The organism is Marivita cryptomonadis (genome assembly GCF_002115725.1).
In the GTDB taxonomy this organism is placed as follows: Bacteria; Pseudomonadota; Alphaproteobacteria; order Rhodobacterales; family Rhodobacteraceae; genus Marivita; species Marivita cryptomonadis.
The window spans coordinates 1-111,243 of record NZ_JFKD01000008.1; the positions used below are offsets into that span (position 1 = coordinate 1).

The following is a 111,243-nucleotide window of genomic DNA, read 5'->3' on the forward strand; positions in this document are numbered from 1 at the left end:
GAAGCACACTTAGCAAAACCGGTCTAAGTCATTGATTTTATGGTGGGTGATGAGAGACTCGAACTCCCGACATCTTCGGTGTAAACGAAGCGCTCTACCAACTGAGCTAATCACCCGTGCGGCAAGCCATTAACGAATGCCGCGCGCGTGTTCAAGCCTGAATTCTTGCTTCGATCAAAGACTTTTATCAACCGGTCCCGCATCGAGGATTGACCAAGGTTGGGAGTTCCTCGCAAAATGACCGAGGATCATGTCCGCCCCTGAAAGTACCGGAAAATTCCATGCTGGATTGGAGCGCATTGCGCGTCATTTTGAACATCCACCGCGAAGGCAGCATGGTCAAAGCGGCACGGATCTTGAAGACAAGCCAACCCACGTTGTCGCGCCAATTGGCAAGGGCCGAAAAAGAGCTCGGCGTCAAACTCTTTGAACGTCGGCATGGCAAGCTTGTCGCGACAGAAGCTGGACGGGCTGTCAGCGACCACAGCCAACGCATCGAACGCCAGTTGCAAGGTCTAGAAGACACGCTGCGAAGCATCGACAACGAAATGTCGGGCCTGATCCGCATCAGCGCACCGGCGCAGCTTTTACCCTATTCGCTGGGTGACGTGCTGGTTGAGTTTCAGCAAACCTATCCAGATATCACTCTGGAAGTCAGAGTAACCGACGAGATGGCGGATTTCGCGGCTGGCGAAATTGACGTGGTGTTTCGCGCTGAAGAAAACCCCAAGCCCAGTCTATGGGGGCATCGTATTGCGCGGCTCAGCACACGCTTTTTTGCCCACGAAGACTTGCTTGCCAAATTCGGTGACACCAGCGAAGCGATCAAGCAAGCCAAGCTGGTTCCGCTTGTGATCCACAGTGGAGTTGTCGTGTCATCGGAAAGTGAGACACTTAAGCTTTTTCCGCAGGGGCGGATCGTGATGCGAACAGACAATCTGGAGACCAGCGCAACATTTGTGAGGCGTGGACTGGGCATCGCTCGCTTGCCAGAAATCGTCGGCAGGAACCTTCCGGGTGTCAAAGCGATTGAAGAACTGTCCACCCCAACGCAGCGCAGCCTTTGGGTTTTGACACATCAGGACTTACGGGACGTGAAACGTATCCGCAGCTTTATCGATTTCGTAAAGGAAAAAGCCGCCGAAGACCCCACAGTGCCTCAGTAGAAATTGGCTGTGGCGCACGCATGAATTGGAGTGGGTAAAAGTGCGACACTCTCCTACATAATAATTTATGCAGAACACTCGATAAACCACACTCGGAAGAGTGCCGCACGGCTCTGTTACGTCATGAACGCAGAGCAAGAAACAAAAGATGTCGGAATTGCCCTATTCATATTTGAATACTTGAAACGCCTAAAACACGCACTAAGCGCCGCATCGTGAATATACCGACAAGGAGAATGGTGGGTGATAAGGGATTTGAACCCCTGACATCTTCGATGTGAACGAAGCGCTCTACCACTGAGCTAATCACCCATTGGCAGGGGTCTTAGCGTCACTCTGCAGCCTGTGCAAGAGGGTCCGGCGCATCTGTTTGCTGCGGTTCTGTGCGACGCAGGCGTGTTGTGATGATGTGCGCTTTGGTGGTCTTCTTCATGCGGGTGATCTTGAGTTTACCCATCGGAGCGAGGTTCAGTTCGCGCCCGTCCGCAATTGTTTCGCCAAGCACGGCCAGCATGGCATCGACCACGGGCTTCACTTCGCGTTTCTTCACGCCGCTGCGCGCAACAATCGTGTCGATCAGCTCTTTCTTCTTCAACTCAGGGCCTGTGATCTTTGGCGTTTCGTTCACCACTACTTCGGGTTCCGGCGCCTGCGCCGCAGCTTTTGTCGCGGTCGTGGACGCTTTGGGTGTTCTGGCGGGAGTCGTCGTTTTCTTGGTCGTCGACATCAATTTCATCCTTTGTCTGCTCTGACTTTTATTGGCGGATATTAAGCCACCATAGCAAAAACGAGCACTTTATCCAGTGATTTAACCAAAGCAGACCACAAAATGAGCCAATCGCATCTCGATCATCTGACAAAAAAAACGCCGCCCCGATCTGGGGCGGCGTCGGTAACAGGATTGTTGAACGCGTTTAGTGAGCGATTGCCGATGCGCCGCCATTGTCCTTGCTCATCGCCTGGGCCGCTGCCTCTTCGGCAGCTTCGTCCCACTCGATCGGCTCGGGTTTTGACACCAGTGCCAGCTTCAGAACGTCCGACACATGTTCCACGGGAATGATCTCGAGACCGTTTTTCACATTGTCCGGCAGCTCGGCCAGATCTTTCTCGTTTTCCTGAGGGATCAGCACTGTCTTGATGCCGCCGCGCAGGGCTGCGAGCAGTTTCTCCTTCAATCCACCAATCGGCATCGCATTGCCGCGAAGGGACACTTCGCCCGTCATGGCAATATCGCGTTTCACCGGGATGCCAGTCAGCACAGATACAATCGACGTCACCATGGCAAGACCAGCAGAAGGGCCGTCCTTGGGTGTCGCGCCATCAGGCACGTGAACGTGGATATCCATCTGGTCGAACTTCGTAGGCTTCACCCCGATTTCAGGCGCGATAGACCGCACATAGCTGGCTGCCGCATCGATCGACTCCTTCATCACGTCGCCAAGCTTCCCGGTGGTCTTCATCCGACCTTTACCCGGCAGCTTGAGCGCCTCGATGTGCAGCAAATCCCCACCAACCGACGTGTAGGCCAGACCGGTCACAACACCGACTTGGTTCTCGTCTTCGGCCAGACCATAGCGGTACTTCCGAACACCAAGGAAATCGTCAAGGTTGTCGGACGAAATGACCACCTTTTCTTCTTCCTTCTTGACGATCTTGGTCACCGCCTTGCGCGCCAGCTTGGAAATCTCGCGCTCAAGGTTCCGCACGCCCGCTTCGCGCGTGTAGTAGCGGATCATGTCGGTCAACGCCTCGCCCGTCAGTTCGAACTCACCCTTCTTGAGGCCATGGTTCTTGACCTGCTTCGACGTCAGGTGACGCTTGGCGATCTCGGCCTTTTCGTCTTCGGTGTAGCCCGCGAGCGGAATGATCTCCATCCGGTCCAGAAGCGGCCCAGGCATGTTGTAGGAGTTCGCCGTGGTCAGGAACATCACGTTCGACAGGTCGTATTCCACTTCAAGATAGTGGTCCACGAAGGTGCCATTCTGCTCCGGATCAAGCACTTCGAGCATTGCCGACGCGGGATCACCCCGGAAGTCCTGACCCATCTTGTCGATCTCATCGAGCAGGATCAGCGGGTTCGTCGTCTTGGCCTTCTTCAGCGCCTGAATGATCTTGCCCGGCATGGACCCGATATAGGTCCGACGGTGACCGCGGATTTCGGATTCGTCGCGCACCCCGCCCAGCGAGATGCGAATGAATTCGCGTCCCGTGGCCTTGGCTACAGATTTACCAAGCGACGTCTTACCCACACCCGGAGGGCCGACAAGGCACATGATCGGGCCTTTCAGCTTTTTGCTGCGTTGCTGCACAGCAAGGTACTCGACGATGCGTTCCTTGACCTTCTCAAGACCGAAGTGATCGGCATCGAGGATCTTTTCGGCATTGCCCAGATCCTTCTTCACGCGGGATTTGACGCCCCACGGGATCGACAGCATCCAGTCAAGATAGTTGCGCACGACAGTCGCTTCCGCGCTCATCGGGCTCATGTTCTTGAGCTTCTTGATCTCGGCATCGGCCTTTTCGCGGGCCTCCTTGGACAGCTTGGTCGCACCCACCTTGGCTTCCAGTTCGGCCACTTCGTTCTGGCCGTCCTCTCCATCGCCAAGTTCCTTCTGAATGGCCTTCATCTGCTCATTCAGATAGTACTCGCGCTGGGTGCGCTCCATCTGGGATTTCACGCGCGTCTTGATCTTCTTCTCGACCTGGAGAACGCTCATCTCGCCCTGCATCAGGCCATAGACCTTCTCAAGCCGCTCGCTCACGGAGAGCGTTTCCAAAAGCTCCTGCTTCTGGTTGACCTCGATCCCAAGGTGACCCGCAACAAGGTCGGCCAGCTTGGCCGGCGCATCCGCGTCCGACACTGCGCCCAGCGCCTCTTCGGGAATGTTCTTTTTGACCTTGGCATAACGCTCGAACTCTTCGCCCACAGTGCGCACAAGCGCAGTGATCGAAGCTGGATCGCCCGGCATCTCGGTCAGATATTCGGCACGGGCCTCGAAGAAATTATCGTTCTCGACATATTCCGTGATGCGCACGCGGTTTTGACCTTCGACAAGCACTTTCACCGTGCCGTCGGGCAGTTTGAGCAGTTGCAACACATTGGCCAGCACACCAGCCCGGTAAATCCCATCGGTCTGCGGATCGTCCTCGGATGGGTCCATCTGGCTTGCAAGCAGGATTTGCTTGTCATCCGCCATCACTTCTTCCAGCGCGCGCACCGACTTGTCACGACCCACGAACAGCGGGACGATCATGTGCGGGAAGACAACGATGTCTCGCAGCGGCAACACTGGGTAGGAGGCGTTAAGAGGCTCTTGCATGCTCGTATCCTTATCATTGGCAAGATGGCACCGGCCCCGCTCGGCGGCAGCGCTGACCATCTCCGGTCATGGAGCTTAAAGGTGGGTCTCACCACCGCAGGTTTCAACCGTGCTCCGACTGCGACCACCATATCCTGATGGTCAGAGCCTGCAAGGTGGCTTTTGGTTCAAGCGTTAACACAGACCGTACCCGCCACCTGCAAGAGCGGTGCCACCAAGCTGTCAGTCAGAGGCTTTCTTTGCAGCTGCCGCCTTCATCCGCGCCAGCAGCGCCGCTTTTGACTCGGACTGTGCCGCGTCTTTTGACGGGGTCTTGTGAGGGTTGAATTTCGGCGTGCCCTTTGTCGATTTGGGGGCGCCGGATTTTCCGTAATCCATGTTTGGCTCCTGTGCCCGGTTCGGGCGATTGGGCAGCTTTGCCCCAAGCCGACGGGGGTCGCAAGGGGCACGTGGTCCCGATCGCGCTCAGCCCACTGCGGAACCCAAGCTTATCAGTTCGAGCTGCGCTGCATCATCATCTGATGGACCGCATGCATGCCCTGCTCGACCATTGCAGTCACTTCTGCGGCATGTGTGTGCAAGGCCGCAACCACGTCGGGGTCGTCCGAGGTCTGGATCACGATCACGCCATCCTCGGTCACATCCACTTCGGACAGGATGCTGTCGCCCCGCGCGAAGAAGATATCGAGCGTCGGGCTTTGAATGAAGATCTTGGGGTCATTCATTTGCCCCACCCGGTCGATCATCCCCACCGTATGGTTGACCAGCGCATCCATCACCTCTGGGTCAGTCGACCGCGTGACCGTGCGAATGCCGTTGGGCAAGTTTTCGACCTCGCGGCTCATCGTCTGGAACCGCTGGAACATGATTGCCAGTTCCGCGCTTTCCGCGGCCGTCGCGTTCTCTCCCTGCAAACCCGGCATATTGGCCATGTCATGGCCCCCACCGTTGGCCCCATGCATATGGCCGTGACCGTGCATCTGCGCCGCAACCGTGCTGGCAACTGCCAAAGCGGCGACCAAGGCCAAAGTCCATCGTGTCAGCATCGTCGCTCCCCTTACATACACTGACGCAGTTATATTCGAACACTACGATGTGAGGAAGACAGAAACGGTGCGGCGCTTACTCAACACGCTCCATGAGCGGAGGCGGCAGATCAAGCTGGTCCGCCACCTTGCCCCCCATTCGTTGCGGTGTGCCAATCATCGTATTGGTCCCGACATAAGGCTTGTCCGCCTCACGCCATGCCTTGAACCCTCCGGCCAACTGCGCAGCAACGCCTGAGCCACCGGACAGCATGACTTTCGCGCAGTGCTCTGACCGCAAACCTTCGCCACAATACAGAACCAACTGCTTGTCAGCCTGCAAAGGCAGGTATTGCGCCTTGAAATAGGGCATCGGCAAAAGAAGCGCCCCGGCAATGTGTTCAAACACATATTCCTGCGGGGTGCGCACGTCGATCAGCACGATCTCGCCACGAAAGAATGCGCCCGCAACCTCGTCGGGTGTCCAGCTTTGGATCTCACCCTCGTCTACCTTCTCTACGTCCATGTAACCTCCCGAACACATGTCTTCTTTCGAATGTGTAACGGCGGATGAAAAGAAGGTTTTAGCGCAGGCTTGCTCAAAGCGGCTCGATATCTCCCGATGCGCGCTGCGCGTGAAACCGCGCTTCAAACTCCGCAAACTGGCCTCCGGCAATTGCGTCCCGCATCCCCTGCATCAGTTCTTGGTAGTAATGCAGATTGTGCCAGGTCAGCAGCATCCCCGAAATCATCTCTTGCGCGCGAAACACGTGGTGCAGATAGGCGCGGCTGTAGTTCCGACACGCGGGACAGGTGCACTCCTCATCCAAAGGCCGAGGGTCATCCTGATGCCGCGCGTTCTTGATGTTGACCTGCCCACGCCGCGTCCAAGCCTGCCCGGTGCGACCAGAGCGTGACGGCAGCACGCAGTCCATCATGTCCACACCACGCTTGACCGCACCAACGATGTCGTCAGGTTTACCCACACCCATCAGGTAGCGCGGCCGGTCCACGGGCAGTTGGCTGGGTGCAAAATCAAGACAGCCGAACATCGCGTCCTGTCCTTCGCCAACGGCCAAACCACCGATGGCATAGCCGTCGAACCCGATGGCTTTCAAAGCCTCCGCCGATTCCTCGCGGAAATCCTGCTCCAACCCGCCCTGCTGGATGCCGAACAGCATATGTCCTGGTCGGTCTCCGAATGCCTCTTTCGACCGCTCCGCCCAGCGCATCGACAGGCGCATCGATTCCGCAATCCGATCCCTGTCGGCAGGCAAGGCTGGACATTCGTCGAAACACATCACGATGTCCGAGCTCAGAAGGCGCTGGATCTCCATCGACCGCTCGGGCGTCAGTTCGTGCTTTGACCCGTCGATATGGGATTTGAAGGTCACGCCTTTCTCTGTCAGCTTGCGCAGATCAGCAAGGCTCATGACCTGAAAGCCGCCTGAATCCGTCAGGATCGGCTTGTTCCAGTTCATGAACCGGTGCAGCCCTCCCAAGCGGTCGATCCGCTCGGCTGTGGGGCGCAGCATCAGGTGATAGGTGTTGCCCAGCAGGATGTCCGCCCCTGTGGCAGCCACGCTTTCGGGCATCATCGCCTTGACCGTCGCCGCCGTGCCCACGGGCATGAAGGCCGGCGTGCGGATGGTTCCGCGCGGTGTCGTAATGGCCCCTGTCCGTGCCAGTCCATCGGTGGCGTGCAGGGCGAAGGAAGAAGAAACTGTCATGATCCGGCCTTACTTGCAGAGCGCGCCCTTGTGCGCCAAATCACCCGAATTGCCAAGGAGGCGCGATTCCCATGTCCGACAAAACATCCAACACCCCCGAGCCAGCAGGCACGGGACCAGAGGCGTTGCTGACCTTCGGCTGGGAAGAATGGGTCAGCCTGCCTGATCTTGGCCTGCCCGCGATCCGCGCAAAGGTGGACACCGGCGCGCGCACCTCGGCCCTGCATGCGGCAGACATTGAAGTGTTCGGATCGGCCAGCAAGCCGCGGGTGCGTTTCGCGGTATACCCGATTCCCGGACGTGAAGACCTGATGATCCCCTGCTCTGCCCCGATTGTGGATCGGCGCGACGTCACCTCGTCCAATGGAGAAACCGAAAGCCGCTACGTCATCGCATCCAAGCTCAATGTCGGCGGCCATGCGTGGGACATCGAGATCACGCTGACGGATCGCGGCACGATGAGCAATCGGATGCTGCTGGGCCGTCAGGCGCTCAAGGATCACGTCAACATCGTACCCAGCGAACGGTTCCACCAGCCCGAGCTGGATTTCGATGTCTACCACACCCCCAAAGTGCGCAGCATCGCGCCGAACCGGGCCCTGCGCGTGGCCGTCCTCAGCCGGGAAAACAACTATTCCACCAACCGTCTTGTCGAAGAAGGCGAAAAGCGCGGACACTCGGTCGAGGTGATCGACACCACCCGCTGCTATATGGCGATCAACGCTATGGCACCCGAGGTCTACTACGACGGCAAACGCCTGCCCCGCTATGACGCCGTCATCCCGCGCATTGGCGCGTCGATCACGCCCTACGGCACCGCCATTGTGCGTCAATTCGAATCCATCGGCACCTTCGTGGTCAATGGCAGCGCAGGCATCACGTCGAGCCGTGACAAGCTGCACGCGCACCAGATACTGGCCCGCCACCGCATCGGTATGCCTCCCACTGCTTTTGCCAACTCGCCCAAGGACACATCGAACCTGATCGGTCTTGTCGGCACCGCCCCCTTGATCGTCAAACTGCTGGAATCAACCCAAGGCAAAGGCGTCGTCCTTGCAGAAACCAAAAAAGCCGCCGAATCCGTGATTGACGCGTTCCGAGGGTTGAAAGCCAACTTCCTCGTTCAGGATTTCGTCAAGGAAGCAGCGGGCGAAGACATCCGTTGCCTTGTCGTAAACGGCAAAGTGGTGGCATCAATGAAACGCACCGGCTCCGAGGGCGATTTCCGCTCCAACCTGCACCGGGGCGGCACAGCGCAAAAGGTTCGCATCAGCAAGGAAGAACGCGAAACTGCCGCCCGCGCTGCACGCGTATTCGGGCTTGGGTTCGCTGGTGTCGATATGCTGCGCTCCAACTCCGGGCCAAAGGTGCTCGAAGTGAACTCTTCCCCGGGCCTCGAAGGGATCGAGATTGCAAGTGGCAAGAATATTGCAGGGCTTCTGTACGACGCTATCGAAGAAAAGGTCCGACCCACCCCTGTGCCGCGACGCAAAAAACAGCCCAAAGCGAATTAGAGCAGAGCCGTCTCAAATATTTTCGCTGGGCCCTTCACGTTTTTGCAAAGCAGCCGTTGGACAAGACTGTTGCACACACGAGAGGCCCCATCATGCTGACCACTCCCCAAGTTGAACTAATCCAGAACTCGTTTACCGCGGCTGTTACGGCACGCGATGATCTTGTCACGGATTTCTACCAGACTCTTTTCCTCAAGGCCCCGTCTGTGCGCGGCATGTTCAAGGAAGACATCTCGGACCAGTCCGAGAAACTGGCGGCCATCCTGCAACTCGCCGTGCAGAAACTCGGCGATCTTGAAGCGCTTGTCGGCCCGCTGCACGCCCTCGGTGCACAACACGTCGAGTACGGCGCGGAACCCGGCCATTACACCGCCGTTGCAGAAACCCTCGTCGAATGCCTTGCACGGGCAGTGGGTCCGGACTGGACAGAAGACCATGCTGCAGCGTGGAACAACGCCTTTACCTTCATTGCGCAGACCATGCTGGATGGCGCGGACATGGCTGCACCCCGGCAATGAACATGATGGCCGACATAACGGACGACGACAGTCGGACCGAAGCTGTCCTTGCCACCTTGATCAACAAGTGCGGCAAGATGCGTATGCTGTCACACCGGGTTGTGCTGACATTGCTGCTTGAGAACGCCAAGGCCGACAAGTGTCGCGATGCCTTGGCGGATCTCGAAAAGAACATCACAGAGTTCGCCCAGATCGCAGGCGACATCACTCCGGGATCAGGAAAATCGAAGCTCCCCGCAGCGCTCAAACGCATTCTCGTGAAGGTAGAGGCAGTCAGCCAATCCCAAAGCGAAGAGCTGGCACGCTTCGTGTCGATTGCCAGGTCCATTCAGGCACGCCTTGCCGAACCCGTCAGCGCCCGGCGCACCGCCGCAATCGAAGAGCTGGCCGATTTCGTCAAGACTACCCTGCTCGATACGCTCAACGCCATCGTCGAAGGGATCAGCCGCGCTTTGGACCACGTTGTCTCGCAACGCCAGTCCCATGTGGGTCAGCAAAACCGTACAATCCGGTCGTCGATTTCCGAGCTCGAGAAAATCAGCCGGATGATCATGATTATCTCGGTCAACGCCTCGATCGAAGCCTCCCGCGTCGGCGCGGCAGGTCGGGGGTTTTCCGCGGTGGCCAGTGAAATCCGGACGCTCAGCCAATCCGCGAACAAGGTCATCTCCTCCCTGCGATCGCAATACGACCGAGAAGACACCGTCTGAATTTTATGTAACCCGCGCAAAGGGCACGCGCTGTGCCCTGCGCTCCGGGCGCTCTGCCCGGCCCCGCACGTCACGTGTTGATCACGCAAGGCTCTTACGCCCCCTTTACCCCTCTCGACCCTTTCCCTATATATTTGGTCAGGAACCCACGGGAAGGACCGACATGAACGACGCCAGCCCCAAAATCGAAGGTGCGCCCCTCATTGCACCCTCCAGCACGGATCATCCCTTGTATGATCAGGTCGTTGAGGCGTGCAGATCCGTCTATGATCCGGAAATTCCGGTCAATATCTATGACCTAGGCTTGGTCTACACTCTTGAAATCAATAACGAAAACGAAGTCCGCGTGATCATGACACTGACCGCACCGGGCTGCCCTGTCGCTGGCGAAATGCCCGGTTGGGTCGCCGAAGCGATCGAACCGCTGGCCGGTGTGAAACATGTCGATGTCGAACTGACATGGGAGCCGCCCTGGGGCATGGACATGATGTCAGACGAGGCACGTCTGGAACTGGGCTTTATGTAATACGGCTAAGGGCGCGCGCGCCCAAACCCGTCGGGCATACCGATGGGTGCAACCACCTTGGCACGTCGCATCGAAAGCCCTACACTCAAGGCATCGAAAGGAAAGGTTCCATGTTCGGCATACCCGGAAAACAAGCCGTCACCCTGACACCCAAAGCCACTACGCAAGTGCGCAAGCTGATGGAATCCAAAGGCCACGCTGGCCTGCGCATCGGCGTCAAGAAGGGCGGCTGCGCTGGCATGGAATACACCATGGATTACGTCGACACGCCCGACCCGAACGACGAAGTGGTCGAACAGGACGGTGCCGTGGTGATGATCGCCCCGATGGCGCAGATGTTCCTCTTCGGCACCGAGATCGACTACCAGACTTCGCTGCTCGAGTCCGGCTTCCACTTCAACAACCCGAACGTTGCCGACGCCTGCGGCTGCGGCGAGTCGATCAAGTTCAAGGACGTGGAAGAGCTGGCCACCGAACACGCAAACGGCGCGCCGAACCTTAAGGCTTAAGCGCGTAACCTTTGCGATGCGACGACAGACCGGGCATCCAAGTCGCACCCTTCAAGACGATCAGCGCGGTGGATGGCGGCGTGAGTGACCGGTGTAACCCCAAATCCCCGAACGCGACATTTGCTACAAACGACTGGTTCGGTTTTCCGCCTTCAATGCGCTGTAGGGGCAGACGTCATCTTCGAACGGCACGTGACGGCGGCGAAAATGTGTGCCGGCCAGCACTTCCGGGTTGCTGATCCTGTCCATCCTGAAATGCCGAAAATCGGCACGCATTGGATCCCATCCGACCAGATACCACAACGGCGGCAGAACCAGCATGGCCTGCGGTTCGATCTCGCGCCGGGTCTTGCGCCCTTTGGCATCGCGATAGTCGAACCGAATGAAGTGGCGCCCCAGAAAGGCCGCCTCGAACGCGGGAAGCAGGTCGGGATCCATCTTCGACATGTCCGACAAATCCTGTAGCGGCGACAGCTGGCCGATATGCAGGCATTCCAGGAACGCGCGCAGGTCCTTCACCTTGTCTGATGGCAAGGCCTTTTCGATCTTGGCCAGCCCGGCATCGGCAAGTTCGGAGAATGGCAAGTTTCCAGCGGCCCGCATGGCGGCGACACTGATCAAGAGGGCGAAGACCTCGGGCACCGTCAGCCTAGCGTTCGTCTGGACCGACTGCGGATCCAACTGAAGCCCACCACCACGGCCGACATCGGCATGGATCACATAGCCTTCGTCACGAAGCGCAGAGATATCGCGCAACACGGTCCGGCGGGATGCGCCCACCTCATCGGCAAGGGCGTCAATCGTTGACGTCCCATTGCGACGAAGGCTGCGCACGATGGCGTCATGTCTAAGTCTTACATTCATATCGCAAGCATAGCACAAATGGTGACATATTTTGGCACCATTTTGTCCTACACCGATTCCAGCAACTGAAAAAAGGAAATTGCGACATGGAACGGACAGCAGTGAACCCTTGGGATTGGTCGATCAAGCTGGGCTACAATCAGGCCGAAGTGATAGATGGCGCGACGCGGCAGGTGATCTGCGCGGGACAGACCGCAGTGGACGGACAAGGCACGCCGCAGCATCAAGGCGACATGCGCGCCCAGATCAGCCTCGCGCTCGACAATCTGGAAGCGGTCCTCAAAGGCGCTGGCATGGATCTGAGCAACGTCGTCAAGCTCGGCATCTATGCCACCGACGTGGATGAAGCGCTGAAGAACTTCGATCTGATGGGCATGCGGTTCGGCCCGCATCGCGTCTCCCCGCCCATGACACTGCTGGGGGTGACGCGCCTCGCCATCCCAGGACTGATGTTCGAGATCGAAGCAACGGCAGCAGCCTGACGGCGCGACATCAAAGCGGCCGTTGGATAAAGAAATTCGATGGCCGCTTCGCCCCGTCTAGCAGACGTTCAGCTTAATAAATGCAGAACGCCATAGAAACGAAACACGCCACAGGGCACTCGTCTTGCAAAATACCTGCGCAGAAATCCCCAATCAGCCCTTCCCCTGCAAATGCACATAGGTCTCTGCATAGCGCTTGGTCAGGTGGTCCCCCGCGCGGATAAGCTTGCCTGACCCAAGAGGCGCGACATTGGTCTCCACATTCGGATTAAAGAACAGCGGCACCGAAATCCGCTCGTCCGCTCCGCCTTTGACCCTGTGCAGCGTCGCCACGACGCGGCCTTCGGTCCACATCTCAAGCATTTCACCGAAATTGATGATGAACTCCCCCGGCGGGGCCTGCAGCGGCAGCCAGTCGCTGCGCCCGCGTGGCTGTACCTCAAGCCCCGGCTGACCATCGGTCGCCAGCAACGTCAAACAGCCGTAATCCGTATGCGCGCCGATACCGAAATCCCTGTCGCCTGCCCAATCCGGACGCGGCGGATAGTAGTTGCCCCGCAGCAAGGCCATCGGGCAATCGAACTTATCCTCGAAGAAATCCGCATCCGTGCCGATGGACATGGCGATCCCCCGCAGAATGCTGCGCGCCACGTCCAGCGCGTCCGCGTAATAGGCCCGGATCACCTGCTCGAACCCCGCAGGCCGGTCCGGCCAGTGGTTCGGCGCATAGACCGACAAGGCCACCCGCATATCGCCATCCTGCAAGGTGTAGCCGCAGTCGAACACCTCTTTGTAGTCGGGGTTCGCGTTCGGATCGACCTGTTCAGATTTCGGCGCGCCCCAGCCCCGGTTTGACCCCGTGCGCGCCATGTTCACCTGATCCTTGACCTCCTTTGGCAGGGCAAAGAACGCGCGATACGCCGCCAGCACGAACCGCATCCGGGCCGAGGTGAACTTGGTGTTATACACCGTGGCGAACCCCACCTCTTCGGCGGCGATCCGCATCTGCGCCAGCGCATCCGCATCGCCCGCCGCCAAAGCCTTTGCATCCAGTCTCGGGATCATCTCTTGCCCTCCTGTCATGTCGGGCCGCCTTGTGCCATCGGACAACGGCCCGTGCAACGGCCCTTGACGCCGCTCCCCTGCCCGCGATGATGCGCGCACACCTCGAACACCAGCAGGAGCCCCTCACATGCGCCGCAAACTCGCCGCCGGAAACTGGAAGATGAACGGAACCACCACCGCCCTTTCCGAGCTTGACGCGTTGCAAGACGCAGCCCGCGGTGCCGCTGAAGTGCTGATCTGCCCCCCCGCGACGCTGGTCGCCGCTGCCAGTGCGCAGTCCGGCAAGGTTGCGATCGGCGGCCAAGACTGCCACAGCGCCGCCTCGGGCGCGCATACAGGCGATGTCTCTGCGCAGATGCTCAAGGATGCCGGCGCCACTTACGTGATCCTCGGCCACTCCGAACGCCGCGCGGATCACAGCGAATCCGACGCGCTGGTGGCGTACAAGACCCAAGCCGCTTGGGCGGTAGGCCTGACCGCCATCGTTTGTGTCGGCGAAACCCTCGACGAACGCGAAGGCGGCAAAACCCTCGACGTGGTAGGCCGTCAACTCGCCGCCTCACTGCCCGACGATGTGACCGGCGCAAACACCGTCATTGCCTATGAACCCGTCTGGGCCATTGGCACCGGCAAGGTGCCCACCACCGACCAGATCGCCGAAGTCCACAGCTTCATGCGATCGACCCTGATCCAGCGCTTCGGCAATGACACCGCTCAGGCCATCCGCCTGCTCTATGGCGGCAGCGTGAAAGCCTCGAACGCAACCGAGATCTTTGCAGTGGCCGACGTGGACGGCGCTTTGGTCGGTGGCGCAAGCATCACCGCCAGCGACTTTGCTCCTATCGTCGCCGCCCTGAACGGCTGATCGCGCCACATCGGGACATGCAACGGTTCTCCCAATCCCCAACCGACCCCGGTTTTGTCCAGAACCCCTACCCGTTCTACGACCGCATCCGCGCGGCGGGCGATCTGGCTTGGTGGGACGAATACGCCATGCCCTGCGCCGCCAGCCATTGCGCCGTACACGCCATCCTGCGCGACCGCCGCTTTGGTCGCGAAGTCCCGCCTGAAGTGGCCCCGGAAATTCCCAACCACCTCGCCCCTTTCTATAAGGTCGAAGCCCACTCGATGTTGGAGCTGGAGCCCCCACGCCACACCCGCCTGCGCGGCCTGGTGCTGCGCGCCTTCACCTCGCGTCGGATCAAGGACCTATCACCTGAAATAACGGCGCTAACTCACTTAAAAATCGACACTTTCCCGAAAGACACTCCCTTCGAAATTCTCACGGCCTTCTGCCAACCGATCCCGGTGATCGTCATAGCCCGCCTTCTCGGCGTGCCCGACGACATGGCCCCGCAACTGCTGCGCTGGTCAAACGCCATGGTCGCCATGTACCAAGCCAGCCGCACCCGCGCGACGGAAGACGCCGCCGCACAGGCCGCCCGCGACTTTTCCGACTTCCTGCGCCGCTACATCGACACCCGCCGCAACGATCCGCGCGACGACTTGATCACCCACCTGATCGCCGCCGAAGAGGAAGGCGAAAAGCTCTCTACCGATGAGCTGATCACCACCTGCATACTGCTTCTCAACGCGGGCCACGAAGCGACCGTCCACACGCTGGGCAACGGCATCAAAACATTGCTCGAGACAGGCACGCAGCAGATCAACGACCAAGCGGTCGAGGAAATCCTCCGCTTCGACCCGCCCCTGCACATGTTCACCCGTTACGCCTATGACGAGGTCACCCTTCACGGCCACACGTTCCAACGCGGCGATCAGGTGGCGCTGCTCCTCGCCGCCGCCAATCACGACCCGGATCAATGGCCAGACGCGCACCGCTTCGCCCCAACCCGCCCCGTGACGCAAAACACCAGCTTCGGGGGCGGTCTACATTTCTGCGTCGGCGCACCGCTGGCCCGGCTGGAGCTACAAATCGCTCTACCAATCCTCTGGAACCGCTGCCCCAAGCTGCGCATTGCGGAACCGCCCGTTTACGCCAACACCTACCATTTCCACGGGCTCGAACGCCTGATGGTGCAGACGTCCTGACCCTGCGCCAAGCGGAGCTGGTACTTTTGCATATTTATGAAAAGAAGAAGCAGGGGACAGCGCACCACACCCTGCTTCTTCTTTTTCCAAATATGCAGACGCAACGCCAAAGCGTGCGCAAGACAAGGCAAAGGCTCCGTTAAAGCGGCAGCGCCGTGGTCGATTTGATCTCTTCCATCGACAAAAGCGCTGTCACGTTGTGAACCTTCACCTCGGCGATCAGCGCCTGGTAGAACGCATCATAGGCCCGCGCGTTCTTCACCCGCACCTTGAGGATGTAGTCGATATCCCCCGCCAGCCGGTGCGCCTCCTGCACTTCGGGGCGGTCTTGCAAGGCCTTGAGAAAAGCACGCTGCCAGGCTGCGTCGTGTTCGCTGGTGCGGATCAGGACAAAGAAACAGGCCTCGAACCCCAGCGCGTCGGCATCAAGTTGCACCACCTGTGCGCCAATGATCCCGGCCTCCTTCATCTTGCGAATCCGGTTCCAGACAGGCGTCTTTGATGACCCAACTTTGCCAGCGATATCGTCCAGCGACTGCGCCGCGTCGGTCTGCAACTCGACAAGAATTTTCCGGTCCGTGTCGTCGATCTTCATCTCTGTTCCGCTTTCTGCCGATTTCGAGGATCACATGTCCTCGCCCAACCGCCACATAGAACAAACATCCTTATTTCCGCAAGGCACTGGAAGGATATCAGAACAAAATTCTATTTTAGAGACAAGAAACGCGGTGAAGAGGACAACCCGATGCCACGCGACCTGCATATGACAACGCTCCAGCCTGTCGCCTTTGTTGGCGCAGGCCCCGGTGATCCCGATCTGCTGACAGTCAAGGCCCTGCGCGCGTTGGAATGCGCCGACGTGGTGATCCATGACCGTTTGGTCAGCGCCGAGATCCTTGGCGTGGTCGGTCCACAGACCCGCCTGCGCAATGCGGGCAAGGAAGGGTTCGGACCGTCGGTCACGCAAGCCGACATCAACCAGATGATCGTGGACGAAGCCCTCACCGGCGCGCGCGTCGTGCGGCTCAAATCCGGCGATCCCACCGTCTTTGGCCGTCTGGACGAAGAATTGGAGGCAATCACCGAAGCGGGTCTCGACTTCACAATCGTGCCGGGCCTCACCTCAGCCTCCGCCGCCGTTGCCGCTCTCGGCCAATCGCTGACCAAGCGCGGGCGCAACACCGCTGTGCGGCTGATTACCGGACATGACATGCAAGGCTATGCAGATCACGACTGGCGTGCGCTGGCCCGCGATGGCGAGGTGGCCGCGATCTACATGGCGAAGAAAGCCGCGCGGTTCATTCAGGGCCGCTTGCTGATGCATGGCGCGACACCGTCCACGCCGGTGACCATCGTCGAGAACGCGTCACGCCCGGAACAGCGGATCGTGGCCGCCACTCTGGCGACCCTGCCCGCTGTGCTGACCGAAGCCGACATCACTGGCCCAGCGCTTCTCATGTACGGGCTGGCCCCGCGCGACGCCGCCGCCAACACCCTGCCCCAAGTTCAGGAGATGATCTGATGCCAGCGATCTTCACACCGAAAGTCATCACCGCCAATGCGCTCCTTGAGGGCGACGTGGTGTATCTGACCCAAGACGACACATGGACCCGCAATCTGACCGAGGCCGATGTCCTCACCGACGAGGCGGACGCGCAAATCCGCCTGATCGACGCCAGTGCCCGCACCTCCGAAGTGGTCGGCGTTTATCTGGCCGACGTGTCTCCTGACGCCAAAGGCCCCAAACCCACCCATTTCCGCGAGGCGTTCCGCATGCGCGGCCCGTCCAACTATCCCCACGGCAAACAGTCCGAGGCTCTCTGATGTACCGCTATACCGATTTCGACGCCGCCTTTGTGGCCGAGCGCAATACCCAGTTCCGCGCACAGGTGGAGCGCCGCATCGACGGGTCACTCACCGAGGATGAATTCAAGCCGCTGCGCCTGATGAACGGGCTCTACCTGCAACTGCACGCCTACATGCTGCGCGTGGCGATCCCCTATGGCACACTGAACAGCGCCCAGATGCGGCAGCTCGCCTATATCGCCGAGCGGTGGGACAAAGGCTATGGCCACTTCACCACGCGCCAGAACATTCAGTTCAACTGGCCCACGCTGCGCGATGTACCGGATATGCTCGACGCGCTGGCCGAGGTGCAGATGCATGCGATCCAAACCTCAGGCAACACGATCCGCAATGTGACCGCCGATCATTTCGCAGGTGCCGCCGCGGACGAAATCGCCGATCCGCGCCCGGTGGCCGAATTGATCCGCCAATGGTCCACCGACCACCCGGAATTCCAGTTCCTGCCGCGCAAGTTCAAGATCGCCGTCACAGGATCGCCGAATGACCGCGCGGTGACCAAGGCCCACGACATCGGCCTGCGCATGGTGCGTAACGATGTGGGTGAACCGGGCTTCGAAGTCATCGTCGGCGGTGGCCTTGGCCGGACCCCGATGATCGGCAAGGTGGTGCGCGACTTCCTGCCCGAGGCAGACCTGCTGCCGTACCTCGAAGCGGTGGTCAGCGTCTGGAACCTACTGGGCCGTCGCGACAACAAGTACAAGAGCCGGATCAAGATCACCGTGCATGAGCATGGCATCGACGACATCCGTGCGCGGGTCGAAGAGCGGTTCGCCTTCCTGCGCCCCGCCTTCAGCGGCGTCGATCAACAGCTGTTTGCCCAGATCAAATCCGACTTTGAAGCGCCCGCCTTCAAGGACCGCGATACCGCCCCCTTCGATCAGGCCTATGCCAATGATCCGGCATTCCGGTCTTGGGCCGACACCAACCTCAGCGCCCATCGCGCGCCGGGCCATGCCATCGCGCAGATCAGCCTGAAGGCGCATGGCGCGACACCGGGCGATGCCACCGCCGACCAGATGCGCGTGATGGCCGATCTGGCCGCGCGCTATGGCCATGACGAGCTGCGCATCAGCCACGAACAGAACGTTGTGCTGCCGCATGTCCACAAGGCTGACCTGCCCGCCATTCATGCTGCATTGAAAGATGCCGGGCTGGCCACCGCCAATATTGGCAGGATCAGCGACATCATCGCCTGCCCCGGCATGGATTACTGCGCTCTGGCGACCGCCCGGTCGATCCCGATCGCGCAAGAGATCGCCACGCGTTTCGACCAGCTCAAGCTGGAACACGAGGTGGGCGACCTGAAGATCAAGATCTCGGGCTGCATCAACGCCTGCGGGCATCACCATGTCGGCCATATCGGCATCCTCGGCCTCGACCGCGCAGGGGTGGAGAACTACCAGATCACGCTGGGCGGCGATCACACCGAACAGGCGGCCATCGGTCAGCGCACCGGGCCTGGCTTTTCGGCGGACGAGATCGTGCCCGCCATCGAGCGGATCGTCGACACCTACCTGTCCGAACGCGAAAGCGCCGAGGAAGCCTTTATCGACACCTTCCGCCGTGTAGGTATGACGCCGTTCAAGACCGCGCTCTATGGCGAGAGCGAGAAAAAGCAGAAGGCCGCGTGATGCTGCACCTTGGGCACCAATCCAGCGCAGAAAGCGCGCCCGCGCTTGATGAGCGCATGGCCGTGCAGGATCGCGTTGCCGATCTGAACGCGCGCTATCGCCACTTCGGCACCTCCTACCTGCTGGAGGCAGTGCTGACGCGCGGTGTCTTCGACCGTGTCGCCATGGTGTCGAGCTTTGGCGCGGATTCGGCGGTGCTCCTGCACCTGATCGCCCAGATCGACCGCACCCTGCCGGTGCTCTTCATCGACACGGCGCTGCTCTTTGAGGAAACGCTGACCTATCAGCAGGAGCTTGCCGCCCATCTGGGTCTGACGAACGTGCAGGTGATCCGCGCGCCCAAGCGTACGGTTGAGGCCGTCGATCCGTACGGTGCCCTGCGCTTCAGCAACCCGGACGCGTGCTGCGAACTGCGCAAGACCCAGCCGCTCAATGACGCGCTTCAGGGCTATGACGCATGGATCACCGGGCGGAAACGGCATCAGGCGCAGACCCGTGAGGGCCTACACTACTTTGACCTCGATGAAGGGACTGCCCGCATCAAGATCAACCCGCTGATCGACTGGAAACCGGCCCGCATCGCAGCGCATCTTCGCACGCATAACTTGCCGCGCCACCCGCTGGTGGCACGCGGCTACCCGTCCATCGGCTGCGCCCCCTGCACCACACGTGTTGCGCAAGGCGAAGATCCCCGCGCAGGCCGTTGGCGCAACAGTGAAAAAACCGAATGCGGCCTGCATCGGCCCGCCCCAAAGGGAGACGCACAATGACCGTTCTCATCAACGACACCGGCTTTCTGACCGCCGACCCGACCCGCTGGATCGACCCCGAGGCGCGGATTGACCTGCCGTCCGACACCGATCCTGCACGGCTCAAATGCCTGCTCATCGGCAAGGAACTTGTGCGCATCGACTTCCCCAGCTTTGCCGACGGGCGCGGCTTTACCCTTGCCCGCCTCATCCGCCAACAAGGCTTCAAAGGCTGGCTGCGCGCGAAAGGCCATGTCATCGCAGACCAATACGCGATGGCCCGCCGCTCGGGCTTTGACGACGTGGAAATCAACGATGATCTGGCCGCGCGTCAGCCCGAAGACCAATGGCTGGCCCGCGCCGACTGGCGTGCACATGACTACCAGTCCCGCCTGCGCGGCCTCGCCGCCTGATCCAAAACTGCAAGCACAAGACAACCCGCCCGGTCCCTGCGACCATGGGCGGGTTTCGTCTGATGTAAATCAAAGATAGATGTAAGGGACCGGTTTACACGAGCCGGTATGGAAAACATGACAGAGTTGACACCCGTGACAGAAGCCACAGCCACCAAAGCGCCCGCCAAGACCCTCGCCGTTCCTGACGCGCAAACTGTAACTGAGGTCAAACACTGGACCGATCGCCTGTTCTCGTTCCGCGTCACCCGGCCTGCGTCTTTGCGGTTCCGCTCAGGTGAGTTCGTGATGATCGGCCTGATGCAGACGGACGAGAAGACCGGCCGCGAAAAGCCGCTGCTGCGCGCCTATTCCATCGCGTCTCCGTCTTGGGATGAAGAACTCGAATTCTACTCGATCAAGGTGCAAGACGGCCCGCTCACCAGCCGCCTTCAGCACATCCAGCCGGGAGACGAGATCATCCTGCGCCCCAAACCTGTCGGCACTTTGGTGCATGACGCGCTGCTGCCCGGCAAACGGCTTTGGCTTTTTGCCACCGGAACCGGCATCGCGCCCTTTGCGTCGCTGCTGCGCGATCCACAGACCTTTGAGGATTACGACGAGGTTATTCTGACCCACACCTGCCGCGAAGTCGGCGAATTGCAATACGGCAAGGAACTGATCGACGACATCCGTACAGACGAATTGCTGGCCGAACTGATCGGTGAAGGCTTTGCCGACAAACTGCGCTACTACCCAACGACCACCCGCGAGGACAGCCCCAAGATGGGCCGCATCACAGACCTTATGCGGTCAGGTGAATGCTTCGAGGACTTGGGTGTTCCGGTGATCAGCCCCGAGACCGACCGCGCCATGGTCTGCGGCAACCTTGCCTTCAACCTTGAAATCAAGGAGATGCTCGAAGGCTACGGGCTTGAGGAAGGTGCAAATTCCGATCCCAAAACCTATGTCGTGGAAAAAGCCTTTCTTGATTAAAGCGCCACGTTAAGATCAGCCCTTAAGCCACTGAAAAAAGGCGCGCAAAGAATTCTTTGCGCGCCTTTGTCGTGACTCTCAGGAAAATCTCACAAACCTAGCTGTTCGCGCAACGTGGCCAGCAAAGCTTGCAACTGCTCGGGATTGTCCCGTGCTTGTTCCAACGCCGCCTTGGTCGATGTCTTGATCAACAAGGATAGGTTTGATTCGTCGATATAGGCGACCACCCGGTCATAATCGAAACCATCGACTGTCAGCACCTCTGTGATGTCGGACTGCGCCTCTGGCGCAGCTTCGGTCACGCTGTCGGTCGTTTCGCTGGTGTCCCCGACCACATCGATCGACGGTGCATCCGCGGAATCCATCATGGTTTCGGCAGCCTCGGACGCGTCTTCAAGCGTGCGCTCCGCGTTGCCCGTTGCCGTATCAACAGCGGTCTCAACGGCGTCTGCCACATTGGAGGCCGCGTCATTCAGTGATGTGACGGCGTCATTCAGCGCAGTGCCTGCCTGTTCCGCCAGATCGTTGGCCGCATCGACCGCATCATCCGTTGCCGCCTCGGCCGCTTCGGTGACGTCCGTTACCACATCCGATGTTGCCTCGGCGCTGTCTTCGACGGCTTGTTCCGTCGCCTCAGCCGCGTTTGTGACATCTTCTGCGGCCTCCGTAGCTACCTCCTCCGCAGCGGTTGGCTCAGGTGCCGCGGTGTCCGCAATCGGCTCTGCCACGCGCTCTTCCGGGGGCGGTGTGGTTTCGGTTTGCGTGACCACCCAAACGCCAAGTCCGGCGACCGCAACAACAGCCAGAATGATTAGATTTTTCATCGGTTCGAGACCTCTCTCATGACGCTTGTGCCGCGCCAGAATAGCAAAGCGCGACTGTGAGCAACGGATGTGCGTGTCGGATGCAGCGCATACAAGGGGAAACCCTGGACGATCGGCTCAGATCCGCCGAAAAGCCGCTTGAAAGGCAACGGCATGACGTCTACTTTGCATCCCTGATTTGAACTGCACCAAAGGAGCGACACCATAGCCCGCAGACCTCACAACGCGCCCCCTACGCGCGATACCGGCCCCCGCATCAATGAACGCATCAGGGCTCCTGAAATCCGTCTGATCGGCGCAGACGGTGAAAACGTCGGCGTGGTCACGCCCGAGCGTGGCATGCAGTTGGCCGAAGAGGCTGGACTCGACCTGGTCGAGATTTCGCCGAACGCGACTCCTCCGGTCGTCAAGATCATGGATTTCGGCAAGTTCAAATACGAACAGCAAAAGCGCGAATCCGAGGCCCGCAAGAAGCAGAAGATCATCGAGATCAAAGAGGTCAAGTTCCGCCCGAACACGGACACGAACGATTATGAAGTGAAAATGCGGAACGTGTTCAAGTTTCTTGAGAACGGCGACAAGGTGAAGGTGACCCTGCGGTTCCGTGGCCGCGAGATGGCGCACCAGAACCTCGGACGCGAACTGTTGGAGCGCGTGGCCGAAGACACCAAAGAACACGGCAAGGTCGAGAACATGCCCAAGATGGAAGGCCGTCAGATGGTCATGATGATCGGGCCACTTCCGAAATAATCACGATCCATTCTTTGGAAATTCTTGAAAGCGACCTTCGGGTCGCTTTTTCTACGCCGTCTCCCGTGGCAACGGACGTGACGGTGGCTCCTTCAGCAACCCACCAACGCCCATGCCCATGATGTCCTGCGGACGCACCGGGACATTGCAAAGCAGACGTTCCAACACCCAATCCGCCCCATTCAGCGCAGGCGATTTCGCACATCCCGGCAGGCCGATCACCGGCACATTGCCCATATTGCCCCAAAACAAGAGATTGCCCGGATCAACAGGCATGCCGTAATGCACGACCTCTCCTCCGGCGGCGCGGACAGCCTCTGGCGCGACATCATAAAGGTCCGACGTGGCGGAACCGGTCAGAATGCACAGCATGTCATACTCTGGCGCGGCGTCGGTCAAGGCGTGGCGCAAGGCGTCGATATCGTGGGCAACAACTGTTTTGGGGCCAAGGCTGACCCCCATTCGGTCGAACCGAAGCCCCATCGCCCGCTGGCCCTTGGCACTGTCATCGCGTCCGCCAACGCTGGTCTGGATCAACAGAACGCGGCTGCGCGTCACCGGGCGCAGCGACAGTGCATCTTGCCCGGCGACGCAGGCCGCAGCCACAGCGGCTTCAGGTGCGGCGTATGAAATGATCTTGACCGTCGCCACCATCCCGCGCGCCGCCATGCGGTGCCATTCGGGAACCGTGGCGACCGTCACCATCGGATGGACCGCGTTCACAGCGTTGATCTTGGCCGCGTCGATCTGGGCCACGCCGGTTTGCGTGGCGTAAATGTTCACGCGCCCCGTGCTGGCAGGGGCCAGACGTAGATGCACCGCTGCAGGGTCGGGAACCAGTGACTGTGCCAACCGTTCGGCGGCGCGATCTTCGTGGACGTCGTCGGCGTCAAGCCGGGCAACCGTAACGTGCTGTACGCCTGCCGCCGTCAACTTGCCCAACGCAGCAGCGTCCAGCATAACGCCTTTGCGCAAACGGCCTTTCGGCAACGCCACCGAATGCGCAAGGATCGCGCCTTCGGCCTCGGTCAAGGGAACCGCGCCGAACTTCATGCGCCCTTCCGCAACACACGAGTCATTTCAGCGAGGATCGACACGGCGATTTCCGCAGGGCCGGACGCGCCGATGTCCAAGCCGATGGGGCCGTGGATCAGGGCAATCTCGGCATCGTTGAACCCGGCGGCCATCAGACGGTCGACCCGCTTGGCATGGGTGCGCTTCGATCCCAGCGCGCCGATGTAGAAACACTCGGCCCGCAGCGCCTGTTCAAGTGCCGGATCATCCAGCTTGGGATCGTGGGTCAACAGCACCAGCGCGGTCCGGGTATCAAGGCCCAGTTGCGCAATCGCCTCGTCGGGCCAGTCATGCAGGATGGTCTCGCCCGGAAAGCGACTGTCCGAGCCGAACGCCTCGCGCGGGTCGATCAGCATTGGATCGTACCCCGCGATCCGCGCCATCGGCACCAAGGCCTGCGCGATGTGCACCGCTCCGACGACGATCAATCGCAAAGGCGGGTTGTGGATGGCGACGAAGGTGCGGCTTTCGTCCACAAAGCCAGAGCGGTCCATGCGAAAGGCTTGAATGTGGCCGTCGGTCGTCAAGCTGCGTGTGCGCGCATCGAGGTCGACCTCATAGGCCACAGGTTGGCGCGCGGCGCGATATTTTACCAGTTGGTCAAGAATACCCTCAGGCAGCACCGACCCGACGGGTTCGACCAGCACACGAATGGTGCCGCCACAGGCCAGACCCACGGCAAAGGCATCCTGATCGCTGACGCCAAATTCCAACTCACGCGGTTTGCCATCGGACAACGCATCCATTGCCTCGACCACGACAGCGCCTTCGACACAGCCCCCCGAGACCGAGCCTTCGATCTCGCCCTCGCCGGAAATCGCAAGTTGCGATCCAACGCGGCGCGGCGCGCTGCCCCAAGTCTCGATCACCGTGGCCAGAACCGCGCCCTTGCCCGCCCGATGCCAGTCGAGCGCCGTTTCGGGACACCTGTCAAACCGGTCCATATTCGTGGCCTCCTGCCTTGCTCGGGGCGACCTTATCATGTCGCGCGGCGCTGTCTCCCCCTGCGATGGTGGTACGTCGCAAACCCGTGAAGCACAGGCGCGTGACAGGGCGGGCCTTGCGCAAAACCCCTGACCTGCACGGCGGTCTTTTCCGAAAGACAAGCGGTTTTCCAGCGACCAGCACTGTTTTGGATCAAACCCGATCTGAAACATGCAGACCGCAACACACATGTCATGCGCCCCGCTTTCACGGAGGCGTCACTCCGAAGTGAGAAAGCCTGAATTGTGCGGAGCAAAGTCTGATCCCTAACGCTGTTGCAGGCCAAGCGCGACTGCTCTGGCCGCGAACACTACAGCGAAAGGCTTTACTTGATGTCCCTGCTTCGGATCACAGTTACCAATACCTCGCCCGAGGGCGGCACGTTTCTCACCCCGTTCTGGTTCGGATTGCACAATGGCGCATTTGACCTTGGTGATGTTGGCGATGCCGCGTCACCCGGACTTGAAGCCTTGGCCGAAGATGGCAGTTTCGATGCCATTGCCGCCGAATTGACCGGAGCGGACGGGGGTGCCATGGGCGGCGCCGTGTTCGGGGGCGCCGGTCCGATTGCCACGGGCGAAATGGCGACAACGCTTCTGGACGTGGATGGGATGTCCCTGCCCTATATCAGCCTTGCCGCCATGATCCTGCCCTCGAATGACGCCTTCATCGGGACACTGGACGCGGTTGAACTTTTTGGTGAGGACGGTGGTTTCATCGGCCCTGTGACGCTGACCTTCGACGGAACAGACGTCTATGACGCAGGCACCGAAGTGAACACCGAATTGGATGCCGCCTTCATCAACCAGACTGCGCCGAACACCGGAGAGACCGAGGGTGGCGTCATCGCTCTGCATCCTGGTTTCAACGGGTCAGAGGGGAACCCGGACGGCGAAGGTGACCAGGTCATTTTGGGTGGCACCAATGCCTTTGGCGAGCCGATTGATGCACTGGCAGCGGATTTCACAATCGACGGCGCGCAGATCGCGCAGATCACGATCGAAGAAGTGGTGGAACTGCGGGTGACCGTCACCAACACATCGGTCGAAGGTGGCACGTTCCTGACGCCGTTCTGGTTTGGTCTGCATGACGAGGGCTTTGACCTTGGCAATCGCGGCGAGGCGGCGTCGGCTGGGCTGGAAGCGCTGGCAGAAGACGGCAGCTTCGATGCCATCGCAGCCGAACTGCTTGCAGGCGATCCCGATGGCGTGGGCGGTGCGATCCTTGGTGCACGTGGCCCGATTGCGACGGGTGAAACAGCCAGCACCACGATCCTTGCAAGCACCGCAACGCCGTTCATCAGCTTGGCTGCGATGCTGCTGCCCTCGAATGATGCGTTTATCGGCACGCTGAACCCGATCAACCTGTTCGATGAAAACGGCGACTACCTAGGCGATCAGGTTCTGACCTTTGACGGCAGCCGCGTCTACGATGCGGGCACAGAGGTGAACACCGAACTGGATGCCGCCTTCATCAACCAAACCGCGCCAAACACCGGTGAGACCGAAGGCGGCGTGATCACCCTGCATCCCGGTTTCAACGGGTCAGAGGGGAACCCGGACGGCGAAGGTGACCAGGTCATTCTGGGCGGGAGCAATGCGTTTGGCGTGCCGATTGATCCGACGGCAGCGGATTTCACCCGCGAAGGTGCGCAGATTGCCCGGATCTCCATCGAAGAGGTGAATCTGCGCCTTGGTTCCGGGGAAGATGAGGTGTTCGGGGTAAGCGATTTCGCGTCGGCGGCGCGGATTGCCGGCGCCGGGGGCACCGACGTCGTAGATGCCAGCGGGACATCCTTTGACGCGGTCGAGATCAGCCGCATCGATGGTGGGTTCTCCATCGCGACAGAGGGCGGATCAGCGCTTCATATTTCGGGGATCGAAGAGATCCGCTTTGATGATGCAACCTTGTCGGTGCAAAGCGGCGGCGCGGTTCAGACTATTGGCCTGTTCTACGAAACCCTGCTGGGCCGGGACGGCGATGTTGCCGGTCTGAGCTTTTGGTCGGCGCTGGGTGCTGGTGATTTCGGCCTTGGCAACGTGGCCGATTTCATCCTCGCGTCAGACGAGTTCGCCGCCAGCAACGGCACGCTGGCTGGCACTGATGATTTCCTAGACTTCATCTACCAATCCGCTTTAGGGCGTGAGGCTGACGCCGAGGGTCGGGCGTTCTGGGAGGATGCGCTTGACTCGGGTGCGGTGGATCGGGGCGAAGTCGCACTTGGCTTTGCCACGGCAGACGAAACGCTGGACCGCTTTGCCGACACCATTGACGACGGGTTTATCTTGTTCGGCTAAAGCGTTGACCAAAAATCAAAAAACGCGCCGGGCTGTCATGGCCCGCCGCTATCGTCAGCCCTTATGCAGCCTTGGTCACGTCATAGCCGTACAGCCAGTCAAACCGGCCCAGCATCTGCCCCGGTGATACTCGGCTGAGCAACCCCAGCGCAGTATGGGCGGCAAAGCGGAACGGTCCCGGCGACAGGTGATAATTGCGCGCATTCTTGCTGGCCGCGTCGATGACCCGTGTGACACGCGCCTTCCGGCGCTGTTGGTAAGCGGCAAGGCCTGAATCCCTGTCAGGGGCCTGCGCCAGTGCATCCGCCAGAACCCACGCGTCTTCCATCGCCATATTCGCGCCCTGCGCCAGAAACGGCAGGGTGGGATGTGCTGCATCCCCCAAAAGCGCCATACCCGGCCCATGCCAGCGCGCCGCAACCGGATGGCGAAACAGACCCCAGACGCCCGGTGAATCGGCCTGTGACAGGATCTGGTGCACTTCGGCATCGAACCCGGCAAACGCCTTGCGCAGATTGTCGGCGTCGTCTTTCTGCGACCAGCTTTCGGCGGCCCATTGGGCGCGTTCTTCGACAGCAACCACATTGAGCAGGGAGCCGTCGCGCAGCGGATAGGTCACCATATGCCGCCCCGGCCCCATGTGCACACGGGCATGGGCTGGGTGGCCGGTGGTGTTGGGCACGATGCAGCGCCATGCGACCTGACCGGTAAAGAACGGTTTTTGCGCTGCATTGAGCACCGGGCGCGCCGCCGAATGGATGCCGTCGGCCCCGATGGCCAGATCGGTTTCGCGGGAATCCCCGGTGGCCAGAACGATACGTGGCCGGTCGCCGGGGACCAGCGTGTCGACCCGCTGCAAAAGACGCACCTGAACTCCGGCTTTCCGCGCTGCCGCCGAGAGAAGATCCACCAGATCGGCGCGGTGGACGAAGAAGTAGCGTTGATCCTGCGGCAGGCGGGTGAGGTCGAGCCGGGCCACCTCGGCCCCGGTGCTGCCGTTGCGCAGCGAGACCGCCTGCCCCTGCACACATCGGGACGCCAGATCATCGCCCAGACCCAGCGCTTCGATCACGCGCAGACCATTGGGAGAGACCTGAATTCCCGCGCCCACTTCGGTGATCTGCTGGGCCTGTTCCAAAACCGTGACGCTGGCGCCGCGTTGGCGCAGCGCCAGTGCACAGGTCAGCCCGCCGATGCCGCCGCCAATGACGGTGATGTCCAGAGTGCTGAGGTCCACGGTCGTCCTCTTGAAAACAAACGCGCCAGAGCTTGGCTCCGGCGCGTCACTTCACATCCATGCGTCGCGCATCAATCGTCGCGGTGCACTTTCTCGCGACGCTCGTGACGTTCCTGTGCCTCAAGGCTCAGAGTTGTGGTGGGACGGGCCACCAGACGCTTGAGAGAGATCGGTTCGCCGGTGGCTTGGCAATATCCAAACTCGCCCTCGTCGATCCGGCGCAGGGCCGCGTCGATTTTGGAAACCAGCTTGCGCTGACGGTCCCGAATCCGCAGCTCGAGCGCGCGGTCGGTTTCTTCGGAGGCGCGGTCTGCGACATCCGGAATATTACGTGTGCCGTCCTGCAGACCTGCGATGGTGGATTTGCTGTCGCTCAGAAGCTCGCTGCGCTGTTCCAGCAGTTCCCGACGGAACCACTCCAGCTGGCGGTCATTCATGAAGGGCTCATCCTCGGCGGGTCGGTAATCGTCGGGCAGGAAAGTTTCAGCTTTCATCTTGGTCCCCTTGTCTACGCCAGTATCTGTCATAGAAATTCCCTTAGATATCTGGCACCCCTGTGCGCAGCACTTAACCGAAGGCCCACAGGTTGTCACTACCGAATAGCAGCACAAAACGGTGATTTCCTCGCGCCGGGACAAAGACACAAGAAGGCAGGACTGACATGAGATTTGAAGGCACAGACAGCTATGTGGCGACCGACGATCTGACAATCGCGGTGAACGCCGCCGTGACGCTGGAACGCCCACTTCTGGTCAAGGGTGAGCCCGGAACCGGCAAGACGGAACTGGCCCGGCAGGTGGCGGCTGGGCTTGGGTTGCGGATGATCGAATGGAACATCAAATCCACCACGAAGGCGCAGCAGGGCTTATATGAATACGACGCTGTCAGTCGTTTGCGGGACAGCCAATTGGGCGACGAGCGGGTCAACGACGTGCGCAACTATATCCGCAAGGGCAAGCTTTGGCAGGCCTTCGACGCGGATGAAAAGGTGGTTCTGCTGATCGACGAGATCGACAAGGCGGATATCGAATTCCCGAACGATCTGCTGCAGGAGCTCGATAAGATGGAGTTCCATGTCTACGAGACCGGCGAGACCATTCGTGCCCGGCAGCGCCCGATCGTCATCATCACATCGAACAACGAAAAGGAATTGCCGGACGCGTTCCTGCGGCGGTGTTTCTTCCACTACATCCGCTTCCCCGACCCCGATACGCTACGCCAGATCGTCGAGGTGCATCATCCGGGGTTGAAAGAGGCGCTGCTGACCACTGCGCTGACACAGTTCTACGAGCTGCGCGAACAGCCGGGATTGAAGAAAAAGCCATCGACGTCTGAAGTGCTGGACTGGCTGAAGCTGCTTCTGGCCGAGGACATGACGGCCGAAGACCTGAAACGCGATGGGGCGAATGCGCTGCCCAAGCTACACGGGGCGCTGCTCAAGAACGAGCAGGATGTGCATTTGTTCGAACGGCTGGCCTTTATGGCGCGGCGCGAGCGGCGGTAAGCTGAGCGCGGCGAATGCGTCGACGCATCGGCGCGTTTTCGTCGAGGGAAGCATTTGGGGGCTCAGCCCGCCGTCCATTGGGCTTGAACCAATGGCGCAAAATGGACAGCCCCCGAGGTATTTGGAGCCCAAAGAAACCCAAGCCCTTTACTTAAGCGGACCTGTCTGGAAAAGCTGGATCTTAAGGCCGCCATGCGGGATCGGGGCGCTGACATTGCGGAAATGCAGCCCTGTCGCGCGGGCAAGCCCCTTGTCCGACGTGACGATCCCGACACGCCAGCCGCGGAAACGTTCTTTCATCACCGTGCCGAAAGAGCCGTACAGCGCGAAGAGCAGGTTTCGATTGCCGATCCGTGCGCCATAGGGTGGGTTGACGATCACCAGACCGGGCGGGCCTTTGGGCGCGGTAAGGTCAGCCACCGCTTGATGGGTGAAGTTGGTGATATCCCCGACCCCGGCACGGGCCGCATTGGCGGTGGCGTTGGCAATCGCACCTGCATCGCGATCGCAGCCCTGAAAGTGCAGGTCCGTGGGCTTGGGTTCTGCAAGTGACGCCTTGAGGGCAGCCCAGCCATTGGCATCAAAGGACGCTAGGTTTTCAAACCCGAACTGCCGGTCACGACCGGGGGCAAGGCCCATGGCCATTTCGGCGGCTTCTATCACGAAGGTTCCAGAGCCGCACATCGGGTCTAGCACTGGCTCGGACCCGTCATAACCGCAAGCACGCAGGAAAAGCGCCGCCAGTGTTTCGCGCATCGGGGCCTTGCCGATGGCCTGTTTGTGGCCCCGCTTGTGCAGCCCCTCGCCTGACGTGTCGAGGCTGATCTCGCACAGGTCGTCTTCGATCCGCACCCGCACGGTGAGGCCAGCCTTTTCGGTGGGCTTGGTTCCAAGCGCATCGGCGATGGCGTTTTCGACGCGTTCGGTGGCGGCACCTGCGTGGTAGATGCGGGATTTGCGGCACGTCGCCTCGACCCGGTAAGGCACGTCCGCGCGCAACAGCGCGGGCCAATCGATCTTGCGGGAGCGCTTGTCAAGCTGTGCCAGATGCATCGCGCGAAACCGCGCCACCCGCGCCAGCACCCGCCCTGCCCCACGCAACATGAGATTGGCGCGCCAGACCTCAGACCAATCACCGTCGCAGGTCACGCCACCTGGCACGGCTTTTGCACCAGCAAAGCCAAGGTCTTCGGCTTCGTCGCGCAGCAAGTGTTCGAACCCCGGCGTACCGGAAAGAAAAATCTCAAGCGGAGTGTCTTCTGTCATGGGCGCGGCTTATCCTGATTTTTACGGCGCCGATAGCCACCGTCTTGGCACGGTCGGCCCGCGACTCATGGCGCAACAGCCTCGCTGCATATCTGTTGCCCTTTTGCACAGGCTAACCTTCTGTTTTGAATGCATTTTACGGGCAATGTCCGAATCGGCCGAAAAAGTGATTCGGACCGATTCGTTCGATCTAGGCAAAAACCATCTTTTCGCCGTAAGCTGCACTCACAGAGGACAAAAAAACCGCGGAGCATCAAGCATCCGCAACGAGCAGGCAGGCTTCTTACGTGTCCCAAACCGAATTGAACGTGCGCTTTTTGCGTGCGGATGACTACGCTTCGTGGTGCGCTTTGTGGCGCGGGTATCTGACGTTTTACGAAACGTCGGTGCCAGAGGAAGTGTACGAGCACACATTTGCCCGGTTGCTGGGGGATGATCCGCAGGATTATTCGGGGCTGGTGGCAGAGCACGACGGTGTGCTTGTTGGTCTCGCCCATTATCTATTCCACCGGCATTGCTGGAAAATCGAGAATGTCTGCTACCTGCAAGACCTTTTTGCCGATCCCGCCGCGCGTGGTATCGGAGTGGGTCGCGCGCTGATTGAAGCTGTCTATGCGCAGGCCGATGCAGCAGGCGCGCCCTCGGTCTACTGGACCACGCAAGAATTCAACCACACCGCCCGCCAGCTTTATGACCGGATCGGTCAGTTGACCCCGTTCATCAAGTATCAGCGGGGCTGACGGATGCGTAAATTCCTTTTGCCGCTGTATCTGTTTCTGGGCGCGTGTATGCCCGTGTCGCAATCAGAGCCTGCAACTCGTGCCGCGTTTGTCGAATCGAGCCTGCCTGCGATGAAGGTGTTTTCGGTCCCACGCCCTCAGCCCGTGCGCACTTCGAACGCCGACCTGTCGCGGGATTTCATGGATTTGGCGATGGGGCTGGAATCGGGCCGAGACCTTGAGGTGTTCACCCGTTTCGAGGGTCCGATCTCGGTTCGTTTGATCGGCAATGTGCAATCCACTGTCCCAAGCGATCTGGACCGCCTGCTGCATCGGTTGCGCACGGAAGGCGGGATCAATATTCACGCCACCATCGCACCCGAGGCCAATATCACGATCAACGCAGTCAGCCGCGCCGAGATCCAGCGGTTCCTACCGCAGGCCGCCTGTTTCGTGGTGCCCAACGTGTCGACCCTGTCGGAATACCGGCAGGCGCGGCGATCGAACCGGGTGAACTGGGGCAAGATCACCAACCGCACGCGTTTGGCCATCTTTCTGCCCAACGATTCCAGCCCGCAAGAGGCGCGCGATTGCCTGCACGAGGAGCTGGCGCAGGCGCTGGGTCCTTTGAATGACCTTTATCGCCTGCCGGATTCCGTTTTCAACGATGACAATGTGCACACGGTTCTGACCGGGTATGACATGCTGATCCTGCGAGCCTATTACGACCCTGCCCTGCGCAACGGCATGTCGCGGGCCGAAGTGATGAACCGTATTCCTACGGTCTTTGCCCGGTTGAACCCCGAAGGCGAATTCCTGCCGGCCCGCCGCGCGGCGCGCACTCCGCGCCCGTGGATCGACGCGATCCAGACGGCGCTTGGTCCTGGTGCGACGCCGGTTACCCGCCGCGCCGCCGCGACCGAGGCGCTGAGCATCGCATCCGCTATGGGGTGGGAAGATCACCGTCGCGGCTTTACCCATTATGCCATGGGCCGCATTTTACAAAGCACCGACCCCGAGGCAGCCCGCGCGCAATTCATGCAGGCCGATACGTACTTTTCCCGCACGCCCAACACCGAACTGCACCGCGCCTATGTTGCGTCGCAGCTGGCCGCTTATGCCTTGACCGAAAACAACCCCGATACCGCAATCCAACTAACCGGCGCGTCCATCGACCTTGCCGCACGCCACGAGAACGCGGCATTGCTGTCGACGCTGCTGATGCTGCGCGCCGAGGCATTCGATCTGGCGGGCCGGGTGTCGGCCGGGACAGATGTGCGTCTGGACAGTCTGGGGTGGGCACGGTACGGGTTCGGCTCGGACTGGTCTGTGCGGGCGAAACTGCGCGAGATCGCGTCCCTCAACCCGCTCAACAGGGCCAGAGGCAGCTTATGATCGTGATAGCAGGCGCCCTTTTAGGGGCCATTATCGGAGCAATGACCGCGAAAAAGCGCAAGGGGAACCGCGCGGATATGTGGCAATACGGGGCGGTCTATGCCATCGCCTTTGCCCTTGGCGGCCTGATCCTGACGATTGCCATCGAAAAACTGGTTTTCTGAACCGGGCGATGCTGCACCGACGCCGCACCCGCTTTCGTTGACGGAAACGGACCACTGGTCAGAGACCGGCGTGCTTGCTAGATCAGGGACATGTTCGTTCCCTTCTTTGACACCCTGCGATCCACTGGCGTTCCCGTTTCCCTGCGGGAATACCTGAGCTTTCTGGAAGCGATGCGCGCAGGTCTGGCGACCTATGATCCAGAGGCGTTCTACTACCTTGCCCGTACTGCAATGGTGAAAGACGAGCGCCATATCGACCGCTTTGATCGCGCTTTTGCCGAAGCGTTCAAAGGGTTGGAGCATCTAAGCGCTGATGGCGTTCTTGATGCGTTGGAGCTGCCCGAAGACTGGCTGCGCAAAATGGCGGAAAAGCACCTGACCGACGAGGAAAAAGCCGAGATCGAAGCGCTTGGCGGGTTCGACAAGCTGATGGAGACGCTCAAGGAACGGCTGAAGGAACAAAAAGGCCGTCATCAAGGCGGCAGCAAGTGGGTCGGCACGGCAGGCACCTCGCCTTTTGGGGCTTATGGATACAATCCCGAAGGCGTCCGCATTGGGCAGAACGAAAGCCGCCACCAGCGCGCAGTCAAGGTCTGGGACAAGCGCGAGTTTCGCAATCTGGATGACAGCGTCGAGCTGGGCACACGCAACATCAAAGTGGCGCTCAAACGTCTGCGCCGTTGGGCGCGGGATGGCGCGACCGAGGAATTGGACCTTGATGGCACCATCCGCGCTACGGCGGAACATGGTTATCTCGACGTGCAAACGCGGCCCGAAAAGCGCAACGCGGTCAAGGTGATCCTGTTTCTGGACATCGGTGGATCAATGGACCCGCATGTGAAGGTGGTAGAGGAGCTTTTTTCTGCGGCACGGGCCGAGTTCAAGCATCTTGAACACTATTACTTCCACAACTGCCTCTACGAAGGGGTGTGGAAGGACAACCGCCGCCGCTGGGATGCGCAAACGTCGACGATGGACGTGCTCAACACTTACGGACCGGACTACAAGTGCATCTTTGTCGGTGACGCCAGCATGTCACCTTATGAGATCGCCTATGCGGGCGGTGCAAACGAGCACTGGAACGCCGAGCCCGGACAAGTCTGGTTGCAGCGCGCGCGCCAGCAGTGGCCACATAACCTATGGATCAACCCGACGCCTGAACGACACTGGCACTACACCCAGTCGATCCAGATGATCCGAGAAATTTTTGAGGATGCGATGGTGCCAATGACGCTTGAGGGGATCAGCCGTGGGATCAAGGCTTTGGCGAAATGACCTCGGGCGTTCGTACGCTGTGGAAAGAGCACAAACTGTTACTGACCGCATTCGCGCTTGCTGTGACGGTGATGGTGTTCTTCGCTGTGCGCACGGTGATTTTCTGGGTTTACTGGGCCGATCCGGCGCACCGTGAAGAACCCATCGCGGGGTGGATGACCCCGCGCTATGTCGCGCATTCCTGGGCGGTTCCTGCAGAAATCATCCGCGATGCGCTGGCGGTCCCACAAGACACAAAGCGCGTGACTATCAAGGCGCTGGCCGACATGCGCGGCATGCAGACCGAAGAGATCGTTCGCCAGATCGAGGCGATCATCGCAGAGTACCGCGCCGATGAAACGGTAACACGGCCTTGAGCGATGTGCTGTTTGGACTTGTGGCGGATTACGGCGTCTGGGTTCTGGCAGCGTCTTGTTTCTTGTCGTGCCTGTTAGTGCCCATACCAACCTCGCTGCTGATGCTGGCCGGTGGCGGCTTTGTGGCCGCTGGCGACCTTGACGGCGGAACCGCTTTTGCCGGGGCGTGGATGGGGGCGATGCTGGGTGACCAAACCGGGTTTGCAATCGGGCGGCGTTTTGGCCCCCTTCTCGAACGCTTCGCGACGAAACGCGCCGCACGGAAAAAGCTATATGCAAAAGCCTCGGACACGGTGCGCCGCAAAGGCGAGATCGGTGTTTTCTTCAGCACATGGCTGTTTGCACCGCTTGGACCGTGGGTGAATTTGGCGGCCGGGGCGTCAGGTTTGGGGTGGCTGCGCTTCACGCTGTGGGATTCCGCCGGAGAAGCGATCTGGGTCGCCGGCTACATCGCGCTTGGCTACAGCTTTGCCGGACAATTGACGCTGATTTCTGATCTTACCTCTAGCCTTTCGGGGTTTCTTGCCGCCGGAGCGATCACCCTGTTGCTTGGCTGGATGTTGCTCAAACGGATCAAAAAACGCGGCGTGGGGTCGCGCGTCGTTTAAGGCCTCGGCACAGGGGAACCGTCGCGACCTGCGGGTCGTTGGGTTTGGGAACGCAACCCAGAACGGGAGACATACCATGATCAACAAGACAGCAACGGCACATTGGTCCGGCGGCCTGAAAGACGGCAAAGGACAGATTTCAACGGAATCCGGTGCGCTTTCCACGCAGCCCTATGGCTTCAACACGCGGTTCGAGGACAAGCCCGGCACCAACCCCGAAGAGCTGATCGGCGCAGCCCATGCCGGGTGTTTTTCGATGGCGTTTTCGATGATCCTTGGCAATTACGATGCCGTGGCGGACGATATCGACACCAAAGCGACCGTCGGCCTTGAGGAAAAAGACGGCGGTTTTGCGATCACGAAAATTCATCTTGAGATGAGCGCGAAAATCCCCGGAATAAGCGAAAGCGATTTTCAGGAAGCCGCGAACACGGCTAAGGAAAACTGCCCCGTTTCCAAGGTTTTGGCTGGGGCCGAGATCACGATGGACGCAAAACTCATCAACTGACCGCTTTGTGACCGGCAAGCATGGCGCACATGCTGTGTCGTGCTTGCCGGGCGCGCCTTCAAGCCCCATATCTTGGGCATGTTGAAACTGACACCCATCCTTCTTGCTGTCCTCTACGCGCTTGCCATGTACCATTTCTCGGTCTGGCGCACAAAGCGCGAGCTCGATGCAAAGTCGACTGAACTGGCTGATCCGCGCCTCAAGGCGTTGACGGATCGGTTGGCCGCTGCGTTGAACCTGGACCGCATCCGCGTGCACATCTACGAAATCGACCCTGTGAACGGGCTGGCCGCCCCTGATGGCCGTATCTTCATCACCCGTGGCTTTTACCGCAAATACCAGAATGGCGAAGTGACGGGCGAGGAACTGGCCAGCGTGATCGCACATGAGTTGGGACATGTGGCGCTTGGACATACCCGTCGCCGGATGATCGACTTTTCAGGCCAGAACGCATTGCGCACCGCCTTGGCTATGGTGTTGTCCCGGTTTTTGCCGGGTATTGGTGTTTTGATTGCAAACTCGGTTGCCACGCTGCTGGCCGCCCGCCTGTCACGTGGCGACGAATACGAGGCCGATGCGTATGCTGCGGCGCTGCTGCACAAGGCAGGTATCGGTATCGTGTCACAGAAGTCGTTGTTTCACAAACTGGACGCGCTCACCCAATCGCGCTCTGGAGTGGTCCCAGCTTGGCTCATGTCGCACCCCAAGACGACCGAGCGGATCGAGGCGCTGGAAAAGCTCGAAGCGCGCTGGACTGACGCGCAGTCCTGATCCTCTCGCCTTGCCAAATACGCACATGCGTCCACACCATCCAATGAAGGCGCTTTATTCGTCATCTTCCAAGCTCGGGTGTTCAGCCTGTGTTCACACCAAGTCCAAGGTCGCGTCTGCCCGGTCCTGCCCATTGACCTGCACAGTCACAAGATGCGGGCCGGGATAGAGGGTAAAGGTCGAGGCCCCCGCTTTCAGGCGGTGCGATTTTGTCATTGTAACTGCCACGCCCGGTTTTAGATGCGCCGTTTTGAGCTTGAACACCTTTTCGCCGCTGCGGCCATTCGGACGGTGAAAGCGGATGCGGTAATCCACCATCACCGGCAAAGCCTCAGGCGCGGACAGCGTCACGTCTATGGTGACAGCATCCCCGATTGAGACCGGGTTCGGGTCAAGCCGCAATGACACCGCCACATCACAATCCTGACGATAGCCCAGCAGCGCCAGCGCGTCAGCTTCACCGCGTTTGACAGCGGTGCGCAGGGCGTGACGGGTCATCCAATCCAGCTCTTTCGGGGTCTGGCGCGCCGTTGATTGCCACATGCCGAGATGTGCGACCACGCGTTCTGGCGCGTGGCGTGTCAGGTCATTCATGTGATTGGCGACGGACCGGGTCACATACCGGGTGGGGTCTGCATGAAGCACATCCAGAAAGCGCAGCGGCACCAACGGATCAAGTTGAATATTCGCGGCCCAAGGCAAACGCGGGCGTGTGCCTTCGCTGACCAGCCGACGCACGTGATAATTGTCGTGTTCCACCCAGCGATCCAGCCGAGCGAGGGTTTCGTCCGGCCAGCGGTTTAGGAAGGGCCGGATATAGAACTCCATCGAAAAGCGTTGGGTCGCGGCCTCCAACAGATCAAGTGCACGGTCACGGTGGTCTTCCAGCCCGTGGCGCACCGCAAGAATGCCGGGCACCGCATGGATGAAGCGGCCGAAGTCATCATCTGTATTGGTGGGATCAAGGACCGGAGGCATCGCCGCTTCTAGAGCGTCGGCCAGTTCGGGAAACCGGTTGGGCAATTGCGCTTCGATGCAATCGGCCAACCAATCGAGCCGTTCGAGCAGCCCCCGCGATGATAACCCCGCGAGGGCCTCTTTGGAAAAGCGGTCCGGATCGAACCCCGGCAGGACAGCGAATTCCGCCGCCAAATCCCCGATGGTGCGGGCATTGAACAATTCGTCCTTCAGGGAAAACCCCTGTGCCTGCCCTGCCCCGTCCGGTCCCCGCGCCATGCCTTAGATGGTCGCGTTGGTGCCGCCACCGTCGATCAGGATATTCTGGCCCACGATAAAGCCGGAATGCTGCGAACACAGGAACGCGCAGGTCGCACCGAATTCCTGACGGGTGCCGTAGCGCCGCGCGGGAATCGTCCCTTGGCGGTTCTTGCGCGCCTGTTCGACAGAAATGCCCTGCGCCTTGGACACACCGCCATCCAATTGATCGGCGCGGTCCGTGGCATGGATGCCCGGAAGCAGGTTGTTGACGATCACGCCGTGCTCGGCCACCTGCCGCGCGGTGCCGGCGACATACCCGGTCAAACCGGTGCGTGCGGCGTTTGACAGGCCCAGTGCCGGAATCGGTGCCTTGACCGATTGCGAGGTGATGTTGACCACCCGGCCCCAGCCGCGATCGATCATGCCCGGCATCAGCGCAGTCATAAGCGCGATCGGCGTCAGCATGTTGGCGTCCAGCGCCTTGATGAAGTCATCACGCGCCCAGTCGGACCACAAGCCCGGAGGCGGACCGCCGGCGTTGGTCACAAGAATGTCCACATCTCCCGCAACTTCGAGCACCTTTGCACGGCCCTCTTCGCTGACGATGTCGGCGGCAATGGTCGTGACCTCGACCCCGTAGGCCTTGCGAATGTCCTCGGCTGCGGCCTCGAGCGCATCGGAGCCCCGTGCATTCATGATAAGATTTACGCCCGCTTCCGCCAACGCTTCGGCACATCCACGGCCAAGACCCTTGCTTGATGCGCATACAAGCGCGCGCTTACCGCTGATCCCAAGATCCATCCGCTCACTCCCAATTTTTGCTCAGATTTGTCCGTGAAAAGCCACGGCATGCCCTTAGAGGTGCCACATTTCCAGAGGATCTTAAACCCATCCCGACGCAATGTGCGCAATTCGGGAATTACTAAAGAGTTTCTGTTTATGTCAGCTGCCACTGGACCCTTGCCACATCGCTTCAAAGCCTGCCCGGCCGACGGAATTCGCGCCGAATTCGGCGTTTGCCGTGGCGATCCGATCCACCACATCCAAGATCTTATCCTTGGCGATACGTTCCTGCCAAAGCGCGACGCGCGTTGGCTCGCGGTGACGACCGACGACGCAGACCATGAAAAATTCACATTGGCCATGGCCGCCAATGCCCCGCATGCGCAGCTGGTGACCCTTGCCGAACTGATCTTCATGTCGATCACGGGTCAACGGATCGACGTCTACGCAGCAGTCTGCAACGGCCAGCTCTATTTCGTGTCGGAAACCGGATTCCGCACAAGCGTGGAATACATCCTCATCGATATTCAGCGCCGCGAAGATGCGGTTGTCCCGGCAATCCTTCCAACGGACGACCCGGCGGTGATGCCAATGACCAGACCGCATGCGCCACAGGCAGCAAAGCGGACCCTGCGACTGATCGGCTGATCGACGCGGCTTATAGACAAGCCGCCCTGCGCCGCCTATATGCGCGCCCATGCTGGACACCGTTTCAAATCGCCCTGATCTGCCCGCCGAAATCGCTCGGCGGCGCACCTTTGCCATCATCTCGCATCCGGATGCCGGCAAGACGACCCTGACAGAGAAGTTTCTTCTGTACGGCGGTGCGATCCAGATGGCGGGTCAGGTTCGTGCCAAGGGCGAAGCACGACGCACACGGTCGGATTTCATGAAGATGGAGCAGGACCGGGGCATTTCGGTCTCGGCCTCTGCGATGTCCTTTGATTTCAGGAACTTCCGGTTCAACCTTGTGGACACTCCCGGGCACTCGGATTTTTCCGAGGACACTTATCGCACGCTCACCGCGGTGGACGCAGCCGTCATGGTGATCGACGGCGCGAAAGGTGTGGAAAGCCAGACGCAAAAGCTGTTTGAAGTGTGCCGCCTGCGCGACCTGCCAATCCTGACATTCTGTAACAAGATGGACAGGGAAAGCCGCGATACCTTTGATATTATTGACGAGATTCAAGAGAACCTTGCCATTGACGTGACCCCCGCCAGTTGGCCCATCGGGGTTGGTCGGGATTTCATGGGGTGCTACGACATGCTCCGTGACCGGCTTGAACTCATGGACCGCGCGGATCGCAACAAGGTCGCCGAAAGCATTGAAATCAATGGGCTTGATGACCCCAAGCTAGAGCAGAACGTGCCCGCGCACTTGCTGTCAAAACTGCGCGAAGAGGTCGAGATGGCGCGCGAGCTTTTGCCCGCTTTGAACCCGCAAGCGGTCCTTGAAGGGCACATGACGCCGATCTGGTTTGGCTCGGCGATCAACAGCTTCGGCGTCAAGGAATTGATGGACGGGATCGGGACGTACGGCCCGGAACCGCAGCCACAAAAGGCGACGCCAAGGCAAATTCTACCTGAAGAAACAAAGGTTTCCGGATTTGTCTTCAAAGTTCAGGCGAACATGGATCCCAAGCACCGCGACCGCGTGGCGTTTGTTCGACTGGCCTCGGGGCACTTTAACCGCGGCATGAAGCTGACCCATGTGCGGTCAAAAAAACCGATGTCGATCACAAACCCGGTGCTGTTTCTGGCCTCCGACCGCGAACTGGCCGAAGAGGCTTGGGCCGGTGACATCATCGGTATTCCGAACCACGGGCAATTGCGCATCGGCGACACGTTGACCGAAGGCGAGGCGCTCAAGGTGACAGGCATACCGTCCTTTGCGCCCGAGCTGTTGCAGACCGTGCGCGCGGGCGATCCGCTCAAATCCAAGCATCTCGAAAAGGCACTGATGCAATTCGCCGAAGAAGGTGCCGCCAAGGTGTTCAAGCCGATGATCGGCTCGGGATTCATTGTAGGCGTCGTGGGCGCGCTGCAATTCGAGGTATTGGGCAGCCGGATCGAGCTGGAATACGGCCTGCCCGTGCGGTTCGAAGCATCGCAATTCACCTCTGCCCGCTGGGTTCATGGTGACAAATTGGCGGTGGACAAGCTGGTCAACGCCAACAAGCAGCACATGGCCGAGGACAATGATGGCGACGTTGTGTACCTCACCCGCCTGCAATGGGACATCGACCGGATCGGACGCGACTATCCTGACGTGACCCTGTCGGCGACCAAGGAAATGATGGTCTGACCCAAGCCCGTTCAAACGGGCTTGATCAAGGCATTTTCAAATGCCTTTTCCATTGATCAGACCGCAGCGAAGCGGCACTCTGCATGTATGAGCAGTCAAAAAACATCGCCAAACCCGGCATATCCGAACGGGATGGCGGGCATCCTTGATCAGATGAATGCACGGCGCGCGCCTTTGAGCTTTGCCGAAGGAGAATCCTTGCCTCCGTTGGACTGCGACCTTCAGGCACTCGCCGGAACGCGGGTGTCCGTGCCCGATGAGAGAACCCGCGCCCTGTCGGACAACGCCCGCAAAAGCTGGGACATCGCACGCGAACTTGACGGCCAGAACGCCTTGCTGCACCTGAATGGGCTCTTGATTGCGCATCTGCGTAAGCGCAGTCAGCCGCCACATACTGCGGACCTTTTCCTGCGGCTTTGGGCCGAATACTCGGACCTGCTTTTGACCGAGATGGATCTGCGTTGGAAAGTATCGAGCCTGACGACTTTTGGCGATCATGGCACCACACCAGCACAGCGCAGCGCCGGCTTGGCGCTGTCGACCCTGTTCGGCGCGATGAAGCTTTATGAAAGCGAACGGCTTTATTCCGGGCGCGAGGCGGATCGACCCTTTACGCTGGATGGGCGTGCGAGTGGGCCACTGCCGTTGCAGATGAACGCATTTTCGCTTCAGGACGGTGGGCTGGATGCAAACCTGATCGGGCGGCTTTGGGACGAGGCCGAGACCGACCCGGTGATCCGCCCCTTGGCGCAGGACATGCTGCAACGGCTGGTCGACGACCCGCGCACCGTCTTCCACCGCCTGCACCGCTTGCGCGTCCGCAAACTGCGACGGGATGACCAGCCGGACACCGACACCGAAGCGGAACATGGCGTCACGCTGCCCGTGCAGCCGGTCTCAGCCAAGACCCCGACCTGGGGGGTGGTTTGCACCACAAACGCGCCGCTTTTGGACGTTGCACGTTTTGTCGCGCATCATCTCGATATCGGCGCGCGCCATGTTTATCTCTATCTCGATACACCCGATCCGGATGTCTGTGCGTTGCTCAAGGATCATCCGAAGGTCACGGTAACGGTCTGCGATGCCGCCTATTGGAAAAAGAAGGGCAAGAACCGGCCCGACGCCCACCAGTTGCGGCAGACCTTCAACGCCACGCAGGCACTGAAACAGGCGCATCAGCATGTGCATTGGCTTGGGCATATCGACACTGACGAATTCATCCTCAGCCCCAAGAAACTGTCCACCTTATTGAAGGCAGTGCCCGATGAGATGGCCGGTGCACGGCTCTATCCGGCCGAAGCGCTTGCAGCCCGGGATGCCAAAGACATGCCGCGCCATTTCAAACTGCGGACAACCGGCGATGACGTGCCGCCCACAGCCGTCACCGAGATTTACCCGACCTTTGGCAGTTATGTGCGCGGTGGGTTCCTGAGCCATCTTGCAGGCAAGGTGTTCGCGCGCACCGGTTTGGGTAATGTCCGACTGGCCATTCACCGGCTGCGTCTCAAGGGGGAAGACGTGCTGAACACGGCGACGCTTGATGGCGCGTTTGTGGGCCACCTGCACGCGCCGAACTGGGACAACTTCATCGAAAAGCTGGAATTCAGACAGGCCCAAGGGTCATACCGTGTAAAATCCGACGACGCGCTCAAGAATATCGGCCATTTGCTGCGCTACCTCCGCGACGAAGAAGGCGAGGACGGCTTGCGCCTGTTCTTCACCGAAGTCTGCGAGGACACGCCCGATCTGCGGGCACGCCTGAAGAAACACGGTTTGTTGCTGACACCAAAGTTCAACCCGGACGCGGCGGTGGAACGGGTGTTCGGCCTATCCCTGTCGGACTGACGACCTGCAGCGGCTTTCTGCCGGGATGTGGAATTGTTGCTGCTTTGACACCAAAACCTGCTAGGGAACGGCACATCAGCGCAGTCCGGATGCGCCTCATTGACCCCACCGCCTTCCAAGAGTACATACGCGGGGCATCGAGACTGTGGACAACCACAGGGCCATGCGGGCCGGATGGCAACAGACGCACGGGCGTAGTCAGTCCGTGAATAACGGATACACATGACAAAATTCTCTGAGTTGAACCTCAACCCGAAAGTCCTGAAAGCTATTGAAGAGGCGGGCTACGACACGCCCACCCCCATTCAGGCAGGCGCCATTCCCCCGGCTTTGGAAGGACGCGACGTCCTTGGCATCGCGCAAACGGGAACTGGCAAGACCGCAAGCTTTACGCTGCCGATGATCACACTGCTCGCCCGTGGACGCGCCCGCGCCCGGATGCCACGCAGTCTCGTTCTGTGCCCGACACGCGAACTGGCGGCCCAGGTCGCTGAAAACTTCGACACCTATGCCAAGCACGTGAAGCTGACCAAGGCTCTGCTGATCGGCGGTGTCAGCTTTAAAGAACAAGATTTGCTGATCGACAAAGGCGTCGACGTGCTGATCGCCACACCGGGCCGTTTGCTGGACCATTTCGAACGCGGCAAGCTGCTGCTGACGGGTGTGCAGGTGATGGTCGTCGACGAGGCCGACCGCATGCTCGACATGGGGTTCATCCCAGATATCGAACGCATCTTCTCGCTCACGCCGTTCACACGCCAGACACTGTTCTTCTCGGCCACCATGGCGCCAGAGATCGAACGGATCACCAACACCTTCCTGTCGGCCCCGGCCCGCATCGAAGTGGCCCGTCAGGCCACAGCGTCCGAGACAATCGAACAGGGTGTGGTGATGTTCAAGGCGTCGCGCCGCGACCGCGAAGGCACGGAAAAGCGCGCGCTCCTGCGCAAGATGATCGAAGGTGAAGGCGACGCCTGCTCGAACGCGATCATCTTCTGCAACCGCAAGTCAGACGTGGATATCGTTGCAAAATCGCTCAAGAAATACGGTCTTGACGCGGCGCCCATCCATGGTGATCTGGACCAGTCCCAGCGGACAAAGACGCTGGAAGGCTTCCGGGAAGGCACGTTGCGCTTTCTCATCGCCTCCGACGTGGCCGCACGCGGGCTGGATGTACCTGCAGTGAGCCATGTGTTCAATTTCGATGTCCCCAGCCATGCCGAGGACTACGTGCACCGCATCGGCCGTACCGGACGTGCCGGGCGCAAGGGCAAGGCGATGATGATCTGCGGCGCGAAAGACGAAAAGAATTTCGACGCCATCGAAAAGCTGATCCAGAAAGAGATCCCGCGCATCGACAACCCGCTGGGCCACACCGAAGCCGCCCCGTCAGCGGACGAGACACCGGACGAAAAGAAAGACAGCAAACCCCGTCGTTCTCGTGGGGGACGTGGCCGTTCAAAACCAGTCGAGACGGCGCAAGACGTTCAGGTTGAGGCACAAGTCCCGGTTCAAGCCGAGGCTCCGAAAGAACCTGCAAAGGTTGAAAAACGCGACGACGAGCCAAAACAGGATCAGGATCGGTCCCGCAACCGCCGCAACGATCGCGGCGGGCGGAATGATCGCGGTGGCCGCGACAGCAATGTCGTGGGCATGGGCGACCACATGCCATCCTTCATCGCGCTGAGCTTTGACGAACGCCGCGCTGGCTGACCAAGGGCCGCGTTTCCGTTAACGGAAACGCGGCGATGCGATGACGCATCGCCCGCCTAGATCGGACGCAGGATCTCCTGACAGATGGCTGGTAGATCCTCGAACCGGTCAAACGCCCGATCATGCGGGATTGCGTCAATCGGCTTGGTTCGGATGCCTTCGGTGTAGAACGCAAACGACACTCCAGCCCGCTGCGCCGTTTCCGCATCAACATCGCTGTCCCCGACATAAACACCCATGTCAGCCCCCATCTGCTCGAACGCCAGATGCAGAGGGGCCGGATCGGGCTTGCGCACCGGCAATGTGTCGCCCGCGATGATCACGTCGAACCACTTGGTCAAATCAAGCGCATCCAACACAGCCGCCAATGGCCCACCGGGTTTGTTTGTGCAGATACCCAGCTTATAGCCTTCGGCCTTGAGCACCTTCACCGCGTCCAACGCCCCCGGAAACACCGTGGTCAGACCAGTGCTGGCTTTGTAATGCGTGATGAACTCGGCCATCAGCGCGTCATACTCTGCCGCATCAAGCGCTGTCGCCGCGATCAGCCGATCAAGAAACACCCGCTCCCCCATACCGACGAACCCGCCGATCTGTGTTTGAGGCAGCGGAAGCATGCCATGATCTGCCAAAAGCGCATTGGCCGCTGCCGCGATATCAGGAAGGCTGTCGATCAGCGTCCCGTCAAGGTCGAAGACAACCGCGCGCGTCATGCAAGCCTGCTGATCACAACGGTCACTTCGGGCTTCTTGCCAATTTCGTTCTGCGTCGTCTGACGCGCAATCCGGCGCAGCCCTTCTTCGAGCTTGTCATCGTCGGTGATGGTCTTGGCCCCGGCCCGACCGATAAACTGCGACAGGTCTTCTTCCAGCGCGTCGACCAACGGCGCGTTGCTGCGGCCGATCTCCGGCAAGCCCATGACTTCGCACCACGGCTCGCCCAGCAATTCGTCGTCTTCGTCCAGAATGACCGTGACAATCACATGCCCGTTCAGCGCCATGCGGATACGGTCCCGCACGATCCCGTCCAAGGCCCCAATCTTGACCGAGCCGTCCAGATAGGTGCGCCCCGTTTCGACATATTCGGCCACGGTCGGCTCATTGCCACTGAGATCGATCATCATGCCATTGACCGCCAGAACGCCCTTGCGTCCGCCCGCCCCGGCAACTTTCACATGTTCGCGCAGATGGCGATGTTCGCCATGCATCGGCACGACCAGTTGCGGGTTCACGACGGCATGCATGGTTTCCAGATCGGGACGGTTTGCATGGCCAGACACGTGGTATTTGCCAGAGCTGTCATCGACCACGTCCACCCCCTGCTCGGAAAACGCGTTCATGATCTGGATCACGCCACGTTCATTCCCGGGAATCGTTTTCGACGAGAACAGGAACATATCCCCTTCGGCCATTGTCAGACCTTGGTACTTGCCACGCGCAAGCTGCGCCGAGGCCGCACGCCGTTCGCCCTGGCTCCCAGTGACGATCAACATCAGGTTCTCGCGCGGGATCTGTGTGGCCTCTTCCGGGCTGATCACCGTTGGAAAATCCGCCAAAACGCTGGTCTTGATTGACGCTTCGATCATCCGCCGCATCGCGCGGCCCAACAGGCAGACCGATCGCCCGGCCCGAACCGCTGCTTCGGCCAGAGTTTTGACACGCGCCACGTTGGAGGCAAAAGTGGTCGCCACAACCATGCCCTTGGCATCGCGCACCAGCGTTTCGATCTCAGGACCAACGGTCGCCTCTGACCGACCTTCATGCAAGGAGAACACATTGGTGGAGTCGCAAATCAGTGCTTTCACACCCGGTTTGCCGATCTCTTCCCAAAGCGCCCGATCAAAGGCCTCGCCGACAACCGGTGTTTCATCAATCTTGAAGTCGCCCGAATGCACCAAGCGCCCCTTTGGCGTGTCGATCACCAGACCCGAACTTTCGGGAATGGAATGCGAGATTGGCAAGAACCCCACTTTGAACGGCCCGGCTTCAACGGTTTCGGGCCAAGGCGACACGGTCCGCACGGTTTCCGGCGACTGCCCCGCATCCTCCATCTTGAGCCGCGCGATATGCGCCGTGAAGGCCCGCGCGTAGATAGGCGCACCAAGCTCTTCCCAGAAATGCCCGACAGCGCCCACATGGTCCTCATGGGCGTGGGTGATAAAGATCGCCTCGAGCTGGTGACGGCGTTCCTTCAGCCATGTGATGTCCGGAAGGATCAGATCGACACCCGGTGTTCCATCCATGTCTGGAAAGGTCACACCGAGATCAACAAGGATCAGCCTTTCCTGACCCGGCTTGCCATAGCCATAGACATAGGCATTCATGCCAATTTCGCCGGCCCCGCCAAGGGGCAGGTAGATGATCCGTTCACCGCTCATGTTTTATCCGTTTTCTGTGTTATACGCGTGTATGACCGTCAGACCATGCATGGTCAGGTCATCTTCAATTGTGTCAAATAGCAGCTCACCCTGCGCGAACAAGGGCGCAAGCCCACCCGTGCCGATCACCTTCATCGGACGGCCATATTCAGCCTTGATGCGCGTCGTGATCCCCTGGATCAGCCCGACATAGCCCCAGAAGACACCCGACTGGATACAAGCCACTGTGTTGGTGCCGATCACACGCTCGGGCTGCGAGATATCCACATGCGGCAGCGCTGCAGCCCCCTGGTGCAACGCCTCGAGACTCAGGTTCACCCCCGGCGCGATCACACCACCGACATAAGCGCCATCCTCGGCCACAACGTCGAAATTCGTCGCCGTGCCGAAATCGACCACAACGCAGTCGCCACCATGCCGGTCGAAGGCCGCCACCGCATTGGCCAACCGGTCCGGCCCCACGCCGGTGCCCACATCGACCCGAGGCGGATGCGGCAACAGACATTCAGGCTTGCCCACAACGATGGGACGCACACCAAAGAACCGGTCAGAGAAGACTCGCAGGTTCCATACGACCCGCGGCACGGTCGACGAGATGATCACATCGGTGATATTCGGTTCGATCTTGTAATGGCCGATCAAGGTCGAGAACCACGTGAAATAGGCATCCGCAGTGCGCCCGTGATGGGTCGACGTGCGTAAGGTGCAAAGAAAGCGCGTGCCATCCCAGATCGAAAAGACGGTATTGGTATTGCCACAGTCGATGCACAGAAGCATGGCCTTGCCCCTTAAAAGAAAATATCCGCCGCGGCGATTGCCTGACGGCCTGCAGCGGTGTTTAAGACGATCCGCCCCTCGGCGTCCACAGTCTCGAACGTGCCCGCGACTTCGCGGTCACCCATCCGCGCGGTGACAACCTCACCCAACCGTGCCGCGCGGGTCAGCCACGCCTCCCGGATGGGCGCAAACCCGTAGGTCACGAATTGCGCCTCATGGCGCGCATAGGCCGCAGCAAGGATGTCAAGAAACACCTCTGGCGATACCTCGACCCCAAGACCGGACAACACTGAGACCGGCAGCACAGCACGGGCCTCCACTTCGGAAGACGCGGGCGCTGCAATCAAGTTCACACCGATCCCAATCGCCAAATGCGACCCGAGGCTTTCCAGCAGAATACCCGCCACCTTGCCCCCGGTCAAAAGCACATCATTCGGCCATTTGAGCGTCAGCCCATCGACACGGCCCGACACAGCAACCAAAGAATCGTAAAGCGCGAGCGCCGCCACAAAGCTGCGCAACGCGCGCTTTTCCGGCGCATCCGAGGTGGGCAGCACCAAAGTGGCCGCAAAGTTGCCCTCAGGGTTGACCCAGGCGCGGCCGCGCCGTCCCCGTGCCGCGGTTTGCCGCAGCGCGCAAATCCAAGTGGGCCCCGCCAAACCGGTTGCCTGTCGCCCGGCCTCAAGCATGGTACTGTCCACTTCGGCCAGCACCTGCCGCCCATATCCCAAAGGCCAATCAGACAAGATCACCCGCTCCTTCATCTTGCCAGATAAACTCCCGCCGGAGGCATCGCGACCCGCGCAGCGGGACGCAAAAAACAAAGCGACGCGCCAATGGCGCGTCACTGTCTCTTAACAAGAAAGCCGGTTTAGTTGACAAGGGTCGCCGCAGCAGCCGCAGCCGCACCTTCGATCCCGAACAGGTTGACCACGCCGACCACCATGATCACCGCGCTTGCCATCAGCATGCCCCAGAGTATCGGAGACCTGCTGCTGTCCAACGCGTCGTCACGCTCTTCGCCGAAATACATGTAGAAGACGATCCGCAGGTAGTAGAACGCCCCGATCACCGACGCGATCACGCCGGCAATCGCCAGCCACGCGAGCCCAGCCTCGTAAGCAGCCCGCAGCACGTAGAGCTTACCGAAGAAGCCCACCAGCGGCGGCACACCGGCCAAGCTGAACAGCAGCACCAGCATCGCCAGCGCTTTGCCCGGCTCACGCTTGGAATACATGTTCAGAGACCCGATGTTCGACACCGGCTGACCGTCGCGGTGCATCGACAGGATAAAGGCAAATGTGCCCACGTTCATAGTGACGTAGATCGCCATGTAGATCAGCATCGCCTGCACGCCGAACGCGGTGCCCGCCGCAAGACCCATCAGGGCATAGCCCATATGCGCGATGGACGAAAACGCCATCAGACGTTTGATGTCGGTCTGGCCGATGGCCGCGATGGCTCCAAGGAACATCGACAGCACCGACAGCAGCGCGATCACCTGGCTCCAGTCGCTGACCGCCGCACCGAACGCATCATGCATGACGCGTGCGAACAGCGCCATTGCCGCAACTTTTGGCGCGGTGGCAAAGAACGCGGTGACCGGCGTGGGCGAGCCTTCGTAGACGTCGGGTGTCCACATGTGGAACGGCACAGCCGACACTTTGAACGCCAGACCAGAAATCAGGAATACCAGACCAAAGAGCAGGCCAAGCGACAGATCGCCATGTACTGCCGTCTGGATGATGCCCGAGAAAAGCGTTGTGCCGGAATAGCCATAGACCAGCGAGGCACCATAAAGCAGAAGGCCGGAGGATAGCGCACCCAGCACAAAATACTTGAGGCCAGCCTCGGTCGACTTCAGGCTGTCGCGGCGCAAGGATGCCACGACGTACAGCGCCAGCGACTGCAGTTCGAGCCCCATGTAAAGCGCCATCAGGTCACCTGCGGACACCATCATCATCATGCCCACAACCGCCAGCGCGATCAGCAGCGGATATTCGAACCGCAGCAGGCCGCGACGGGTCATGTAGGCTTCGGACATCAGCAGCACGGCGGCGGCAGAGACAAGGATCACCACCTTGGCAAAGCGCGCAAACCCGTCATCGACGAACATGCCATTGAAGGCAATGTTGGTCCCTGCCCCGTTCAGCCCGATCCAGACCGCAAGGGCAAGGAACAGACCGCTCGTCACCCAGACCAGCAGCGACGCCGCCCCGTCCTTGACAGTGTAGACCGCGCCCAGAAGCGCCAGCATCGCATAAACGGCCAGCACGATTTCCGGCAGGATGATACCCAGATCAGCCGAGAGCATAGCCCAGCCCCCTTATTCGCTATGCGCGACCTGCGTGGCGAGATCCGCCTCCGCAACCGCGACTTGATAGTTGGAAACCAGCGCTTCGACCGACGGTCCGATCGTATCGAGGATCGGGGCCGGATAGACGCCAAAGAGGATCGTCGCCACAACCAGCGGCGCAAAGATCGCCCGCTCGCGGCGTGACATGTCGGTGATGGTCTTCAGGCTTTCCTTGATCAGGTCGCCCATGACCACCCGACGGTAGAGCCACAGCGCGTAAGCAGCCGACAGGATCACACCGGATGTGGCCACTGCCGCGATCCATGTATTGACCTGGAAGATGCCCATCAGTGTCAGGAATTCCCCGACAAAGCCCGATGTCCCCGGCAGGCCGACATTGGCCATGGTGAACAGCATGAAGATCAGCGCATAGGCCGGCATCCGGTTCACCAGACCGCCATAGGCGTCGATCTCGCGGGTGTGCATCCGGTCATAGATCACGCCGACACACAGAAAGAGCGCGCCCGAGATAAAGCCGTGGCTGATCATCTGGAAGATCGCGCCATCAATACCCTGCTGGTTGGCGGCAAAAATGCCCATGGTCACATAGCCCATGTGAGCGACGGAGGAATAGGCGATCAGCTTTTTCATGTCTTCCTGCACCAGCGCCACCAGCGAGGTGTAGACGATGGCAATCGCCGACATCCAAAGCACCAACGGGGCCAGCACATCCGATCCCACCGGGAACATCGGCAGGCTGAATCGCAGGAAGCCGTAGCCCCCCATTTTCAGCAGGATCGCAGCCAGAACAACAGACCCGGCGGTCGGTGCCTGAACGTGCGCATCCGGCAACCATGTGTGAACGGGCCACATCGGCATCTTGACAGCAAACGACGCAAAGAAGGCGAGGAACAGAAGCGTCTGCATGCCGCCCACGATCTGAATCCCGAGAAGCGAGAAGCTTTCCGATCCGAACTGGTGCACCAGCAGCTGTTCGATATCGGTGGTGCCCGCGTCCGAGAACATCGCAACCATCGCCACCAGCATCAGCACCGAGCCAAGGAAGGTGTAGAGGAAGAACTTGAACGACGCGTAGATGCGGTTCTTGCCACCCCAGATGCCGATGATCAGGAACATCGGGATCAGGCCCGCCTCGAAGAAGAGGTAGAACAGCACCAGATCCAGCGCCATGAACACGCCCAGCATGAGCGTTTCCAACAGCAGGAATGCGATCATGTATTCCTTGACGCGGGTGTTCACGTCCCAGCTTGCCGCAATCACCAGCGGCATCATGAACGTGGTGAGCATGACGAACAGGACCGAAATCCCATCGACACCCATCTTGTATTGCAAGCCCAACAACCACTCACCCTGCTCGACCATCTGGAACCTGGTGTTCTGGGGGTCGAACTGGAACAGGATGAAGAGCGAGATCAGGAAGGTGGCCGAGGTCGCAATCAACGCCAACCATTTGGCGTTCCGATTGGCCGCCTCATCGTCGCCCCGCAGGAAGACCAGCAGGATCACAGCCGCCAGTGCTGGCAGGAACGTGACAATGGAAAGAAGGTTATCCATCAGTGTGCTCCTCCGCTCAGCGTCATCCAGGTGACAAGGGCTGCGATGCCGATCACCATGAAGAAGGCATATGTAAAGATGTAACCAGACTGCGCCTTACCAGCCAGCCGCGTGAGCATCGGGATAAAGCCCATGGCCACACCGTTGATCGACCCGTCGATGACATTGCCATCGCCGCGCTTCCACAGAAGACGACCGACCATGCTGGCGGGTTTGACGAAAAGGAAATCGTAAATCTCGTCGAAATACCATTTGTTCAGAAGGAACAGGTACAGTGGACGCTGACTTTCGGCCAAACGCTTGGGCAGCTTTGGATTGACGATGTAGAACCAGTAGGCTGTCGCAAGACCAAGCAGCATCGCGATGAACGGGCTGACCTTGACCCATTTCGGCACTTCATGCGCTTCGTTTATGATGTCGTTATCGGGGCCGACATAGATGGCACCCTCGCCTGGCTGACCGGCAAAGACATAGTGATGCTCACCACCCTTGGCCTCTTCGCCATGTCCGGCATCCGCCGCAGCGGTCTCACCATGGCCTTCGCCCTCGGCGGAATGCTCACCGGCTTCGGCATAGGGCACACCAAAGAATTTCGCGACACTGTCGGTGTGACCAAAGAAGCTGTTGTACCAGATGGCCCCAGCAAAGATCGACCCAAGGCTCAGAACGCCCAGCGGGATCAGCATGATCATCGGGCTCTCATGCGCGTGTTCATGCGTGTGCTTGTCGCCGCGCGGCTTGCCGTAGAAGGTCAGGAACATCAGACGCCAGCTGTAGAAGCTTGTGAACAGCGCCGCGATAACCAGCATCCAGAAGGCATAGCCCATCGGACCGGCAGCATAGGCGCTTTCGATCACCGCATCCTTGGACGCGAAGCCAGCAAAGCCGATCCAGCCGGTAAGCGGGATACCCACGCCTGTGATGGCCAACGTGCCGATCATCATCGCGCCGAACGTGTACGGGATCTTTTTCCGCAGGCCGCCATAGTTCCGCATGTCCTGCTCGTGGTGCATCGCATGGATGACCGACCCTGCGCCAAGGAACAACATCGCCTTAAAGAACGCATGCGTGAACAGGTGGAACATCGCCACGCTATAGGCACCAACGCCTGCGGCCACGAACATATACCCCAGCTGAGACATGGTCGAATACGCGATCACGCGTTTGATATCGGTCTGCACCAAGCCGATGGTCGCCGCGACAAAGGCAGTCGACGCGCCAAGGAAGGTCACGAACATCATCGCTTCAGGCGCAAACTCCATCAGTGGCGACATGCGGCAGACAAGGAACACGCCCGCCGTCACCATGGTTGCCGCGTGGATCAATGCCGACACAGGCGTCGGGCCTTCCATCGCGTCCGGCAGCCATGTGTGCAGGAACAATTGTGCCGATTTGCCCATTGCGCCGATGAACAGCAGGAAGGCGATCAGGTTGGCCGCGTTCCATTCGGTCCACAGGAAGGACAGCTGCGTTTCCGCAAGCGTCGGCGCGGCTGCAAAGATGTCGTCAAAGCGAATGCTGTCGACAAGGAAATACAGCGCGAAGATACCCAGTGCGAAGCCAAAGTCACCCACCCGGTTGACCACGAACGCCTTGATCGCAGCGGCATTGGCCGATGGCTTGCGGTAATAGAAACCGATCAGCAGGTAGGACGCGACGCCCACGCCTTCCCAGCCAAAGAACATCTGAACAAGGTTGTCCGATGTGACCAGCATCAGCATGGCGAAGGTAAAGAACGACAGGTAGGCAAAAAAGCGCGGCTTGTAGCTTTCGCCCTCTTTCCACTGCGGGTCGTGATCCATGTAGCCAAACGAATACAAATGCACGAGCGCCGACACGGTGGTCACGACGATCAGCATGGTCGCCGTCAGACGGTCCAGACGGATCGCCCATTCGGTACTCAGCGTACCGGATTCAATCCAGCGCAGAATGTTGATGGTCTCGGTGACGCCGTCATGGGTCAGGAAGACGATCCACGAAAGCACACAGGCAAAGAACAGAAGGCCCGTGGCCACCCATTGCGCGGCAGTCTCTCCGATGAATTTCCAGCCAAAGCCACACAGAATGGCGCCGACCAGCGGGGAAAACAGAATAAGCGTTTCCATGATCGTCAGCCCTTCATCACGTTGACATCTTCAACCGCGATAGAGCCACGGTTGCGGAAGAAACAGACGAGGATCGCAAGGCCGATGGCCGCTTCGGCGGCAGCGACCGTGAGGACAAACAAGGTGAACACCTGCCCCACCAGATCGCCAAGGAAGCTCGAGAACGCGACAAGGTTGATGTTCACCGCGAGCAGCATCAATTCGATGCTCATCAGCAGGATGATTACGTTCTTGCGGTTCAGGAACAGCCCGAAAATCCCGATCACGAACAGCACGGCTGCCACTGTCAGGTAATGCTCAAGTCCTATCATCACGTCCCTCCGGGGTGTGCCCCGTCGTTTTCTTTGTCAAAGCGCCCCAATCGGATCGGGGCTGCGTATCTTTACAGGCCCTGACCGGGCTTCACGTCTTTCAGTTCCATCGCCTTGGCCGGATCGCGGTACATCTGCGCCAGCACGTTCTGACGCTTGACGTCCGACCGGTGCCGCAGTGTGAGGACAATCGCACCGATCATCGCCACCAGCAGGATCAGACCCGCAAGCTGGAAGAGCAGAAAATACTGATCGTAGAGGATCATGCCCAACGCTTCGGTGTTGTGTCGGTCTACCGGAACCACCTGCGCGCGCAGCCCCTCGGCCGCTGCGTTGCTTTCCCATGCGCCAAACGCCAGCGCAAATTGCATCAGGATGATGACCCCAAACAGCAACGCCAGTGGCACATACCGCGCCATCTCGGCCTTCAGTTCGGCGAAATCCACATCAAGCATCATCACGACGAACAGGAACAGAACCGCCACCGCGCCCACGTAGACGATCACCAGAAGCATCGCCACGAATTCCGCGCCCAGAAGCACAAACAACCCGGCAGAGGACAGAAAGGCGAGGATCAGCCACAGCACTGAATGTACGGGATTGCGGCTGATGACCGTGAACAGCCCACCCGCAATGGTGCAAATGGCAAAGAGGTAGAAGGCAAAGACGCTCATGTCTCGTCATCCTTTTTGTCGTCTTCCATGACATCCCGCGCAAGTTCCATCGCGCGGGTCATGGCGGGTATACCGGCGAACATCGACATCTGTGCGATGGTCTCGGCAATCTCGTCTTTGGTGGCACCTGCGGCCAAAGCGTGGCGCACGGTCATGCGCACTTGCGTATCAGCCTGCGCGCCTTGCATTGTCAGACCAGCCAACGTCAGCAGCAGCCGCGTCTTGGCATCCAGCCCATCTTTGCTGATCCCCTTGCCGAACCACATCTCCATGGCGTCTTTCGGCATGGTCGGCCACATCTTTTCAAACCCCTTGGGGTCGAATGACGACAGCGCCGGATTGAAGGCCTTCGCCATCTCCTGCGCCTGCTGCATCATCAGCTCGAATGGGGTTTTGGCGTCGCTCATCGGTACGGCGCGTCCAGTTCGAGGTTGCGCGCGATCTCGGCTTCCCAGCGGTCGCCGTTGTCCAAGAGCTTGGCCTTGTCGTAGTAAAGCTCTTCGCGGGTCTCGGTCGAGAACTCGAAATTCGGGCCTTCGACAATCGCATCCACCGGGCACGCCTCTTGGCAGAAGCCGCAATAGATGCACTTGGTCATGTCGATGTCATAGCGCGTCGTGCGGCGCGAGCCGTCGTCGCGGGGTTCGGCATCGATGGTGATCGCCTGCGCCGGGCAGATCGCCTCGCACAGTTTGCAGGCGATGCAGCGCTCTTCACCATTCGGATAGCGACGCAGCGCATGTTCGCCGCGGAAACGTGGGGACAAAGGCCCCTTTTCATGTGGGTAGTTCAGCGTTGCCTTAGGCGCGAAGAAGTACTTTAGACCAAGCTTCATGCCCTGATAAAAGTCCTGCAACAAGAAGTACTTGGCGGCGCGTCCGTAGTCGATCTGCGTCATCGTTGCTCTCCTTATACCCAGCGCGCGAATGCGCCCCAGAACCAGTCGAATTTCGCTGCAAACGCCACGAAGACCACCCACGCAAGGCTGAACGGAAGGAACACTTTCCAACCAATGCGCATCAGCTGGTCGTAGCGGTAACGGGGCGTGATCGCCTTCACCATCGCGAAGATGAAGAAGAAGAACGCCATCTTGCCGACCATCCACAGCGCACCATCCGGCAGCCCAGGAATGGGCGACAGCCAGCCACCGAAGAACAACAGGCTCATCAGCGCGCACATCAGGAAGATGGCGATGTATTCCCCCGCCATGAACAGCAGGAACGGCGTGGATGAGTATTCCACCTGATAGCCCGCAACCAGTTCAGATTCCGCTTCGGGAAGGTCGAACGGTGGGCGGTTGGTTTCAGCCAAGGCACTGATCAGGAACAGGAACACCATCGGGAAATGCGGCAGCCAGTACCACGAGAAAAACCCGTAATCCCCATCCTGTGCCCGCACGATGTCACCAAAATTCATCGATCCGGTTGAGATGATGATGCCGATAATGATCAGACCCAGCGACACTTCGTAGGAAATCATCTGCGCGGCAGACCGCAGCGAGCCAAGGAACGGATACTTGGAGTTCGACGCCCATCCCCCCATGATCACGCCGTACACCTCAAGCGAGGACACGGCAAAAACGAACAGGATCGCCACGTTGATGTCTGACAGAACCCAGCTGTCATTGAACGGGATCACCGCCCAAGCCACCATCGCCAGCACGAAACTGGTCATCGGGGCGAGCATGAACACCGGCTTGTCGGCACCCGCAGGCACAACCACTTCCTTGACGACATATTTCAGCGCGTCGGCCACGGTTTGCAGCAGGCCGTAAGCGCCGACCACGTTCGGTCCGCGCCGCATCTGGACGGCTGCCCAGATTTTCCGGTCGCCATAGACGAGGAAGAGAAGGCTGACCATCACAAAGCCCAGTACCGCAAGACACTGTGCGACGATGATCACGCCGATCCCTAGGGGGGTGGTAAAGAAGTCAGCCATCACGTCCTCAAACCATCGGTATTCCGTTTTCAACGCAGGAGGCGGTCACGACTTCGGCGTCGATGGTCCGCACCCCACGGGGCAGCGCCGGCGAGATGGTGTAAACCGCATCTCCTCGCCAGAGGCCAGCCTCTTCGTATACATTTGTGCGCAAATGCCGCGCAAACCCGTAACCCCGGATCAGCGCGTATTGCGCCGCAGCGCATTCGGCATAATCCTCAACATCCGACGGCCCGCGCGCACCGCGCATCTCAACCTCGAACCGCACCAGATCACCGTCCAGCAATGCGGTTTCCACGCCCTCGTAATTCGGCGAAAACCGCGTCACGGTTGGCTGGGCTGCATCACAGCCGGACAAACCGCCCGCCATCGCCAGCGCAACAGGTGTTATGACCGCCAGATGGCGCACCCCGTTCACTCCGCCGCGATCTTGGTGTCCTTGCGGGCTTTGACCCCCGCAGAGAGTTCCGCCATCAAACTGCTTGCCCGCGCGATCGGATTGGTCAGATAGAAATCCTGAATGGCATTGCGGAAATCCGCATCGCCCAACTTGCCCGCGGGCTCGGCCTGCCACTCGTTCTCAGGAACTTGGTCAACCATCGCCAGATGCGGCACGTCCTTGACCAGCGCCTGACGCAGTTGCGCAAGACTGTCGAAGGGAAGCGTGGCACCCAGTTCTGCAGACAACGCCCGCAGGATCGCCCAGTTTTCCTTGGCCTCACCCGGAGCGAACCCGGCACGAAGCGCCAATTGCGGGCGGCCTTCGGTGTTGACAAAGAGGCCCTGCTCTTCGGTATAGGCGGCACTCGGCAGGATGATGTCGGCGCGGTGTGCACCGCGGTCGCCATGGCTGCCTTGGTAGATCACGAAAGGCCCAGCAGCGATGTCGACCTCGTCCGAGCCGAGGTTGTAGATCACCTCTGCGCCATCAATGGCTTTGTCCATGCCGCCTTCGGTGGTGCACGCCACATCCATCGCACCAACGCGACCGGCTGCGGTGTGCAGAACCAGGAATTTCGACTGTCCCGCCTCGGCGGTTTTCATCGCTGTCCCTAGAACAGCTGCGCCATCAACCTCGCGCAACGCGCCTTGGCCGATGATCATCACACCCGGTACACCATGCTTATCGGAATGATCCATCTCGGCCAGCTTGGCCAGCGCATCGCGGCCTGTGCCAAGGTGAATATAGTCATAGGTCAGATCGACCGGCTCTCCGATAAGGGCAACTTTGGCACCCGCCGCCCAGGCCTTGCGAATCCGCGCGTTCAGCACCGGCGCTTCTTCGCGCGGGTTGGTGCCGATCAGCAGGATCATGTCCGCTGTATCAATATCTTCGATAGCTGCAGTGCCGACATAACCCGACCGATTACCCGCAGGCAGCTTTGCGCCATCGGTGCGGCATTCGACGTTCCCGCCCTGCCCTTCGATCAGTGCTTTCAACGCATAGGCAGCTTCGGTTGGGGCGAGATCGCCCACCAGACCAGCAACCTTCTTGCCCTTCATCGCTTCGGCAGCTTTGGTCAGTGCCTCAGGCCAAGATGCAGGACGCAGCTTGCCATTCTCGCGGATGTAGGGCTTGTCCAGACGCTGACGGCGCAGACCGTCCCAGACAAAGCGGGTTTTGTCGGAAATCCACTCTTCGTTCACGCCGTCATGGTTGCGCGGCAGGAACCGCATCACTTCGCGACCCTTGGTATCGACGCGAATGTTGGACCCAAGCGCGTCCATCACGTCGATGGATTCGGTTTTGGTCAATTCCCACGGACGGGCGGTGAAGGCGTAGGGCTTGGACACCAGAGCACCCACCGGGCACAGGTCGATGATATTGCCCTGCATATTGGAATTGAGCGTCTCACCAAGATAAGACGTGATTTCGCTGTCTTCGCCCCGGCCTGTCTGGCCCATCTGGCTGATCCCCGCGACCTCGGTCGTGAAACGGACACAGCGGGTGCAGGAAATGCAGCGCGTCATGTGGGTTTCAACGAGCGGGCCAAGATCCAGATCCTCGACCGCGCGCTTGGGTTCGCGGAAGCGGCTGAAATCGACGCCGTAAGCCATCGCCTGATCCTGAAGGTCACATTCGCCACCCTGATCGCAGATTGGGCAATCCAGCGGGTGGTTGATGAGCAGGAACTCCATCACCCCTTCGCGCGCCTTTTTCACCATCGGGCTGTTGGTCTTGACCACCGGCGGCTGACCTTCGGGTCCGGGGCGCAAATCCTTGACCTGCATCGCGCAGCTTGCGGCAGGTTTGGGCGGGCCACCGACCACTTCGACAAGACACATCCGGCAGTTGCCAGCGATGGAAAGACGTTCATGATAGCAGAAGCGCGGCACCTCGATCCCGGCTTGTTCACAAGCCTGAATCAGCGTCATCGCGCCTTCTACTTCAACTTCGTTCCCATCAATGATGATCTTGCGCAAGTCAGACATGCCCGAGCCCTTTGTTCCCATTTGGCTGGCGCAGTCGATGCCGTGGCAAACAGGCGATCGGCTGACGTCGCCCGCCTTCTAACGTGGCTTGTTGGATTAGGCCAGATCTTCAGGCAAAAAGTTGCGGTGAAATATCGACGCGGGGCGCATTTTGCTGCACCTGCACAAAATGCCGCAAGGCCAACGCTGTCAGAGGCTTATCTGAGCAACTGCCCGATCACGGTCTGGGCCTGAATTTGTTCTTGCCCAAACCGGCACAAAGCCGGGATGTCATCCGGACGCACGCCGTTTGCCTGCAAGTACTGTTCGGCCTTGACCTTCATCCGGGCTTTTTCAGCTTTGGAGGTGACGTAGGCTTCCACCTCGTCGTCGGTATAGCCCAAATCACGGGCCAGAGATTTCAACCGCGTGAGTTCTGAATAGGCGCGGATCAGGCGGGCATTGATATCGTTGCAGGACTTCCGGATCGCATCGGCAATCGCCACATGCATCAACGCGTCGTCGATTTCCGCCACATCCCGCAGTGCCGGCTTGGCAAATGCCGCGCCAGAAAAGGAGAGACTCGCAATCAATAGGGCCGTCAAAAGTCGCATCGGATCACTCAGGTTGGTCTGTGGTAAATATGGGGGCGCACGCGACGGCTATTCAATATCAAGCGCCACACCTTTTGAAATTTCAGCGATTTATGGCTCAAAACAGCGCCCGGTAAGGACAACGCGGTCATCTTCGATCACCAGTTGATCATCCGGAACATCGGGACCGTTGATCCATGTCACATCCGAACTGCCCAGATAGGCGATGCAGTGCTGGACGACCTGATAGGTTGCGGCTTGTTTTGCGCCCTCAAGGCTGACCGAAGCGGGACCGCCGCGCGCGACAAATCCCGCGCGGTCGCTGCGTTCGGACCGCAAATCGCCACCGAACCGCGCGCCGTCATAGGTCACGGTGTCCAAATCGCCCCGCCCGCAAGCCGCAAGCAGACACAAGACCGATGCACAGAGCCAACCAGCTTTCATGGAGCTACCCCTTGGAATGTCTTGCCGCACCATGCGCTTAGACGCGGCACGCTTGCAACCCCCGAGCATGGTCAATGGCCTTTGAAACGAAAAAAGGCGCGTTGACGCGCCTTTCTTAAAGACCGTTCGGATGGCCTAACAACACGGTTTTCAAACCACGTGATTAGGCCGTTTCGAAACGGCTTGCCGCCTACTCCGCCGCAACCGCGCTGACGCGGCCGGTTTTCTGCGCCTTGATGCGGTCCTCGATCTCATCGCGGAAGTTCTTGATCAGACCCTGGATCGGCCAGGCCGCCGCATCGCCAAGCGCACAAATGGTGTGTCCTTCGACTTGCTTGGTCACGTCGAACAGCATGTCGATCTCCTCGACCTCAGCCTCGCCGCGCACAAGACGATCCATGACGCGCATCATCCACCCTGTGCCTTCGCGGCAGGGCGTACACTGGCCGCAGCTTTCGTGTTTGTAGAACTTGGACAGACGCCAGATCGCCTTGATGATGTCGGTCTCCTTGTCCATCACGATGACCGCTGCGGTGCCAAGGCCAGAACCAAGCTCACCTCGCAGATAGTCGAAATCCATGATCGCATCGCGCATGTTTTCACCGCGCACGCAGGGCACGGACGACCCGCCGGGGATTACGGCTTTGAGGTTGTCCCAACCGCCGCGAATGCCGCCGCAATGCTTTTCGATCAGTTCTTCAAACGAGATCGACATGGCCTCTTCAACAACACACGGGTTGTTCACATGACCCGAAATCGCAAACAGTTTGGTGCCTGCATTGTTTTGGCGGCCAAAGCCCGAGAACCATTCGCCGCCCCGACGCAGAATGGTCGGCACAACGGCAATGGATTCGACGTTGTTCACAGTGGTCGGGCAGCCATAGAGCCCCGACCCCGCCGGGAATGGCGGCTTCATGCGCGGCATACCCTTTTTGCCTTCCAGGCTTTCCAGCAGCGCGGTTTCTTCACCGCAGATATAGGCACCCGCGCCGTGGTGCAGGTAGATATCGAAATCCCATCCCGATCCAGACGCGTTCTTACCGACAAGCCCGGCATCGTATGCCTCGTCGATGGCGTTCTGCAGGGCTTCTTTTTCGCGGATGTATTCGCCGCGAATGTAGATGTAGCAAGCATGCGCCTGCATCGCGAAAGACGCGATCAGGCAGCCTTCGACCAGAGTGTGCGGATCATGGCGCATGATCTCGCGGTCCTTGCAGGTGCCCGGCTCGGATTCATCTGCGTTCACAACGAGATAGCTTGGGCGGCCATCACTTTCCTTAGGCATGAACGACCACTTGAGACCCGTCGGGAAGCCAGCGCCCCCCCGGCCCCGCAGGCCCGAGGCCTTCATCTCGTCGATGATCCAATCCCGGCCCTTTTCAATCAGCTTGGCCGTGCCATCCCAATGGCCACGCGCCTGCGCACCCTTGAGGGTCCGGTCGTGCATCCCGTAGATATTGGTAAAGATCCGGTCCTGATCGCTCAGCATTGCTTAATCCTTGTCAGCCTGGCGCGCACGCCAGAGTTGGTATGTCATCCAAAGTCCTGCCCCGAACCCCGCCATCGCTGCGAGGTCGAACAGCGCCCGAACTCGTTGGCTCCAGCCATATTGGGATCCGATGGCGGTCACCAAGATCCAGAAGAGGCCGATTGCGGCGATCAAAAGCGCAATACGCCGTCCTTTTCGTGCCTCGTCTGAATCCCGGCTCATGGTCTGGTCTCAATCCCCGTCAGTACACATCACCGTCATCGACGCGCTTGGAGAATTCTGTCTCCCCGCCAGAGGCGAGAATTTTCGCTTGTTCGACCCAATTGTCACGCGACACGCGGCCTTTGAACCCTTCGAGGTTGGCATTCACCCAAGCCTCTTCATCAGCGGTCCAGTTGGCAATCTGGTCAAAATGGAAAAAGCCCATAGAGTGAAGCATCTTTTCCATCTTCGGCCCCACACCCTTGATTTCCTTAAGGTTGTCCGGGCCGCCTTCGCGGGCCGCAGTCAGGGTGGCGGGCTTGGTGCCCTCGTCGCTGCCTTCGGCTTTTCCGTCGCCATCAAAATCGGGGGTTGCCTCAGCTGCGGGGGCCGATTTTGCAGCGGCTTTCTTCGCCGGAGCTTTGGCTTCGGACTCGTATTTCCATTCACCCTTCTTCGCAGCAAGCTCGTCCTGACCAGCCAGAGGCGTCGAAGGTTTCACTTGTGCGCCGGCTTCTGCATCGGCTTGTGCACTTGCGGCCTGAACGGTTTCCTTGGGGCTTGCGGCGGGCGCAGGTGCTGCGGGAGCAGAGGCCGCAGCGGCAGGTGCGGAGGAACCAACCGGCGCGGCTTTGGCCGGGCTGGTGCTCTCGTCCGCAATCGGCGCTGGCGGCACAGAGACCGGCGGTGCATTCGGCGATGCCGCTTTGGGGGCCGCTGCCTTTGGTGCAGATGCGGACGTCTCACGCACGCTCGCAGCATCAATGTTTCCGGGGCCGCGCGCGGCAGGCAGGTCACGACAGAAAATCCAGCTGAACGCGAGTCCCAGGACAGCGAATGCCAGACCAGCCATGAAGATGGACCCGATCAGGCCCCAGCCTCCAATGACGATCAGCAAGATGAAGACAAGAAGCCCCACCCCTGCGGCCAAGGCCCATGATCCTATTTGGCAACCGAAGCCAGAATTCTCTTTTTGCATTCGTACTCTCCCTGTCCGTGTTCAGATGTTACTTGTCGTAAACATCACCTTTCTTGACACGTGCAGAAAACTCTGTCTCGCCGCCTGAGGCAAGTGTCTTGGCCTGTTCGACCCAATTATCGCGGGACACGCGGCCCTTGAACCCTTCAAGGTTCTGATCAACCCAAGCCACCTCGTCTGCGGTCCAGCCTGCGATCTGATCAAAATGAAAAAATCCTAGGCGGTTGCACAATTCGGCCAGCTTGGGACCGATGCCCTTGATCCGCTTCAGGTCATCGCCCTGCCCGTCACGCGCTTCCGTCAGGGTCTCGGGCTTGGTGCCCGGTCCCTCAGCGGCCTCGGGTGCAGGGGTCGACGGCTCTTCACGCTCGACCTGCTTGGCGGTTGTCGCCTTGGCGTATTTCCACGTGCCCTTGCGCGCAGCCAGCTCGGTCTCGCCAGCCAGTTCGGAGGATGGTTTCACCATCGACGCCGCATCCGGCGAAGGTGCGTTTTCCGGCTTGGGCGCGGCCTCTGCTGCGGGGCGCGACGGCGTGGTCACGTCATTGGCGGCCTTGGCCACGGTCTGCGGACGCCCGCCTGCGTCACCCCAAGGGTGCAACAGCGGAATTTCGGTCCCGTCGATCCGTTTGACCGTATCACCAATGTCGGTGGCCAGCTGCACCGACGCATTGTACTTATGACGACCACTTTCGAAATTGGTCAGGCTGGTGAGGCCGGATTTCGGCTCGGCCGCATACCGCCCATTCTGCGGACCGGGAACCGGCACTTCGCCCGCAACCAGTTCGTCAAGGATCTCTGCGAACCGCGCAGCGGTCAGGTCTTCATAGTAATCTTTGCCGATCTGCGCCATCGGCGCGTTTGCACAGGCACCAAGGCACTCGACCTCTTCCCATGTCAGCTTGCCGTCCGCCGACAGAGTGTGCGGCTTCGGCGCGATCTTTTCCTTGCAGACCGCAACCAAATCTTCGGCACCGCAGATCATGCAGGACGTGGTGCCGCAAATCTGGATATTCGCAACAGAGCCAACGGGTTGCAACTGAAACATGAAGTAAAAAGACGCCACTTCAAGCGCCCGCATATACGCCATACCAAGCATGTCCGCGACCGCTTCGATCGCCGGACGGGTCAGCCAGCCTTCCTGCTCTTGCGCGCGCCACAACAGCGGAATGATCGCGCTGGCCTGACGGCCTTCGGGATACTTGGTGATCTGTGCTTCGGCCCACGCCTGGTTCGCAGGAGTGAAAGCAAAGCTTGCGGGTTGTTCGGAATGAAGGCGTCGTAGCATGTCGGTTCCTATTGCGTCATCACACAGACAACGGGAATGTTCGGTATGGTGCGGCTCTTGGCAGTTCCAGCCAGTTCCGCAAGAAGCGCAGTTTGTCGCGTGGCTTGATTCTCGGGTGTGTCGAAGAGAAAGCAAAGGTAGATGTCAGAGCCGTTGGCCATGCCATACAGCGTGTTGCCGGACCCGCCCGTTCCAAACGGCGCAAAACCCTGCGCGCTCATATCAGAGGAAAACACATAATCCGACTGTCCCGGCTCAAAGGCCATCGCAGCAGGTCCGGCACAGGCCAGAACAGCTATGACAGCCAAACGGATCATTCCGGTGCGCAGCTCCCTGTGATCAGGCGAACACCGCCGTTCTCAAGTTTCACAGCCTGTTCCGAGGCGACCCGGAAGGCGGCGGTCTGGATCACCTGCTCGCGCGTCAGCCCGGTCTGGAGTTCCACTGGCAGGTAGTCGCTTTCGCCGACCAGATCACAACCGATTGAGGCAACCGCCTCATCGAAGGCGACCAGATCAACCGGCGTCACGCCTTCGGGTGGCATGGCACAGGCAGCAAGCAGGCCCAAACCTGCCAAAGGAGCAAAGAACCGTGCTGTCATCTGTCAATCTCTCCGAACACGACATCCATCGTACCGATGATGGCGGCCACGTCGGCCAGTTGGTGACCCGTGGCCACATGGTCCATCGCTTGCAGGTGCAAGAAACCTGGCGCACGCAGCTTGGCGCGGTAGGGTTTGTTGCTGCCATCCGCCACAAGGTAGACGCCGAATTCACCCTTGGGGGCCTCGACGCAGGCATACACCTCGCCCTCGGGCACATGGAAACCTTCGGTATAGAGTTTGAAGTGGTGGATCAGCGCTTCCATCGAGGTCTTCATCTCGGACCGTTTCGGCGGCGTGACCTTACCACGGGCAAGGATATCACCCTGCCCTTCGGGCGCGCGCAGCTTTTCGATGGCCTGCTTGATGATCTTCAGTGACTGACGCATCTCTTCCATGCGGACAAGGTAGCGATCATAGCAATCGCCGTTCTTGCCCACCGGGATCTGGAAGTCGAACTCGTCATAGCATTCGTAAGGCTGCGAGCGGCGCAAATCCCATGCAAGACCCGATCCACGCACCATCACACCTGAGAAACCCCATTCAAGGATTTCCTCTTCGGTCACGACGCCGATATCAGCGTTACGTTGCTTGAAGATGCGGTTTTCGGTCAGAAGGCCGTCGATATCCCCCAGAACGCGCGGGAATTCATCTGCCCACTGGTCGATATCGTCAATCAGATCGCCGGGCAGATCCTGATGTACCCCGCCGGGGCGGAAATACGCGGCGTGCAGACGCGCTCCACAGGCCCGCTCGTAGAACACCATCAGCTTCTCGCGCTCTTCAAAACCCCAAAGCGGCGGCGTCAGCGCGCCCACGTCCATCGCCTGTGTGGTGACGTTGAGCAGGTGGTTCAGAACACGGCCAATCTCGGAATAGAGCACCCGGATCAGCGACGCACGACGCGGCACCTCCACGCCCGTGAGGCGTTCGATCGCCAAGCACCATGCATGTTCCTGGTTCATCGGCGCCACATAATCCAGCCGGTCGAAATACGGCAGGTTCTGCAGATATGTCCGGCTTTCCATCAGCTTTTCGGTGCCACGGTGCAGCAGGCCGATATGCGGGTCGCAGCGTTCTACAATTTCGCCGTCCAGCTCAAGAACAAGGCGCAAAACACCGTGCGCCGCAGGGTGCTGTGGGCCAAAGTTGATGTTGAAGTTGCGGATGCTCTGTTCGCCAGAGACCGCGTCGATACTTCCGTCGTCGAATTTGGAGCCGTCCATCATGCTCTCCTCATTCCGCTGCATCCAGACGGGCCGCCGTCCGGAATACTTTGGTCAACAGTTTCCATGATCCATCCGTGAGGACGAACCCAAGGTGATCTTCGTAGCGGGCTGGGGGAACATCCACCCAAAGATGCACACGCGCCATGCAGTCGCCGCTGACATCCACGCCCAGTATCTCGTAGGACGCGTCACCACTGAACGCTGTCCGTCCCGACACCCGCTCCAGATACGCCGCCTTGTCCCAATGCTGGGTCGTGCCGTCATCATTCACCAGCGTCATGCTGAATTGGTCGTGGCACATATCCGCAAACACATCCGCGCGTGCGTAGTAAACCGCTTCAGAATACGCCACAGCCTGCGCGAAAACCGCGTCGAACGTCCGCATTTTGGTTGCCGCGCTGGCGTCCATATCAGCCCCGCCCTGCCTCATCCGACTTGAACGCCATGATCCAGAGAAAGACCAAGGCGACCAGCGGGAAAATCGTCAAAAGCGCCGCCCAGCTGGGCAGACCGTAACGAGGCAGCAGCTTCCAGAAGGGCACGACGATCAACACGCCGATAACCAAGAACCACAGAAAACCACCGCCGCCTCCCATCATGCTTTGGCGTCCTGCTTTTCGTCACCCGGCAGCACATATTGCGCGCCTTCCCATGGGGACATGAAATCGAACTGCCGGTACTCCTGAACAAGGCTCACCGGCTCGTACACCACGCGCTTTTTCTCTTCGTCGTAGCGCACTTCGGTGTAACCCGTGGTCGGAAAGTCCTTGCGCAGGGGATAGCCGCGGAAGCCGTAATCCGTGAGGATGCGGCGCAGATCCGGATGGCCCGAGAACAGAATGCCGAACATGTCGAACACTTCGCGTTCGAACCAGTTGGCGCTGGGATGCACATCGGTGATCGACGGCACCATTTCGTCTTCGCGGATGCTGACCCGCAAACGGATGCGGTGGTTCTGGTACATCGACAGGAAGTGGTAGACCACGTCGAACCGCTTGGGGCGATCCGGGTAATCCACCGCCGTGATGTCCACCAGCGACGAGAACTTGCAGGTATTGTCGGTCTTCAGAAATTCGACAAACCCCGCGATATTCGACGGCGCCACATCGACGTTCAATTCACCATGGGTCACGTCCCATGCAATCACGCAATCTGTGCGTTTGAGCTCAAGATGCTGGCCAAGTTCGTTGAGGGCTTCACTCATCGTACAATTGTCCCTGTCCGGCGGATCTTCCGTTGCAGCGCCATGATGCCGTAAAGCAGCGCTTCCGCTGTCGGCGGGCAGCCCGGCACGTAAACGTCAACCGGCACGATCCGGTCACAGCCGCGCACGACGGAATAGCTATAGTGATAGTACCCACCACCATTGGCGCAGGACCCCATCGAGATCACGTAACGCGGCTCGGGCATCTGGTCGTAGACCTTGCGCAAGGCTGGCGCCATCTTGTTGGTCAGCGTGCCTGCGACAATCATAAGGTCCGACTGGCGCGGCGATGCGCGCGGTGCTGTCCCGAACCGTTCAAGATCGTAGCGCGGCATCGAGGTGTGCATCATCTCGACCGCACAGCAGGCCAGACCAAAGGTCATCCAGTGCAGCGATCCGGTACGCGCCCAGTTGATGATGTCTTCGGTCGACGTCAGAAGGAACCCCTTGTCCGCAAGCTGCGCATTGAGCGCCTGCGTTGCGTGTTCCTTGTCCGCCCCTGCGGTATTCGCGCCAGCCATCACTCCCATTCCAGCGCTCCTTTTTTCCACTCATAGGCAAAACCGATGGTCAAAACACCCAAGAACACCATCATCGACCAGAAGCCGGTCATACTAATGTCTTGAAAGGCCACCGCCCACGGGAAGAGGAAGGCAATTTCCAGATCGAAAATGATGAAGAGGATCGACACGAGATAAAAGCGTACATCGAACTTCATCCGGGCATCGTCGAACGCGTTGAACCCGCATTCATAGGCTGACACCTTTTCAGGGTCCGGGTTGCGCACCGCGATGATCACGGCAGCAAGGATCAGGACAAGGCCCAATCCGATGGCTATGGCCAAAAATACGAGGATTGGCAGGTATTCCCGCAGCATGTCTTCCAAGACGAGGCTCCTTTTCCCATCGCGCACCAAGACGCGCCGTCAAGTGGCGAGGTTGACTTGGGGCTGATCTACTCCCGTCTCTGCCAAGGGTCAACCGCAGGGCAACATCTTACACGCAACGAATATTTGCGTGAAAACAGATGGATCATGGGGATTTTGCCCCTGTTTCTAGGGACATGCGGCAATTGGGCGGCACTGACGACCCGACCCGACCGCGCCGTTGCGTCGCGGCATCTGCCAGATCACTGAGCACGAACACCTCCGCGTCCGCTTGTATTGCGAAAAATGAGTCTCGTGTCTCATGCAGGGTCACAGGCCGTGCACGCGCTGGCGAACTCCCGCAAATCCGTCAGGCTGCTGCGTCGTAGTGTGTATAGACCTCTGTGGCTCCATCCCGAAGGATCAAGTGGACCTCATACGCCTCGCGCTGGCTTTCAGGCCCCATCCCCGGCGATCCAAACGGCATCCCCGGCACCGCAAGCCCGATGGCATCGGGGCGCTCGGCCAGCAGTTTGCGAATGTCCCGGGGCGGCACATGGCCTTCGATCACATAGCCCTCGATTTCCGCCGTATGGCAGGACGCCATGTTTCGCGGAATCCCACGCTTGATCTTTTCCTGCACCAATCCACCGCTGGTGCGGGCCTCGGTGGTGATGATGAAACCGTCCTGTTCAAGGATTTCGATCCACGCCGAACAACAGCCGCAATTCGGGTCTTTGAAGACATTCATTTGCGGCGCGCTTTGCGCCCCTGCGCTTTTCGGTGCAACCAAAAGCGCCGCCGCCCCCAACAGGACCGATCTTCGGGAATGAGACATCTGTGGCATATGGTTTCCTTCGTTACGGCTTTCTTGGACGAAACCCTGAGCACGGGGAAAGGTCAACACACTCTCGGACAAATGACCTCCAAGGTCGTTTTTGACCGCGACAGACCAAGCGCCGTGCAGAGGCTTGCCCCATAATGCCGCGAAAGCCCCTGCCATGAATACAACCTTGCACGATTTCCTGCACCAAACGACTTATCACGACCTGCCAGATGAGGTCCGCAGTTTCGCCCGCCAATGGCTTCTTGACCTGATCGGTGTGGCTGCCGGAGGGCGCGCTACATCGCTGTCGCGGATCATCCACACCCATGCGGCCCGCCACTTTGGCGGCGATGGCGCACGTATGCTCTTTGACGGGCGCGAGGTCAGCCCCGCAGGAGCCGCGCTGGCTGGCGGCATGACCATAGACGCGCTGGATGCCCATGACGGCCATAAACTCACCAAAGGCCATGTCGGCTGCGGCGTTTTCCCATCTCTCTTGGCCATGTCGCAAGCCGAACAGCGCCATGACGCCCAAGAGTTCCTGACGGCTCTGGTTCTCGGATACGAAATCGGCACCCGCGCCGGGATCGCCCTGCACAGGACAGCCACTGACTATCACACGTCCGGCGCGTGGATCGCCGTGGCTGTGGCCGCTTTGGGCGCGCGTGTGCTGCGCCTGAACGCATCGAAAACCCGCGAAGCGATTGGCATCGCCGAATATCACGGTCCGCGCAGCCAGATGATGCGCACAATCGACCATCCCACGATGGTCAAGGACGGATCAGGCTGGGGCGCGATGGCAGGTGTGACCGCCGCCTATCTGGCACAGGATGGGTTTACCGGCGCACCAGCCCTCACTGTTGAACAGGGCGAAGTCGCTGACTTGTGGGCCGATCTGGGCGGTAATTGGCGGATCACCGAGCAGTATTTCAAGGCCTATCCGGTTTGTCGGTGGGCACAGCCTCCGTTGCAAGCCGTGCTGAACCTGCGCCAAACCCATGGCCTGACCTCGCGGGACGTCACCCGGATCGACATCACGACCTTTCACCAGTCCCGCAGACTGGCAGTCACTGATCCCAAAACAACCGAGGAAGCCCAATACTCCACCGCTTTTCCAACCGCCGTTGGCATGGTGCGTGGGACCTGCGGCCCTGCAGACGTGAACGAAGCCAGCTTTTCAAACCCCGAAATTCAACGCCTCGCCCGATCTATGGTGATCCGTGAAAGCGATACCTACAACGCAGCCTTTCCGGCCAAGAGAATTGCCGACGTCACCTTGGTTCTGAATGATGGGCGCGAACTCCGATCTGGCCCGACCGAAGCCCTTGGTGATCCGGAAAACCCAGTGTCTCTAGAGATTGTCATGTCCAAGTACCGCGCCTACGCGGAACCGGTGCTCGGTCAAGCCCGCGCGCTCGACATCCAAACCCAAGTTCTGTCCTTGGGCGAAGAGGACGATCTCACCGCTCTTCTGTCCCTGCTCACAACGGCCGTCTGACGGCTCAGGCCGTCATGACCACCAACCCCATCGCCGACAGGACCAGCATGATTGGTCCCCAGACCATGCGTTCCGGCTTTGACGGCGTGATCCAGTTCAGAACCGTACTTACACCCGTCACGGCAAGTGCCACCCAGCCTGTCCAGACCGGCCAGCCCAGCCCCGGAAATCCGGCCGCCGACAAGATCGCCAATCCCTGCAACAGCACCACAGGGATCGATACCGCTGCAATGATGCGACCCGACAGCGGCAGCGCGCCTTCGTGCTGACCGCCCTGCGTAAACCGACCCAGTGGCGCGCCAAAGATCAGCGCCACCTGAAAAAACGCAATCGCGAGCATTGCTGTCGCATAAAGATGTGCGATCTGAACTGTCATTGCCAGCTTGGCCCTCGCTTGTCGAAAAAGGCGCCCACCCCTTCGCGCGCCTCGTCCGATTGCCACCGGCGCGCCAAAGCGTCGATGGCAAGATCCACCTGCTCCGGCGTCACCCGACCGGCAAGGTCACGCATCAGAGCCTTGGCCTCGGCCACAGCTCCCGGTGCGCAGGACAGGTAGGGCAGCACCTCTGCCTCGATGGCGGCGTCCAGACCGTCCGGGTCGACCGTACGGCTGAGCAGGTTCAACCGGACGGCTTCCTCTGCTCCGAACACACGCGCTGACATGAACACCTCCGAGGCCCGTGTCCCGCCCATCCGCGCGAGCACATATGGCCCGATATTGGCCGGGATCAGCCCCAACCGCGTTTCCGTAAACCCAAATTTGGCCCCAGTGACCCCGATTGCCACGTCGCACACCGAAACAAGACCAACGCCTCCCCCCAGCGCATTGCCCTGCACCCGACCAATGAGCGGCTGTGGAAGATCATAAAGCGCGCCCAGAACAGTTGCGATCCGGCGGCTCTCCACCCGGCGCGTATCGGCATCCATGTCGAACTGCTCACGCATCCACGCCAGATCACCACCCGCACAAAAGGTCTTACCCTCTGCCGCAAGAACAACCACCCGCACCGACGGGTCACTGGCCAAGCGCCGCGCCGCCTCTTCCAACTCGGTCATCATCTGCGCCGACAACGCGTTGTGCTTATCGACGCGCGCCAGCGTCAGTGTCATCACCCCACGCGCATCTGTCTCAACCCGGATCAAACTCACCCTCGCATCCTCCGCGCCATTGCAGCCGCCTCGGCGACCACATCCATGTTCAGACCGTGCTCGTACCCCAGCGAAGCCACCCGCTCCGCCACAGCCTCGGTCGCCACGTTGCCCGCAGCCCCCGGCGCATAGGGACAACCGCCCAAACCTCCGACCGCCGCATCGAAGACCCGCAAGCCAAGGCCCAATGACGCCTCGACATTGTCACAGGCCAGACCACCCGTGTCATGGTAATGCCCCGCCAATCGCTCTGCCGGCATTTCCTGCAATACAGCATCCAACATCGCGACGATGCTTTCAGGTGTCGCGCGTCCGATCGTGTCACCCAAAGATACCTCGTAACAGCCCATGTCCCGCAACGCCGCCACCACCCGCGCCACGGCGTCCGGGGCCACCACCCCATCATAGGGACATTCGACCACGCAAGACACGTAGCCCCGCAGCGGCACTCCAGCAGCCACGGCAGCTTCGGCCACCGGCCGAAACCGCTCAAGGCTCTCGGCAATGGTCGCGTTGATATTGGCCTTCGAGAACCCTTCCGATGCCGATCCGAAAATCGCCACCTCATCGGCCCCGGCGGCCAACGCGTCCTCGAACCCCCGCAAGTTCGGCGTGAGCGCCGTGTAAGACACCTCCGGTGTCCGCGCAATACCAGCCAAAACAGCCGCCGAATCCGCCATCTGCGGCACCCATTTCGGACTCACGAAACTCGCGCATTCGATCCGCCGGAACCCGGCCAGAGACAGACAATCGACCAGAGCGATCTTTTCTTCGACCGGGATCAAACGCGCTTCGTTCTGCAACCCGTCGCGCGGTCCTACCTCAAAAATTTCGACCCGCTCGGTCAACGCGCCATCCCCCTGCTTCTTCTTTTTCCAAATATGCACGGCCTGACATCAGCCAGCTGCCTCCCACGCCGGGTAAAACTCCTGCGCGTAAAGCCCGGTGCCCGCTTCCGGCAGCGATTTCTGGAACTCCGGCCGCTCCGTGATCCGCTCGTACCATTCGGCCACCGCCGGATGCCCCCCCAGCTTGGCAAAATGCCGCGCCATATAGATCGCCTGTCCAACCGACACATCTGCTGCAGAAAATCCGCTGGTCAGCAGATAATCCCGGTTTTCCACCGGCGTCGACAGCCGCGCCTCAAGCGCGTCATAACATTTGCCCAACCGTGCGGCTTCCAGCTTCATCACAACCGGTGAGCGCATCGCGTCCTCATAAAGCATGATATGCTGCTGCGTCAGCGCCGCCGCGTGCTGGCTGATGGTTTCCGCAAAATGCACCCAGACCAGCCAGGCCATCCGGTCCGGATCATCCGGCCCACGCCCCATATTCGCCTCCGGGAACCGCTCACACAGATATTCAGTGATCGCCCCGGTCTCGAACATCCGCTCGCCGTCGATCTCTAGCGCAGGAACACGCCCCGCAGGGGACAACGACAGGTATTCCGGATCCCGCAACGACCTGTCGAAGGCATGCAGCACGACTTCAAAGTCAACCTCAAGCTCATAGAGCAGCCAAAGCGTCCGCATGGACCGGGTCTGAGGGCAATGGTGCAATCGGATCATATCTCTTCCTCTTCCAGACGGATCAGCACCGCACCCGCCTCGACCTGAGACCCGGCTTGGGCCATGACCTCGGCAACAACACCGTCACGCGCGGCAAGCAGGGAATGCTCCATCTTCATCGCCTCGAGTATGGCCAGCCTGTCTCCCTTGGCAACCGTGGCCCCGGCGCTGACAAAGACCTGCCGCACCAATCCCGGCATCGGTGCTTCGATCAGATCGCCCGACGCCCCGGCCCCGGCCTCCACATCCAGCGGATCAACACGGCGCAGCACTGTTGTCGGGTCTCCAAACACCGTTGCAACCCCGTCTTCAACGAACACTGCCGCACCGGGTTGCCCATCAAAGCGCCAGCCATTGGCACCATAACGCGCCGCCACGATCTGCCCGTTGACCGCCACGTCGATCTCACCCGGACCACGGGTCGTAATCAGACACCCGAGGATGTCCTCACCAAACGCCACTGCCAACTCCTGCGCCACCGGAGCCCAAAGCGCAAAACCGTCCAAGGGTTGCGGCGCACGGTCCAAACCAACCAGCGCCAGAACCGCCTGCGCGGTGACTGCTGGCGCGAGGTCCGGCACATCTGTCAAAGCCGCAAGGTCGCGCCCGATCAACCCTGTATCGACATCACCAACCGAGAACCCCTCGTGCCGCGCCAAAGCCCCCAGAAAGGCAAGATTGGTGACGGTTCCAGCCACCTGTGTCTCCGCCAAAGCCTGCCGTAGCTTGCGCAAGGCAACCGCACGCGATGAACCATGCACAATGACCTTGGCAATCATCGGATCATAATGCGGTGAAATCACATCCCCCGTCCTGACCCCGGTATCGGCCCGCGCAGCCTTGGGAAAAGCCAAATGCGCCAAACGCCCGGTTGCCGGCAGGAACCCGGCTGGCACGTCCTCGGCGTAGAGCCGCGCCTCAAAACTGTGCCCTGTGATCGTCAGGTCGCCTTGCACACAGGGCAAAGGCTCGCCAGCCGCCACACGCAGCTGCCATTCCACAAGATCGACACCCGTGATCGCCTCGGTCACCGGATGCTCCACCTGCAGGCGCGTGTTCATCTCCATGAACCAGAACCCGTCTGGGCGCAGCCCGTCCGCCCCATCAACGATGAACTCAACCGTCCCCGCGCCCTTGTAACCAATGGCCTCTGCCGCACGCACCGCCGCGTGGCCCATCGCGTCCCGCATCTCGGGTGTCATCCCAGGCGCGGGAGCTTCCTCGATCACCTTCTGATGGCGCCGCTGCAACGAACAATCCCGCTCGAACAGATGCACCGCCGTCTCGCCATCCCCAAAGACCTGCACCTCGATGTGACGCGGGCTGGTGATGTATTTCTCGATCAGCACGTGAGGATTGCCAAAGGCGGTCTTTGCCTCGGACTGGGCCGAAGCCAACGCATCGGCGAACCCCTTGGGCGCCTCGACCAGTCGCATTCCCTTGCCACCGCCCCCGGCCACTGCCTTGATGAGCACCGGATAGCCAATCGCCTCGGCCTCTTTGGCCAATAACTCCGGCGATTGATCCACACCTTGATACCCCGGCACCACGGGAACCCCCGCCTCCGCCATCAACGCCTTGGCCGCGTCCTTCAGGCCCATCGCCCGGATTGCCGAGGCCGAAGGCCCGATGAACACCAGCCCCGCCGCCTCGACCGCGTCAACGAATTCCGGGTTTTCGGACAAAAAGCCATAGCCCGGATGGATCGCCTGCGCGCCAGTGGCCTGCGCAGCCGCAATGATCGCATCACCCCGCAGATAGCTCTCCGCAGGCGATGCTCCGCCAAGCGAAACGGCGACATCCGCCATCTCGACATGGCGCGCCTGCGCGTCCACATCCGAATGCACCGCCACGGTGCGCACCCCCAGACGACGGCAGGTGTCGATCACCCGGCAGGCGATCTCGCCCCGGTTGGCTATCAGGATCGTGTCAAACATCTCGCACCACCGCTTCTCTTCATCTTGCCCGTAAACTCCGGGGGTTTGGGGGCTGGCCCCCAAGTCAACCTGCGTTTGGGGGCTGGCCTCCAATTACATGCGGAACACACCAAACCGCGTGTCCCCGATGGGTGCATTCAGCGCCGCCTCCAGCGACAAAGACAGCACCGACCGAGTCTTGCGGGGGTCAACGATCCCGTCATCCCACAGCCGGGCCGAGGCATAGAGCGGGTGCGCCTGTTCTTCGAACATATCGACGGTCGGCTTTTTGAAAGCCGCTTCGTCCTCGACCGACCACGACTCGCCGCGCTTCTCCATCGCGTCGCGCTTCACGGTCGCCAAAACGCCCGCCGCCTGTTCGCCGCCCATGACAGAAATGCGCGAATTCGGCCATGTCCACAAAAAGCGCGGCTGATAGGCGCGTCCCGCCATGCCGTAATTGCCCGCACCAAAAGAGCCCCCCACCAGCATGGTGATCTTTGGCACCGAGGTACAGGCCACGGCCGTCACCATCTTTGCCCCATGCCGCGCGATGCCCTCGTTCTCGTATTTCCGGCCCACCATAAAGCCGGTGATGTTCTGCAGGAACACCAGAGGGATCTTGCGCTGCGAACACAGCTCGACGAAATGGGCACCCTTTTGGGCGGCTTCAGAGAACAGCACACCATTGTTGGCGATAATCCCCACTGGCCAGCCATCAACATGTGCAAACCCGGTCACCAATGTCTCGCCAAAGCGCGGCTTGAATTCGTCGAAATAGGATCCGTCCACCACCCGCGCGATCACTTCGCGAATATCATAGGGCGTGCGCAAGTCGCCCGGCACCACGCCGAAGATCTCGTCCGGATCATACGCCGGGTCTTCTGCCGGTTGCCGTAGGCCGGAGGTCAACCCTGCCCCCAAAGACCCAACGGCACGCCGCGCCAAGGCAAGCGCATGCCCGTCATCTTCGGCCAGATAATCGGCCACACCCGAAAGCCGCGTGTGCACGTCACCGCCACCCAAGTCTTCGGCTGTCACCACCTCACCCGTCGCGGCCTTTACCAGCGGCGGGCCGGCAAGGAAGATCGTGCCCTGTTCCTTGACGATGATCGTCACGTCCGACATCGCGGGCACATAAGCGCCGCCAGCTGTGCAAGACCCCATCACCACGGCAATCTGCGCAATGCCCTTGGCGCTCATCCGGGCTTGATTGTAGAAAATCCGCCCAAAATGGTCGCGGTCGGGGAACACTTCATCCTGCTGAGGAAGGTTCGCGCCACCCGAATCCACAAGATAGATGCAGGGTAAATGGTTCTCTTCCGCGATCTCTTGCGCCCGGAGGTGTTTCTTGACGGTCATCGGATAATACGTGCCGCCCTTCACAGTGGCGTCGTTGCACACCACCATGACCTGACGGCCCATCACCCGGCCAATTCCTGCGATCACCCCGGCAGCAGGGGCCGCCCCGTCATAAAGCCCATGTGCCGCCACAGCACCCACCTCCAGAAAGGGCGATCCGGGGTCGAGCAGGTTGGCCACCCGGTCTCGAGGCAGCATCTTGCCCCGCGAGACATGCCGCTCGCGTGACCGTTCTCCACCTCCTGCAGCCGCAAGATCGGCTGCCTCACGAACCACGCGCAGCGCGTCTTCATGCGCGGCAATGTTCGCCTTGAACTGCTCCGACGACGCAATCGCCTGTGACCGAAGTTTCATCTTATTGCCCTCGCATATCGCGCAATTCGATGGCGCGCTGTGCCGTCATTGTCAGGTGGCAATTGGCACCAACGATGGTTCGGATCGTGCCGTCCTGCCACATTGCGTAGCGTGCCGCACAATCGGCATCGCGAAAGACGATCCATGCCCGTTGTGCATCGCGCAATGCGTCAGAGCGGTCCAGCACCTGCGACAGCCCCTGCTCGTCCGCAGTTTCATTCGCCATCTGTGTCCATTTGTATTCTTCGTTGAGGAGCACATCCCACATCGCAGTTTCCGCCTGAATACACTCTGAAATCCCGATGGTGGTCGATCCGCCCGGCTGTTCCTGACACTGGCCGGACGCCTCTCCAAGACAGAAGGGATAAAGCGCACCGATCTCGGTATTCTCGAAGCAGTCACGCACGATTTGTTGGTCTATCGTGAACTCTTGAGCTGTGCCGACCTGAGGAACACAGAGCAGCGCCGCCATCATCAAACCCCGTTTCATGCCTTGTCCTCCTGAGCAGCGCGCGCTTTCAATTCCTTGCGGATGACTTTTCCGGTGACGGTCATCGGCAGATCTGTCAAAAACTCGATTTCTCTTGGATACGAATAGCTTGCAAGGCGATCCTTCACCCATGACTGAAGATCTGTTACCGATGCGTCAACGCCTTCTTTAAGAACCACATAGGCCTTGACGATCTCGGTGCGCAGCGCGTCGGGCTTGCCCACAACACCGCACGTCGCCACCGCCGGATGGGTCAGCAGGCAATCCTCAATCTCAGCCGGTCCGATGCGATAACCCGCTGAGGTGATCACGTCGTCCTCGCGCCCCAGAAAGGTGATGGTATCCCCGTCCTTGATCCCGCGATCGCCGGTGATCATCCAATCGCCCCGGAACTTCTCGGCGGTCGCGTCGGGTTTGCGCCAGTATTCCAGCATCATCGACGCCGATCCGCGGCGCACGGCGATGTCGCCCTCACCCTCGCAGGGCAAGCCATCCGGCCCGATCACTGACACCTGATGCCCCGGCACCGCACGGCCCATCGACCCCGGCACGGCATCGAAGGACGCGCCACAAGACGACACGATCATGTTGCATTCGGTCTGGCCGTAAAATTCGTTGATGGTCACGCCGAACGCCTCGCGGCCCCAAGCCAGCATCTCGGCACCGAGCGGCTCACCTCCGCTGGCGATCGACCGCAAGCCGTCGATCCGCGCATCCGCTGCCTTGAGCATCCGAAGCGCGGTTGGCGGGAAAAATACATTGCGCACAGTGCCTTCCCGGCAAATCCTTGCGCATTCTTCGACCGAAAACTTCGGCATGCGCGCCGCAACCACCGGCACACCCAACGCAAGCCCCGGCATGAGCACGTCGAACAGGCCACCGATCCACGCCCAATCCGCAGGGGTCCAGATCACGTCGCCATCTTGGCCCAAGAAGTCGTGGCTCATCTCGACACCGGGCAAATGGCCGGTCAGCATTCGATGCCCGTGCAATGCTCCCTTGGGCGACCCGGTTGTGCCGCTCGTATACATCAACACCGCTGCATCTTCGGGTCCGGTCTCAACAATCGCGCGGGTGCCGGATGACGCCCCCAAATCGCTGCGGGCCACGGTCGCCACGCCCAGCCCGGTCAGTTGCACGACGCCTTCAAGGTCGGTCACAACAACACCCAGCCCCGCATCATCAATCCGGGATTTCAGCGCGTCGGTGCGGAACAGCTTGAACAACGGCACCGAAATTGCCCCCAACCGCCACGCAGCGATATGTGCGGCGGCGCAAAGAGGTGATTGCGACAGCAACACGCCGACCCGGTCACCCTTCATCACACCGCGTTCGATCAGCGCCACCTCGACCTGCCGCGACCGGTACCACAGATCGCCATACGTGACCCTGCGCATCCGCTCGGGCGTAACTTCGAGGATCGCTATACGGTCAGGCTCTGTCGCAGCCCAACCATCGCACACCTGATGCGCCATGTTCAGCGATGTGGGCAGGTCCCAGTCGAACCTTTTACACAGGGCATCATAAGCGGCAGGTCGCAACATCGGACGGGTCGTCATGTCGAAGGCCTTTCGAATCCATCGGCTCCGCTGGTCGCGATCAGCCGCCCAAACCGGTTCACATGGTAAACGCGCGGGCCACAGCGCACAGTGATCCACGCGCCATCCACTTGCCCCGCCAGACCGACACAATCGCCAGCTGTTGCACCGGGTCCACCGTCTTGGGTCACATAGCGGGAAGCCATCGCATTGATCACATCTGTCTCCGTTATCGTGGCAGCGATCCAGCCATAGCGGAACGCCAAGAGTGCGCCGACCAGTGTGGCAAGCCCAAGAGGCACCCACCAGACCCAGCCCGGCATCAGAGGATCAAGCTTTTCAGTGTCATCAACGCGATCCTCTTTGCATTTTTGACAACGCGCAATTCATTCCGAAAACCGGTGCCCACTTTTCGGATTGCGCTTCATCCCATCGCCGCCATCATCTCGCGGCCGACAAGCATTCGGCGGATCTCGGAGGTGCCCGCCCCGATCTCCATCAGCTTGGCATCGCGGAATATGCGCGCCACCGGCGCGTCCGACAGGAACCCTGCGCCACCCATAGCTTGCACCGCCTGATGCGCCTGCACCATCGCCTGTTCGCTGGCGTAAAGGCAGCAGGCGGCGGCGTCCTGACGGGTCACATCGCCCCGGTCGCAGGCCTTGGCCACCTCATAGACATACGCACGCGCGGAATTCATCGCGGTATACATGTCCGCCATCTTGCCCTGCATCAGCTGGAAGCTGCCAATAGGCTGGCCGAACTGCTTGCGCTCGGCCATGTAGGGCATGATTTCGTCCAGACATGCGGCCATGATGCCAAGGCCGATCCCAGCAAGCACCACACGTTCGTAATCCAGACCGGACATCAGAACGCGTACGCCGCGGCCCTCTTCGCCCAAGACGTTCTCGAACGGCACTTCGACATCGTCGAAAATCAACTCGGCGGTGTTCGATCCACGCATCCCCAGCTTGTCGAAATGCGGGGAGGTGCTGAAGCCTTTCATCGTCTTTTCAATCAGGAAGGCGGTGATGCCCTTGGACCCGGCATCGGGGTCAGTCTTGGCATAGACCACCAGCGTGTCCGCATCCGGTCCGTTGGTGATCCAGTATTTGTTGCCGTTCAGCTTGTAATGATCATTTCGCTTTTCAGCGCGCAGCTTCATCGACACAACGTCCGACCCGGCACCCGGTTCGGACATGGCCAATGCACCCACATGCTCGCCCGAGATCAGACCCGGCAAGTACTTGGCTTTCTGCGCGTCACTGCCATTCAGTTTGATCTGGTTCACGCACAGGTTGGAATGTGCGCCATAGGACAACGACACTGAGGCCGACGCCCGCGCGACCTCTTCCACCGCGACAGTGTGCGCAAGATATCCCATGCCCGCACCGCCGTATTGTTCGTCGACGGTGATGCCCAGCAGGCCCAGTTCCCCCATCTCGGTCCACAGTCCGGGCGGAAACTCGTTCGTGCGGTCGATGTCGGCCGCCATCGGCTTCACCCGCTCCTGCGCCCAGCGATGCACCATTTCGCGAAGGGAATTGACGTCTTCCCCAAGATCAAACTGCATGGTCGCGTTGAACATTCGCCTCTCCCCAAGCGGATTTATTGAACACTTGTTCAAATCTTACGAGAAACCCCGGCATCAGGTCAAGCGCAAGGAACTGTCCGCAGCATCGGGCGTTGGGAGAGCGAACCGCATCAATAGCGAAAGGACATCTTTATGACAGCCACACTGACCGATACTTTCTGGAGCAATATGAGCAAGATTCACGTCATTCTGCTTGGCGCTGGCGACGGAACACCTGTGCCGATGGCGCCCTTGGCACGCCAAGAAGACGACGCGATCTGGTTCATCACATCCGCTGATCACGACAGCTTCAAGGCCGCGAAAACTGGTGACGAAGCCAAAATCTACCTCTGCGATTCGGCGGGCCACATGTACGGCACCATCAAAGGGCATCTGTCGGTGTCGCAGGACAGCGACAAACTGGATGAGCTTTGGTCACCGATGGCCGCTGCATGGTTTGACAATGGGCGCGAGGATGACTCGGTTCGATTGATGAAATACACTCCATCCGAAGCCGAGATTTGGGCCACCGATGGCACCGCCAAATACCTGTTCGAGACGATCAAGGCGAATGTCACCGATGCCAAACCCGATACCGGCACATACGGCATAATCCACTTTTAAGGACTGCACATGACCAGATTGGGAACCGCCTGCCTTCTTGGCCTGCTTTCACTGACCCCAGCGCGGGCCGAACAGGTGGGCGAAGTTGGCGTTGATTGGGTTGGCAATGACATCATCATCGAAGCCATCGCCGACCCGGATGTGGCGGGTGTGACCTGCCACATCGCCTATTTCGAACGCGGGCTAATCGACCGGCTGAGCAAAGGCAACTGGTTTGAGGATCCATCGAACGCGTCAATCTCTTGCCGCCAGACAGGCCCGATAACAATCGGCGATATCGACCGCGACGACGACGGCGAAGACGTATTCCGCGCATCGCGGTCGATCGTTCTCAAGTCGCTTAGAGTGAAGCGTATCTTCGACGAGAAGAACCAGACGCTGATTTACATCGCCCACGCGGCTGAACTCACGGACGGATCGGCCAAAGTGTCGATGTCGACTGTACCGCTTTACGGATCGGACTAACCCAGCAGCCGCGTCGCGACTTCGGGCAATTCGTCGAAATGCTGAATGATCGCATCCGGTTCCAGCGCGGCCATATCGCCACCCGCCGGACCAAAGCCGACCAGCACACAGGCCACGCCCACGGCGCGGGCGGTGTCGCGGTCGGTGACTGTGTCCCCAATCAGACAGCTTTGTGTAACAATGCCACCTGCCCGCTCGACCGCCGCGATGTAGGGCGCGGCATCGGGTTTACGGGTGGGCAGCGTGTCCGCCCCGATCAATGACCCGAACGCGCCGCGCACACCGAGCCGTGTCATCAGCGTCTCTGCAAGGCCTTCGGGCTTGTTGGTACAGATACCCACCGCCATTCCGTTCGACTTAAGGACCTCGACCGCTTCCATCGCGCCGGGGTAGAGCACGGTGTAGGTGTCAATCGCATCTCCATAGGCCGACAACAGCACCGAGTAGTACTGATCGACCAGTTCGGCGGAATACTGCCCAGCCCGTTCCAGACCAAGCGTCAGCATCGCTCGCCCGCCTCTTAGCGCCGTTCCCGCATCCGCGACCGGATCAAGCCGGGTCTCAAATCCCATCTGGTCAAAGCAATGGTTGGCCGCCGCGATCAGGTCGCCACTTGTATCGGCCAGCGTGCCGTCGAGATCGAAAATTACCGTACGCACTGCGTGTCTCCTGTCACAAGTCGCAACCATGTGTGAAATCTCGCGCCTTGCGGCACGCCCCAAGACCGATAAAAGGACCACAGGCAAAAGACAAAGAGAAACCTGATGAGCACAGCATTGGTCATTCTTGCGGCAGGCAAGGGCACCCGCATGGAATCGGACCTTCCGAAAGTCCTGCACAAGATCGGCGGTGCACCGTTGCTGCACCACGCCATGCTGTCCGCATCGGCCTTGGAGCCCGAGCGCACCATCGTCGTTACAGGCCACGGTGCGGATCTGGTCGAAGCAGCTGCACAGGATTTCGACGCCGACGCGATCGCAGTGCGTCAGGACGAACAGCTTGGCACAGCCCATGCTGTCGCACAGGCAAAGACAGCGTTAGACGGGTTCGAGGGCGATGTGATCGTGCTCTATGGCGACACGCCGTTCATCACCACGGAAACCCTCGAACAAATGATCGCGGCGCGCACGTCAAGTGACGTCGTGGTGCTTGGGTTTGAAGCCGTCGACCCCGGCCGGTATGGCCGCCTGATCGTGGACGGCTCTGCGTTGATGCAGATCGTCGAATTCAAGGACGCAACAGAGGCCGAACGCGCGGTGTCGCTTTGCAACTCGGGTGTGGTTTGCGTCAGCAAGGACCTGCTGTTCGATCTGCTAGGGGCGGTCGGCAATGACAATGCCGCAGGCGAGTACTATCTGCCCGATATTGTTGGAATCGCCAATGCGCGCGGTCTCAAAGCCACTGCAGTGACCTGCGACGAGGCGGAAACGCTGGGCATCAATTCCCGTCTGGAACTCGCCTCGGCGGAAGCATTGTTTCAACACTCCAAACGCCGCGCTCTGATCGAAGACGGAGTGATGATGCAGGCCCCTGACACAGTGTTTCTGTCCTTCGACACCATTATCGGCCGCGACGCGGAAATCGAACCCAACGTGATCTTCGCTCCCGGTGTCACCGTCGAATCCGGTGCACGCATCCGCGCCTTCAGCCATTTGGAAGGTGCCCATGTCAGCCGTGGCGCAACCGTGGGCCCCTTTGCCCGCCTGCGTCCCGGTGCGGAACTGGCCGAACATGTGCACATCGGTAACTTCGTTGAGATCAAGAACGCCACTATCGACGAAGGCGCAAAGGTCAATCACCTGACCTACATCGGTGACGCCCAGATCGGCGCGCGTACGAATGTCGGCGCGGGCACCATCACCTGCAATTACGACGGCGTGATGAAACATAAGACTATCATTGGCCGCGACACGTTCATTGGATCAAACACAATGCTCATCGCCCCTGTCACGGTCGGCGATGAGGCGATGACGGCCACCGCCACAGTGGTGACCAAAGACGTGCCGGATGGGGCAATGGCCATCAGCCGGGCAGAACAGAACAACAAACCGGGATTTGCACGCAAGCTGTTCAGTATGTTGCGCGCTAAAAAAGCCAAAATGGCAAAGGGTTAGGTTTATGTGTGGGATCGTTGGTGTACTGGGTCAGCATGAAGCCGCCCCGCTTTTGGTCGAAGCCCTCAAACGGCTCGAATATCGCGGCTATGACAGCGCAGGGATCGCCACGGTCAACAATGGCGCTCTGGATCGCCGCCGCGCTGTTGGCAAGCTGGTGAACCTGTCAGACCTATTGGTGCACGATCCCCTGCCGGGAAAGTCCGGCATAGGCCACACCCGTTGGGCCACCCATGGCGAACCCAACACCCGTAACGCCCATCCGCACCAGTCTGGCCCGGTGGCTGTTGTCCACAACGGAATCATCGAGAATTACAAAGACCTGCGCGCAGAACTGGCCGAACACCAGATCACGCCGCAGACCGATACCGACACCGAAACCGTCGCGCTGCTGACGCACCACTACATCCAGCAGGGCATGACCCATGTGGACGCAGCCCGCGCGTGCCTTGCACGACTGGAAGGGGCGTTCGCGCTGGCGTTCCTGTTCGATGGCGAAGACGATTTGATTGTAGCCGCCCGCAAAGGCAGCCCTCTGGCCATCGGACATGGCGACGGCGAGATGTTTGTCGGATCGGATGCCATTGCGCTGGCCCCCATGACCGACACAATCACCTACCTCGAAGAAGGTGACTGCGCCGTACTGACCCGCCAGACCGTTGATATCTTTGATGAAAGCGGTGCGCGCGTGATGCGCGAAAGCCGGACCATCAACACCGATGCCACCCGCGTCGACAAGGCCGGATACAAGCACTTCATGGCCAAGGAAATCGCCGAACAGCCCACCGTTCTGGCAGATGCCCTGCGCGCCTACCTTGATGGCAACACCATTGTCCTGCCTGACACCCTGCCCGATTTCGCCAAGATCGACCGGCTCACCATGGTGGCCTGTGGCACCGCCTTCTACGCGTGTCTGACGGCGAAATACTGGTTCGAACAATTGGCACAACTGCCGGTCGAGGTCGATATCGCCTCCGAATTCCGTTACCGCGAACCCCCGATCACAGCGCGCACTGTGGCCTTGTTCGTGTCCCAATCCGGCGAAACCGCCGATACGCTGGCCGCGCTCCGCTACTGCAAGGGCAAGGCCGACAGCATCGTCTCGGTGGTCAACGTGGCCGAAAGCTCCATCGCGCGAGAAAGCGATGTGGCCCTGCCGATCCATGCGGGTGTCGAAGTTGGCGTCGCCTCCACCAAGGCGTTCACCTGCCAGCTCAACACGCTGCTCTTACTCGCGCTGCACGCCGCCGTGCAACGGGGGGTGATGTCCCACGATGAACTCGCCGACAAGCTAGGGGAATTGCGCGCACTGCCCGGCCTGTTCAATGTCGCGCTTGACCGCGACCCGACAATGGCGGACGCTGCTCACAAGATTGCCGAAGCGCGGGATGTGCTGTTTCTTGGCCGGGGATTGATGTATCCACTCGCGCTGGAAGGAGCGCTTAAATTAAAGGAAATCAGCTACATACACGCCGAAGCTTACGCATCAGGTGAACTCAAGCACGGCCCCATCGCCCTGATTGACAAGAACGTCCCGGTGATTGTCATGGCACCGCGCGACGCGCTGTTTGAAAAAACCGTGTCGAACATGCAAGAAGTCATGGCACGCGGTGGCAAAGTCTGCCTGATCACAGATGCCGCCGGGGCAGAAGCTGCGGGTGCTGATGTTTGGCGCACCGTGATCCTTCCTGCAGTGGACCCAATCCTGTCACCCCTGCTTTATGCCCTGCCCGCGCAGCTAATCGCCTATCACGCGGCAATCGCCAAAGGCACCGATGTGGACCAACCACGCAATCTTGCAAAATCCGTCACAGTCGAATGACGCTGGACGATGCACTGGCCGAACTGCGCGCCAAGGCAGAGCCGGGGCGTGCAGAACAAATGGCTGCCTACCACAAGGTCGACCGCCCATATCTGGGCGTCGCCAATCCCAATACGGACATGCTGGTCCGCGAGTGGCGTCAGGCGATGGACCTCGAAACCCGCCTCATGCTTGCGCACGATCTTTGGCAGACCAACATTTTCGAGGCCCGCGTCGCCGCAGCCAAACTGCTGACGCAGGCACGGATCAAACCCTCTGACGAAAGCGCATGGGATCTCATCACCTCGTGGGTGCCCGATTTCGACAGCTGGGCGATCGCGGATCATGCCTGCATGGCCGGTCAACGTCGCCTGACGGCAGACCCCACACGTCTGGATGTGGTCGAAACCTGGATCACAAGCGATCATATGTGGAGCAGACGCGCGGCGCTGGTCATTACCCTGCCCTGGACCAAGCAGAATCACCCCACGCAGGCCGAAACCCTCGCACGGGACCGAATCCTAGGCTGGGCTTCGACTTATGTGACCGATCCCGACTGGTTCATCCAGAAAGCGGTCGCATGGTGGCTGCGCGATCTGTCCAAACACGACCCAGACCGCACCCGTGCGTTTCTGGCGACCTATGGCGACCAGATGAAATCCTTCGCGCGCAAAGAAGCCTCGCGGCACTTACCCGCCTGAAAACACCTGCACCTCTGCCAGATCGGTCAGAGGCACACCAATCAGGCGCATCGCAGGCAGCGACAAACGACTCCCCCCCCCGTCGATCGGGATCAGATCGACCTGAACGGATTCGCCGGTGGCGGGATACAGAACGCGGCCCTTGGCGGGCGCAGACACAAGCGATGTCTCAAGCCAGAAACCCGGCTGCGCGGGGCTGCCTAAGGACACAACGGTGCTCCCCAAAGCCTGTTCCGCACTTGCAGCTGTAGGGGCCACTGCCGCAGCCCGTTCCTCGGCGGTTGTGGTGTCAAACTCATCCACCGTACGCGCATTTGTCGGAGGCAGACGTACCTCTGTCTGCAGGGCATCGGGGCGCGATTGCGGTCGGGTTTGCCCCTCGCTTTGTGTCGGGTTTGCGGATGGCAAAAGCCCAACTTGACCGCAGCCCGCCAGAATCCCGCAAAGCCCCAGAATTCCAACCGTCTTTCGCATCAGAGCCTCCGACCTTCGTCTTGCATTTCAGTGTTGCACCATACTTGCTCACTCTCCGACGAAAGGCTAGGCTCGCAAGCATGACACCGCTTATTGACCCCTTCCAGCGCGCGATCACCTATCTGCGCGTCTCCGTCACCGACCGCTGCGATTTCCGTTGCGTCTACTGCATGTCGGAAAACATGACCTTCCTGCCCAAGAAGGAACTGCTCACGCTGGAAGAGCTGGATCGTATGTGTTCGACCTTCATTGGCTTGGGAGTCGAAAAACTGCGGATCACCGGCGGCGAACCACTTGTTCGTCGGGATATCATGACCTTCTTCCGGTCGATGACGCGCCACCTCGAAGCTGGCACACTCAAGGAACTCACGCTGACCACCAATGGCTCGCAGCTCGACCGTTTCGCAGATGATCTCTACGCTGCTGGCGTCCGCCGCATCAACATCTCGCTCGACACGCTGGACGACCAGAAATTCGCCGATATCACCCGCTGGGGCCGTCTGCCGCAAGTCATCAAGGGGATTGACGCCGCGCAGAAAGCCGGGATGCGGGTCAAGATAAACACTGTGGCGCTCAAAGGCTTCAACGAGGACGAGCTCTTCACCCTCACCGAATGGTGCCACAACCGCGACATGGACCTCACCTTCATCGAAGTGATGCCGATGGGCGATATCGGCAACGAGGACCGTCTCGGCCAGTATTGGAAACTCAGCGACCTGCGGGACGAGCTGCGCAAACAGTTCACCCTGACCGACCTGCCCGAACGCACGGGCGGCCCCGCCCGCTATGTCCGGGTCGAGGAAACAGGCCAGAAGATCGGCTTCATCACACCGCTCACGCATAATTTCTGCGAAAGCTGCAACCGCGTGCGCCTGACATGCACCGGAGAGCTGTTCATGTGCTTGGGCCAAGAAGACAATGCCGACCTGCGCTCGGCCCTGCGCAACCACCCAAGCAGCGACGCCCCGCTGGAACAGGCGATCCGCGACGCGATCGCGCTGAAACCCAAGGGGCATGATTTCGACTATTCCCGTCAGACCGTGGATGGCCGGGTCTCGCGCCATATGAGCCATACCGGCGGCTGAACCGTAGGACCTGCGAGGGGCCAGCCCCTCGCGCTCCCCGAGATATTTTTAGCCCAAAGAAACGATCTATTAACGATAGAGCGCTACCCAGTAAGCGCGGTACAGGCGGAGGCGCCGATGACCGTGCCCGAAGAAGCCTCTGATCATTCAGATTGCTTCACCGCCCGTCACGTCATGCACGTGGCGGGCGATTTGGTTTATTGTGGATTTCTTTGGGCCACAAATACCTCGGGGTTTGGGGCAGCGCCCCAACCGCTTGATGCGCCGAAGGCGCAGAAAGCATAAACCTGTGCGCCGCAGGCGCTCACCTGATCACACTCGCGAAATCTGACCACCGCCGACGGGCGCGCGCACGCCCGTGGTGCCCGGAGCCGAGGTCGGCAACCCGCGCATCACGCGGACCGCGAGGTAGGCGAAAGCCTGCGCCTCGAGCATGTCTCCGTTCAGCCCAACCGCCTCAACGGGCCGCACAGGGCAATCCAGAGCAGACGTCAGCATCGCCATCATCACCGGATTGTGCCGCCCACCTCCGGTGACCAAGACACGTTGCGGCGCGACCGGACAATGCTCCATCCCCTGCATCACAGCCGCCGCCGCCATGGCCGTCATGGTGGCCGCCGCATCGGCGTCGTCCAATTCACGAACAAGATCAAGCATGAGGGAGAAGTCGTTTCGATCCAGAGACTTGGGCGGCATTTTTCGGAAATACCCTTCCTCGAGGAACAACTCCAAAGCGCCGTCCACCACCTGTCCTTGCGCGGCCAAAGTGCCGTCTTTGTCGAAGGCAACGCCGCGCCGCTCCATCATCAGATCGTTGATCGGCGCGTTGGCCGGGCCGGTGTCGAAGGCCAGTAATGCGCCCTCGCCTTCAGGTGCGGTCGACAAAGGATCGACCCAAGTGAGGTTCCCAACACCGCCCAGGTTCAGGAATGCCAATGGCGCATCCGCCCCGATCCATTTCGCACAAGCCCAGTGAAAGAACGGTGCAAGAGGTGCGCCTTCGCCCCCCAACTCCACGTCGTTCGATCGGAAATCCCAGACCACCGAACGCCCCAAAGCTTCCCCCAATGCCGCGCCATCACCCAACTGGTGTGTGCCGCGCCCCTGCGGCTCATGCGCGAGGGTCTGGCCGTGAAAGCCGATCACGTCAGCCTCAAAACCTTGCAACGCCGCAAAATGGGACCGAAATACAACCTCGGCAGCCTCTGCAAGATCATCCCCCGGCCACTTGCCAAGGGCCGCGCGCAGCACCGCCTGTTCCGCGTCCGAGTAGCCCCGATACCCCGACGCGCCAAACTCGGAAATCGTCACACCGTCGGTCAGGACCAGCGCCGCATCGACCCCGTCCAGAGATGTGCCCGACATCGCGCCCAAGGCCCAGATCGGATCTGCCAACTTGCCCTTCACCTTTTCCCCTGCCCTGCGTATAGCTGCCCTCATTATTCTATAACGAGGCAACCCCATGACCTACCATCCCAAATCGGACTTCATGCGCGTCATGATGGAGCGTGGCTTTCTGGCCGATTGCACCGATTATCAAGGCCTTGATGAGGCACTGATCGCTGGGGTGGTTCCAACCTATATCGGCTATGATGCCACCGCGAAATCGCTGCATGTGGGACATCTGCTGAACATCATGATGTTGCGCTGGCTGCAAAAGACCGGGCACAAGCCGATCACCCTGATGGGCGGCGGCACCACCAAGGTGGGGGATCCCAGCTTTCGCGCCGATGAGCGCCCGCTGCTGACGCCTGCCCAGATCGACGACAATATCGACGGCATGAAGCAGGTCTTTGCCAAGTACCTGACCTATGGCGACGGTGCGACCGATGCCATCATGCTCAACAATGCCGAATGGTTGGATCAGCTGAACTACCTCGATTTCCTGCGCGACATCGGACGGCATTTCAGCGTCAACCGCATGCTGTCGTTCGAATCCGTGAAATCGCGCCTCGACCGCGAACAAAGCCTCAGCTTTCTCGAATTCAACTACATGATCCTGCAGGCCTACGACTTCCTTGAATTGAACCGCCGCTACGGCTGTCTTCTACAGATGGGCGGATCGGACCAGTGGGGCAATATCGTCAACGGCATTGACCTGACCCGCCGCGTGCTGGATCACGAGATCTACGGCCTCACCTCGCCGCTTTTGACCACCAGCGACGGCAAGAAGATGGGCAAAAGCCAGGGCGGCGCGATGTGGCTCAATGCCGACATGCTGTCACCTTATGAGTTCTGGCAGTTCTGGCGCAACACCACCGACGCCGATGTCGGCCGCTTCCTCAAGCTCTATACCGAGCTGCCGATCGAGGAATGCGATCGCCTTGGCGCGCTCGAAGGGTCCGAAATCAATGACGCTAAGATCGTACTCGCCAACGAGGTCACAGCCCTGTGCCACGGGGCCGAGGCCGCAGCGACAGCCGAAGCGACCGCGCGCGAAGTGTTCGAAAAGGGCGGTGTGGGCGATGACCTTCCGACAATCGCCCTCACCTCGGACGAGGTCAGAGACGGTATCTCGATTGTGCAGTTGATCGTCCGGTCAGGTCTTGCGAAAACCGGCAAAGAGGCCAAGCGCCTGATCGCCGAGAATGGTGCAAAAATCGACGATCAACCGCTCACCGACGCGGGGCTGATGATCGACGCAAGCGCCCTGTCAAACCCGATCAAGCTTAGTGCCGGCAAGAAACGCCACGCGCTGGTGAAACTCGGCTAACACTGGGCCGGCGCGGCGCGCCGGTCTAGTTCCCCAGCATCCAGTCCCCGTCTGGCCAAAACGCGTGATAGGCAAAGGCGAACATCACATCATGCGGCAGATCCCGCCCCTGCCCGTCGCGCACCCTTATCGACCCAACATCGCGGCCACGACCGATCTGCGCGGTATCCAAGGCCGAGGCCTGTCCCGCCCGCCACGAGATCACCACCCCCGCTTCGCGTACCTCTCCCGCACGGGCCAAACGCTCCATCGGCCAGGCACGGTCACCCACGCGCACCACCCGCGCCAAGGCGTCGATGCCATGCGGCGGCATCTCTCCTGAATAGAGAAAGGGGCGGGTCGAACTGTCATAGCCCTGATACGGATTGCGTCCGTAATCGCGATTGTAGCCCGGCTCTGCCATGACAAACCCCTCCGGGTGGCGCGCCACAAACTCGGCCCAGCTTTCCATCCAACTGGGCAAAGTGTCCAACTCAGCCCCGGTCAGGTCACCAACGATGGCTTCGCCAATCGCCTGCTGCCACCAGCTTTCGGTTTCGCGATCATACATGATCATATCAGAATTGCGCAGCTTGCCCGACACGCCAAAACTCAGCACCCGGCCATTCACCCGCCGATCAAAGGTCAGTGCCGAATTGCAGAGCGGGCAAAACGTCACTGCGACAGGCACGCCGCCGACCACGTCATTCACGATTTCATGCCACGTCAGATACCGGATCGGATAGGCCCGCGCCTGCCCGCCCAACTCAAGCGTGATGACCGGTTCGGTCGGGTCAATTCCGGTCTTGCCCGAGGCACGCACAAAGGTCGGATCACTGAGCGCGGGAATCCCGTCCTTGGGTGGTCCCCCCGAGAGGATCTCGACCCAATTGGGCACGCTGCTCTTTTCGAAATTGGTCTGCGACCATTCATGCCGCCAGAACTCCGGACTGGCCATCGCGGACGCGGCAATCAAGACAGTAATCAAAAACGACAAAACCGGTATACGCATCGAAATACTCCCCATCTGCGATCAGCTTGCCGCAAATGAGGCCTCGTGCACAGCCTGCCACACGCAGCTGTGACAGCGCGCGACCCGTTGCTTCTTCTTTTTGCAAATATGCAAAAGCGCGTTTGCAAACCTTCCCTACGCAAAATGAGGGGCAAAACTTTGCAAACCGCACCAATTGCCGATGCCGCCCAAAGGCGGTGGCGGCAGAACCTGCGCGTGGCCCCGAAGGGCCACGCACATCAAACTCAGTCTATGACGGTCACATCCGCCATGACGTCGGGCGGACCCATCACTTCACCATTGCGACCTTCGCCACGTTTGATGGCGTCAACCACATCCATGCCGTCCGTCACCGTGCCAACCACCGTGTACTGACCGTTCAGGAAATACCCTTCCTGAAACATGATGAAGAACTGCGAATTGGCCGAATTCGGGCTTTGCGAGCGCGCCATGCCAACAACACCCCGGTCGAACGGCAAGTCCGAAAACTCGGCCGGGAGGTCTGGACGGTCAGAACCACCACGACCCGCCATGCGCATGTCGCCACCATCGATCTTGCCGAACTCGACATCCCCGGTTTGCGCCATGAAGCCGTCGATCACACGGTGAAAGACGATGCCGTCATAGGCGCCCTCTTCCGCAAGTGCTGTGATCTGCGCCACGTGCTGCGGTGCCACGTCTTCGAACAGGTCGATGGTTACGGTGCCATTGGCCTCACCCGCCACTTCGATCTGCAACCCGGTCGCCAACGCCGGCGACGCCAGCAGGGAAAAGGCAATCGCCAGCTTACGCATCTGCGGCCACCTTAACGGAAATCATGCGATCCGGGGTCGCGGGCGGCTCGCCACGGGTGATCGCGTCGACATGCTCCATACCGGAAACGACGCGACCGTAGACAGTGTACTGACCATTGAGGAAGTGATTGTCGGAAAAGTTGATGAAGAACTGCGAATTGGCCGAATTCGGGTTCTGCGAACGGGCTGCGCCCAGCGTGCCACGGTCATGCGGCAGTTTGGAAAATTCCGCGGGCAAATCCGGCAGGTCAGAGCCACCTGTGCCCGCCCGGCGCAGGTTGAAGCCGTCTTCCATGTCGCCGTGTTCGACATCGCCAGTCTGTGCCATGAAGCCGTCGATCACCCGGTGAAAACACACGTTGTCATAGGCACCCGACCGCGCCAGTTCCTTCATGCGTTCTGCATGTTTCGGCGCAACGTCCGCCAACAATTCGATGGTGACGGTGCCATCCTTCAATTCGATCAGGATGGTGTTCTCGGGGTCTTTGATCTCGGCCATGCCGTGCTCCTTCAGATGTAATGTTGTGGCAAGACTTAAAGCGCGACTGCCAGATTGCCAAGGACCGCATTGACGTCAGCGTTGCACATCGCCATCACGGGGCGGACTCAGATCAGGAGGGGCAAATGGCCTGGAAAACGCTCGACGACATGGACCTTGCTGGCAAACGCGTGCTGACGCGGGTGGATATCAACGTGCCGGTGGACAACGGTCAGGTGACAGATGCCACGCGCATCACCCGGATCGTGCCGACCATCACGGATATCCTGACCAAGGGCGGCACGCCGATCCTGCTGGCGCATTTCGGGCGTCCCAAAGGCAAGCCAAATGCCGAGATGAGCCTGCGTCTGGTGCAGCCTGCGTTGGAAAAAGCACTGGGGCGCAGTGTGACTTTTATCGAGCAACCGTCGCGTGACCAGATCGATGCCCTACCCGCCGATGCGGTGGTGTTGATCGAAAACACGCGGTTCACCCCGATGGAAGAAGCGAACGATCCCAAAATGGCGGAATTCCTTGCCTCACTGGGTGATATCTTCTGCAACGACGCGTTTTCCGCCGCGCACCGCGCCCATGCGTCGACCACAGGTGTTGCGCATCTTCTACCTTCGTGTGCCGGTCGCCTGATGGCGGCGGAATTGCGCGCGCTCGAAGCAGCACTCAGCAATCCGCAGCGCCCGGTGGTGGCTGTTGTGGGTGGTGCGAAAGTGTCGACCAAGCTCGACCTGTTGTCCAACCTTGTTGAGAAGGTGGACATCCTTGTGATCGGCGGCGGCATGGCCAATACCTTTCTCGCAGCACAGGGCGTCGATGTGGGCAAATCGCTGTGTGAACACGATCTGGCTGACACCGCCCGCGCGATCGCTGAAAAGGCCACGACCACGGGCTGCGAACTGCTCTTGCCGCGTGACGTTGTGGTCGCGCGTGAATTCAAGGCGGGCGCGGACTCGGAAACCGTCAAAGCCGAAGACTGCCCGGCCGACGCAATGATCCTCGATGCGGGTCCGGACAGCGTGGCACATATCTGTCAGGCTTTTGATCGTGCGAAAACGCTGATCTGGAATGGCCCGCTTGGCGCGTTCGAAATCCCGCCCTTCGATGCGGCGACCAATGCAGCGGCGGCTTATGCCGCGGGTCTCAGCCGGTCAGGCAAGCTGATCTCGGTCGCGGGTGGCGGTGACACGGTGGCAGCGCTCAACAAGGCGGATGCGTCGGAAAGCTTTACTTATATTTCAACTGCTGGCGGTGCTTTCCTGGAATGGATGGAAGGCAAAACGCTGCCAGGTGTCGCCGCATTGGGCTGACCCCCGCCCATGGGCGAGTCCGGAAAGCAACACTGGGCCGCTTGCCGCGCATTTTTACAGCACGGGGAATTCCCTCGCGGTTTCCCCTGTGCAATGGTTCCCGCACGCGCCCGGCAAGAGGTGCGATCAGAGGCAGATGATGACGCAACACCGCACACGACCGGCTCTTGGAGGACTTGTGTTTTTCGCAGGGTCGTTCTGCGTGGGCGCCTATTTCATCTTTGCCGCCGTGCAGGGCGACTACGGCGTGTTCCGCCGTGCGGAAATCGTCGTCGAAACCCGCACTTTGGATGCAGAACTTCAGGAACTGAAAATCGAACTGGCGCGGATGGAGAACCTCACCCGCCGCCTGTCGGACACATATCTTGATCTTGATCTTCTGGATGAGCGCGCCCGCGATATGCTGGGCATGATCCGCACAGACGAAATTGTTGTGCGATAAGTCCGCGGGACCAAAGCGGTCCCGCGCTTTGGACTACATGAACATTGCAAGAATGCCGAGAAACGGCAGGAACATCATCAGGTCGGCCACGCCGCCTGAATCGTCGTCGCCCTCGTCTGTATCACTGTCCTCGGCGGCGCGCGCGTCTTCGAAGGCCAATGTTTCTTCGACACCCGACGTTGCAGCCAAGGTCGGGAAGTCGATGCCGGCAGGTTCCGGCGCAGCTTCGATCAGTGCGTCCTCAACCGGCGCGTCTTCAACAACGGCTGCCTCGACCGGTGTGGTTTCAACTGGCGCTTCTTCAACAGGTGCTGTCTCGACCGGCGCAGTTTCAACCGGCGCAGTTTGATCGGTAAAGTCGTCGATCATCGGGTCTGGCAGCGCATCAGGCGCTTCGTCCGAGATGACGTCCTGAAAATCCTGCGACGGGGTGAAGCCGAACATGCGAACCTGCATGACCTCGCCCTGATCCATCTGCACCGAAAGCGTTGTGCCATCCAGAAACAGCGCGGGATCAATGTCTTCAACAACCGCATCCGAGCTGCTGTTCCCGATCGGCGCGCCATCGGCGACACCCAGAACCGAGATTTCGACCCGACCTGCATCAGTCACGAGCCCAGAGAAGTCGACCTCTGTATCCGCTCCGTCTTCACCGGTTGCCGCAATGTAGAACAAAAGCTCATTCGGTTCCCAGAAGCCGTGCAACGAGATGCCATCTTCCTGAACCTCGGTAGCGGCTCCGGACTCCGGCGTCAGATCAAGCGCGACCTTTCCCGGCATTGCGTCTTGCATCATGTTGAACATCGCGCCACCGGGCGTCAGGTCGGCCTGCCCGTCATCGACACTCAGCGTGTTGGGGGTGTTCTGGATCAACGGCCACACATGCGCCTGTTCGACGTCATAGCGCATGAACTCTTCCATGATGTTGATCATCTCATGCGACTGGAAGAGGCCATAATCACTGGACCGGTCAAGGCTGTCGGTATTGCCTGCGGTGTTCCATTCGGTCACCGCGATCTGCGCATCGGGGATCTGTTCGCCCCATGTCTCGTCGGTGTTATTGAGGAAGAACGTGCGCTGGCCCTCATTTACCTGGCCGCGCGAATAGACATGCACGGCAACCTGATCGACCGCTGCGCGCTCTGCCTCGGTATCGAATTCGGACAGGATCATTTCATTGGCCACATGGGTCCAATTGATCGCGCCCGAGCTATAGAGGCTGTCTTCACCAAGGCTCAGATCATAGGTCACGTTCAGATCGGCAAGGATGTCTGCGCTCGACATGTCGGCGCTATAGTCATTCGAAAGACGTGCGAAATCAAAATTGGTGCCGGATTGCACGATGATTTCGGCATCCGAGTTTTGCAGGCTGAGTTCATCGTTGACGATGACTGCCATCTCACTGGCCAGACGCCCATATTCCACAGAGGACATCTGACCGCTGCCCCAGTATTCATTGCCCAGCTCGAAGGCTTCGATTTCGGCATCGCCATGCACGCCTGTCACCACGTCACGGACAAACCCGCGTAGCGCATCTTCGTCAATGGCAGCAAAGCGATCGCCGTTGGCATCCGTGGTCTCGGAAAGCACGTTGCGGGTCGGGATCACGATGGTGACCGACAGGCCCTCGTCGCCAGCATATTCCAGCGCTTCGTTCAGCGGGATAAACTCGCGCAGTTCCCCCGTATCGCGATCTGTCACAACCGAGGCGTTTGGATCTGTGATGTCGAAATAGCGTTCGGTCAGCGATCCGCCCGGGTACCGGAATGATCCGACACCCAGTTCTTCGATCAGGCGGTCATAGTCGCCCCCTTGCTCCAGGCTGGAGCGCGTGGCGAGCACATTTGCGCCAAAGAGGCCTTGGGAGGCCTCTGATCCCATAAATCCATATGCGGCGATTTCAGGCATATTTGTGGCATCCGAGTGAACAGGTAACCATAATTTCTCCCCATTTTTGCCCAGATGTCTCTAGGTTTATTAAAATGCGCCCCATTTTAGCCGTTATTGTACGGTTCGCCTGAACAGTGCGTACTGACCTCCTGCAATTGTCTTGCCACTTTGCATTCCAGTTTGTGGAAAAGTGACCGAATCGCCCCAATCCGCCTCAAAGCGCGTAAACATCGCCCCTTGCCTTTGCCGGAACGTTGATCGTAGGCTTTGAAAAAAAGTTTAACGCTAAACTTCTTGCAGGGAGGCGCCCCATGGCGGCACGCAAACCATCGGCCAAGGCAGCAAGCTTGCCGAATGTCTCAGCAGAGGAACTGACAACCTATTACCGCGACATGCTGCTGATCCGTCGGTTCGAGGAAAAAGCCGGTCAGCTATATGGCATGGGACTCATCGGCGGGTTCTGTCACCTGTATATCGGTCAGGAAGCGGTCGTGGTCGGGCTGGAAGCCGCCGCCAGTGAGGGCGACAAGCGCATCACATCCTACCGCGATCACGGGCATATGCTGGCCTGCGGTATGGACCCGAACGGCGTCATGGCCGAATTGACGGGCCGCGAAGGCGGCTATTCCAAGGGCAAAGGCGGCTCCATGCACATGTTCTCGAAAGAGAAGCATTTCTACGGAGGCCACGGCATCGTCGGTGCGCAGGTGCCGCTGGGGGCGGGTCTGGCCTTTGCCGACAAATACAAAGGCACCGACCGCGTGACGTTTACCTATTTCGGCGATGGCGCAGCGAACCAGGGACAGGTCTACGAGACCTTCAACATGGCAGCCCTGTGGGCTTTGCCGGTGATTTTCGTCATCGAAAACAATCAATACGCCATGGGCACCGCACAAAAGCGCTCCACCTCTACCCCCGACTTGCACACCCGTGGCGAGGCGTTTGGCATCCCCGGCGAAGCGGTTGACGGGATGGATGTGCTGGCGGTCAAGGCGGCGGGCGACAAAGCGGTCAAACACTGCCGGTCCGGCAAGGGGCCGTATATCCTCGAGATCAAAACCTACCGCTATCGCGGCCATTCGATGTCGGATCCCGCCAAATACCGCACCCGCGAAGAGGTGCAAAAGATGCGCGAGGAACGCGACGCCATTGAACATGTCCGCGAGATGCTGCTTCAGGGCGGCCACGCGACCGAGGATGATCTCAAGGCGATCGACAAAGAGATCAAGGCCATCGTCAACGCCAGCGCCGATTTCGCCCGCGAAAGCCCGGAACCGAGCCTCGATGAACTCTGGACAGATATCTACGCAGAGGAGGCCGTGTGATGGCAACCGAAGTTCTCATGCCCGCCCTCTCGCCCACCATGGAAGAAGGCACGCTGGCCAAATGGCTGATCAAGGAAGGCGACACCGTTTCGGCGGGTGACATCATGGCCGAGATCGAGACCGACAAGGCAACGATGGAATTCGAAGCCGTCGACGAAGGGATCGTCGGCAAGATCCTGATCCCCGAAGGCACCGAGGGCGTGCGCGTCAACACGCCCATCGCCGTGCTGGTCGAGGACGGAGAGACCGTGTCCGATGCTGCCCCCGCAGCTCCGGCACAAGCCCTCGCCCCAGCGGACAAGGCGCAAAGTTCCGAAGATCAGCCCGCAGCAGGCATGTCTCACCCTGAGCCGGTGAAGGCTATCACCAGGGCCGAAGCGCCGTGGCCCGCAGGCACCAAGACCAAGCAAACCACAGTGCGTGAAGCGCTCCGCGATGCCATGGCCGAAGAAATGCGCCGGGATGAGGACGTTTTCCTCATGGGCGAAGAGGTTGGCGAATACCAAGGCGCCTACAAGATCAGTCAGGGTCTCTTGGACGAATTCGGCGCGCGCCGGGTGATGGACACACCGATCACCGAACACGGCTTCACCGGTATCGCGGTAGGTGCCGCGTTTGGTGGCTTGCGGCCCATCGTGGAGTTCATGACGTTTAACTTCGCCATGCAAGCCATTGACCAAATTATCAATTCCGCTGCCAAGACGCTCTACATGTCCGGCGGTCAGATGGGCGCACCGATGGTGTTCCGTGGCCCGAATGGCGCGGCTGCCCGCGTCGGTGCCCAGCATTCTCAGGACTACGCTGCCTGGTACGCGCATATTCCGGGGCTGAAGGTGGTGATGCCCTACTCGGCCTCCGACGCCAAAGGGCTGCTGAAAACAGCGATCCGCGATCCGAACCCGGTGATCTTCCTCGAAAACGAAATTCTTTACGGCAAGACATTCGAAGTGCCCGAGATCGAGGATTACACCGTCCCCTTCGGCAAGGCCCGTGTCTGGCGCGAAGGGTCGGACGTAACCATCGTAAGCTTTGGCATTGGCATGACCTACGCGCTGGACGCCGCTGAAAAGCTTGCCAAAGACGGGATCGAGGCCGAGGTGATCGACCTGCGCACCCTGCGCCCCATCGATTATGACACGGTGATCGCAAGCGTTCAGAAAACCAACCGCTGCATCACCGTCGAAGAAGGCTTCCCCGTGGGCGCCATCGGCAACCATCTGTCTGCGGTGATCATGGAGCGCGCGTTCGATTACCTCGATGCGCCCGTGCTGAACCTGACGGGCAAGGACGTGCCAATGCCCTATGCCGCCAACCTCGAGAAACACGCGCTTTTGACAACAGCTGAGGTGATCGAAGCGGCGAAAAAGGTCTGCTACCGATGACCGACGCCCTGACCGTCCGAACCCGCGACGTGGCCCGCGACGCCTATCATGTGGTAACACCCGAAGGTGCCGCCTTTGTGCCGGAATGCCTGATGGACAAGTTCCCGAACGAGGCACGCCCGACGCATCAGTCCGCTTACGAATGGATCGGTGCCCACAAGCGCCAGATCACGCGTGCGGTTGCCACGCTGAAAGCAGGCAAGACACCCAAAGACCCCTATGACCTCATCACTCTGATCGAGGAGACCTGACATGCCCATCGAAATTCTCATGCCCGCCCTGTCCCCCACGATGGAGGAAGGCACGCTGGCGAAATGGCTGGTCAAGGAAGGCGACGCGGTGTCTTCGGGCGACGTGATCGCCGAAATCGAAACCGACAAAGCGACGATGGAATTCGAGGCCGTCGACGAAGGCGTGATCGGCAAGGTCCTCGTCGCTGAGGGCACAGCAGACGTCAAGGTCAATACGCCCATCGCGATGCTGCTCGAAGACGGCGAAAGCGCCGATGATCTGGACGCGTCGCCCGAACCTGCCCCTAAAGCCGCCCCTGCCAAACCCGCCGAGCCTGCCGCGGCAGCGACCCCAACGGCTGCCCCCCCGGCGCCGACCCAGAGCGGCGACCGCGTCTTCGCTTCCCCGCTCGCGCGACGCATCGCCGCCGACAAAGGTCTGGACCTAAGCCAGATCACAGGGACTGGCCCGCGTGGTCGCATTGTCAAAGCCGATGTCGAAAGCGCCACGCCGCAGGCCGCAGCCCCGGCCCAAGCCGCAGCACCCGCCGCATCGGCCCCAGTTGCAAAACCAGTCGATGCCAGCGCAATCGCCAAGATGTACGAAGGCCGGGCCTATACCGAACTGCCGCTCGACGGCATGCGCAAAACCATCGCCGCACGGCTGACCGAGGCCAAACAGACCATCCCGCATTTCTACCTGCGCCGGTCCGTCACCCTCGATCCGCTCATGGCCTTCCGCGCTCAGCTCAACGCCCAGCTCGAAAAGCGCGGTGTCAAACTCAGCGTCAATGACTTCATCATCAAAGCCTGCGCGCTAGCTCTGCAGCAAGTGCCCGCCGCCAATGCCGTCTGGGCCGGTGATCGCATCCTGCAACTGGAACCGTCCGACGTGGCCGTCGCCGTCGCCATCGAAGGCGGCCTCTTCACACCCGTGCTCAAAGACGCGCACCAGAAATCCCTGTCGGCTCTTTCTGCCGAGATGAAAGACCTCGCCACCCGCGCCCGCGACCGCAAACTCGCCCCACACGAATACCAAGGCGGCAGCTTTGCCATCTCGAACCTCGGCATGATGGGCATCGAAAATTTCGACGCCGTCATCAATCCACCCCATGGGGCGATCCTCGCAGTCGGCGCAGGGCTCAAGAAGCCGGTGGTCGCAGACGACGGCAGCGTCACGGTTGCCACAGTGATGTCGATGACGCTGTCAGTGGATCACCGCGTGATCGACGGCGCCCTCGGTGCAGAACTCCTGCAAGCCATCGTGGATAACCTCGAAAACCCGATGGCCATGCTGGCGTGACCTGAGTTTCTTTGGGCTCGAAATACCTCGGGGGAGTCGCCTGAAAGGCGGCGGGGGCAGCGCCCCCAAATGTTTCCGTGAACGGAAACAGGCGATGCGTTACCGCATCGCCCAACTCACATCACGCGCCAGAGCGTAAAATCTGATCCATGCTGATTGCGGGCTGCGAACAGCCAGCCTCACCCACGATCCGCGCAGGCACACCTGCCACGGTCTTGCAAGGCGGCACTTCTTCCAGCACCACGGACCCGGCCGCAACCCGCGAGCAATTGCCCACCTTGATATTGCCCAACACCTTGGCCCCGGCCCCGATCAGAACACCATCGCCGATCTTCGGATGACGATCTTCCTCTTCCTTGCCAGTCCCGCCCAGCGTCACGGAGTGCAGCATCGACACGTTGTCGCCCACCACAGCCGTTTCACCGATAACGATAGAATGGGCGTGGTCGATCATGATCCCCTGCCCGATCTTCGCTGCCGGGTGAATGTCGACGCCAAACGCCTCGGAACACCGCATCTGTACGAAATACGCCAGATCCGTCCGTCCCTGCCGCCAGAGCCAATTGCCCACGCGGTAGCACTGGATCGCCTGGAACCCTTTGAAAAACAGCAGCGGCTGCAAGAACCGATGACATGCCGGGTCACGCTCGTACACAGCAACAATGTCGGCACGCGCCGCCATGGCGAGACTTGGATCTGACGCAAACGCCTCGTCACAAATCTCTCGCAGGATCTGCTCGGTCATCTCACCATTCGCCAGCTTGAGCGAAATCCGGTAGCTCAGCGCCCGCTCGAGGCTTGGGTGGTGCAGTACCGAATAGTGAATCATGCCGCCCAAAAGCGGTTCCTTGGCAACTGCCTCGTCCGCTTCCTTGACAATACGGCCCCAAACCGGGTCAACCGATGCGAGTTTCGCACGTGTTTCAGCCATGCCATCTCTCCTTTAACGGTCAGAGTTTAGCAGATAGGATCGAATTCGGAAAACGCAAAGCTGTGATGGCAAGGATCAGCGCGCAGAATGCGTAAACAGCCTCAATCGTGTTCGAGACTGGCTTGGCTCATCCAGACTGAAATCCACGTCAGACAACGGCAGCAGCGCTTGCAATGCCTTGAGAACAGCAATCCACGCCGCGAGGCCTTCCGCGCACTGAAACGAGGTTGGCCCGCGCGTAGGATGTCGCAGCGCCGCTGTCATCAGGCTGCCATCCCCAAAAACAGGATGTGCTGACTGGTAGCGCCCGCGATACACCTCCGCCAGATCAGCTTCCCGGATCAGGGTCGCGATGATAACGCCATGCTGGTCAGGTGGCGCAGCCGCAGCAACTGCGACTGCTGCAAGCACGTCATTGTAAATCACCGGCCTCACACAAACACCATGACCCGCGACACCGGTCCTTCTCCGAAGCGGTCCGAGACCTGCGCCACTTCGATATCCACCGTCCCCGCGATGCCGTCGTCTGCCTGCATGGTGGCAGTGTAAACCCAACCCGGCGCGGTAAGATCCACGCTCCGAACAACAGCCCCTTCAACCAGAACCCGCAAGGTATAGGCCTGACGGTCTTCGCCCAAGGGGATCTCGGTCAGGTCCCAACTATCTGCATCCAATCGCGCGCGCCGAATCCACGACACAGAAACATCCCCAGCAGACATATATGCTCTCAGATGCACCGGGCTGTAGGGCCGCAAACCAAGCCCGGCAAAGGCCTGCACCTCGTGCCTATAGGCAGCGTGATCAAAAGGCTTGTCCGCAGGTCCGATCCGGTAATGCCGCGCCTGTCCCCGCAAAGAAGAGGCCAATGCGATCTGTCGCGCTGTTCCGTCAAGCAACACGAAAAACGCTCCTGTCGGCAAGATATCGGGCACCAGCGCATCCGTGCCGAATTGCCCGCGCAACAGGCCAGTCAGTCGCCAGACACCAGGTCCGGTCAACTCTGCCGTCCTGAACTGAATGATTTCCCAACCGTCGGGCTCGCCCGATCCGATCGCCGCAAGGTTTGCGCCACTCAGCAATCCGGCCTCACTGACCGAAGACAAACTGCCAGAAGTCAGTGCCACTTCGATCAGTGTCGCGTGATCCACCAGCCCCGAAGGCGCCCGTGCCACCGCGTTCAGAGTGACCCCAACCGTCGAAGCCACTCCGACAAGCCCATTCAAGGAATACCCCGCATCTTCCACTGCGTCGTAAACCGCGACATCCCCCGGCCACGGATCCGCTGTCACCGCAAGATGTGGCGCATGCGGCACCTCATCTCCGGTGATCAGCGGAAGATCAAGGAACAGCGGCAGCACTGGCCCGGACGCCACAAAGCGCCGCGATGGCGTTGGATCATCCGGGAAATCCGCAGGATGGTATACCTCCGCCTCGACCCGCACGGCGTCGATCAACTGATGGGTTGTCTGCTCCACCCGGTCGATCCGCACCGCCATGGCCCCCGCCTCAATCGGCAAACGCACCACGTCACCCGCGCCGAGTGCCTGTTGGGATAACGGCAAGGCAAACCGCACCGCATCCCGCGACACCCGCGCTTCGCTCAACCAGCGTTCAACCGCCTGCCGCCCCTCGGGACGCGTCAGTAAAAGCGGCACTTCACTTTCGGCCACCGCATGAGTGCCTTCGTCGGGCAGCACGGATTCCTCGGAGATATTACGATAATCGCCATCCGCCTCGACAAAGTTCAGCCGCACGCGTCCCGACATGTCCGCTTCTGAGCTTCGGCTTTGAATCACCTCGATGCCCAAATCGTCATGTGACGCAAGCTGGTCGAACTCCAACGACACCGCGCGCGCACCATCACGATTGCGGAACACCACCCCCCCGTCGCGTTCGATGGCATCAAACCCATAGGCCAGCATGAGAGGTTGCAGAACCCGTCGGGCATCCGTCACATCCGGCGCAAGATAGCCGCGCACAAACCCGAAAAGCGCGCTCACATCATAGTCGCGCAGACCAGAGCGTTCGCAAATCTCGGCCACCACCGAGGCCAATGTGCGACCCGACACACGCCCGTTGATCCAATGACCGCGACGGTAGTTCGGGCCGTCCGACCACATCTCGTCTACATTGGGAAACCAAGGATAAGGCCGCGCGTCCCACGCCCAGACAAAGACCCGCCCCATGTCGATCATCGGCTCACCGTAAAGACCGGACACAGGGTTGTTCGCCGGGTCGCCCCAATAGCTCAGCATCGCCCGCAGATACTGATGCTGAATCAGCTCGTCCCGCAGCCCGTTCGAATAGGCGGGCAAAGTGCTCTCGGAACTCTTGGGGTCCAGAAACTTGTTCGGCTCATTCGTCGCCTTGTCCACCGCCGCACAGCCGATTTCCGTGAACCAGATCGGCTTGCTACTTGGCACCCATTCCGTCTGCACAGCCTGCCGCACCCCGCCCACGCGGTTGTGATGTGGCTGCGACCACCAACTGCGAATATCTTTGTAGCGCCACACCCATGGCTCGCCATAAGCGCCATCGGTGATCGGTTCCCGCACCTGCAGATCCCGCGCGTCTTGCGACGGGTAATACCAATCGTACCCCTCGCCCCCGGCCACATTCGCACGCAGATAATCCAGGTTGTAGATTGACCCCCAATCGGCATCGGCATGGCCTTCCCCATCCCGCCAATCGGACAGACGCATGTAATTGTCGATCCCGATAAAATCGACATTCGGATCGGCCCAAAGCGGATCAAGGTGGAAATACACGTCCCCGCTGCCATCCTGCGGGTGATAGCCAAAATACTCCGACCAATCCGCCGCATAGCCAATCTTCACATCCGGCCCAAGGATCGCGCGGCACTCTTCCGCCAGCACCCGCAGCGCATCGACCGCCGGAAAGCCAGAAGCCCCCCGCAATTGCGTCAGGCTCCGCATCTCAGACCCAATACAAAAGGCGGTCACCCCTTCTGAAACAGCGCACAAATAAGCTTGATGCAGGATAAAGCGTCGATACCCCCAGTCCTGCGGAACCTCCTCGGCCTCGGACCCGCCCTCGGCTTCGCTCCCAAGCTCCAATCCTCCCGGTGCGTAGTGAACCACACCCTCCGCCACGACAAAGTCATCGACCTGCGCCGCGCCAAAAAACGCCGCCACTTCGGCGTCTACTAGACTGGTGCCCGTAAGGTCTCCCACCTGTCCCGGCGCAACGCTGGCTGTGATCCGCCCACGCCAAGGCAGCTTCGGCTGCTCCATCTCACCCGTCCAAGGGTTCGGCAGCCCGTTCCCCGGCATCTGCGCCATCAGGATGAACGGATAGTACAGAACCTCCAGCCCCTTCGCGACCATATCCCGGATCGACTGCACAACAGACGCATCGCACGGTGTGCCCCCATAGACCGGACGGCCTTCGTCCACCGGCACCAACCCGGCATCGGCCCGAACAAGCCCACTGACCATCCACGGCATCTCGGCACTGTCCGCTGCAACCTGTTCGACCTTCGGCTGGATCACACAGTCGCCACAACGCAAATCACTACCGAACCAGCTCACCACCAGCGACACCGCCCCACAATCCGGAACTTCGTCCTGCAAATGTTTGAGCGACGTCTCAAAATCCGCCCGGTCCGACGGACTGTTCACATTGACGGTGTTTGACTTGCCCGCACCGCCATCCAGCGACACCGCTTCTGTAGCCAGCGAATACTCCCCTGTACCGGGGATCATCGCGACCGCGCGAATGTTGAACGGCACGTCCTCGGGGTCGTCCTGCACCGGGCGCGTCACCTCGAAGGAAAACTGCGGCACGCGGTTGCCGAACCGGCTCAGGTCCAAATCCTCGAACACGACATAGGCCGTACCCCGATAGGCAGGCACCAAACCCGCGCCCTCGACAGCTTCCATCTTGGGATCAGGCAACTGGTCGCGCGATCCCGGATAGACCACCATGTTCAGATCATGCACCGAGATTTCGGCACCATCCGCCCAGACCCGGTTCACACTGGTGATCTCGCCCTCGCAAAGCGCCACGGCAAGGCTCACCGAATAGCTGTATTCCTTGATTGTCGGCTGCGCGGACAACCCTTTGCCATCACCCGACTTGGACACATTTTCCTTGAACTGCGTGGCCCAGATGATGTGCCCGCCCACCCGCATCCGGCCAAAAATCTGCGGAATCGGCTGACCCTCGCCCGCTGTGCTTAGCCGCAGCCGGTCCAGCCGCCCAGTCTCGATTGACCGCGCCCCACCGCCCAACACCCGCTGGTCAATAGCCCGTCCCAGAGTCGCCCCGGCAAACCGGCCAACCGCCGACATGGACAGCCCAAGCACCGATCCGCCAAGGCTGCTGCCCAGCGCAGCACCCGCCGCCGAAAGAACCAGTGTCGCCATCGTTCTATCCTTCCTGAATGTCGGGCAAGGCAAACCGCGCCACGATGCGCCGCTGCCAAGGCGCGCTCAGCGCCGTTTCCACCACCGCATGTCCCGAATAGGCGTGGATGAATCGCGCCTCGGCGCCGATCCGCGTCTGAATGCCCAGATGTTTTGCAACGCCCCGATCGCACATCCGAAACAGAATAACGTCACCGGACGCTTCATCCTCGACAGGCTTGCCCTCCATGAGCGCAGCAAGCCCTCGCCAAAGCATTTCATCGCCCTGCGGCTCAGACCAATCCGGCGTATACGCAGGCACCACACCCGGCTCACACCCATAAAGCCCGCGCCAAACGCCCCGCAGCAGCCCAAGACAATCCGCCCCCGCTCCGCACAGGCTCACCTGATGCACGTAAGGCGTGCCGATCCAACGCCGCGCCTCTGTGACAATCCTCTCGCCCGTCACCGCAAGCTCCCACCGCTGCGCAACCGCGCTGCTGTTGGATGAATCAACACCCATTCTTCCTGCGGAATGTCCGGAAAACCTTGGAAGTTGACCAAATTGTCGAACTTGCCTCGGCAAGTCTCGAACCGTTTGTCACAGCCCACGATCAGCTTTACACGATCCCCGACAGCCACCGAAGCCCGAAGCGGCTCCCACAGATCGACCTCGCGCGCGCCGTCCTCGAACAGCACATCACGCTTGATCACGGCCCAAAGCCCCTCTGCAGCGCCATCCAACATCGTCAACCGTCCGCGTTGAAACCATTGCGCCTCAAACCCGCTCGCGCCGGACAGGACAAATCCACCCTTAGCGGTCACCCCGGTAACAACCACCTCGGCAGACATACCCTCAGCGTCAGTATCCACTCCACACGCCGCATCCCCCAGCACCGCCAGACACGGCGCTTGGTACACCCGACCCACCGGCCGGTTGAGCCACTCCGTCAGCCCCCGCAACTCCGCAGTGAACGCACCGCCGCTGCGTGTGATCTCCCCCAACGATCCCCGAAACAGCACCTTGCGCGCCGCGACATCGGCCCAATTGACCAACCACGCCGTCACCTCGGCCCCGTCGAACCGCCCCGCCGCAATGTCCGCCTCGGTCACGCTGGCATCAGACAGCGCGCCAACCGCCTCAGTGTTGTCCACTGACAGCCCGGTGCCCTGCTGCACCGCTGCCGCGCTCATGCCGGTATCCGCACGAAAGGCCAATCCGTTGAAGCTCAGGTCAAGATCGTGATCCGTAAAACCAAACCGCCGGCCATCCCTTCGCCGCACCTCCCAAGCCCGCGCCACCGTGGTGACACCCCTGCCCAGGTGCGCACCCAGCGCCTCCGCCGCGCTCATACCCGCAACTCCACCACCGGCACATCCGGCACTTCACCCGCCTGGAATGTGGCAGCCGAGGTCTGAATACGGTCCGTGTCAAACCGCACTGGCACATCGAACTCGAACCCGGCTGTTACCGAGACCCCCGCAGAGGGCGCAGTAAAGAAAGACACCACCCCAGTCATCACATCGACCGAGAAATCCGTCCCCTCCTCCAGCGCCATGCCGTCAACCGCCACCAGCACCGACCCGGCAACAGGCTTCGCCACCGGACGCGCGTAAACCGCACCCCCCGACACATACGCCTTTGACAAACCAAACTCCGTCGTCACGCCATCGCCAGTCCCGATCACCTGATCTGTGGCCGTGACCTGTGCTGACGGTTTACACGACTTGAAGTCTGCCCAGTCTTTCCAGCGAAACCCGTACATCTGCCCGCGCCGCGCCTCAAAGAACGCGATCAGCGTGTCGATATCATCCATCGACCGCAGCCCGATCCCCGCATCATACCGCCTGCGCGAATGCGCCCACGGCGTGTTCCGCTCCTCAAAACCACTGGCCAGCGTCACTACATCCGTCCGCCGCTCTGGCCCCCCAATGGAACCAAAGCTCAACGCCGTCGGAAACCGTACCTCATGAAACTGCATCGCAAGCCCTCCTCACAGGTTCCGCTGACCAGAGCCCAATACCCGGCCCATCTGCGCCGCGATCTGGCTTTGCGACCGACGGAACCCCTGCACATCCGGGGTCGAGATGTTCATCACCACGTTGACCGCGCGCCCACCGCCGCCAGCCCGCACACCCAGCTTGCCATCAGCCCCGCGCGCCAGCGGCATGATCGCCTCTGGCCCCGCTTCGCCCATCAGCCCGACACCGCCCCGCATCGGAAAGGTCGTCGGCCCACTGACAACACCGCCATCGGCAAACGGCATCACCCGCCCCTGCGCAAAGCCCGCCCCATTGGCAAAGGGCAGCAGGTTGCTGATCCCCTGCATCACCATCCCGCTCAGATGTTCCTTCACCGGGTTCACCGCCGCACGGTAACTCGCCCCGATCATCGACTGCGCAATCGTGCCCAGCGCGTCCGACAGCTTCATCCCATCAAACACGATCCCATCAATCGCCCGGCTCAACCCACTGTTCAGCGCGCCCTCCAGCTTGGATGCGCCCTTGCTAGTCTCTGACAAAGACTCGCGCACCTTTGCCATCTCGGCCTGAAACCCGCCTGCCATGCTCGACGCACCTGCAAGCGCTTCTTCCAAAGCACTCACCTGTGCCTCGAAACCGTCAATGCTGTCCAACTCAATCATCCTGATCCCCCCGCTTGTCCGGATAAGCCGCCATCAAGGCGTCCAACCCACTCCGCTCCAAAGGCGCATCACCGCCCCCCAACAATAGGTGCAGCTCCGCTGGCGTGAGCGCCCAGAACTCCGCCGGGCGCAGCCCCAGCCCGCGGACCCCGGCACGCATCAGCGCAGGCCAGTCGAACCGGCTCACGTCTCCCCCACCGGCACAAACGCCCGCGCCAACAACTCCGCCGCCACCCGCGCCGCCGCCAGTGGCCCGCCCTCGATCTCCGCTGCGAGCAAATCGGCTGCAGTCCCGCGCCAGCCGCCACCGCGCAAGCCAGCCACGATCAACGCCAGCACATCCCGACTGGAGCACCCGCCACCTTCGAAACGTGACACCAGATCGACCAGCGTGTCTGCCTTGAGGTCAGCCTCCAGTTCCGCCAGCGCTCCCAGTGTCAGCCGCAACACATGCGGCGCCCCGTCGATCACCAGCGTCACCTCTCCACGCCAGGGGTTCGCCATCGTCACGCCGCCGCCGTGAACGCCACAACGCCGGCCGAGGCCAGCGACAACTCATAGGTCGCCTCGCCATTATGCGACCCGGCATATTCCAGCCCCGTCACCTGAAACGGTGCCTGCACAACCCCGAAATCCGGGATGATCACCTGAAACGCGGGCGTCTGGCTTTCGAAGAAAATCTGCCGCGCCCGCTCATCGGTGCTCGCATCCTTGAACACACCGGCCCCCGAGATCGCGACACTCCGCACGCCCGCACCCGCCAGCAACTCGCGCCACCCGCCATCGCTCTCAAGCGAGGTCACATCCACCGCTTCAGCGTTGAAACTGATGCGCGTCGCCCGAAGGCCCGCCAAAGTCTCAAACGTGCCGCTGCCATCCACATCGACCTTGATCAAAAGGTCTTTCCCGTTCTGAGCACCCATCGCCCACACTCCCTGTCTGGAAACTGTCTCTGAAATCCGAAACGCCCTCAGGCGTCATCCTCGACCCGCGCGCGGAAGGTCAGGTCGATCCTGCGCCGCCCCGCCTTCTCGCGTTGCGCCACCGCCCGCTTGAAGTTCAGCGCCACCAACCGGCCCCGCTCCAACACCAACGCGGCGTCGATCAGCGCATCACACACCGCCGCCGACACCTCCTTGGCCGTCTGAAACCCCGCATCGTCCGAGATCACAGACACCACGAATTCATGCCACGCCCCACGCCCGGTCTTGTCGCTCGCATCCACCGCCCGCTCCGGCCCAAGTGCCACATACAGGTCCGGCAACCGCCCCTTTGGCACCGCGTCATACACCCGGTCACCGACCAGAACCGAAAGCCCCGCATCGGTCTGCAAGCACTGATACACAGCCCCCTGCAACGCCGCCGCCACCGCATAGCTCATGTCGCCACCTCCTCGTCACAGAGGCAGATCAGGAACCGCCCGCCAGGATCGGCTTCGGTCACCGAATTGATCCGAAACACCCGGGTACTGTCCCGAAACCGCTGTTCCGGCAAAGGCCGCGCAGAATGTCCCTGCGGTACACCCCGCACCAAAACCCGAAACCCGGTCACCGACACCTGCCCAGCCTCGCCAACGCCCTCGCGCCCGGACCGAGGCTTCACCTCACCCCATAGCACACCCAGCGCGACCCAGCTTTCATGCATCCCGCCCGCACCGTCCGGCACAGCGTCCAGCCGCTCCAGCACCAGCTTCGATGTCAGCCGCGGCCCGCTCATGTGCCGAACCCGATCCGTACCGGGCGATAGCGCGCGATCAGGCTCGTCACCCCGAACGGCATACATCCTTGCCCCAACGCGGTCTCATCGCGGTATTCGTAGTAATGCGCCGCCAGCAACATCACCGCCTGCGCCAGATCGGCGGGCAGATCGCCAAACGCCTCGGCCATTCCAGCCTGAAACCGAACCTCGGCGCTGCCGTGCTCCGGTATGGACGGCAAACAGCCTCCCATTGGCACCACCTTCGGCGCATCGCCATCCGCCACCAGCGCATAGCGCGCCGCGTCCACCACAGCCCCCGCGCCAAACGCATCGACCAAAGTGATCTGCGTCACCGCACGCACCGGGGCAATCGGCAACACCTGCCCTGTCACATCCCGCCACCGATGCAGACTGCACAGGAAATCCCGCACCAAAAGCGCCTTGCCCGTCCGCGCCTCGATCGCCGCCATCGCCGCCCGCAGGAACCCGCCCAACAGCTCGTCCTGAAGCCCGTCCTCCACAAACCCGCTGCCCATCCGCAGATGGTCGCGCAGCCGCGCCACCGGCAAAGCGGTATCCGGTATCTGGCTCTCTTCAATCAAATACATCTCGTGTTCTCCGCAAACCTGTCCCTCGTTCAGAGGCCGGTAAGTTGTCGGACGCGCGCCGCCGCCGCTGCTCGGACGGAGGGAGCGGCTAGACAACGCCGGCACACCGGCGCGCGCCCCATGAGGAAGACGGCCCGCACCGCCCTCCCCATGTCCGCCATCACCGATCAGGCGACAGCAAAGCGCAGCAGCTTGATGGCAGCGAAATCGCTCACATCGCCGCCAACCCGTTTGGTCGCGTAGAACAGCACATGCGGCTTGGCGCTGAACGGATCACGCAGCACGCGCAGATCAGGGCGTTCCGCAATCGTGTAACCCGCGCGGAAGTCACCGAACGCAATCGCATCCGCGTTCGACGCAATGTCCGGCATGTCCTCGGCAATCAACACCGGATAACCCAGCAGACGCGCAGGCTCACCGGATGTGAACCCGTCCGACCACAGATGACGTCCATCCGCATCCTTCAGCTTGCGCAGCGTGCCCGCCGTCTTGGAATTCATGACAAAAGTCGCATTGG

At 60.3% G+C, this 111,243-nt stretch carries 121 protein-coding genes and 2 tRNA genes (1 of these 123 only partly in view); 44 read left to right on the forward strand and 79 right to left on the reverse strand.

Annotation, left to right across the window (positions count from 1 at the left end; translation table 11 throughout):
* Window positions 1-40: 40 nt before the first annotated feature.
* Window positions 41-116: transfer RNA gene (locus MCRY_RS10195), tRNA-Val, on the reverse strand.
* Window positions 117-281: 165 nt separating this feature from the next.
* Here MCRY_RS10195 and MCRY_RS10200 point away from each other — a divergent pair.
* Window positions 282-1,166 carry a LysR family transcriptional regulator gene (locus tag MCRY_RS10200; protein ID WP_085629467.1) on the forward strand — a complete coding sequence of 295 codons (885 nt, stop codon included), beginning with the start codon at window positions 282-284 and terminating at the stop codon, window positions 1,164-1,166.
* A 237-nt stretch (window positions 1,167-1,403) separates the two neighbouring features.
* Here MCRY_RS10200 and MCRY_RS10205 read toward each other — a convergent pair.
* The 7 genes from MCRY_RS10205 to tgt all read right to left on the reverse strand — a co-directional run bounded on the left by MCRY_RS10205 (window position 1,404) and on the right by tgt (window position 7,241).
* Window positions 1,404-1,478 (reverse strand) — tRNA-Val (locus MCRY_RS10205).
* A gap of 19 nt (window positions 1,479-1,497) precedes the next feature.
* Window positions 1,498-1,893: an HU family DNA-binding protein gene (locus MCRY_RS10210; RefSeq protein WP_085629469.1), complete on the reverse strand. Its 396-nt coding sequence runs from the start codon at window positions 1,891-1,893 to the stop codon at window positions 1,498-1,500.
* Window positions 1,894-2,080: 187 nt separating this feature from the next.
* Complete coding sequence (gene lon, locus MCRY_RS10215; protein WP_085629471.1) at window positions 2,081-4,486, reverse strand: endopeptidase La; 2,406 nt, start codon at window positions 4,484-4,486, stop codon at window positions 2,081-2,083.
* A gap of 222 nt (window positions 4,487-4,708) precedes the next feature.
* Window positions 4,709-4,864, reverse strand: a complete 156-nt coding sequence (locus tag MCRY_RS22870) for a hypothetical protein (RefSeq protein ID WP_171046197.1) — start codon at window positions 4,862-4,864, stop codon at window positions 4,709-4,711.
* Between the two features lie 113 nt (window positions 4,865-4,977).
* On the reverse strand, window positions 4,978-5,532 hold the full coding sequence (locus MCRY_RS10220) for a hypothetical protein (protein WP_238939631.1): 555 nt from the start codon (window positions 5,530-5,532) through the stop codon (window positions 4,978-4,980).
* Window positions 5,533-5,608: 76 nt separating this feature from the next.
* Window positions 5,609-6,037: a rhodanese-like domain-containing protein gene (locus MCRY_RS10225; RefSeq protein ID WP_085629473.1), complete on the reverse strand. Its 429-nt coding sequence runs from the start codon at window positions 6,035-6,037 to the stop codon at window positions 5,609-5,611.
* Window positions 6,038-6,110: 73 nt separating this feature from the next.
* Window positions 6,111-7,241: a tRNA guanosine(34) transglycosylase Tgt gene (gene tgt / locus MCRY_RS10230; protein ID WP_085629475.1), complete on the reverse strand. Its 1,131-nt coding sequence runs from the start codon at window positions 7,239-7,241 to the stop codon at window positions 6,111-6,113.
* Between the two features lie 71 nt (window positions 7,242-7,312).
* Here tgt and rimK point away from each other — a divergent pair, with 71 nt between their 5' ends.
* The 5 genes from rimK to MCRY_RS10255 all read left to right on the forward strand — a co-directional run bounded on the left by rimK (window position 7,313) and on the right by MCRY_RS10255 (window position 11,018).
* Complete coding sequence (gene rimK / locus MCRY_RS10235) at window positions 7,313-8,755, forward strand: 30S ribosomal protein S6--L-glutamate ligase (RefSeq protein ID WP_085629477.1); 1,443 nt, start codon at window positions 7,313-7,315, stop codon at window positions 8,753-8,755.
* Window positions 8,756-8,847: 92 nt separating this feature from the next.
* Entirely contained in the window at window positions 8,848-9,273 is a 426-nt protein-coding gene (locus MCRY_RS10240) for a globin domain-containing protein (RefSeq protein ID WP_085629479.1), read from the forward strand.
* Window positions 9,274-9,275: 2 nt separating this feature from the next.
* A complete protein-coding gene (locus tag MCRY_RS10245) occupies window positions 9,276-9,983 on the forward strand; it encodes a methyl-accepting chemotaxis protein (protein ID WP_203276105.1) in 708 nt (235 codons plus the stop codon).
* A gap of 163 nt (window positions 9,984-10,146) precedes the next feature.
* Complete coding sequence (locus MCRY_RS10250) at window positions 10,147-10,509, forward strand: SUF system Fe-S cluster assembly protein (protein WP_085629484.1); 363 nt, start codon at window positions 10,147-10,149, stop codon at window positions 10,507-10,509.
* Window positions 10,510-10,619: 110 nt separating this feature from the next.
* The gene (locus tag MCRY_RS10255) at window positions 10,620-11,018 is read left to right on the forward strand and encodes a HesB/IscA family protein (RefSeq protein WP_085629486.1); all 399 of its coding nucleotides are present in this window, start codon (window positions 10,620-10,622) and stop codon (window positions 11,016-11,018) included.
* 123 nt (window positions 11,019-11,141) lie between these two features.
* Here the strand turns inward: MCRY_RS10255 and MCRY_RS10260 are convergent, their stop codons facing one another.
* Window positions 11,142-11,882: a helix-turn-helix transcriptional regulator gene (locus tag MCRY_RS10260; RefSeq protein ID WP_085629835.1), complete on the reverse strand. Its 741-nt coding sequence runs from the start codon at window positions 11,880-11,882 to the stop codon at window positions 11,142-11,144.
* Window positions 11,883-11,968: 86 nt separating this feature from the next.
* On the opposite strand from MCRY_RS10260, the gene MCRY_RS10265 reads away from it, so the two are divergent.
* The gene (locus MCRY_RS10265; RefSeq protein WP_085629488.1) at window positions 11,969-12,364 is read left to right on the forward strand and encodes a RidA family protein; all 396 of its coding nucleotides are present in this window, start codon (window positions 11,969-11,971) and stop codon (window positions 12,362-12,364) included.
* Between the two features lie 153 nt (window positions 12,365-12,517).
* Here MCRY_RS10265 and MCRY_RS10270 read toward each other — a convergent pair whose 3' ends face one another.
* Window positions 12,518-13,429 (reverse strand): isopenicillin N synthase family dioxygenase, encoded by a 912-nt coding sequence (locus MCRY_RS10270; RefSeq protein WP_085629490.1) that lies wholly within the window; start codon window positions 13,427-13,429, stop codon window positions 12,518-12,520.
* Between the two features lie 127 nt (window positions 13,430-13,556).
* Between MCRY_RS10270 and tpiA the strand changes: the two genes are divergently transcribed.
* A complete protein-coding gene (gene tpiA, locus MCRY_RS10275) occupies window positions 13,557-14,294 on the forward strand; it encodes a triose-phosphate isomerase (protein ID WP_085629492.1) in 738 nt (245 codons plus the stop codon).
* 17 nt (window positions 14,295-14,311) lie between these two features.
* The gene (locus MCRY_RS10280) at window positions 14,312-15,481 is read left to right on the forward strand and encodes a cytochrome P450 (protein ID WP_085629494.1); all 1,170 of its coding nucleotides are present in this window, start codon (window positions 14,312-14,314) and stop codon (window positions 15,479-15,481) included.
* Between the two features lie 139 nt (window positions 15,482-15,620).
* Here MCRY_RS10280 and MCRY_RS10285 read toward each other — a convergent pair whose 3' ends face one another.
* Window positions 15,621-16,076 (reverse strand): Lrp/AsnC family transcriptional regulator, encoded by a 456-nt coding sequence (locus MCRY_RS10285; RefSeq protein ID WP_085629496.1) that lies wholly within the window; start codon window positions 16,074-16,076, stop codon window positions 15,621-15,623.
* A gap of 150 nt (window positions 16,077-16,226) precedes the next feature.
* Between MCRY_RS10285 and cobA the strand changes: the two genes are divergently transcribed.
* The 6 genes from cobA (at window position 16,227) to MCRY_RS10315 (ending at window position 21,115) form a co-directional block, all read left to right on the forward strand.
* Window positions 16,227-17,003, forward strand: coding sequence for a uroporphyrinogen-III C-methyltransferase (cobA, locus tag MCRY_RS10290; protein WP_409644180.1), 777 nt, complete (start codon window positions 16,227-16,229; stop codon window positions 17,001-17,003).
* A complete protein-coding gene (locus MCRY_RS10295) occupies window positions 17,003-17,305 on the forward strand; it encodes a DUF2849 domain-containing protein (protein ID WP_085629498.1) in 303 nt (100 codons plus the stop codon). The genes cobA and MCRY_RS10295 overlap by 1 nt, the downstream gene beginning before the upstream one ends.
* On the forward strand, window positions 17,305-18,978 hold the full coding sequence (locus MCRY_RS10300; RefSeq protein ID WP_085629500.1) for a nitrite/sulfite reductase: 1,674 nt from the start codon (window positions 17,305-17,307) through the stop codon (window positions 18,976-18,978). The genes MCRY_RS10295 and MCRY_RS10300 overlap by 1 nt, the downstream gene beginning before the upstream one ends.
* On the forward strand, window positions 18,978-19,748 hold the full coding sequence (locus tag MCRY_RS10305; protein ID WP_085629502.1) for a phosphoadenylyl-sulfate reductase: 771 nt from the start codon (window positions 18,978-18,980) through the stop codon (window positions 19,746-19,748). Before MCRY_RS10300 ends, MCRY_RS10305 begins: the two co-directional genes overlap by 1 nt.
* Window positions 19,745-20,140, forward strand: coding sequence for a DUF934 domain-containing protein (locus tag MCRY_RS10310; RefSeq protein WP_085629504.1), 396 nt, complete (start codon window positions 19,745-19,747; stop codon window positions 20,138-20,140). Before MCRY_RS10305 ends, MCRY_RS10310 begins: the two co-directional genes overlap by 4 nt.
* A gap of 117 nt (window positions 20,141-20,257) precedes the next feature.
* The gene (locus MCRY_RS10315) at window positions 20,258-21,115 is read left to right on the forward strand and encodes a ferredoxin--NADP reductase (protein WP_085629839.1); all 858 of its coding nucleotides are present in this window, start codon (window positions 20,258-20,260) and stop codon (window positions 21,113-21,115) included.
* Window positions 21,116-21,204: 89 nt separating this feature from the next.
* On the opposite strand, the gene MCRY_RS10320 is transcribed toward MCRY_RS10315, so the two are convergent.
* Window positions 21,205-21,939 carry a hypothetical protein gene (locus MCRY_RS10320; RefSeq protein ID WP_085629506.1) on the reverse strand — a complete coding sequence of 245 codons (735 nt, stop codon included), beginning with the start codon at window positions 21,937-21,939 and terminating at the stop codon, window positions 21,205-21,207.
* A 255-nt stretch (window positions 21,940-22,194) separates the two neighbouring features.
* On the opposite strand from MCRY_RS10320, the gene infC reads away from it, so the two are divergent.
* Window positions 22,195-22,689, forward strand: a complete 495-nt coding sequence (gene infC / locus MCRY_RS10325; protein ID WP_338087085.1) for a translation initiation factor IF-3 — start codon at window positions 22,195-22,197, stop codon at window positions 22,687-22,689.
* 51 nt (window positions 22,690-22,740) lie between these two features.
* Here the strand turns inward: infC and MCRY_RS10330 are convergent, their stop codons facing one another.
* Both MCRY_RS10330 and MCRY_RS10335 read right to left on the reverse strand, forming a co-directional pair.
* A complete protein-coding gene (locus MCRY_RS10330; RefSeq protein WP_085629510.1) occupies window positions 22,741-23,742 on the reverse strand; it encodes a molybdopterin-binding protein in 1,002 nt (333 codons plus the stop codon).
* Entirely contained in the window at window positions 23,739-24,707 is a 969-nt protein-coding gene (locus tag MCRY_RS10335) for an XdhC family protein (protein WP_085629512.1), read from the reverse strand. The genes MCRY_RS10330 and MCRY_RS10335 overlap by 4 nt, the downstream gene beginning before the upstream one ends.
* A gap of 372 nt (window positions 24,708-25,079) precedes the next feature.
* Here MCRY_RS10335 and MCRY_RS10340 point away from each other — a divergent pair, with 372 nt between their 5' ends.
* Window positions 25,080-27,044: a spondin domain-containing protein gene (locus MCRY_RS10340; protein WP_085629514.1), complete on the forward strand. Its 1,965-nt coding sequence runs from the start codon at window positions 25,080-25,082 to the stop codon at window positions 27,042-27,044.
* A 61-nt stretch (window positions 27,045-27,105) separates the two neighbouring features.
* On the opposite strand, the gene MCRY_RS10345 is transcribed toward MCRY_RS10340, so the two are convergent.
* Window positions 27,106-28,281: an FAD-dependent oxidoreductase gene (locus tag MCRY_RS10345; protein ID WP_085629516.1), complete on the reverse strand. Its 1,176-nt coding sequence runs from the start codon at window positions 28,279-28,281 to the stop codon at window positions 27,106-27,108.
* Window positions 28,282-28,352: 71 nt separating this feature from the next.
* The gene (gene dksA, locus MCRY_RS10350; protein WP_085629841.1) at window positions 28,353-28,775 is read right to left on the reverse strand and encodes an RNA polymerase-binding protein DksA; all 423 of its coding nucleotides are present in this window, start codon (window positions 28,773-28,775) and stop codon (window positions 28,353-28,355) included.
* Window positions 28,776-28,942: 167 nt separating this feature from the next.
* Between dksA and MCRY_RS10355 the strand changes: the two genes are divergently transcribed.
* Window positions 28,943-29,785, forward strand: a complete 843-nt coding sequence (locus tag MCRY_RS10355; protein WP_085629518.1) for an AAA family ATPase — start codon at window positions 28,943-28,945, stop codon at window positions 29,783-29,785.
* A gap of 147 nt (window positions 29,786-29,932) precedes the next feature.
* Here MCRY_RS10355 and MCRY_RS10360 read toward each other — a convergent pair whose 3' ends face one another.
* A complete protein-coding gene (locus MCRY_RS10360; protein ID WP_085629520.1) occupies window positions 29,933-31,051 on the reverse strand; it encodes a THUMP domain-containing class I SAM-dependent RNA methyltransferase in 1,119 nt (372 codons plus the stop codon).
* Window positions 31,052-31,338: 287 nt separating this feature from the next.
* On the opposite strand from MCRY_RS10360, the gene MCRY_RS10365 reads away from it, so the two are divergent.
* The 8 genes from MCRY_RS10365 (at window position 31,339) to MCRY_RS10400 (ending at window position 36,847) form a co-directional block, all read left to right on the forward strand.
* Complete coding sequence (locus MCRY_RS10365; RefSeq protein WP_085629522.1) at window positions 31,339-31,791, forward strand: GNAT family N-acetyltransferase; 453 nt, start codon at window positions 31,339-31,341, stop codon at window positions 31,789-31,791.
* A gap of 3 nt (window positions 31,792-31,794) precedes the next feature.
* Window positions 31,795-33,165 carry a DUF2927 domain-containing protein gene (locus MCRY_RS10370; protein ID WP_085629524.1) on the forward strand — a complete coding sequence of 457 codons (1,371 nt, stop codon included), beginning with the start codon at window positions 31,795-31,797 and terminating at the stop codon, window positions 33,163-33,165.
* Window positions 33,162-33,329, forward strand: coding sequence for an apolipoprotein acyltransferase (locus MCRY_RS10375; RefSeq protein WP_085629526.1), 168 nt, complete (start codon window positions 33,162-33,164; stop codon window positions 33,327-33,329). The genes MCRY_RS10370 and MCRY_RS10375 overlap by 4 nt, the downstream gene beginning before the upstream one ends.
* A 90-nt stretch (window positions 33,330-33,419) precedes the next feature.
* On the forward strand, window positions 33,420-34,604 hold the full coding sequence (locus MCRY_RS10380) for a vWA domain-containing protein (RefSeq protein ID WP_085629528.1): 1,185 nt from the start codon (window positions 33,420-33,422) through the stop codon (window positions 34,602-34,604).
* Window positions 34,601-34,960 (forward strand): hypothetical protein, encoded by a 360-nt coding sequence (locus tag MCRY_RS10385; protein WP_085629530.1) that lies wholly within the window; start codon window positions 34,601-34,603, stop codon window positions 34,958-34,960. The genes MCRY_RS10380 and MCRY_RS10385 overlap by 4 nt, the downstream gene beginning before the upstream one ends.
* A gap of 5 nt (window positions 34,961-34,965) precedes the next feature.
* On the forward strand, window positions 34,966-35,568 hold the full coding sequence (locus MCRY_RS10390) for a DedA family protein (protein WP_244897905.1): 603 nt from the start codon (window positions 34,966-34,968) through the stop codon (window positions 35,566-35,568).
* 76 nt (window positions 35,569-35,644) lie between these two features.
* On the forward strand, window positions 35,645-36,076 hold the full coding sequence (locus MCRY_RS10395; protein ID WP_085629535.1) for an OsmC family protein: 432 nt from the start codon (window positions 35,645-35,647) through the stop codon (window positions 36,074-36,076).
* Between the two features lie 78 nt (window positions 36,077-36,154).
* Window positions 36,155-36,847 carry a M48 family metalloprotease gene (locus MCRY_RS10400; RefSeq protein WP_085629843.1) on the forward strand — a complete coding sequence of 231 codons (693 nt, stop codon included), beginning with the start codon at window positions 36,155-36,157 and terminating at the stop codon, window positions 36,845-36,847.
* Window positions 36,848-36,940: 93 nt separating this feature from the next.
* Here MCRY_RS10400 and MCRY_RS10405 read toward each other — a convergent pair whose 3' ends face one another.
* On the reverse strand, window positions 36,941-38,083 hold the full coding sequence (locus MCRY_RS10405; protein ID WP_085629537.1) for a hypothetical protein: 1,143 nt from the start codon (window positions 38,081-38,083) through the stop codon (window positions 36,941-36,943).
* Window positions 38,084-38,086: 3 nt separating this feature from the next.
* The gene (locus MCRY_RS10410) at window positions 38,087-38,866 is read right to left on the reverse strand and encodes an SDR family oxidoreductase (RefSeq protein ID WP_085629539.1); all 780 of its coding nucleotides are present in this window, start codon (window positions 38,864-38,866) and stop codon (window positions 38,087-38,089) included.
* Between the two features lie 138 nt (window positions 38,867-39,004).
* On the opposite strand from MCRY_RS10410, the gene MCRY_RS10415 reads away from it, so the two are divergent.
* From MCRY_RS10415 to MCRY_RS10430, 4 genes are all read left to right on the forward strand, one after another.
* Window positions 39,005-39,496 carry a hypothetical protein gene (locus MCRY_RS10415; RefSeq protein WP_085629541.1) on the forward strand — a complete coding sequence of 164 codons (492 nt, stop codon included), beginning with the start codon at window positions 39,005-39,007 and terminating at the stop codon, window positions 39,494-39,496.
* A gap of 49 nt (window positions 39,497-39,545) precedes the next feature.
* The gene (locus tag MCRY_RS10420) at window positions 39,546-41,153 is read left to right on the forward strand and encodes a peptide chain release factor 3 (protein WP_085629543.1); all 1,608 of its coding nucleotides are present in this window, start codon (window positions 39,546-39,548) and stop codon (window positions 41,151-41,153) included.
* Between the two features lie 87 nt (window positions 41,154-41,240).
* Window positions 41,241-42,998, forward strand: a complete 1,758-nt coding sequence (locus MCRY_RS10425) for a glycosyltransferase family 2 protein (protein ID WP_085629845.1) — start codon at window positions 41,241-41,243, stop codon at window positions 42,996-42,998.
* A gap of 222 nt (window positions 42,999-43,220) precedes the next feature.
* Window positions 43,221-44,711, forward strand: coding sequence for a DEAD/DEAH box helicase (locus MCRY_RS10430; RefSeq protein WP_085629545.1), 1,491 nt, complete (start codon window positions 43,221-43,223; stop codon window positions 44,709-44,711).
* A 56-nt stretch (window positions 44,712-44,767) separates the two neighbouring features.
* On the opposite strand, the gene gph is transcribed toward MCRY_RS10430, so the two are convergent.
* From gph to MCRY_RS10575, 29 genes are all read right to left on the reverse strand, one after another.
* Window positions 44,768-45,424 carry a phosphoglycolate phosphatase gene (gene gph / locus MCRY_RS10435; protein ID WP_085629546.1) on the reverse strand — a complete coding sequence of 219 codons (657 nt, stop codon included), beginning with the start codon at window positions 45,422-45,424 and terminating at the stop codon, window positions 44,768-44,770.
* Window positions 45,421-47,088 carry a ribonuclease J gene (locus MCRY_RS10440; protein ID WP_085629548.1) on the reverse strand — a complete coding sequence of 556 codons (1,668 nt, stop codon included), beginning with the start codon at window positions 47,086-47,088 and terminating at the stop codon, window positions 45,421-45,423. Before MCRY_RS10440 ends, gph begins: the two co-directional genes overlap by 4 nt.
* A gap of 3 nt (window positions 47,089-47,091) precedes the next feature.
* The gene (locus MCRY_RS10445) at window positions 47,092-47,865 is read right to left on the reverse strand and encodes a type III pantothenate kinase (protein ID WP_085629550.1); all 774 of its coding nucleotides are present in this window, start codon (window positions 47,863-47,865) and stop codon (window positions 47,092-47,094) included.
* 11 nt (window positions 47,866-47,876) lie between these two features.
* Complete coding sequence (locus MCRY_RS10450) at window positions 47,877-48,611, reverse strand: biotin--[acetyl-CoA-carboxylase] ligase (protein ID WP_171046198.1); 735 nt, start codon at window positions 48,609-48,611, stop codon at window positions 47,877-47,879.
* Between the two features lie 125 nt (window positions 48,612-48,736).
* Window positions 48,737-50,179: an NADH-quinone oxidoreductase subunit NuoN gene (gene nuoN / locus MCRY_RS10455; protein ID WP_085629554.1), complete on the reverse strand. Its 1,443-nt coding sequence runs from the start codon at window positions 50,177-50,179 to the stop codon at window positions 48,737-48,739.
* 12 nt (window positions 50,180-50,191) lie between these two features.
* A complete protein-coding gene (locus MCRY_RS10460) occupies window positions 50,192-51,736 on the reverse strand; it encodes an NADH-quinone oxidoreductase subunit M (protein ID WP_085629556.1) in 1,545 nt (514 codons plus the stop codon).
* Complete coding sequence (nuoL, locus tag MCRY_RS10465; protein ID WP_085629558.1) at window positions 51,736-53,841, reverse strand: NADH-quinone oxidoreductase subunit L; 2,106 nt, start codon at window positions 53,839-53,841, stop codon at window positions 51,736-51,738. The genes MCRY_RS10460 and nuoL overlap by 1 nt, the downstream gene beginning before the upstream one ends.
* 5 nt (window positions 53,842-53,846) lie before the next feature.
* Window positions 53,847-54,152 (reverse strand): NADH-quinone oxidoreductase subunit NuoK, encoded by a 306-nt coding sequence (nuoK, locus tag MCRY_RS10470; protein ID WP_072777106.1) that lies wholly within the window; start codon window positions 54,150-54,152, stop codon window positions 53,847-53,849.
* Between the two features lie 71 nt (window positions 54,153-54,223).
* A complete protein-coding gene (locus MCRY_RS10475) occupies window positions 54,224-54,826 on the reverse strand; it encodes an NADH-quinone oxidoreductase subunit J (protein ID WP_085629560.1) in 603 nt (200 codons plus the stop codon).
* A complete protein-coding gene (locus tag MCRY_RS10480; RefSeq protein ID WP_085629562.1) occupies window positions 54,823-55,233 on the reverse strand; it encodes a carboxymuconolactone decarboxylase family protein in 411 nt (136 codons plus the stop codon). The genes MCRY_RS10475 and MCRY_RS10480 overlap by 4 nt, the downstream gene beginning before the upstream one ends.
* A complete protein-coding gene (gene nuoI, locus MCRY_RS10485; protein ID WP_085629564.1) occupies window positions 55,230-55,724 on the reverse strand; it encodes an NADH-quinone oxidoreductase subunit NuoI in 495 nt (164 codons plus the stop codon). The genes MCRY_RS10480 and nuoI overlap by 4 nt, the downstream gene beginning before the upstream one ends.
* Before the next feature lie 11 nt (window positions 55,725-55,735).
* Entirely contained in the window at window positions 55,736-56,764 is a 1,029-nt protein-coding gene (gene nuoH / locus MCRY_RS10490) for an NADH-quinone oxidoreductase subunit NuoH (protein WP_085629566.1), read from the reverse strand.
* A gap of 7 nt (window positions 56,765-56,771) precedes the next feature.
* A complete protein-coding gene (locus MCRY_RS10495) occupies window positions 56,772-57,134 on the reverse strand; it encodes a hypothetical protein (protein ID WP_085629847.1) in 363 nt (120 codons plus the stop codon).
* A gap of 44 nt (window positions 57,135-57,178) precedes the next feature.
* A complete protein-coding gene (gene nuoG / locus MCRY_RS10500) occupies window positions 57,179-59,197 on the reverse strand; it encodes an NADH-quinone oxidoreductase subunit NuoG (RefSeq protein ID WP_085629568.1) in 2,019 nt (672 codons plus the stop codon).
* 197 nt (window positions 59,198-59,394) lie between these two features.
* Window positions 59,395-59,790: a DUF5333 domain-containing protein gene (locus MCRY_RS10505; protein WP_085629570.1), complete on the reverse strand. Its 396-nt coding sequence runs from the start codon at window positions 59,788-59,790 to the stop codon at window positions 59,395-59,397.
* Between the two features lie 90 nt (window positions 59,791-59,880).
* The gene (locus tag MCRY_RS10510; protein WP_085629572.1) at window positions 59,881-60,213 is read right to left on the reverse strand and encodes a hypothetical protein; all 333 of its coding nucleotides are present in this window, start codon (window positions 60,211-60,213) and stop codon (window positions 59,881-59,883) included.
* Between the two features lie 190 nt (window positions 60,214-60,403).
* Window positions 60,404-61,702 (reverse strand): NADH-quinone oxidoreductase subunit NuoF, encoded by a 1,299-nt coding sequence (gene nuoF, locus MCRY_RS10515; protein ID WP_085629574.1) that lies wholly within the window; start codon window positions 61,700-61,702, stop codon window positions 60,404-60,406.
* A gap of 3 nt (window positions 61,703-61,705) precedes the next feature.
* Window positions 61,706-61,924, reverse strand: coding sequence for a DUF5337 domain-containing protein (locus tag MCRY_RS10520; RefSeq protein WP_085629576.1), 219 nt, complete (start codon window positions 61,922-61,924; stop codon window positions 61,706-61,708).
* Window positions 61,925-61,943: 19 nt separating this feature from the next.
* Window positions 61,944-62,882, reverse strand: coding sequence for a hypothetical protein (locus tag MCRY_RS10525; protein ID WP_085629578.1), 939 nt, complete (start codon window positions 62,880-62,882; stop codon window positions 61,944-61,946).
* 28 nt (window positions 62,883-62,910) lie between these two features.
* Complete coding sequence (locus MCRY_RS10530) at window positions 62,911-64,170, reverse strand: NADH-quinone oxidoreductase subunit E (protein WP_085629580.1); 1,260 nt, start codon at window positions 64,168-64,170, stop codon at window positions 62,911-62,913.
* An 8-nt stretch (window positions 64,171-64,178) separates the two neighbouring features.
* Entirely contained in the window at window positions 64,179-64,487 is a 309-nt protein-coding gene (locus MCRY_RS10535; RefSeq protein ID WP_085629582.1) for a hypothetical protein, read from the reverse strand.
* Window positions 64,484-64,771, reverse strand: a complete 288-nt coding sequence (locus MCRY_RS10540; RefSeq protein WP_085629584.1) for a hypothetical protein — start codon at window positions 64,769-64,771, stop codon at window positions 64,484-64,486. Before MCRY_RS10540 ends, MCRY_RS10535 begins: the two co-directional genes overlap by 4 nt.
* Window positions 64,768-65,997, reverse strand: coding sequence for an NADH-quinone oxidoreductase subunit D (locus MCRY_RS10545; protein ID WP_171046206.1), 1,230 nt, complete (start codon window positions 65,995-65,997; stop codon window positions 64,768-64,770). The genes MCRY_RS10540 and MCRY_RS10545 overlap by 4 nt, the downstream gene beginning before the upstream one ends.
* A gap of 10 nt (window positions 65,998-66,007) precedes the next feature.
* A complete protein-coding gene (locus tag MCRY_RS10550; protein ID WP_171046199.1) occupies window positions 66,008-66,409 on the reverse strand; it encodes a nuclear transport factor 2 family protein in 402 nt (133 codons plus the stop codon).
* A gap of 1 nt (window position 66,410) precedes the next feature.
* Window positions 66,411-66,599 (reverse strand): hypothetical protein, encoded by a 189-nt coding sequence (locus MCRY_RS10555; RefSeq protein WP_238939630.1) that lies wholly within the window; start codon window positions 66,597-66,599, stop codon window positions 66,411-66,413.
* Entirely contained in the window at window positions 66,596-67,204 is a 609-nt protein-coding gene (locus MCRY_RS10560; protein ID WP_085629590.1) for an NADH-quinone oxidoreductase subunit C, read from the reverse strand. The genes MCRY_RS10555 and MCRY_RS10560 overlap by 4 nt, the downstream gene beginning before the upstream one ends.
* Window positions 67,201-67,725 carry a NuoB/complex I 20 kDa subunit family protein gene (locus MCRY_RS10565; RefSeq protein ID WP_085629851.1) on the reverse strand — a complete coding sequence of 175 codons (525 nt, stop codon included), beginning with the start codon at window positions 67,723-67,725 and terminating at the stop codon, window positions 67,201-67,203. Before MCRY_RS10565 ends, MCRY_RS10560 begins: the two co-directional genes overlap by 4 nt.
* The gene (locus tag MCRY_RS10570; protein WP_085629592.1) at window positions 67,725-68,090 is read right to left on the reverse strand and encodes an NADH-quinone oxidoreductase subunit A; all 366 of its coding nucleotides are present in this window, start codon (window positions 68,088-68,090) and stop codon (window positions 67,725-67,727) included. Before MCRY_RS10570 ends, MCRY_RS10565 begins: the two co-directional genes overlap by 1 nt.
* Window positions 68,091-68,439: 349 nt before the next feature.
* On the reverse strand, window positions 68,440-68,916 hold the full coding sequence (locus tag MCRY_RS10575; RefSeq protein ID WP_212747379.1) for a DUF411 domain-containing protein: 477 nt from the start codon (window positions 68,914-68,916) through the stop codon (window positions 68,440-68,442).
* Window positions 68,917-69,070: 154 nt separating this feature from the next.
* Here MCRY_RS10575 and MCRY_RS10580 point away from each other — a divergent pair, with 154 nt between their 5' ends.
* Window positions 69,071-70,393 carry an MmgE/PrpD family protein gene (locus tag MCRY_RS10580; RefSeq protein WP_085629594.1) on the forward strand — a complete coding sequence of 441 codons (1,323 nt, stop codon included), beginning with the start codon at window positions 69,071-69,073 and terminating at the stop codon, window positions 70,391-70,393.
* Between the two features lie 4 nt (window positions 70,394-70,397).
* On the opposite strand, the gene MCRY_RS10585 is transcribed toward MCRY_RS10580, so the two are convergent.
* From MCRY_RS10585 to MCRY_RS10630, 10 genes are all read right to left on the reverse strand, one after another.
* Complete coding sequence (locus MCRY_RS10585) at window positions 70,398-70,769, reverse strand: hypothetical protein (protein WP_171046200.1); 372 nt, start codon at window positions 70,767-70,769, stop codon at window positions 70,398-70,400.
* A complete protein-coding gene (locus MCRY_RS10590) occupies window positions 70,766-71,542 on the reverse strand; it encodes a crotonase/enoyl-CoA hydratase family protein (protein ID WP_085629596.1) in 777 nt (258 codons plus the stop codon). The genes MCRY_RS10585 and MCRY_RS10590 overlap by 4 nt, the downstream gene beginning before the upstream one ends.
* The gene (locus MCRY_RS10595) at window positions 71,539-72,390 is read right to left on the reverse strand and encodes a hydroxymethylglutaryl-CoA lyase (RefSeq protein ID WP_085629857.1); all 852 of its coding nucleotides are present in this window, start codon (window positions 72,388-72,390) and stop codon (window positions 71,539-71,541) included. Before MCRY_RS10595 ends, MCRY_RS10590 begins: the two co-directional genes overlap by 4 nt.
* Before the next feature lie 48 nt (window positions 72,391-72,438).
* Window positions 72,439-73,110, reverse strand: coding sequence for a glutathione S-transferase family protein (locus tag MCRY_RS10600; RefSeq protein WP_085629598.1), 672 nt, complete (start codon window positions 73,108-73,110; stop codon window positions 72,439-72,441).
* Window positions 73,107-75,047 carry an ATP-binding protein gene (locus MCRY_RS10605; RefSeq protein ID WP_085629600.1) on the reverse strand — a complete coding sequence of 647 codons (1,941 nt, stop codon included), beginning with the start codon at window positions 75,045-75,047 and terminating at the stop codon, window positions 73,107-73,109. The genes MCRY_RS10600 and MCRY_RS10605 overlap by 4 nt, the downstream gene beginning before the upstream one ends.
* A 93-nt stretch (window positions 75,048-75,140) precedes the next feature.
* Window positions 75,141-76,742 carry a carboxyl transferase domain-containing protein gene (locus MCRY_RS10610; RefSeq protein WP_085629602.1) on the reverse strand — a complete coding sequence of 534 codons (1,602 nt, stop codon included), beginning with the start codon at window positions 76,740-76,742 and terminating at the stop codon, window positions 75,141-75,143.
* A gap of 1 nt (window position 76,743) precedes the next feature.
* A complete protein-coding gene (locus MCRY_RS10615; protein ID WP_085629604.1) occupies window positions 76,744-77,232 on the reverse strand; it encodes a lysozyme inhibitor LprI family protein in 489 nt (162 codons plus the stop codon).
* Window positions 77,229-78,791: an AMP-binding protein gene (locus tag MCRY_RS10620; RefSeq protein ID WP_085629606.1), complete on the reverse strand. Its 1,563-nt coding sequence runs from the start codon at window positions 78,789-78,791 to the stop codon at window positions 77,229-77,231. The genes MCRY_RS10615 and MCRY_RS10620 overlap by 4 nt, the downstream gene beginning before the upstream one ends.
* A complete protein-coding gene (locus MCRY_RS10625; RefSeq protein ID WP_085629608.1) occupies window positions 78,788-79,093 on the reverse strand; it encodes a hypothetical protein in 306 nt (101 codons plus the stop codon). The genes MCRY_RS10620 and MCRY_RS10625 overlap by 4 nt, the downstream gene beginning before the upstream one ends.
* A gap of 101 nt (window positions 79,094-79,194) precedes the next feature.
* Complete coding sequence (locus MCRY_RS10630; protein WP_085629610.1) at window positions 79,195-80,358, reverse strand: isovaleryl-CoA dehydrogenase; 1,164 nt, start codon at window positions 80,356-80,358, stop codon at window positions 79,195-79,197.
* Window positions 80,359-80,496: 138 nt separating this feature from the next.
* Between MCRY_RS10630 and MCRY_RS10635 the strand changes: the two genes are divergently transcribed.
* Both MCRY_RS10635 and MCRY_RS10640 read left to right on the forward strand, forming a co-directional pair.
* Entirely contained in the window at window positions 80,497-80,967 is a 471-nt protein-coding gene (locus tag MCRY_RS10635) for a pyridoxamine 5'-phosphate oxidase family protein (protein ID WP_085629612.1), read from the forward strand.
* A gap of 9 nt (window positions 80,968-80,976) precedes the next feature.
* Entirely contained in the window at window positions 80,977-81,432 is a 456-nt protein-coding gene (locus MCRY_RS10640; protein WP_085629614.1) for a CreA family protein, read from the forward strand.
* Here the strand turns inward: MCRY_RS10640 and MCRY_RS10645 are convergent.
* Window positions 81,429-82,091 (reverse strand): HAD-IA family hydrolase, encoded by a 663-nt coding sequence (locus tag MCRY_RS10645; protein ID WP_085629616.1) that lies wholly within the window; start codon window positions 82,089-82,091, stop codon window positions 81,429-81,431. The genes MCRY_RS10640 and MCRY_RS10645 overlap by 4 nt on opposite strands.
* Before the next feature lie 105 nt (window positions 82,092-82,196).
* Here MCRY_RS10645 and glmU point away from each other — a divergent pair, with 105 nt between their 5' ends.
* The 3 genes from glmU to MCRY_RS10660 are packed head-to-tail and all read left to right on the forward strand — an operon-like array spanning window position 82,197 to window position 86,048.
* Window positions 82,197-83,546, forward strand: coding sequence for a bifunctional UDP-N-acetylglucosamine diphosphorylase/glucosamine-1-phosphate N-acetyltransferase GlmU (gene glmU, locus MCRY_RS10650; protein ID WP_085629618.1), 1,350 nt, complete (start codon window positions 82,197-82,199; stop codon window positions 83,544-83,546).
* Between the two features lie 4 nt (window positions 83,547-83,550).
* The gene (glmS, locus tag MCRY_RS10655; protein ID WP_085629620.1) at window positions 83,551-85,368 is read left to right on the forward strand and encodes a glutamine--fructose-6-phosphate transaminase (isomerizing); all 1,818 of its coding nucleotides are present in this window, start codon (window positions 83,551-83,553) and stop codon (window positions 85,366-85,368) included.
* Complete coding sequence (locus MCRY_RS10660; RefSeq protein ID WP_085629622.1) at window positions 85,365-86,048, forward strand: DNA alkylation repair protein; 684 nt, start codon at window positions 85,365-85,367, stop codon at window positions 86,046-86,048. Before glmS ends, MCRY_RS10660 begins: the two co-directional genes overlap by 4 nt.
* Here MCRY_RS10660 and MCRY_RS10665 read toward each other — a convergent pair.
* On the reverse strand, window positions 86,037-86,522 hold the full coding sequence (locus MCRY_RS10665; protein ID WP_085629624.1) for a hypothetical protein: 486 nt from the start codon (window positions 86,520-86,522) through the stop codon (window positions 86,037-86,039). The two genes, MCRY_RS10660 and MCRY_RS10665, sit on opposite strands and share 12 nt — an antisense overlap.
* Before the next feature lie 80 nt (window positions 86,523-86,602).
* On the opposite strand from MCRY_RS10665, the gene moaA reads away from it, so the two are divergent.
* Window positions 86,603-87,607 carry a GTP 3',8-cyclase MoaA gene (moaA, locus tag MCRY_RS10670; RefSeq protein WP_085629626.1) on the forward strand — a complete coding sequence of 335 codons (1,005 nt, stop codon included), beginning with the start codon at window positions 86,603-86,605 and terminating at the stop codon, window positions 87,605-87,607.
* A gap of 312 nt (window positions 87,608-87,919) precedes the next feature.
* Here moaA and MCRY_RS10675 read toward each other — a convergent pair whose 3' ends face one another.
* Window positions 87,920-89,047 carry an anhydro-N-acetylmuramic acid kinase gene (locus MCRY_RS10675; RefSeq protein ID WP_085629628.1) on the reverse strand — a complete coding sequence of 376 codons (1,128 nt, stop codon included), beginning with the start codon at window positions 89,045-89,047 and terminating at the stop codon, window positions 87,920-87,922.
* Between the two features lie 22 nt (window positions 89,048-89,069).
* Here MCRY_RS10675 and tyrS point away from each other — a divergent pair, with 22 nt between their 5' ends.
* Window positions 89,070-90,320 carry a tyrosine--tRNA ligase gene (gene tyrS / locus MCRY_RS10680; RefSeq protein ID WP_085629630.1) on the forward strand — a complete coding sequence of 417 codons (1,251 nt, stop codon included), beginning with the start codon at window positions 89,070-89,072 and terminating at the stop codon, window positions 90,318-90,320.
* 25 nt (window positions 90,321-90,345) lie between these two features.
* Here the strand turns inward: tyrS and MCRY_RS10685 are convergent, their stop codons facing one another.
* The 3 genes from MCRY_RS10685 to MCRY_RS10695 form a co-directional block, all read right to left on the reverse strand.
* Window positions 90,346-91,311 (reverse strand): DUF3179 domain-containing protein, encoded by a 966-nt coding sequence (locus tag MCRY_RS10685; RefSeq protein WP_085629632.1) that lies wholly within the window; start codon window positions 91,309-91,311, stop codon window positions 90,346-90,348.
* 245 nt (window positions 91,312-91,556) lie between these two features.
* The gene (locus MCRY_RS10690; RefSeq protein ID WP_085629634.1) at window positions 91,557-92,105 is read right to left on the reverse strand and encodes a peptidylprolyl isomerase; all 549 of its coding nucleotides are present in this window, start codon (window positions 92,103-92,105) and stop codon (window positions 91,557-91,559) included.
* Window positions 92,098-92,604, reverse strand: coding sequence for a peptidylprolyl isomerase (locus MCRY_RS10695; RefSeq protein ID WP_085629636.1), 507 nt, complete (start codon window positions 92,602-92,604; stop codon window positions 92,098-92,100). The genes MCRY_RS10690 and MCRY_RS10695 overlap by 8 nt, the downstream gene beginning before the upstream one ends.
* A gap of 125 nt (window positions 92,605-92,729) precedes the next feature.
* On the opposite strand from MCRY_RS10695, the gene MCRY_RS10700 reads away from it, so the two are divergent.
* Window positions 92,730-93,905: a phosphoglycerate kinase gene (locus tag MCRY_RS10700; RefSeq protein WP_085629638.1), complete on the forward strand. Its 1,176-nt coding sequence runs from the start codon at window positions 92,730-92,732 to the stop codon at window positions 93,903-93,905.
* A 139-nt stretch (window positions 93,906-94,044) separates the two neighbouring features.
* Complete coding sequence (locus tag MCRY_RS10705) at window positions 94,045-94,347, forward strand: FtsB family cell division protein (protein WP_085629859.1); 303 nt, start codon at window positions 94,045-94,047, stop codon at window positions 94,345-94,347.
* Window positions 94,348-94,380: 33 nt separating this feature from the next.
* Here the strand turns inward: MCRY_RS10705 and MCRY_RS23230 are convergent, their stop codons facing one another.
* Window positions 94,381-96,255: a hypothetical protein gene (locus MCRY_RS23230; protein ID WP_085629640.1), complete on the reverse strand. Its 1,875-nt coding sequence runs from the start codon at window positions 96,253-96,255 to the stop codon at window positions 94,381-94,383.
* Window positions 96,256-96,548: 293 nt separating this feature from the next.
* Here MCRY_RS23230 and pdhA point away from each other — a divergent pair, with 293 nt between their 5' ends.
* The 4 genes from pdhA to MCRY_RS10730 are packed head-to-tail and all read left to right on the forward strand — an operon-like array spanning window position 96,549 to window position 100,477.
* Window positions 96,549-97,562 carry a pyruvate dehydrogenase (acetyl-transferring) E1 component subunit alpha gene (gene pdhA, locus MCRY_RS10715; protein ID WP_085629642.1) on the forward strand — a complete coding sequence of 338 codons (1,014 nt, stop codon included), beginning with the start codon at window positions 96,549-96,551 and terminating at the stop codon, window positions 97,560-97,562.
* Window positions 97,562-98,944, forward strand: coding sequence for a pyruvate dehydrogenase complex E1 component subunit beta (locus MCRY_RS10720; RefSeq protein WP_085629644.1), 1,383 nt, complete (start codon window positions 97,562-97,564; stop codon window positions 98,942-98,944). Before pdhA ends, MCRY_RS10720 begins: the two co-directional genes overlap by 1 nt.
* Window positions 98,941-99,195: a hypothetical protein gene (locus MCRY_RS10725; protein WP_085629646.1), complete on the forward strand. Its 255-nt coding sequence runs from the start codon at window positions 98,941-98,943 to the stop codon at window positions 99,193-99,195. The genes MCRY_RS10720 and MCRY_RS10725 overlap by 4 nt, the downstream gene beginning before the upstream one ends.
* Window position 99,196: 1 nt before the next feature.
* Complete coding sequence (locus MCRY_RS10730; RefSeq protein WP_085629648.1) at window positions 99,197-100,477, forward strand: pyruvate dehydrogenase complex dihydrolipoamide acetyltransferase; 1,281 nt, start codon at window positions 99,197-99,199, stop codon at window positions 100,475-100,477.
* Between the two features lie 121 nt (window positions 100,478-100,598).
* On the opposite strand, the gene cysE is transcribed toward MCRY_RS10730, so the two are convergent.
* From cysE to MCRY_RS10800, 14 genes are all read right to left on the reverse strand, one after another.
* On the reverse strand, window positions 100,599-101,408 hold the full coding sequence (cysE, locus tag MCRY_RS10735; RefSeq protein WP_085629650.1) for a serine O-acetyltransferase: 810 nt from the start codon (window positions 101,406-101,408) through the stop codon (window positions 100,599-100,601).
* Window positions 101,409-101,483: 75 nt separating this feature from the next.
* Window positions 101,484-101,834: a DUF7742 family protein gene (locus tag MCRY_RS10740; RefSeq protein ID WP_217808228.1), complete on the reverse strand. Its 351-nt coding sequence runs from the start codon at window positions 101,832-101,834 to the stop codon at window positions 101,484-101,486.
* Between the two features lie 5 nt (window positions 101,835-101,839).
* Window positions 101,840-105,796: a baseplate multidomain protein megatron gene (locus MCRY_RS10745; RefSeq protein WP_085629654.1), complete on the reverse strand. Its 3,957-nt coding sequence runs from the start codon at window positions 105,794-105,796 to the stop codon at window positions 101,840-101,842.
* Between the two features lie 4 nt (window positions 105,797-105,800).
* On the reverse strand, window positions 105,801-106,244 hold the full coding sequence (locus MCRY_RS10750) for a C40 family peptidase (protein ID WP_244897902.1): 444 nt from the start codon (window positions 106,242-106,244) through the stop codon (window positions 105,801-105,803).
* Window positions 106,241-107,128, reverse strand: coding sequence for a DUF2163 domain-containing protein (locus MCRY_RS10755; protein WP_085629658.1), 888 nt, complete (start codon window positions 107,126-107,128; stop codon window positions 106,241-106,243). Before MCRY_RS10755 ends, MCRY_RS10750 begins: the two co-directional genes overlap by 4 nt.
* Window positions 107,125-107,757, reverse strand: a complete 633-nt coding sequence (locus tag MCRY_RS10760) for a DUF2460 domain-containing protein (protein ID WP_085629660.1) — start codon at window positions 107,755-107,757, stop codon at window positions 107,125-107,127. Before MCRY_RS10760 ends, MCRY_RS10755 begins: the two co-directional genes overlap by 4 nt.
* 12 nt (window positions 107,758-107,769) lie before the next feature.
* Complete coding sequence (locus tag MCRY_RS10765) at window positions 107,770-108,420, reverse strand: phage tail tape measure protein (RefSeq protein ID WP_085629662.1); 651 nt, start codon at window positions 108,418-108,420, stop codon at window positions 107,770-107,772.
* Window positions 108,413-108,607 carry a rcc01693 family protein gene (locus MCRY_RS10770; protein WP_085629664.1) on the reverse strand — a complete coding sequence of 65 codons (195 nt, stop codon included), beginning with the start codon at window positions 108,605-108,607 and terminating at the stop codon, window positions 108,413-108,415. The genes MCRY_RS10765 and MCRY_RS10770 overlap by 8 nt, the downstream gene beginning before the upstream one ends.
* Window positions 108,604-108,924, reverse strand: coding sequence for a gene transfer agent family protein (locus MCRY_RS10775; protein ID WP_085629666.1), 321 nt, complete (start codon window positions 108,922-108,924; stop codon window positions 108,604-108,606). The genes MCRY_RS10770 and MCRY_RS10775 overlap by 4 nt, the downstream gene beginning before the upstream one ends.
* 2 nt (window positions 108,925-108,926) lie before the next feature.
* Window positions 108,927-109,343, reverse strand: a complete 417-nt coding sequence (locus MCRY_RS10780; RefSeq protein ID WP_085629668.1) for a phage major tail protein, TP901-1 family — start codon at window positions 109,341-109,343, stop codon at window positions 108,927-108,929.
* A gap of 47 nt (window positions 109,344-109,390) precedes the next feature.
* Window positions 109,391-109,801 (reverse strand): DUF3168 domain-containing protein, encoded by a 411-nt coding sequence (locus MCRY_RS10785; RefSeq protein WP_085629670.1) that lies wholly within the window; start codon window positions 109,799-109,801, stop codon window positions 109,391-109,393.
* Entirely contained in the window at window positions 109,798-110,136 is a 339-nt protein-coding gene (locus MCRY_RS10790) for a head-tail adaptor protein (RefSeq protein WP_085629672.1), read from the reverse strand. Before MCRY_RS10790 ends, MCRY_RS10785 begins: the two co-directional genes overlap by 4 nt.
* Window positions 110,133-110,726, reverse strand: coding sequence for a head-tail connector protein (locus MCRY_RS10795; protein ID WP_085629674.1), 594 nt, complete (start codon window positions 110,724-110,726; stop codon window positions 110,133-110,135). Before MCRY_RS10795 ends, MCRY_RS10790 begins: the two co-directional genes overlap by 4 nt.
* Before the next feature lie 167 nt (window positions 110,727-110,893).
* A protein-coding gene (locus MCRY_RS10800) for a phage major capsid protein (protein ID WP_085629676.1) crosses the window boundary here: on the reverse strand, window positions 110,894-111,243 show its 3' portion. The gene runs 832 nt beyond the window's last position; only the last 350 of its 1,182 coding nucleotides appear in the window; its start codon lies off the right edge, out of view; its stop codon occupies window positions 110,894-110,896.

Bases quoted from the DNA above. Each gene is read 5' to 3' on its own strand.
- dksA (WP_085629841.1), bottom strand. From the start codon at position 28,775: ATGAAAGCTGAAACTTTCCTGCCCGACGATTACCGACCCGCCGAGGAT.
- MCRY_RS10335 (WP_085629512.1), bottom strand. From the start codon at position 24,707: ATGGACCGGTTTGACAGGTGTCCCGAAACGGCGCTCGACTGGCATCGG.
- MCRY_RS10370 (WP_085629524.1), top strand. From the start codon at position 31,795: ATGCGTAAATTCCTTTTGCCGCTGTATCTGTTTCTGGGCGCGTGTATG.
- MCRY_RS10785 (WP_085629670.1), bottom strand. From the start codon at position 109,801: ATGAGCTATGCGGTGGCGGCGGCGTTGCAGGGGGCTGTGTATCAGTGC.
- MCRY_RS10225 (WP_085629473.1), bottom strand. From the start codon at position 6,037: ATGGACGTAGAGAAGGTAGACGAGGGTGAGATCCAAAGCTGGACACCC.
- MCRY_RS10665 (WP_085629624.1), bottom strand. From the start codon at position 86,522: ATGCGAAAGACGGTTGGAATTCTGGGGCTTTGCGGGATTCTGGCGGGC.
- MCRY_RS10725 (WP_085629646.1), top strand. From the start codon at position 98,941: ATGACCGACGCCCTGACCGTCCGAACCCGCGACGTGGCCCGCGACGCC.
- MCRY_RS10760 (WP_085629660.1), bottom strand. From the start codon at position 107,757: ATGCAGTTTCATGAGGTACGGTTTCCGACGGCGTTGAGCTTTGGTTCC.
- MCRY_RS10640 (WP_085629614.1), top strand. From the start codon at position 80,977: ATGACCAGATTGGGAACCGCCTGCCTTCTTGGCCTGCTTTCACTGACC.
- MCRY_RS23230 (WP_085629640.1), bottom strand. From the start codon at position 96,255: ATGCCTGAAATCGCCGCATATGGATTTATGGGATCAGAGGCCTCCCAA.
- MCRY_RS10305 (WP_085629502.1), top strand. From the start codon at position 18,978: ATGCTGCACCTTGGGCACCAATCCAGCGCAGAAAGCGCGCCCGCGCTT.
- pdhA (WP_085629642.1), top strand. From the start codon at position 96,549: ATGGCGGCACGCAAACCATCGGCCAAGGCAGCAAGCTTGCCGAATGTC.
- MCRY_RS10475 (WP_085629560.1), bottom strand. From the start codon at position 54,826: ATGAGCGTCTTTGCCTTCTACCTCTTTGCCATTTGCACCATTGCGGGT.
- MCRY_RS10410 (WP_085629539.1), bottom strand. From the start codon at position 38,866: ATGGATCTTGGGATCAGCGGTAAGCGCGCGCTTGTATGCGCATCAAGC.
- MCRY_RS10685 (WP_085629632.1), bottom strand. From the start codon at position 91,311: ATGCGTATACCGGTTTTGTCGTTTTTGATTACTGTCTTGATTGCCGCG.
- MCRY_RS10430 (WP_085629545.1), top strand. From the start codon at position 43,221: ATGACAAAATTCTCTGAGTTGAACCTCAACCCGAAAGTCCTGAAAGCT.
- MCRY_RS10700 (WP_085629638.1), top strand. From the start codon at position 92,730: ATGGCCTGGAAAACGCTCGACGACATGGACCTTGCTGGCAAACGCGTG.
- MCRY_RS10340 (WP_085629514.1), top strand. From the start codon at position 25,080: ATGTCCCTGCTTCGGATCACAGTTACCAATACCTCGCCCGAGGGCGGC.
- MCRY_RS10610 (WP_085629602.1), bottom strand. From the start codon at position 76,742: ATGAAACTTCGGTCACAGGCGATTGCGTCGTCGGAGCAGTTCAAGGCG.
- nuoF (WP_085629574.1), bottom strand. From the start codon at position 61,702: ATGCTGAGCGATCAGGACCGGATCTTTACCAATATCTACGGGATGCAC.
- MCRY_RS10255 (WP_085629486.1), top strand. From the start codon at position 10,620: ATGTTCGGCATACCCGGAAAACAAGCCGTCACCCTGACACCCAAAGCC.
- MCRY_RS10280 (WP_085629494.1), top strand. From the start codon at position 14,312: ATGCAACGGTTCTCCCAATCCCCAACCGACCCCGGTTTTGTCCAGAAC.
- MCRY_RS10250 (WP_085629484.1), top strand. From the start codon at position 10,147: ATGAACGACGCCAGCCCCAAAATCGAAGGTGCGCCCCTCATTGCACCC.
- MCRY_RS10545 (WP_171046206.1), bottom strand. From the start codon at position 65,997: ATGGACGGCTCCAAATTCGACGACGGAAGTATCGACGCGGTCTCTGGC.
- MCRY_RS10445 (WP_085629550.1), bottom strand. From the start codon at position 47,865: ATGCTTCTGTGCATCGACTGTGGCAATACCAATACCGTCTTTTCGATC.
- MCRY_RS10755 (WP_085629658.1), bottom strand. From the start codon at position 107,128: ATGAGCGCGGCGGAGGCGCTGGGTGCGCACCTGGGCAGGGGTGTCACC.
- MCRY_RS10540 (WP_085629584.1), bottom strand. From the start codon at position 64,771: ATGACAGCACGGTTCTTTGCTCCTTTGGCAGGTTTGGGCCTGCTTGCT.
- cysE (WP_085629650.1), bottom strand. From the start codon at position 101,408: ATGGCTGAAACACGTGCGAAACTCGCATCGGTTGACCCGGTTTGGGGC.
- MCRY_RS10295 (WP_085629498.1), top strand. From the start codon at position 17,003: ATGCCAGCGATCTTCACACCGAAAGTCATCACCGCCAATGCGCTCCTT.
- MCRY_RS10705 (WP_085629859.1), top strand. From the start codon at position 94,045: ATGACGCAACACCGCACACGACCGGCTCTTGGAGGACTTGTGTTTTTC.
- tgt (WP_085629475.1), bottom strand. From the start codon at position 7,241: ATGACAGTTTCTTCTTCCTTCGCCCTGCACGCCACCGATGGACTGGCA.
- nuoL (WP_085629558.1), bottom strand. From the start codon at position 53,841: ATGGAAACGCTTATTCTGTTTTCCCCGCTGGTCGGCGCCATTCTGTGT.
- MCRY_RS10355 (WP_085629518.1), top strand. From the start codon at position 28,943: ATGAGATTTGAAGGCACAGACAGCTATGTGGCGACCGACGATCTGACA.
- MCRY_RS10790 (WP_085629672.1), bottom strand. From the start codon at position 110,136: ATGAGCGGGCCGCGGCTGACATCGAAGCTGGTGCTGGAGCGGCTGGAC.
- gph (WP_085629546.1), bottom strand. From the start codon at position 45,424: ATGACGCGCGCGGTTGTCTTCGACCTTGACGGGACGCTGATCGACAGC.
- rimK (WP_085629477.1), top strand. From the start codon at position 7,313: ATGTCCGACAAAACATCCAACACCCCCGAGCCAGCAGGCACGGGACCA.
- MCRY_RS10310 (WP_085629504.1), top strand. From the start codon at position 19,745: ATGACCGTTCTCATCAACGACACCGGCTTTCTGACCGCCGACCCGACC.
- MCRY_RS10270 (WP_085629490.1), bottom strand. From the start codon at position 13,429: ATGATCCCGAGACTGGATGCAAAGGCTTTGGCGGCGGGCGATGCGGAT.
- MCRY_RS22870 (WP_171046197.1), bottom strand. From the start codon at position 4,864: ATGGATTACGGAAAATCCGGCGCCCCCAAATCGACAAAGGGCACGCCG.
- MCRY_RS10620 (WP_085629606.1), bottom strand. From the start codon at position 78,791: ATGACGACCCGTCCGATGTTGCGACCTGCCGCTTATGATGCCCTGTGT.
- MCRY_RS10775 (WP_085629666.1), bottom strand. From the start codon at position 108,924: ATGGCGAACCCCTGGCGTGGAGAGGTGACGCTGGTGATCGACGGGGCG.
- MCRY_RS10730 (WP_085629648.1), top strand. From the start codon at position 99,197: ATGCCCATCGAAATTCTCATGCCCGCCCTGTCCCCCACGATGGAGGAA.
- MCRY_RS10425 (WP_085629845.1), top strand. From the start codon at position 41,241: ATGAGCAGTCAAAAAACATCGCCAAACCCGGCATATCCGAACGGGATG.
- MCRY_RS10575 (WP_212747379.1), bottom strand. From the start codon at position 68,916: ATGCCACAGATGTCTCATTCCCGAAGATCGGTCCTGTTGGGGGCGGCG.
- nuoI (WP_085629564.1), bottom strand. From the start codon at position 55,724: ATGACGCAGATCGACTACGGACGCGCCGCCAAGTACTTCTTGTTGCAG.
- lon (WP_085629471.1), bottom strand. From the start codon at position 4,486: ATGCAAGAGCCTCTTAACGCCTCCTACCCAGTGTTGCCGCTGCGAGAC.
- MCRY_RS10360 (WP_085629520.1), bottom strand. From the start codon at position 31,051: ATGACAGAAGACACTCCGCTTGAGATTTTTCTTTCCGGTACGCCGGGG.
- MCRY_RS10220 (WP_238939631.1), bottom strand. From the start codon at position 5,532: ATGCTGACACGATGGACTTTGGCCTTGGTCGCCGCTTTGGCAGTTGCC.
- MCRY_RS10460 (WP_085629556.1), bottom strand. From the start codon at position 51,736: ATGGATAACCTTCTTTCCATTGTCACGTTCCTGCCAGCACTGGCGGCT.
- MCRY_RS10395 (WP_085629535.1), top strand. From the start codon at position 35,645: ATGATCAACAAGACAGCAACGGCACATTGGTCCGGCGGCCTGAAAGAC.
- MCRY_RS10405 (WP_085629537.1), bottom strand. From the start codon at position 38,083: ATGGCGCGGGGACCGGACGGGGCAGGGCAGGCACAGGGGTTTTCCCTG.
- MCRY_RS10495 (WP_085629847.1), bottom strand. From the start codon at position 57,134: ATGGCGGGCGGTTTGTCCGGCTGTGATGCAGCCCAGCCAACCGTGACG.
- MCRY_RS10320 (WP_085629506.1), bottom strand. From the start codon at position 21,939: ATGAAAAATCTAATCATTCTGGCTGTTGTTGCGGTCGCCGGACTTGGC.
- MCRY_RS10780 (WP_085629668.1), bottom strand. From the start codon at position 109,343: ATGGGTGCTCAGAACGGGAAAGACCTTTTGATCAAGGTCGATGTGGAT.
- MCRY_RS10690 (WP_085629634.1), bottom strand. From the start codon at position 92,105: ATGCGTAAGCTGGCGATTGCCTTTTCCCTGCTGGCGTCGCCGGCGTTG.
- MCRY_RS10660 (WP_085629622.1), top strand. From the start codon at position 85,365: ATGACGCTGGACGATGCACTGGCCGAACTGCGCGCCAAGGCAGAGCCG.
- MCRY_RS10520 (WP_085629576.1), bottom strand. From the start codon at position 61,924: ATGAGCCGGGATTCAGACGAGGCACGAAAAGGACGGCGTATTGCGCTT.
- MCRY_RS10580 (WP_085629594.1), top strand. From the start codon at position 69,071: ATGAATACAACCTTGCACGATTTCCTGCACCAAACGACTTATCACGAC.
- nuoG (WP_085629568.1), bottom strand. From the start codon at position 59,197: ATGTCTGACTTGCGCAAGATCATCATTGATGGGAACGAAGTTGAAGTA.
- MCRY_RS10315 (WP_085629839.1), top strand. From the start codon at position 20,258: ATGACAGAGTTGACACCCGTGACAGAAGCCACAGCCACCAAAGCGCCC.
- MCRY_RS10300 (WP_085629500.1), top strand. From the start codon at position 17,305: ATGTACCGCTATACCGATTTCGACGCCGCCTTTGTGGCCGAGCGCAAT.
- glmS (WP_085629620.1), top strand. From the start codon at position 83,551: ATGTGTGGGATCGTTGGTGTACTGGGTCAGCATGAAGCCGCCCCGCTT.
- nuoN (WP_085629554.1), bottom strand. From the start codon at position 50,179: ATGCTCTCGGCTGATCTGGGTATCATCCTGCCGGAAATCGTGCTGGCC.
- MCRY_RS10675 (WP_085629628.1), bottom strand. From the start codon at position 89,047: ATGAGGGCAGCTATACGCAGGGCAGGGGAAAAGGTGAAGGGCAAGTTG.
- MCRY_RS10560 (WP_085629590.1), bottom strand. From the start codon at position 67,204: ATGAGTGAAGCCCTCAACGAACTTGGCCAGCATCTTGAGCTCAAACGC.
- MCRY_RS10480 (WP_085629562.1), bottom strand. From the start codon at position 55,233: ATGAGCGACGCCAAAACCCCATTCGAGCTGATGATGCAGCAGGCGCAG.
- MCRY_RS10420 (WP_085629543.1), top strand. From the start codon at position 39,546: ATGCTGGACACCGTTTCAAATCGCCCTGATCTGCCCGCCGAAATCGCT.
- MCRY_RS10530 (WP_085629580.1), bottom strand. From the start codon at position 64,170: ATGCTACGACGCCTTCATTCCGAACAACCCGCAAGCTTTGCTTTCACT.
- MCRY_RS10330 (WP_085629510.1), bottom strand. From the start codon at position 23,742: ATGAAGTTCGGCGCGGTTCCCTTGACCGAGGCCGAAGGCGCGATCCTT.
- MCRY_RS10585 (WP_171046200.1), bottom strand. From the start codon at position 70,769: ATGACAGTTCAGATCGCACATCTTTATGCGACAGCAATGCTCGCGATT.
- MCRY_RS10565 (WP_085629851.1), bottom strand. From the start codon at position 67,725: ATGGCTGGCGCGAATACCGCAGGGGCGGACAAGGAACACGCAACGCAG.
- MCRY_RS10535 (WP_085629582.1), bottom strand. From the start codon at position 64,487: ATGATCCGTTTGGCTGTCATAGCTGTTCTGGCCTGTGCCGGACCTGCT.
- MCRY_RS10695 (WP_085629636.1), bottom strand. From the start codon at position 92,604: ATGGCCGAGATCAAAGACCCCGAGAACACCATCCTGATCGAATTGAAG.
- MCRY_RS10555 (WP_238939630.1), bottom strand. From the start codon at position 66,599: ATGATGGGAGGCGGCGGTGGTTTTCTGTGGTTCTTGGTTATCGGCGTG.
- MCRY_RS10375 (WP_085629526.1), top strand. From the start codon at position 33,162: ATGATCGTGATAGCAGGCGCCCTTTTAGGGGCCATTATCGGAGCAATG.
- MCRY_RS10630 (WP_085629610.1), bottom strand. From the start codon at position 80,358: ATGTTCAACGCGACCATGCAGTTTGATCTTGGGGAAGACGTCAATTCC.
- MCRY_RS10525 (WP_085629578.1), bottom strand. From the start codon at position 62,882: ATGCAAAAAGAGAATTCTGGCTTCGGTTGCCAAATAGGATCATGGGCC.
- MCRY_RS10400 (WP_085629843.1), top strand. From the start codon at position 36,155: ATGTTGAAACTGACACCCATCCTTCTTGCTGTCCTCTACGCGCTTGCC.
- MCRY_RS10245 (WP_203276105.1), top strand. From the start codon at position 9,276: ATGATGGCCGACATAACGGACGACGACAGTCGGACCGAAGCTGTCCTT.
- MCRY_RS10720 (WP_085629644.1), top strand. From the start codon at position 97,562: ATGGCAACCGAAGTTCTCATGCCCGCCCTCTCGCCCACCATGGAAGAA.
- tpiA (WP_085629492.1), top strand. From the start codon at position 13,557: ATGCGCCGCAAACTCGCCGCCGGAAACTGGAAGATGAACGGAACCACC.
- MCRY_RS10600 (WP_085629598.1), bottom strand. From the start codon at position 73,110: ATGATCCGATTGCACCATTGCCCTCAGACCCGGTCCATGCGGACGCTT.
- MCRY_RS10240 (WP_085629479.1), top strand. From the start codon at position 8,848: ATGCTGACCACTCCCCAAGTTGAACTAATCCAGAACTCGTTTACCGCG.
- MCRY_RS10625 (WP_085629608.1), bottom strand. From the start codon at position 79,093: ATGCCGGGCTGGGTCTGGTGGGTGCCTCTTGGGCTTGCCACACTGGTC.
- MCRY_RS10615 (WP_085629604.1), bottom strand. From the start codon at position 77,232: ATGAAACGGGGTTTGATGATGGCGGCGCTGCTCTGTGTTCCTCAGGTC.
- glmU (WP_085629618.1), top strand. From the start codon at position 82,197: ATGAGCACAGCATTGGTCATTCTTGCGGCAGGCAAGGGCACCCGCATG.
- MCRY_RS10385 (WP_085629530.1), top strand. From the start codon at position 34,601: ATGACCTCGGGCGTTCGTACGCTGTGGAAAGAGCACAAACTGTTACTG.
- MCRY_RS10200 (WP_085629467.1), top strand. From the start codon at position 282: ATGCTGGATTGGAGCGCATTGCGCGTCATTTTGAACATCCACCGCGAA.
- MCRY_RS10380 (WP_085629528.1), top strand. From the start codon at position 33,420: ATGTTCGTTCCCTTCTTTGACACCCTGCGATCCACTGGCGTTCCCGTT.
- cobA (WP_409644180.1), top strand. From the start codon at position 16,227: ATGCCACGCGACCTGCATATGACAACGCTCCAGCCTGTCGCCTTTGTT.
- moaA (WP_085629626.1), top strand. From the start codon at position 86,603: ATGACACCGCTTATTGACCCCTTCCAGCGCGCGATCACCTATCTGCGC.
- MCRY_RS10210 (WP_085629469.1), bottom strand. From the start codon at position 1,893: ATGTCGACGACCAAGAAAACGACGACTCCCGCCAGAACACCCAAAGCG.
- nuoH (WP_085629566.1), bottom strand. From the start codon at position 56,764: ATGGCTGACTTCTTTACCACCCCCCTAGGGATCGGCGTGATCATCGTC.
- MCRY_RS10550 (WP_171046199.1), bottom strand. From the start codon at position 66,409: ATGGACGCCAGCGCGGCAACCAAAATGCGGACGTTCGACGCGGTTTTC.
- MCRY_RS10605 (WP_085629600.1), bottom strand. From the start codon at position 75,047: ATGTTTGACACGATCCTGATAGCCAACCGGGGCGAGATCGCCTGCCGG.
- MCRY_RS10510 (WP_085629572.1), bottom strand. From the start codon at position 60,213: ATGAAAGCTGGTTGGCTCTGTGCATCGGTCTTGTGTCTGCTTGCGGCT.
- MCRY_RS10765 (WP_085629662.1), bottom strand. From the start codon at position 108,420: ATGATTGAGTTGGACAGCATTGACGGTTTCGAGGCACAGGTGAGTGCT.
- MCRY_RS10795 (WP_085629674.1), bottom strand. From the start codon at position 110,726: ATGTATTTGATTGAAGAGAGCCAGATACCGGATACCGCTTTGCCGGTG.
- tyrS (WP_085629630.1), top strand. From the start codon at position 89,070: ATGACCTACCATCCCAAATCGGACTTCATGCGCGTCATGATGGAGCGT.
- MCRY_RS10415 (WP_085629541.1), top strand. From the start codon at position 39,005: ATGTCAGCTGCCACTGGACCCTTGCCACATCGCTTCAAAGCCTGCCCG.
- nuoK (WP_072777106.1), bottom strand. From the start codon at position 54,152: ATGATAGGACTTGAGCATTACCTGACAGTGGCAGCCGTGCTGTTCGTG.
- MCRY_RS10265 (WP_085629488.1), top strand. From the start codon at position 11,969: ATGGAACGGACAGCAGTGAACCCTTGGGATTGGTCGATCAAGCTGGGC.
- MCRY_RS10440 (WP_085629548.1), bottom strand. From the start codon at position 47,088: ATGAGCGGTGAACGGATCATCTACCTGCCCCTTGGCGGGGCCGGCGAA.
- MCRY_RS10635 (WP_085629612.1), top strand. From the start codon at position 80,497: ATGACAGCCACACTGACCGATACTTTCTGGAGCAATATGAGCAAGATT.
- MCRY_RS10260 (WP_085629835.1), bottom strand. From the start codon at position 11,882: ATGAATGTAAGACTTAGACATGACGCCATCGTGCGCAGCCTTCGTCGC.
- MCRY_RS10745 (WP_085629654.1), bottom strand. From the start codon at position 105,796: ATGGCGACACTGGTTCTTTCGGCGGCGGGTGCTGCGCTGGGCAGCAGC.
- MCRY_RS10285 (WP_085629496.1), bottom strand. From the start codon at position 16,076: ATGAAGATCGACGACACGGACCGGAAAATTCTTGTCGAGTTGCAGACC.
- MCRY_RS10505 (WP_085629570.1), bottom strand. From the start codon at position 59,790: ATGCGACTTTTGACGGCCCTATTGATTGCGAGTCTCTCCTTTTCTGGC.